This window comes from Pseudomonas sp. NFACC56-3, from assembly GCF_900100025.1.
GTDB lineage: Bacteria > Pseudomonadota > Gammaproteobacteria > Pseudomonadales > Pseudomonadaceae > Aquipseudomonas > Aquipseudomonas fluorescens_AA.
This window is the reverse complement of record NZ_FMTK01000002.1, coordinates 341,339-454,909: the sequence shown is the minus strand read 5'-3', so window position 1 is coordinate 454,909 and position 113,571 is coordinate 341,339. Positions and strand designations below refer to the sequence as shown.

At 61.6% G+C, this 113,571-nt stretch carries 99 protein-coding genes and 1 pseudogene (2 of these 100 only partly in view); 50 read left to right on the top strand and 50 right to left on the bottom strand.

The window, feature by feature from the left end; translation table 11 throughout:
* The 7 genes from rffA to BLO80_RS05060 form a co-directional block, all read right to left on the bottom strand.
* Positions 1–980, bottom strand: the 5' portion of a protein-coding gene (rffA, locus tag BLO80_RS05090; RefSeq protein WP_092327141.1) for a dTDP-4-amino-4,6-dideoxygalactose transaminase. It extends 160 nt beyond the left edge of the window; only the first 980 of its 1,140 coding nucleotides appear in the window; it begins with the start codon at positions 978–980; its stop codon lies off the left edge, out of view.
* A 14-nt stretch (positions 981–994) separates the two neighbouring features.
* Positions 995–1,747 (bottom strand): class I SAM-dependent methyltransferase, encoded by a 753-nt coding sequence (locus BLO80_RS05085; protein ID WP_092327139.1) that lies wholly within the window; start codon positions 1,745–1,747, stop codon positions 995–997.
* A gap of 15 nt (positions 1,748–1,762) precedes the next feature.
* Positions 1,763–2,725 carry a lysylphosphatidylglycerol synthase transmembrane domain-containing protein gene (locus BLO80_RS05080; protein ID WP_092327138.1) on the bottom strand — a complete coding sequence of 321 codons (963 nt, stop codon included), beginning with the start codon at positions 2,723–2,725 and terminating at the stop codon, positions 1,763–1,765.
* Positions 2,726–2,851: 126 nt separating this feature from the next.
* On the bottom strand, positions 2,852–3,244 hold the full coding sequence (locus BLO80_RS05075) for an acyl carrier protein (RefSeq protein ID WP_175459448.1): 393 nt from the start codon (positions 3,242–3,244) through the stop codon (positions 2,852–2,854).
* A 29-nt stretch (positions 3,245–3,273) separates the two neighbouring features.
* Complete coding sequence (locus tag BLO80_RS05070; RefSeq protein WP_139196911.1) at positions 3,274–3,903, bottom strand: hypothetical protein; 630 nt, start codon at positions 3,901–3,903, stop codon at positions 3,274–3,276.
* Entirely contained in the window at positions 3,900–4,796 is an 897-nt protein-coding gene (locus tag BLO80_RS05065; RefSeq protein ID WP_092327133.1) for a DapH/DapD/GlmU-related protein, read from the bottom strand. The genes BLO80_RS05070 and BLO80_RS05065 overlap by 4 nt, the downstream gene beginning before the upstream one ends.
* Positions 4,797–4,798: 2 nt before the next feature.
* On the bottom strand, positions 4,799–5,761 hold the full coding sequence (locus BLO80_RS05060) for a glycosyltransferase family 2 protein (RefSeq protein ID WP_256574121.1): 963 nt from the start codon (positions 5,759–5,761) through the stop codon (positions 4,799–4,801).
* A gap of 430 nt (positions 5,762–6,191) precedes the next feature.
* On the opposite strand from BLO80_RS05060, the gene BLO80_RS05055 reads away from it, so the two are divergent.
* The 3 genes and pseudogenes from BLO80_RS05055 (at position 6,192) to BLO80_RS05045 (ending at position 8,912) form a co-directional block, all read left to right on the top strand.
* On the top strand, positions 6,192–7,835 hold the full coding sequence (locus BLO80_RS05055; RefSeq protein WP_256574120.1) for a hypothetical protein: 1,644 nt from the start codon (positions 6,192–6,194) through the stop codon (positions 7,833–7,835).
* Between the two features lie 27 nt (positions 7,836–7,862).
* Positions 7,863–8,045: pseudogene (locus tag BLO80_RS05050) on the top strand (GntR family transcriptional regulator); the annotation flags it as partial.
* Positions 8,046–8,060: 15 nt separating this feature from the next.
* Positions 8,061–8,912, top strand: coding sequence for an urea carboxylase-associated family protein (locus tag BLO80_RS05045; RefSeq protein ID WP_092327130.1), 852 nt, complete (start codon positions 8,061–8,063; stop codon positions 8,910–8,912).
* 167 nt (positions 8,913–9,079) lie between these two features.
* On the opposite strand, the gene BLO80_RS05040 is transcribed toward BLO80_RS05045, so the two are convergent.
* Both BLO80_RS05040 and eat read right to left on the bottom strand, forming a co-directional pair.
* Positions 9,080–9,247: a DUF2897 family protein gene (locus BLO80_RS05040; protein WP_003183831.1), complete on the bottom strand. Its 168-nt coding sequence runs from the start codon at positions 9,245–9,247 to the stop codon at positions 9,080–9,082.
* A 119-nt stretch (positions 9,248–9,366) separates the two neighbouring features.
* Positions 9,367–10,731: an ethanolamine permease gene (gene eat / locus BLO80_RS05035; RefSeq protein ID WP_072408386.1), complete on the bottom strand. Its 1,365-nt coding sequence runs from the start codon at positions 10,729–10,731 to the stop codon at positions 9,367–9,369.
* Positions 10,732–11,127: 396 nt separating this feature from the next.
* Between eat and kdpF the strand changes: the two genes are divergently transcribed.
* The 6 genes from kdpF (at position 11,128) to BLO80_RS05005 (ending at position 19,282) form a co-directional block, all read left to right on the top strand.
* A complete protein-coding gene (kdpF, locus tag BLO80_RS05030; RefSeq protein WP_003218754.1) occupies positions 11,128–11,217 on the top strand; it encodes a K(+)-transporting ATPase subunit F in 90 nt (29 codons plus the stop codon).
* Between the two features lie 8 nt (positions 11,218–11,225).
* Positions 11,226–12,920: a potassium-transporting ATPase subunit KdpA gene (gene kdpA / locus BLO80_RS05025; protein ID WP_092327128.1), complete on the top strand. Its 1,695-nt coding sequence runs from the start codon at positions 11,226–11,228 to the stop codon at positions 12,918–12,920.
* 10 nt (positions 12,921–12,930) lie between these two features.
* Entirely contained in the window at positions 12,931–14,985 is a 2,055-nt protein-coding gene (gene kdpB / locus BLO80_RS05020; protein ID WP_092327127.1) for a potassium-transporting ATPase subunit KdpB, read from the top strand.
* A gap of 204 nt (positions 14,986–15,189) precedes the next feature.
* Positions 15,190–15,735, top strand: coding sequence for a potassium-transporting ATPase subunit KdpC (kdpC, locus tag BLO80_RS05015; RefSeq protein WP_092252890.1), 546 nt, complete (start codon positions 15,190–15,192; stop codon positions 15,733–15,735).
* A gap of 132 nt (positions 15,736–15,867) precedes the next feature.
* Positions 15,868–18,519 carry a sensor histidine kinase gene (locus BLO80_RS05010; protein ID WP_092327125.1) on the top strand — a complete coding sequence of 884 codons (2,652 nt, stop codon included), beginning with the start codon at positions 15,868–15,870 and terminating at the stop codon, positions 18,517–18,519.
* 64 nt (positions 18,520–18,583) lie between these two features.
* On the top strand, positions 18,584–19,282 hold the full coding sequence (locus tag BLO80_RS05005; protein ID WP_092327124.1) for a response regulator: 699 nt from the start codon (positions 18,584–18,586) through the stop codon (positions 19,280–19,282).
* A 117-nt stretch (positions 19,283–19,399) separates the two neighbouring features.
* Here BLO80_RS05005 and BLO80_RS05000 read toward each other — a convergent pair whose 3' ends face one another.
* Positions 19,400–20,437, bottom strand: a complete 1,038-nt coding sequence (locus BLO80_RS05000) for a patatin-like phospholipase family protein (protein WP_092327122.1) — start codon at positions 20,435–20,437, stop codon at positions 19,400–19,402.
* 207 nt (positions 20,438–20,644) lie between these two features.
* Here BLO80_RS05000 and BLO80_RS04995 point away from each other — a divergent pair, with 207 nt between their 5' ends.
* The 3 genes from BLO80_RS04995 to BLO80_RS04985 all read left to right on the top strand — a co-directional run bounded on the left by BLO80_RS04995 (position 20,645) and on the right by BLO80_RS04985 (position 22,759).
* On the top strand, positions 20,645–20,935 hold the full coding sequence (locus BLO80_RS04995) for a hypothetical protein (protein WP_092327121.1): 291 nt from the start codon (positions 20,645–20,647) through the stop codon (positions 20,933–20,935).
* A gap of 90 nt (positions 20,936–21,025) precedes the next feature.
* Complete coding sequence (locus tag BLO80_RS04990) at positions 21,026–21,787, top strand: CHAD domain-containing protein (protein ID WP_092197651.1); 762 nt, start codon at positions 21,026–21,028, stop codon at positions 21,785–21,787.
* Between the two features lie 174 nt (positions 21,788–21,961).
* Positions 21,962–22,759: an acyl-CoA thioesterase gene (locus tag BLO80_RS04985; RefSeq protein ID WP_092327119.1), complete on the top strand. Its 798-nt coding sequence runs from the start codon at positions 21,962–21,964 to the stop codon at positions 22,757–22,759.
* Between the two features lie 11 nt (positions 22,760–22,770).
* On the opposite strand, the gene BLO80_RS04980 is transcribed toward BLO80_RS04985, so the two are convergent.
* The 3 genes from BLO80_RS04980 to BLO80_RS04970 all read right to left on the bottom strand — a co-directional run bounded on the left by BLO80_RS04980 (position 22,771) and on the right by BLO80_RS04970 (position 25,910).
* Complete coding sequence (locus tag BLO80_RS04980; RefSeq protein WP_072408369.1) at positions 22,771–23,145, bottom strand: terminase; 375 nt, start codon at positions 23,143–23,145, stop codon at positions 22,771–22,773.
* 231 nt (positions 23,146–23,376) lie between these two features.
* Positions 23,377–24,858 carry a methyl-accepting chemotaxis protein gene (locus BLO80_RS04975; RefSeq protein WP_092327118.1) on the bottom strand — a complete coding sequence of 494 codons (1,482 nt, stop codon included), beginning with the start codon at positions 24,856–24,858 and terminating at the stop codon, positions 23,377–23,379.
* 245 nt (positions 24,859–25,103) lie between these two features.
* The gene (locus BLO80_RS04970; RefSeq protein WP_092327116.1) at positions 25,104–25,910 is read right to left on the bottom strand and encodes a TatD family hydrolase; all 807 of its coding nucleotides are present in this window, start codon (positions 25,908–25,910) and stop codon (positions 25,104–25,106) included.
* Positions 25,911–26,145: 235 nt separating this feature from the next.
* Between BLO80_RS04970 and BLO80_RS04965 the strand changes: the two genes are divergently transcribed.
* The 3 genes from BLO80_RS04965 (at position 26,146) to BLO80_RS04955 (ending at position 28,661) form a co-directional block, all read left to right on the top strand.
* A complete protein-coding gene (locus BLO80_RS04965; protein WP_092327115.1) occupies positions 26,146–27,567 on the top strand; it encodes an MltF family protein in 1,422 nt (473 codons plus the stop codon).
* A 101-nt stretch (positions 27,568–27,668) separates the two neighbouring features.
* The gene (locus tag BLO80_RS04960; RefSeq protein WP_092327113.1) at positions 27,669–28,103 is read left to right on the top strand and encodes a DoxX family protein; all 435 of its coding nucleotides are present in this window, start codon (positions 27,669–27,671) and stop codon (positions 28,101–28,103) included.
* A 249-nt stretch (positions 28,104–28,352) separates the two neighbouring features.
* A complete protein-coding gene (locus BLO80_RS04955; protein ID WP_092197641.1) occupies positions 28,353–28,661 on the top strand; it encodes a hypothetical protein in 309 nt (102 codons plus the stop codon).
* Positions 28,662–28,669: 8 nt separating this feature from the next.
* Here BLO80_RS04955 and greB read toward each other — a convergent pair whose 3' ends face one another.
* The 3 genes from greB to BLO80_RS04940 are packed head-to-tail and all read right to left on the bottom strand — an operon-like array spanning position 28,670 to position 32,389.
* Positions 28,670–29,167 (bottom strand): transcription elongation factor GreB, encoded by a 498-nt coding sequence (gene greB, locus BLO80_RS04950; RefSeq protein WP_003199337.1) that lies wholly within the window; start codon positions 29,165–29,167, stop codon positions 28,670–28,672.
* A 34-nt stretch (positions 29,168–29,201) separates the two neighbouring features.
* Positions 29,202–31,706 carry an ABC transporter permease gene (locus tag BLO80_RS04945; RefSeq protein WP_092327112.1) on the bottom strand — a complete coding sequence of 835 codons (2,505 nt, stop codon included), beginning with the start codon at positions 31,704–31,706 and terminating at the stop codon, positions 29,202–29,204.
* On the bottom strand, positions 31,706–32,389 hold the full coding sequence (locus BLO80_RS04940) for an ABC transporter ATP-binding protein (protein WP_060738553.1): 684 nt from the start codon (positions 32,387–32,389) through the stop codon (positions 31,706–31,708). Before BLO80_RS04940 ends, BLO80_RS04945 begins: the two co-directional genes overlap by 1 nt.
* Positions 32,390–32,399: 10 nt before the next feature.
* On the opposite strand from BLO80_RS04940, the gene BLO80_RS04935 reads away from it, so the two are divergent.
* The 3 genes from BLO80_RS04935 to BLO80_RS04925 all read left to right on the top strand — a co-directional run bounded on the left by BLO80_RS04935 (position 32,400) and on the right by BLO80_RS04925 (position 34,567).
* On the top strand, positions 32,400–33,005 hold the full coding sequence (locus BLO80_RS04935) for an arylesterase (protein WP_072408353.1): 606 nt from the start codon (positions 32,400–32,402) through the stop codon (positions 33,003–33,005).
* A gap of 56 nt (positions 33,006–33,061) precedes the next feature.
* Entirely contained in the window at positions 33,062–33,355 is a 294-nt protein-coding gene (locus tag BLO80_RS04930) for a hypothetical protein (protein WP_003199347.1), read from the top strand.
* 240 nt (positions 33,356–33,595) lie between these two features.
* On the top strand, positions 33,596–34,567 hold the full coding sequence (locus BLO80_RS04925; RefSeq protein ID WP_092197634.1) for a L,D-transpeptidase family protein: 972 nt from the start codon (positions 33,596–33,598) through the stop codon (positions 34,565–34,567).
* Between the two features lie 122 nt (positions 34,568–34,689).
* On the opposite strand, the gene oprI is transcribed toward BLO80_RS04925, so the two are convergent.
* On the bottom strand, positions 34,690–34,941 hold the full coding sequence (gene oprI, locus BLO80_RS04920; protein WP_003183784.1) for an outer membrane lipoprotei OprI: 252 nt from the start codon (positions 34,939–34,941) through the stop codon (positions 34,690–34,692).
* A gap of 633 nt (positions 34,942–35,574) precedes the next feature.
* Between oprI and BLO80_RS04910 the strand changes: the two genes are divergently transcribed.
* Positions 35,575–35,856: a GNAT family N-acetyltransferase gene (locus BLO80_RS04910; protein WP_053120470.1), complete on the top strand. Its 282-nt coding sequence runs from the start codon at positions 35,575–35,577 to the stop codon at positions 35,854–35,856.
* A gap of 155 nt (positions 35,857–36,011) precedes the next feature.
* Here BLO80_RS04910 and BLO80_RS04905 read toward each other — a convergent pair whose 3' ends face one another.
* Positions 36,012–37,088, bottom strand: coding sequence for a 3-deoxy-7-phosphoheptulonate synthase (locus BLO80_RS04905; protein ID WP_092197632.1), 1,077 nt, complete (start codon positions 37,086–37,088; stop codon positions 36,012–36,014).
* A gap of 266 nt (positions 37,089–37,354) precedes the next feature.
* Here BLO80_RS04905 and BLO80_RS04900 point away from each other — a divergent pair, with 266 nt between their 5' ends.
* The 4 genes from BLO80_RS04900 to cysB all read left to right on the top strand — a co-directional run bounded on the left by BLO80_RS04900 (position 37,355) and on the right by cysB (position 40,917).
* The gene (locus BLO80_RS04900; RefSeq protein ID WP_092327109.1) at positions 37,355–38,308 is read left to right on the top strand and encodes a putative 2-dehydropantoate 2-reductase; all 954 of its coding nucleotides are present in this window, start codon (positions 37,355–37,357) and stop codon (positions 38,306–38,308) included.
* Positions 38,309–38,329: 21 nt separating this feature from the next.
* The gene (locus tag BLO80_RS04895) at positions 38,330–39,235 is read left to right on the top strand and encodes a 5'-nucleotidase (RefSeq protein ID WP_092327107.1); all 906 of its coding nucleotides are present in this window, start codon (positions 38,330–38,332) and stop codon (positions 39,233–39,235) included.
* A 96-nt stretch (positions 39,236–39,331) separates the two neighbouring features.
* A complete protein-coding gene (locus BLO80_RS04890; protein WP_060738547.1) occupies positions 39,332–39,832 on the top strand; it encodes a universal stress protein in 501 nt (166 codons plus the stop codon).
* A 110-nt stretch (positions 39,833–39,942) separates the two neighbouring features.
* A complete protein-coding gene (cysB, locus tag BLO80_RS04885) occupies positions 39,943–40,917 on the top strand; it encodes an HTH-type transcriptional regulator CysB (protein WP_003199376.1) in 975 nt (324 codons plus the stop codon).
* Between the two features lie 14 nt (positions 40,918–40,931).
* Here the strand turns inward: cysB and BLO80_RS04880 are convergent, their stop codons facing one another.
* Both BLO80_RS04880 and BLO80_RS04875 read right to left on the bottom strand, forming a co-directional pair.
* Positions 40,932–41,414: a GreA/GreB family elongation factor gene (locus BLO80_RS04880; RefSeq protein WP_092176946.1), complete on the bottom strand. Its 483-nt coding sequence runs from the start codon at positions 41,412–41,414 to the stop codon at positions 40,932–40,934.
* Between the two features lies 1 nt (position 41,415).
* Positions 41,416–41,802 (bottom strand): hypothetical protein, encoded by a 387-nt coding sequence (locus BLO80_RS04875; RefSeq protein ID WP_092327105.1) that lies wholly within the window; start codon positions 41,800–41,802, stop codon positions 41,416–41,418.
* Between the two features lie 121 nt (positions 41,803–41,923).
* Here BLO80_RS04875 and earP point away from each other — a divergent pair, with 121 nt between their 5' ends.
* Both earP and BLO80_RS04865 read left to right on the top strand, forming a co-directional pair.
* Complete coding sequence (gene earP / locus BLO80_RS04870) at positions 41,924–43,057, top strand: elongation factor P maturation arginine rhamnosyltransferase EarP (RefSeq protein ID WP_092327103.1); 1,134 nt, start codon at positions 41,924–41,926, stop codon at positions 43,055–43,057.
* 48 nt (positions 43,058–43,105) lie between these two features.
* Positions 43,106–43,675, top strand: coding sequence for an elongation factor P (locus tag BLO80_RS04865; protein ID WP_092327101.1), 570 nt, complete (start codon positions 43,106–43,108; stop codon positions 43,673–43,675).
* Between the two features lie 217 nt (positions 43,676–43,892).
* Here BLO80_RS04865 and BLO80_RS04860 read toward each other — a convergent pair whose 3' ends face one another.
* From BLO80_RS04860 to BLO80_RS04850, 3 genes are all read right to left on the bottom strand, one after another.
* Complete coding sequence (locus BLO80_RS04860; protein WP_092327100.1) at positions 43,893–44,906, bottom strand: alpha/beta hydrolase; 1,014 nt, start codon at positions 44,904–44,906, stop codon at positions 43,893–43,895.
* Between the two features lie 37 nt (positions 44,907–44,943).
* Positions 44,944–45,363 (bottom strand): organic hydroperoxide resistance protein, encoded by a 420-nt coding sequence (locus BLO80_RS04855; RefSeq protein WP_092327098.1) that lies wholly within the window; start codon positions 45,361–45,363, stop codon positions 44,944–44,946.
* Positions 45,364–45,840: 477 nt separating this feature from the next.
* Positions 45,841–46,302 (bottom strand): MarR family winged helix-turn-helix transcriptional regulator, encoded by a 462-nt coding sequence (locus BLO80_RS04850; RefSeq protein ID WP_060738541.1) that lies wholly within the window; start codon positions 46,300–46,302, stop codon positions 45,841–45,843.
* A 148-nt stretch (positions 46,303–46,450) separates the two neighbouring features.
* Between BLO80_RS04850 and BLO80_RS04845 the strand changes: the two genes are divergently transcribed.
* A complete protein-coding gene (locus BLO80_RS04845; protein WP_092197618.1) occupies positions 46,451–47,200 on the top strand; it encodes a sulfite exporter TauE/SafE family protein in 750 nt (249 codons plus the stop codon).
* Here the strand turns inward: BLO80_RS04845 and BLO80_RS04840 are convergent.
* Complete coding sequence (locus BLO80_RS04840) at positions 47,190–48,044, bottom strand: LysR substrate-binding domain-containing protein (protein ID WP_027912697.1); 855 nt, start codon at positions 48,042–48,044, stop codon at positions 47,190–47,192. The genes BLO80_RS04845 and BLO80_RS04840 overlap by 11 nt on opposite strands.
* 97 nt (positions 48,045–48,141) lie before the next feature.
* Between BLO80_RS04840 and BLO80_RS04835 the strand changes: the two genes are divergently transcribed.
* Together BLO80_RS04835 and BLO80_RS04830 are read left to right on the top strand one after the other, a co-directional pair.
* On the top strand, positions 48,142–48,360 hold the full coding sequence (locus tag BLO80_RS04835) for a DUF1127 domain-containing protein (RefSeq protein WP_092327097.1): 219 nt from the start codon (positions 48,142–48,144) through the stop codon (positions 48,358–48,360).
* Between the two features lie 64 nt (positions 48,361–48,424).
* Positions 48,425–49,654, top strand: coding sequence for a winged helix-turn-helix domain-containing protein (locus tag BLO80_RS04830; protein WP_092327096.1), 1,230 nt, complete (start codon positions 48,425–48,427; stop codon positions 49,652–49,654).
* A gap of 133 nt (positions 49,655–49,787) precedes the next feature.
* Here BLO80_RS04830 and BLO80_RS04825 read toward each other — a convergent pair whose 3' ends face one another.
* Positions 49,788–51,134, bottom strand: coding sequence for a class II 3-deoxy-7-phosphoheptulonate synthase (locus BLO80_RS04825; RefSeq protein ID WP_092327094.1), 1,347 nt, complete (start codon positions 51,132–51,134; stop codon positions 49,788–49,790).
* Between the two features lie 142 nt (positions 51,135–51,276).
* Here BLO80_RS04825 and BLO80_RS04820 point away from each other — a divergent pair, with 142 nt between their 5' ends.
* Complete coding sequence (locus BLO80_RS04820; RefSeq protein WP_092166839.1) at positions 51,277–52,032, top strand: spermidine synthase; 756 nt, start codon at positions 51,277–51,279, stop codon at positions 52,030–52,032.
* A 489-nt stretch (positions 52,033–52,521) separates the two neighbouring features.
* The gene (locus BLO80_RS04810) at positions 52,522–54,195 is read left to right on the top strand and encodes a DEAD/DEAH box helicase (RefSeq protein ID WP_092327093.1); all 1,674 of its coding nucleotides are present in this window, start codon (positions 52,522–52,524) and stop codon (positions 54,193–54,195) included.
* 190 nt (positions 54,196–54,385) lie between these two features.
* On the opposite strand, the gene BLO80_RS04805 is transcribed toward BLO80_RS04810, so the two are convergent.
* Positions 54,386–55,153, bottom strand: coding sequence for a DODA-type extradiol aromatic ring-opening family dioxygenase (locus BLO80_RS04805; protein ID WP_092327091.1), 768 nt, complete (start codon positions 55,151–55,153; stop codon positions 54,386–54,388).
* A 103-nt stretch (positions 55,154–55,256) separates the two neighbouring features.
* On the opposite strand from BLO80_RS04805, the gene BLO80_RS04800 reads away from it, so the two are divergent.
* Positions 55,257–55,910: a thiopurine S-methyltransferase gene (locus BLO80_RS04800; RefSeq protein WP_092327090.1), complete on the top strand. Its 654-nt coding sequence runs from the start codon at positions 55,257–55,259 to the stop codon at positions 55,908–55,910.
* A gap of 194 nt (positions 55,911–56,104) precedes the next feature.
* On the opposite strand, the gene htpX is transcribed toward BLO80_RS04800, so the two are convergent.
* Both htpX and BLO80_RS04790 read right to left on the bottom strand, forming a co-directional pair.
* Complete coding sequence (gene htpX / locus BLO80_RS04795; protein ID WP_003183732.1) at positions 56,105–56,992, bottom strand: protease HtpX; 888 nt, start codon at positions 56,990–56,992, stop codon at positions 56,105–56,107.
* A 302-nt stretch (positions 56,993–57,294) separates the two neighbouring features.
* Positions 57,295–58,506, bottom strand: a complete 1,212-nt coding sequence (locus BLO80_RS04790) for a pyridoxal phosphate-dependent aminotransferase (protein ID WP_018603142.1) — start codon at positions 58,504–58,506, stop codon at positions 57,295–57,297.
* Between the two features lie 221 nt (positions 58,507–58,727).
* Here BLO80_RS04790 and msrB point away from each other — a divergent pair, with 221 nt between their 5' ends.
* The 3 genes from msrB to BLO80_RS04775 all read left to right on the top strand — a co-directional run bounded on the left by msrB (position 58,728) and on the right by BLO80_RS04775 (position 60,221).
* Entirely contained in the window at positions 58,728–59,123 is a 396-nt protein-coding gene (gene msrB, locus BLO80_RS04785) for a peptide-methionine (R)-S-oxide reductase MsrB (protein WP_092327088.1), read from the top strand.
* A gap of 154 nt (positions 59,124–59,277) precedes the next feature.
* Positions 59,278–59,763, top strand: coding sequence for a glutathione peroxidase (locus BLO80_RS04780; protein ID WP_092197604.1), 486 nt, complete (start codon positions 59,278–59,280; stop codon positions 59,761–59,763).
* Positions 59,760–60,221, top strand: coding sequence for a MarR family winged helix-turn-helix transcriptional regulator (locus BLO80_RS04775; protein WP_092327087.1), 462 nt, complete (start codon positions 59,760–59,762; stop codon positions 60,219–60,221). The genes BLO80_RS04780 and BLO80_RS04775 overlap by 4 nt, the downstream gene beginning before the upstream one ends.
* Here BLO80_RS04775 and BLO80_RS04770 read toward each other — a convergent pair.
* Entirely contained in the window at positions 60,205–62,526 is a 2,322-nt protein-coding gene (locus BLO80_RS04770) for a hybrid sensor histidine kinase/response regulator (RefSeq protein WP_092327085.1), read from the bottom strand. The two genes, BLO80_RS04775 and BLO80_RS04770, sit on opposite strands and share 17 nt — an antisense overlap.
* Positions 62,527–62,689: 163 nt before the next feature.
* Here BLO80_RS04770 and BLO80_RS04765 point away from each other — a divergent pair, with 163 nt between their 5' ends.
* Both BLO80_RS04765 and BLO80_RS04760 read left to right on the top strand, forming a co-directional pair.
* Positions 62,690–63,580: an ATP-binding protein gene (locus BLO80_RS04765; RefSeq protein WP_092327084.1), complete on the top strand. Its 891-nt coding sequence runs from the start codon at positions 62,690–62,692 to the stop codon at positions 63,578–63,580.
* Entirely contained in the window at positions 63,577–64,059 is a 483-nt protein-coding gene (locus tag BLO80_RS04760; RefSeq protein WP_092327082.1) for a GAF domain-containing protein, read from the top strand. The genes BLO80_RS04765 and BLO80_RS04760 overlap by 4 nt, the downstream gene beginning before the upstream one ends.
* Here the strand turns inward: BLO80_RS04760 and BLO80_RS04755 are convergent, their stop codons facing one another.
* The 7 genes from BLO80_RS04755 to BLO80_RS04725 form a co-directional block, all read right to left on the bottom strand.
* Positions 64,060–67,008 carry an HD domain-containing phosphohydrolase gene (locus tag BLO80_RS04755; RefSeq protein ID WP_092327081.1) on the bottom strand — a complete coding sequence of 983 codons (2,949 nt, stop codon included), beginning with the start codon at positions 67,006–67,008 and terminating at the stop codon, positions 64,060–64,062. It abuts the gene before it with no gap.
* A 113-nt stretch (positions 67,009–67,121) separates the two neighbouring features.
* The gene (locus BLO80_RS04750) at positions 67,122–70,742 is read right to left on the bottom strand and encodes a transporter substrate-binding domain-containing protein (protein ID WP_092327079.1); all 3,621 of its coding nucleotides are present in this window, start codon (positions 70,740–70,742) and stop codon (positions 67,122–67,124) included.
* Between the two features lie 9 nt (positions 70,743–70,751).
* Positions 70,752–71,378 carry a response regulator transcription factor gene (locus BLO80_RS04745; protein ID WP_014337291.1) on the bottom strand — a complete coding sequence of 209 codons (627 nt, stop codon included), beginning with the start codon at positions 71,376–71,378 and terminating at the stop codon, positions 70,752–70,754.
* A 465-nt stretch (positions 71,379–71,843) separates the two neighbouring features.
* The gene (locus BLO80_RS04740; protein WP_092327078.1) at positions 71,844–73,172 is read right to left on the bottom strand and encodes a deoxyguanosinetriphosphate triphosphohydrolase; all 1,329 of its coding nucleotides are present in this window, start codon (positions 73,170–73,172) and stop codon (positions 71,844–71,846) included.
* A gap of 126 nt (positions 73,173–73,298) precedes the next feature.
* Entirely contained in the window at positions 73,299–73,634 is a 336-nt protein-coding gene (locus tag BLO80_RS04735; RefSeq protein ID WP_072408007.1) for a hypothetical protein, read from the bottom strand.
* A complete protein-coding gene (locus tag BLO80_RS04730) occupies positions 73,631–74,020 on the bottom strand; it encodes a phage holin family protein (RefSeq protein WP_060738527.1) in 390 nt (129 codons plus the stop codon). The genes BLO80_RS04735 and BLO80_RS04730 overlap by 4 nt, the downstream gene beginning before the upstream one ends.
* A gap of 2 nt (positions 74,021–74,022) precedes the next feature.
* Positions 74,023–74,337, bottom strand: coding sequence for an ElaB/YgaM/YqjD family protein (locus tag BLO80_RS04725; RefSeq protein ID WP_060738526.1), 315 nt, complete (start codon positions 74,335–74,337; stop codon positions 74,023–74,025).
* Between the two features lie 338 nt (positions 74,338–74,675).
* Here BLO80_RS04725 and BLO80_RS04720 point away from each other — a divergent pair, with 338 nt between their 5' ends.
* Complete coding sequence (locus BLO80_RS04720) at positions 74,676–75,884, top strand: ammonium transporter (RefSeq protein ID WP_092327076.1); 1,209 nt, start codon at positions 74,676–74,678, stop codon at positions 75,882–75,884.
* 29 nt (positions 75,885–75,913) lie between these two features.
* Here the strand turns inward: BLO80_RS04720 and BLO80_RS04715 are convergent, their stop codons facing one another.
* Positions 75,914–77,626 carry a cation:proton antiporter gene (locus tag BLO80_RS04715; RefSeq protein WP_092327075.1) on the bottom strand — a complete coding sequence of 571 codons (1,713 nt, stop codon included), beginning with the start codon at positions 77,624–77,626 and terminating at the stop codon, positions 75,914–75,916.
* Positions 77,627–77,815: 189 nt separating this feature from the next.
* On the opposite strand from BLO80_RS04715, the gene BLO80_RS04710 reads away from it, so the two are divergent.
* The 3 genes from BLO80_RS04710 (at position 77,816) to BLO80_RS04700 (ending at position 79,428) form a co-directional block, all read left to right on the top strand.
* Positions 77,816–78,052, top strand: coding sequence for a glutaredoxin family protein (locus BLO80_RS04710; protein WP_092327073.1), 237 nt, complete (start codon positions 77,816–77,818; stop codon positions 78,050–78,052).
* A 92-nt stretch (positions 78,053–78,144) separates the two neighbouring features.
* On the top strand, positions 78,145–78,465 hold the full coding sequence (locus tag BLO80_RS04705; protein ID WP_060738522.1) for a hypothetical protein: 321 nt from the start codon (positions 78,145–78,147) through the stop codon (positions 78,463–78,465).
* Positions 78,466–78,537: 72 nt separating this feature from the next.
* The gene (locus tag BLO80_RS04700) at positions 78,538–79,428 is read left to right on the top strand and encodes a pseudouridine synthase (RefSeq protein ID WP_092327072.1); all 891 of its coding nucleotides are present in this window, start codon (positions 78,538–78,540) and stop codon (positions 79,426–79,428) included.
* Positions 79,429–79,505: 77 nt separating this feature from the next.
* Here BLO80_RS04700 and BLO80_RS04695 read toward each other — a convergent pair whose 3' ends face one another.
* The gene (locus tag BLO80_RS04695) at positions 79,506–79,727 is read right to left on the bottom strand and encodes a YgdI/YgdR family lipoprotein (RefSeq protein WP_003199454.1); all 222 of its coding nucleotides are present in this window, start codon (positions 79,725–79,727) and stop codon (positions 79,506–79,508) included.
* 74 nt (positions 79,728–79,801) lie between these two features.
* A complete protein-coding gene (mobA, locus tag BLO80_RS04690) occupies positions 79,802–80,404 on the bottom strand; it encodes a molybdenum cofactor guanylyltransferase MobA (protein ID WP_092327070.1) in 603 nt (200 codons plus the stop codon).
* A 78-nt stretch (positions 80,405–80,482) separates the two neighbouring features.
* Between mobA and moaB the strand changes: the two genes are divergently transcribed.
* Both moaB and glp read left to right on the top strand, forming a co-directional pair.
* Entirely contained in the window at positions 80,483–81,022 is a 540-nt protein-coding gene (moaB, locus tag BLO80_RS04685) for a molybdenum cofactor biosynthesis protein B (protein WP_053120541.1), read from the top strand.
* A gap of 22 nt (positions 81,023–81,044) precedes the next feature.
* Positions 81,045–82,232, top strand: coding sequence for a molybdopterin molybdotransferase MoeA (gene glp / locus BLO80_RS04680; protein ID WP_175459455.1), 1,188 nt, complete (start codon positions 81,045–81,047; stop codon positions 82,230–82,232).
* Between the two features lie 58 nt (positions 82,233–82,290).
* On the opposite strand, the gene BLO80_RS30165 is transcribed toward glp, so the two are convergent.
* On the bottom strand, positions 82,291–82,599 hold the full coding sequence (locus BLO80_RS30165) for a hypothetical protein (RefSeq protein ID WP_256326538.1): 309 nt from the start codon (positions 82,597–82,599) through the stop codon (positions 82,291–82,293).
* Positions 82,600–82,915: 316 nt separating this feature from the next.
* On the opposite strand from BLO80_RS30165, the gene yegS reads away from it, so the two are divergent.
* Positions 82,916–83,833 (top strand): lipid kinase YegS, encoded by a 918-nt coding sequence (gene yegS / locus BLO80_RS04670; RefSeq protein WP_092327067.1) that lies wholly within the window; start codon positions 82,916–82,918, stop codon positions 83,831–83,833.
* On the opposite strand, the gene BLO80_RS04665 is transcribed toward yegS, so the two are convergent.
* The 3 genes from BLO80_RS04665 to BLO80_RS04655 all read right to left on the bottom strand — a co-directional run bounded on the left by BLO80_RS04665 (position 83,817) and on the right by BLO80_RS04655 (position 86,057).
* Positions 83,817–84,476, bottom strand: coding sequence for a response regulator (locus BLO80_RS04665; RefSeq protein WP_092327066.1), 660 nt, complete (start codon positions 84,474–84,476; stop codon positions 83,817–83,819). The two genes, yegS and BLO80_RS04665, sit on opposite strands and share 17 nt — an antisense overlap.
* Positions 84,473–85,366, bottom strand: a complete 894-nt coding sequence (locus BLO80_RS04660; RefSeq protein ID WP_092327064.1) for a sensor histidine kinase — start codon at positions 85,364–85,366, stop codon at positions 84,473–84,475. Before BLO80_RS04660 ends, BLO80_RS04665 begins: the two co-directional genes overlap by 4 nt.
* Positions 85,367–85,586: 220 nt before the next feature.
* Entirely contained in the window at positions 85,587–86,057 is a 471-nt protein-coding gene (locus BLO80_RS04655) for a hypothetical protein (RefSeq protein WP_072407983.1), read from the bottom strand.
* A 479-nt stretch (positions 86,058–86,536) separates the two neighbouring features.
* Here BLO80_RS04655 and BLO80_RS04645 point away from each other — a divergent pair, with 479 nt between their 5' ends.
* Positions 86,537–87,460 (top strand): chemotaxis protein CheV, encoded by a 924-nt coding sequence (locus tag BLO80_RS04645; protein WP_092327061.1) that lies wholly within the window; start codon positions 86,537–86,539, stop codon positions 87,458–87,460.
* Positions 87,461–87,530: 70 nt separating this feature from the next.
* Positions 87,531–88,340, top strand: coding sequence for an MOSC domain-containing protein (locus BLO80_RS04640; protein ID WP_092327059.1), 810 nt, complete (start codon positions 87,531–87,533; stop codon positions 88,338–88,340).
* Positions 88,341–88,552: 212 nt separating this feature from the next.
* On the opposite strand, the gene BLO80_RS04635 is transcribed toward BLO80_RS04640, so the two are convergent.
* The 6 genes from BLO80_RS04635 to BLO80_RS04610 form a co-directional block, all read right to left on the bottom strand.
* On the bottom strand, positions 88,553–88,837 hold the full coding sequence (locus BLO80_RS04635; protein ID WP_092327058.1) for a pyrimidine/purine nucleoside phosphorylase: 285 nt from the start codon (positions 88,835–88,837) through the stop codon (positions 88,553–88,555).
* A 93-nt stretch (positions 88,838–88,930) separates the two neighbouring features.
* Positions 88,931–89,473, bottom strand: a complete 543-nt coding sequence (locus tag BLO80_RS04630; RefSeq protein ID WP_092327056.1) for a 3'-5' exonuclease — start codon at positions 89,471–89,473, stop codon at positions 88,931–88,933.
* A 62-nt stretch (positions 89,474–89,535) separates the two neighbouring features.
* Complete coding sequence (locus BLO80_RS04625; RefSeq protein WP_092327055.1) at positions 89,536–91,506, bottom strand: acetyl/propionyl/methylcrotonyl-CoA carboxylase subunit alpha; 1,971 nt, start codon at positions 91,504–91,506, stop codon at positions 89,536–89,538.
* Between the two features lie 124 nt (positions 91,507–91,630).
* The gene (gene atuD / locus BLO80_RS04620; RefSeq protein ID WP_092327053.1) at positions 91,631–92,788 is read right to left on the bottom strand and encodes a citronellyl-CoA dehydrogenase; all 1,158 of its coding nucleotides are present in this window, start codon (positions 92,786–92,788) and stop codon (positions 91,631–91,633) included.
* A 32-nt stretch (positions 92,789–92,820) separates the two neighbouring features.
* Positions 92,821–94,437, bottom strand: a complete 1,617-nt coding sequence (gene atuC / locus BLO80_RS04615) for a geranyl-CoA carboxylase subunit beta (RefSeq protein ID WP_092327052.1) — start codon at positions 94,435–94,437, stop codon at positions 92,821–92,823.
* A gap of 36 nt (positions 94,438–94,473) precedes the next feature.
* Complete coding sequence (locus BLO80_RS04610; RefSeq protein WP_092327050.1) at positions 94,474–96,264, bottom strand: acyclic terpene utilization AtuA family protein; 1,791 nt, start codon at positions 96,262–96,264, stop codon at positions 94,474–94,476.
* Positions 96,265–96,444: 180 nt separating this feature from the next.
* Here BLO80_RS04610 and BLO80_RS04605 point away from each other — a divergent pair, with 180 nt between their 5' ends.
* From BLO80_RS04605 to BLO80_RS04595, 3 genes are all read left to right on the top strand, one after another.
* A complete protein-coding gene (locus BLO80_RS04605; RefSeq protein ID WP_092327049.1) occupies positions 96,445–97,071 on the top strand; it encodes a TetR/AcrR family transcriptional regulator in 627 nt (208 codons plus the stop codon).
* 115 nt (positions 97,072–97,186) lie between these two features.
* Positions 97,187–97,963 (top strand): substrate-binding periplasmic protein, encoded by a 777-nt coding sequence (locus tag BLO80_RS04600; RefSeq protein WP_175459453.1) that lies wholly within the window; start codon positions 97,187–97,189, stop codon positions 97,961–97,963.
* Between the two features lie 70 nt (positions 97,964–98,033).
* Entirely contained in the window at positions 98,034–99,047 is a 1,014-nt protein-coding gene (locus tag BLO80_RS04595; protein ID WP_092327047.1) for a GNAT family N-acetyltransferase, read from the top strand.
* 109 nt (positions 99,048–99,156) lie between these two features.
* On the opposite strand, the gene BLO80_RS04590 is transcribed toward BLO80_RS04595, so the two are convergent.
* Positions 99,157–99,705, bottom strand: a complete 549-nt coding sequence (locus tag BLO80_RS04590; protein WP_092327046.1) for an RNA polymerase factor sigma-70 — start codon at positions 99,703–99,705, stop codon at positions 99,157–99,159.
* Positions 99,706–99,986: 281 nt separating this feature from the next.
* Here BLO80_RS04590 and BLO80_RS04585 point away from each other — a divergent pair, with 281 nt between their 5' ends.
* Both BLO80_RS04585 and BLO80_RS04580 read left to right on the top strand, forming a co-directional pair.
* Positions 99,987–112,973, top strand: coding sequence for a non-ribosomal peptide synthetase (locus tag BLO80_RS04585; RefSeq protein WP_092327044.1), 12,987 nt, complete (start codon positions 99,987–99,989; stop codon positions 112,971–112,973).
* A gap of 197 nt (positions 112,974–113,170) precedes the next feature.
* Positions 113,171–113,571: the 5' end (the start) of an alpha/beta fold hydrolase gene (locus BLO80_RS04580; RefSeq protein ID WP_092327043.1), read on the top strand. 406 nt of this gene lie beyond the right edge of the window; only the first 401 of its 807 coding nucleotides appear in the window; the start codon lies at positions 113,171–113,173; its stop codon lies off the right edge, out of view.

Below are 113,571 nucleotides of genomic sequence, written 5' to 3'. Positions count from 1 at the left end.
AGCGGTACGTAGTGGAACACCGAATAAATATGGTCGAGCTTGAGTTTATCTAGCGTGCGCTGGCGGTCGATGCAGGGAGCAAGCAAAACATAATACATGTGCGCATTGTGTGTGCAATTTGCCGGGATGACCGGACGGCGCACCGCGCCTGTCAACTCAAGCCCCTCGAGCGCCTGATGATAGCGGTTCCAGCTATTCAGGCGATTCTGTGTAATCGATTGTGCCTCTTCCAGCTGTGCCCAAAGAAACGCGGCGGTCAACTCCCCTGGCAGATAGGAAGATCCAACTTCCTGCCAAGTGTATTTGTCGACTTCCCCCCTGAAGAAGCGGCTTCGGTCCGTACCTTTCTCGCGAATGATTTCGGCGCGCAATGACATTGCCGGGTTGTTAATCAATAGCGCGCCGCCTTCGCCGGAAATTACGTTCTTGGTTTCATGGAAGCTATACGCACCTAAATCACCGATACTGCCTAAAGCTCTTCCTTTATACGAGGCCATGACCCCCTGAGCAGCATCTTCCACAACAGAGAGGCCGTGCCGGAGGGCGATCTCCATTATCGTGTCCATTTCGCATGCAACGCCAGCGTAGTGAACCGGAACGATTGCCTTGGTGCGAGGTGTAATCGCGGCTTCAATTAACCTTTCGTCCAAATTTAAGGTGTCTTCTCTGATATCCACAAACACGGGTATCCCGCCGCGCAACACAAATGCATTAGCGGTGGAAACGAATGTGTAGGATGGCATGATGACCTCGTCCCCAGGTTGAATATCCAGCAGTAGCGCGGACATTTCCAAGGCCGCAGTGCATGAGTGTGTCAATAATACTTTTTCACTATGGCTATACTGTTCCAGCCACTGATGGCAGCGCCGAGTGAAGGGGCCGTCACCAGAGAGTTTATTGAGGAATTTGGCTTCGGCGATATAGTAAAGCTCTTTACCCGTCATGTAAGGGCGATTAAAGGGGATTTTAAAGTCGCTCACTGCATGTCTCCGGATTATTGTTTTCTAGCTAACAACAGGAGCGAGCCCCCGAAGGGGAGCGTGATACCTGCCTTCAAAAAACCAAGCTCTATCTTCATGACGAATTCCAAGATCCGATTGGTTCGCTCGGAAACATTGAACTCGCTGTTTACTTCTGCATCCTTTTGTCCAGGGCGCTGCCTGGCCAGCCACATCAAGGGAACAAGAAAACTGACAAAAGATGTCACGTATCGAATTTCAAAACCCGCATCTTTCACCTTGGCGACCAGTTCGCGGCGAGTATAGCGGCGTACATGGCAGGCGCGTTCATCAGCTGCAGACCAAAGCCATTTGTGTTGGGGAACAGTCAGCAATAAATGACCATTTTCGTGCAGCGCGCGTGAAAGATTCGTCAGGACCTGCTCGTCTTCTTCTATATGCTCGATGACATCAAAAGCGCCAATCACGTCGAATCGTCCTACATCGGCCATGGTGCGCGCGTCCAGCCTTTCAAAGTTTGCCCCGGGTAACCGTCGACGTGCATGCGCCAGGCCTTCTTCATAAAACTCAGTTCCATGAAGGGCTGCCTCGGGGTACTCCTGGTGGACTCCTTCCAGCACAAAGCCAGTCCCGCAACCAATTTCCAGAAAATTGTGAATGTTGTCGATACGAGATTTCAGTACCCACATAATTACGCGGTTGCGGGCTCGAAACCACCAATGGCGTGCTTCAGCCAGGGCAAGGACTTCGAAGGCGGACTTAGGAAACGGGGTACGATCTGAGTTCATTGACCAGGTTCTCTGTTAATGAGTGCGCTTCAGGCGATTGTCCCGAATGGTATCCCACAAATAAATAATTCCTCCGCAAGCGGCGGGGATTAGTACCATTAGTGTGTAATTTGCAAGGGAAGCGCCTACGGCTACGTTGGCCGGTACGTCTAGCAAACCATAAAAATATACAAAAAAACCTTCTCGCACGCCGAGCCCGCCGATGGTTAATGGAACCATGGTCAGGATAGCAATGATAGGATATAACGCGAAGTGTTGAACGAAGGGGATATCGTAGCCATACGCTCGAAATACCAGATAGACCACCGATATCAGAGATATTTGATAGCAAAAAATATAGGGCAAAGAGCTTTTAAGCGCCCGTTGATAGGGAAAGCTAACCGTGCTGGCGTGAAGTTTTTCTATATATCCTAATAGGCGAGACAGCAGCGAGTTCTGGAAGGCGAGATGGCTATAGAGCGCATAGATTTTTCTACTGCTGAATAGAAATTGTGTGCCTATAGCGATGCAACTGATAACGAGAACGGTAATGATGAGAGTAGTATAGTCGTCTGAGCTCGGTAGAAAAGGTAGAGCGCAAAGGGTGAGAGCGCATAGCACCAATAGACCCATCATCCTTTCAATGATGACGGTACTGCCTGCCATTCCCCGCTTATCCGGATGACGCTGTTCGATATGGAACATACGAAAAGCGTCTCCGCCTTGTGACGAGGGAAAGACCAAGCCTTGGAACTGAGAGACCAAGCTCATCTTCCATAGACTAGGTAACGCTTCGTCAATTGAGTTAATTCGTAAAAAAACTTGCCAGCGACTGATGGAAAAAAACGAGCTTAGCGTCAGGGGGATGCCCGCAGCCAACGCAAGATAATGCCATGCTTTAATATCATCAATTAATGATGCTAGCTGGATATCCAGTGTTTTTGCCAGGAAGACGCAGATTAGAATGGCAAAAATCAGCTTTAAAATCGTTGCAGGCATGCGGGCGGCTCAATGTTTGAGGAAGGCGAACACTTCGCTAAACACAGATGAAGTTGCCTGTGCAGTGGGTGAAAGTGCAGGGTGGTCGTTTGCACGATGTTTCACCTTGAATGATGAGCGTACCGCTTATGATTGTTTTGAGTCTATATAGTTGACCAGATCATTTAATGTTTGAAGGCTTTCAATATCGCTGTCGGGTATCTGGATCTGGTAATGATCCTGGACCGCAAGCATGATGGCGAAAATGTCCATGGAGTCAATTCCCTGGTCGATCAACTTCAGGTTATCACGTAATGACGAGGCGTCAGCTACAACATTGGCCTTGCTGATGAGTTCGATGATCGTTTCTTTTGTTGTTGGCACGGTGGGTGTTTCCTTGTGCTGGTTTCTGGTGTCATCCCGGTCAGGATTTTGGCCGGGATTAGTGACGCAACGGGTGACAGGCGAGTTCGCGGCGGGCACGAAGCTCAAGGCCGAGAATTTTGCCACAATCCAAGCGGTCGCGGGGTTGTCCTGCATACAACTCGCGACCTTTTCCCAGGCAGCCGTCATTCGACGTTGAGGGCGCTGAAGTAGATGATTCCGATCTGTTCCGCACCGAGTTCGATGCGAGTACGGCTCAATCGAGTGCCCAGGGTTTGTTCGATCGTCAGTTCTACCCCGCCCAAGTCATGGCTCAGCGGCCACTTAGGGCTTTCCCAGCGACAGAAAACCCACTGGCTGCCATTGGGTAGGCACAGCTCTTTCAGATGCAACGCCTTGTTCAGCGATACCAATACCTCTATCGAGGAAAAGTCTTCTGGCATGTTCGTCAAGCCAATCGAATGCTTGGCGGGAGAATAACGACTGTTGCTGTTGACCAGCGACTCGTCATAGGCGCGTCGAGTTTCGGCAAGACCTTCGGCTTGAATCAATTTGCCTTCATGCTCAACGCCGTCGAGGTGAAAAGTGAAGCTGGCGATATCTTTACCCGCTGGCGCCTGGGGGGTGGACCTTGGCCACCAGTGACAGCTAAGCAAATGGTTGGTCATTGTGCCTATTTTGAAGTCGAGCTTTTCGATCCGTGCGTCCGGCGCATGATCCCTAATGGATTGCATCGTGGCACAGAGCATGTCGGCTCCCTGTATGTAAGTCCGTTCGCCCTTGAAGCCCAATGAAAGCTTGGTGGAGTGCATCACTTCAGTTTCCCCAGATGGGCCGTCATGTTCGCCCTATGATTTATCGCGAAGTTTCCGGACACAACGCTATGTGATGCGATGTCGCTGATGACCACCGAGCCCATTTTTATTTGTACCGCATCCCCGATTACCAGACCCTGGGCGATGGAGCAGGAGGCACCGACCCATACGCCTGCTCCCAAGCGAGAGCGCCCGGCGACCACGGTGTTGCCAGATACCACGCAATTTTCGCCAATCACCGCGCCGTGACCAATATTGCTCATGATGCCAATCTGGCAATTATCGTGGATGGTGGTCGGTTGCTGGAACAACGAACGCGCGATCACTGCGCCAGCGAGTATTTGGCAGCCCGATCCGATGCGTACACCACCCTGATGCTTGACCATCATCAGTGTGCCGTCGCCGTTGCGCAGGGTGATGAGGCCCTCAGCGCCCACCACGGCATTCGAACCAATGAAAACGTTGTCTCCGATCTCGACAGGGCCTTCAATGACAACATTCGCTGAAACTTCGACGTTATTGCCCAGTCTGGCCAATGGCGAGATAACGGCGCTGGGGTGTAGCCTGCAGTTGTCTCCGATGAAGGGGGGACGCAAAGTTGCGCATCCAGTGTCTTGGTTGAAACTATTGTAGAGACGGAAAAAGGATGTGCGAGGGTCGATGCAGAATACAATTGTTTTTTCTGTTTGCCGTATTTCATCTTTGAGGTTTTCGGGGCACAGAATACAGGCCACATTGCCGACAGCCAGCGCTTTGTGCAGGTAATGAATATTCTGACAGTACACTAGTGCGCCCGGTGTCTGTGCTTCAATTTCGTCGAGGTGCGTAAAGAAACCGCTATTCAGAATATCTTCGACCGGAAAATAATCCATGACTCGGTAGGTGGAGGTCATTATTAATCCACACGCTCTTCGATAATGGGGAACTGGCTAAGATGAGTTGCATTTTCTACCAGCCTCCCGAGGTACTCTCCCTGTACGCCCAAAGCCAGGAGTATGTTACCGGCGAGAAAGGATACGAGGATCGCAAGTGACGCCCAGCCGGGCACGATATGATCAGTCAGGAGGGTACGCAGCAGCACGTATACAGCGAAGAGAATGCTCGACGCACTGACCATGAAGCCCCAGATCACCACATAGCGCAATGGCAGGAGCGAATAATTGATGATAAGAAATGACAGCGTTTTGAACATCTTGCCCAGGGTATAGGTGCTTGGGGCACCGTCGGCGCGCGGTGCGTGACGGATGGTCACATTCGCCATCATGCTGATGGGCACCGAGTTGAACAACATCGCGGCGATATGGGGATGTGACCCTTGATAACTGGCCAGCTGTTTCGCCACTTGCTGGCTCATCGCCCTGTAGCTCGAAAGGCCGAAATCGGTTGGTTTGCCCAACACCTTGCTGACCAGCCTCTGGTTAAGCCAGGAGGCCACGTTACGCCAGGCACTGTGTTGTTTTTCGGCCATCGGTATCTTGCCAATTACGACATGCTTGCCAGCCTGAAGCTGGTCGATGAAGAGTGACAGGTCTTCAGGAAAACACTGCAGGTCATCGTCGATCGTCACGACATAGCGTTTGCACGCGTAGCTGATGCCACACAGGGTGGCGTGTTGTTGCCCTTTGTTCTTTGCGAAGCGAATGGCTTTGACCCGCGGATCCTGTTCGTGGAGCGCGAGTGCGACAAACCACGTCTGATCCGGGCTCGCATCGTCTACCAGAATGATCTCCCAGTCGTCGCAAATCTGCCCAAGGGCTGCTTGTGCGCGTGCGTAAAACTCTGGGAGCGTACTCATGCTCCTATAAACGGGTACAACCAAGCTAACTGAAACGGTTCTATCGATCACCTTGAGTTTCATCCTGACCATTGGATTGAACGATGACACAGGCTGCCGATGCTTCCTGCATGGATGTTACGGGCTTGTAGATTCGTTGCTTTCCGCTTGGCCGTGCACGCCATGTTGCGACCGATTGGGTGGGGCATCAGGCTTTACCAGTCGCCGGCGTCGCTAGACTTCAAGCAGGCATTTGATGGAACCTCAGTGGATCTTCGGTAAAAAAGGAGCGATTTTAAGCCATGGAGGAGATGGTGTCACGGCACGGGGAACGATGCTCTTCAATTGGAGAGGGCCACCTTGGTGTTCGAAGCGTTACCTCGAATGGACATCACGCTGAACAGTGGGGCTCGACGGACACATGATGTCGGGATTCGGCTATCATCGACGCCGACGAGTAGGCCTCTATTGACGAAGATGGACAGTTCATCTTGATTTGACCGGATGTTGATTAATGAGAGAAGCGGTAATAAGAAAAATCCAGATCCTTCACCTGATATTATTTTTTGCAGTATTACTGAGTGGGATATTTCTCCCGATCTATTCCGATGAGGTGGTAACAAAGTTCAGAATTGCGCGCCTTTTTCTTGAGGAGGGCAATGCGGTTACCTTGTTTCCACAATGCACGGCTACCGCCGGGCGAGCGGTCGCTTGGATATTTTATCCTGCGGCGATGTTGCTGTCGGCCGTGTATGCCCACCTGGGGCCGCTTGGCCTGCGGGTAAGCGGTATTGTTTTGGCGCTGATCTGGTTCGGTTTGCTGGCTTATTGGTGTTTGCGCCAAGCGCACGACTCGGGAGCAGGGCTCCAGCGTTTTGCTGGATTAGTCGCAGTGGCGTCACTGGGTGTCTTGCCTTTTTTGTGGGTTATGTCGCGTCCGGAGCATCTTCTGATGCTGGCGATTCTGGTGCTCTGTTTGGCTGCACTGTTCTTGAAGAAAGGAAAGTCTCCACGTGCCCAAGCGGTAATGGCGGCAGGGTTAGCCTTTTTGCTGTCTTTCTTTTTCTATGCCCATCCCAAAAGCCTGTTTTACATGCCGTTCGCGCTGGCAGCCGTCTGGTCGGCGACGGCTACCTACCATAAAGTAGTTCGCTATGGCCTGCTGCTATTCGTCCTTGCCCTATGCATTCAAGTCTTCCTGTATTTCAGTGCACTGGGGGGCTGCCAGGACGCTTCGCATATTCAACAGATGTTAGCGGCCAATACCCTATTTCCGGGCATGTTGTTCAGTGCTCCCTTTGAGTTCATCAATGCTGCCTATAACAATTTAATAAGCTTTCCTGAGCGGATGTTGCCGCATCTGACATTTAATGCCACGTACCAATCCGGTTGGCTGCCTCCCATGGCGGTTAGCTTTGGAGCGTTGCCATACCTTAATTTGGCTATTGAATACGTCCTGTACGCATTTATAGTCGCAACTCACGTTCTAAGTATTCTGGTGTTTTGTTTACAAATATTTCGCCGACGAATCACTGTCCCGGTGGTGTTGGCGCTATTGTTGGCCGGGGCAAATGTGATCAACGCATTCTTTTACAATATCCAGAATTTCTACGCAGGCGTTCAATTCGTGCCTGTCTCCATCATCATAGCGGCTTTATTGATGCATACCCGGCGCGCAGCAAAGCTGAACAACTCATCTGTATTGGCAGCTTATTCACTTCTATTGATCCTGGCGATGGCGTCGCTGGTAACATTATCGGTACTCGTTACGCCAGGCCTCGTTGGCAATGCAGCTTTTACCCAGTCAAGCTTGCCTGGGCAACCACTGTCGATTCCGGTGTTTGGTGTACAACCTCATTTGGAGTCAATAACAAAGTTGGGGGCGTCATGCAATATTCCTGCGCAGTCAGCAGAGAATGTCGTCGTTGATCACATGACATACTTTGCCTACCTGCGCGATAAGCAACCGATCCACGTGCTTTATGTGTCCGAAACTGGTTATGGCGGCGACTTGAGTAATGGCAGGTTGTTGCCGTTTCTAAAAGGATTGAACAGTCCAGGGCTGATCACCCGGTGCGAATGGGTACCGTATCCGTTCAGGGGCGCGCAGGAAAAAGATGATAAAGGTTATTGCTGTGTCAATTTCGATAAGCTCTGACTGATACTGACTTTGATTACATCGCCCGCACACCTGCGCCTGGTGTCTGGCTCCGCGCCTGATGAGGCGTGTTTCCAGGCACCTTGGCTGGCCCGTGACCGGTATATCCATGATTCGCTGGCCGAAGGCGACAAAGTTGCGGCTCACGAAGCCATGAGCCTTTGTCTCGACGATTCCGAGCAACTGCTGACTCCCACCTATCACCACTGATCAAGGACCCGCGCTATGTACAAAGACTACCCAGCCGCCTATCAGGTCAGCAAAGGTTCAGCCCTGCAGGTGGACAAGCCTTTCTACGACCGCATCCGCACCCAGCAGAACAAGCGCACCCTGATCGAACAGTTCGAGGTGCCTATCCGCACCGGCCGCGCCTGGCACGTACCCGCCGGTCATGTGTTCCGCGTCACCACCCCGGTGGGGCCTCAGGTGGGAGACTTCAACGTCTGGAACGCCCACGACCCGCGAGAACGCCTGTGGGCGGCGCGCACGCGGCAGCTTCAGGGTGCCCACGTCAGCACTCATGATCGGTTGTGGTCTAACCTGCCATTCCTGCGGCCGCTGGTGACCATCACCGATGACAGCCTGGCCGGCTACGGCATCGATGAGCATGGCGGACGACTGCACGATCTGCTGGGTACGCGCTGTGATCCATACGTGAACAAGATGCTGACCGGCGAGGATTTCCATCATCACTGCCATTCGAACCTGACCCGTGCGGTCTTGCCCCACGGCTTGACGGAGTTCGACGTGCACGACGTGCTGAATATTTTCCAGTGCACCGGGCTCAACCATGACGACATGTACTTCATGAAGGCCTGTCCGGCGCAGAAGGGTGATTACCTGGAATTCTTTGCCGAGATCGATCTGTTGTGTGCACTGTCCACCTGCCCGGGGGGTGACCTGTCGCTGGCGATGTGGGGGCCGGATGCGCAGGATCCTCTCAGCGTCTGTCGTCCGCTGGGGGTGGAGATCTATCGGTTGGAGGATTCATTGCTGGAAGGCTGGAGCCAGCCTGAGCGGGCGGCGTACAACGGGATGCATGGCTTGCACATCGCCAAGGCGGATTGGGAAAAGTGATGCAGCAGGCGCTCTTGTGGCGAGGGAGCTTGCTCCCGCTGGGCTGCGCAGCAGCCCCCAAATCATGACTCAATCAGCCTGGCCCACCGCGTCGGCAGGTTTGAGGGGCCGCTTCGCGCCCCAGCGGGAGCAAGCTCCCTCGCCACGAGATCGGTGTGAGGCCGCGGTTAACGGTCCTTGGCTTCTTTCGCATCCATTTCCGCGTTGCGCTCGGCAACACGCTTGCGCTGTTCGTCCGTCAATTCGACCTTGTTGGCGGTGTCGCGCAGCATCATCAGACCACCAACGATCGAGCCGATTGCAACAATCAGAATCAACCAGGCATACCAGGGCATAGGGCTCTCCTTGATGGCGCGATGGACGGACGAACATTCGCCGATCCATCGCACCTACCACTTATGAGCGAAGGTTGTTCGCGGTGGTTCAATATTACGCCCGTTCGGCCGGCTTCACCTTAAAGCCCGGTCAGCATCGCATCGGCGGGCGCGTCCGCACGCAGTTGTGCGGTGAGGATGAAATAGACGAAGCCCACTGCCATGAACCCGAGGAAGATCAGCCCGATCAGTGCGTTGAACCAGGCCATCGCCACCAGGCACACCAGCGCCAGCAACAGGGCGATCCCCGGCACGATCGGATAACCCGGTGCGCGGAAAGTACGTTCCAGGTTGGGTTCGGTTTTACGCAATTTGAACAGGCTGAGCATGCTCATGATGTACATGACGATGGCACCGAACACGGCCATGGTGATCATCGCCGCGGTCAGGGTCATGCCGCCGAGGTTGATCAAGCCGTCGCTGTAGATCGCGGCAATGCCGATCAGCCCACCGGCGATGATCGCCCGGTGCGGGGTCTGGAAGCGTGACAGTTTGGCCAGGGAGGCGGGCAGGTAGCCGGCGCGGGCCAGGGCGAAGAACTGCCGCGAATAGCCCAGGATGATCCCGTGGAAACTCGCCACCAGGCCGAACAGGCCGATCCAGACCAGCATGTGCAACCAGCCGGAGCTTTCGCCGACCACGGTTTTCATGGCTTGTGGCAAGGGATCGTTGATGTTCGACAGGGTGCGCCAGTCGCCGACGCCGCCGGCCAGGAACATCACACCCATTGCCAGGAACACCAGGGTCAGGATGCCGCTGATGTAAGCCTTGGGAATTGTGCGTTTCGGGTCCTTGGCTTCTTCGGCGGCCATGGCCGCACCTTCGATGGCCAGGAAGAACCAGATGGCGAAGGGAATCGCGGCGAACATGCCGGCAATGGCTGGGGCGCCAAACACATCCGAACCGGCCCAGCCGTTCAGGGCGAAGCTGCTGAAACTGAATGCCGGGGCGACGACGCCCATGAACACCAGCAGTTCGGCCACCGCCAGGACGCAGACAATCAGCTCGAACGTCGCCGCCAATTTGACCCCGAGGATGTTCAGGCCCATGAACACGATATAGGCGCCGACCGCCGCGTGTTTCGGGTCCAGCGCCGGGAACTGCACATTCAGGTAGGCGCCGATGGCCAGGGCAATGGCCGGCGGCGCGAAGACGAATTCGATCAGCGTCGCCAGCCCTGCAATCAATCCGCCTTTCTCGCCGAAGGCGCGACGGCTGTAGGCAAACGGCCCACCAGCATGGGGAATGGCGGTGGTCAGCTCGGTGAAGCTGAAAATGAAGCAGGTGTACATGGCCGCCACCATGAAGGACGTCACCAGGAAACCTAGCGTCCCGGCCACGCCCCAGCCATAGCTCCAGCCGAAATACTCGCCGGAAATCACCAGGCCGACGGCAATGCCCCATAAATGCAGGGTGCCCAGGGTGGGTTTGAGTTGTGTGTTCATCGGTGGCTCCCCTCGATCCATAGCAAAAGCGCTGGGGGAGGGGCAGTGCAGTGGTCGTGCCATTGTGGCGGGGGCGGTCGTAATGGGTGAAATCGTGTCGTATCGGGGATGTTCGCTGCCGGATGGTCTGGTTTTGTGCCCCAGTTCAGAGCGTCGGCGCCTGTCCGGGCCTCATCGCGAGCAAGCTCGCTCCCACAGGGTGGACACAGATTCTGTATTCACAACAGACCAAAATCTGGGAGCGAGCTTGTCGCGATAGGGCCAGCCCTGCCAACCAATCCCTCATTTTTTACACTTTCTTTATCCCCCAAGCCCCCGTCCGATCTCGTTCCTTTACAGCCTCCCTGCCGACAATCACCCCACACACGGCACGACGCCGTACCACGGAGAAATCCCATGAGTGTTCTGGACGGGGTGTCGCTGCTGCTGGCAGTGGCGCTGTTCATTTATCTGCTGGTTGCGCTGTTGCGCGCCGATCGGAACTAGGAGCGGCTATGCACGGTTATGACTACGGGCTGATCCTCGCCTTCTTCGCCCTGGTGCTGATTCCGGCACCGTTTCTGGGGCGTTTTTACTACCGGGTGATGGAAGGCCAGCGCACCTGGCTTTCCCCGATCCTCGGCCCGGTGGAGCGCGGTTGCTATCGCCTGGCCGGTGTCGATTCCAGCGCTGAGCAGAGCTGGCAGAAATACACCCTGGCCATGCTCGCGTTCAACCTGGCGGGTTTTGTGTTGCTGTTTGCGATTCTGCTGCTGCAGGGACATCTGCCCCTCAATACCGAGCAACTGCCCGGCATGGAGTGGACCCAGGCCTTCAACACGGCCGTGAGTTTCATGACCAACACCAACTGGCAGTCCTACAGCGGTGAAGCGTCCCTGAGCTACCTGAGCCAGATGGTCGGCCTGACCGTACAGAACTTTGTCAGTGCCGCCACCGGCCTGGCCGTGCTGGTGGCGCTGTGTCGCGGGATCGGGCGCAAGTCCGCCACGACGCTGGGTAATTTCTGGGTCGACATGACCCGCGCCACCCTCTACGGGTTGTTGCCGTTGTGCCTGCTGCTGGCGTTGTTCCTGGTCTGGCAGGGCGTGCCGCAGACTTTCGCGCACTATGTCCACGGGGTCACGATGCAGGGCGCCGACCAGGTCATCCCGCTGGGGCCGGCCGCCAGCCAGATCGCGATCAAGCAATTGGGTACCAACGGCGGCGGTTTCTTCGGCGTCAACTCGGCGCATCCGTTCGAAAACCCGACGGCCTGGAGCAATCTGTTCGAGCTCGCGTCGATCATCCTGATTCCCGCCTCGCTGGTGTTCACCTTCGGCCATTACGTCAAGGACCTGCGTCAGAGTCGCGCGATCATCGCGTGCATGCTGGCGCTGTTCCTGATCGGTGGCGCGACGTCGCTGTGGGCCGAATACCAGCCCAACCCGGCCCTGAACGACCCCGCCGTCGAACAGACTGCGCCGCTGGAAGGTAAGGAGACGCGCTTCGGCACCACCGCCACGGTGCTGTGGTCGGTAACGACCACGGCTGCGTCCAACGGCTCGGTCAACGCCATGCATGACAGTCTCAACCCGCTCAGTGGCATGGTGGCGCTGGTGAACATGATGGTCGGCGAGGTGATCTTCGGCGGCGTCGGGGCCGGGCTCTACGGCATGCTGTTGAATGTGTTGATCGCCGTGTTCCTGGCCGGCTTGATGATCGGTCGCACCCCGGAATACCTGGGCAAGAAGCTGGGTGCCCGAGAGGTGCAACTGTTGGTGGCGACCCTGCTGGTGATGCCCGTCAGCGTGCTGGTGCTGGGTGCCGTCGCCGCGAGCCTGCCCGGGCCTGCCGCCGCGGTGAGCAACCCGGGGGCCCACGGGTTCAGCCAGTTGTTGTACGCCTACACCTCGGCGGGAGCGAACAACGGTTCGGCATTCGGCGGGTTCGGTGCCAACACACCTTTCCACAACCTGATGCTGGGCCTGGGCATGTTGATCGGCCGGTTCGGCTACATCCTGCCGGTGCTGGCATTGGCTGGCAGCCTGGCCTTGAAGAAAACCGCGCCGATTGGCCAGAACAGTTTTCCTACCCATGGCCCGCTGTTCGTGACCTTGTTGACCGTGACCATCCTGCTGGTGGGCGGCTTGACCTTCCTGCCGACCCTGGCGCTGGGGCCGATTGCCGAACACTTGAGCATGGGCTTCTGAGGATCTGATGATGAATATGCCGATGAGCAAAACCGTCGCCGCCAAGGCGCCGGAACAACCGAAGACCCACCTGTCGGCCCTCTGGCGGCCAGCGTTGGTGCAAGCCTTCGTCAAGCTCGATCCTCGCCAATTGCACCGTGCCCCGGTGATGCTGGTGGTGGAACTGACCGCGATCCTCACCACCGTGTTGTGTTTCATTCCCGACACTACGGTGCCGACCTTTGTCGCCGCGCAAATTGCACTGTGGCTGTGGTTCACCGTGCTGTTCGCCAACTTCGCCGAAGCCTTGGCCGAAGGGCGCGGCAAGGCCCGGGCCGACAGCCTCAAGGCCGGCAGCGAAGGCCTCAACGCACGTCGCCAGACTGCCAGCGGGTTCGAAACAGTCCCCGCCACCCGTCTGCGCAAAGGCGATGTGGTGCGTGTCGAGGCCGGCGACATGATCCCCGGCGACGGTGAGGTGATTGAAGGCATCGCTGCGGTCAACGAGGCGGCGATCACCGGCGAATCGGCGCCGGTCATCCGCGAGTCCGGCGGCGATCGCTCGGCCGTCACCGGCAATACGCGGCTGGTCTCCGACTGGCTGCTGATACGCATCACCAGCAATCCCGGCGAGTCCACCCTGGACCGCATGATCGCCTTGGTCGAAGGCGCCAAGCGCCAGAAAACGCCGAATGAGGTGGCGCTGGATATCCTGCTGCTCGGCCTGACGCTGATCTTCCTGTTGGTGGTGGTGACGCTGCAACCGTTCGCCCATTTCGCCAACGCCAGCCTGCCGCTGGTGTTTCTGGTGGCGCTGTTGGTCACCTTGATTCCCACCACCATCGGCGGGCTGCTGTCGGCCATCGGCATCGCCGGGATGGACCGGTTGGTGCGCCTGAACGTGATCGCCAAATCCGGCCGTGCGGTCGAGGCGGCGGGGGACGTGCATGTGCTGATGCTGGACAAGACCGGCACCATCACCTTTGGCAATCGGCGTTGTACGGCGGTCTATGCCGCCCCGGGTGTGAGTGCCAAGGAGCTGGCCGAAGGTACGCTGTTCGCCTCGTTGGCTGACGACACGGCCGAGGGCAAGTCCATCGTCGAATACCTGCGAGGTTTGCACCCACAGCCTGAGCCGAGCGTCGACGCACTCACGGCCGTGCCGTTCAGTGCCGAAACCCGTCTGTCCGGGGTCGACTATCAGGGGCGCATCTATCGCAAGGGCGCCGTGGACTCGTTGCTGGATTTCATCGGCCTTGCACGCAATGAGTTGCCGCCGGTCCTGGCGCGGGAGATCGACAAGATCGCCCAGAGCGGCGGTACGCCGTTGCTGGTGTGCGCGGACGGCAAGCTGCTCGGCGCTATCCATCTCAAGGACGTGGTCAAGCCCGGCATCCGTGAGCGTTTTGCCGAGCTGCGCAAGCTGGGGATTCGCACGGTGATGGTCACCGGCGACAACCCGCTGACTGCCGCCGCGATTGCCGCCGAGGCCGGTGTCGACGACGTGTTGGCGGAGGCCACGCCGGAGAAAAAACTGGCGCGTATCCGTCACGAGCAAAATGACGGTCGGCTGGTGGCCATGTGCGGCGACGGCGCGAACGACGCCCCGGCCCTGGCCCAGGCCGATGTCGGCATGGCGATGAACGACGGCACCCAGGCCGCGCGGGAAGCGGCCAACATGGTCGACCTCGACAGCGACCCGACCAAATTGCTGGACGTGGTGCAGATCGGCAAGGAGCTGTTGGTGACCCGTGGGGCGCTGACCACCTTTTCCATCGCCAACGACATCGCCAAGTATTTCGCCATCCTGCCGGCACTGTTCGCGTCGATTTATCCACAGCTCGGCGTGCTGAACGTGATGCACCTGAGCAGCCCGCAGAGCGCGATTCTGTCGGCCATTGTCTTCAACGCCTTGATCATCGTCGTGCTCATCCCTCTGGCCCTGCGCGGCGTGCGCGTGCAAGCGGCAAGCGCGGCGGCGCTGTTGCGGCGCAATCTGTTGATCTATGGCCTGGGCGGGATCGTGGTGCCGTTCGTGGGGATCAAGGCGATCGATATGTTGCTGACGGCGTTGCACCTGGTTTGAGCCTGATGTTCGGCGCACAGATTTTTTGTGCCAAGAGAGGTTTTGTGGCGAGGGAGCTTGCTCCCGCTGGGTTGCGAAGCAACCCCCAGGAAATTGACTGCAACCAGCCTGACACACAGCTGGGGCTGGTTTTGGGTCTGCTTCGCAGCCCAGCGGGAGCAAGCTCCCTCGCCACGATAAATTTTTTGATTCGAGGATTTTGAAATGTCCACTCTGATTCGCCCGGCCTTGAGCCTGTTATTGCTGATGAGCCTGATCACCGGCGTCGCCTACCCACTGGTGGTCACCGGCGTGGCGCAAGTCGCCTTTCCCACCCAAGCCAACGGCAGCCTGATCGTCGATGCCGCCGGCAAGGTCCGTGGCTCGACGCTGATCGCCCAGGACTTCACCGGCGATGCCTGGTTTCATCCACGGCCATCGGCCGGTGCCTTCGCCACGGTCGCCAGCGGTGCGAGCAATTTCTCCCCGAGCAATCCGGCCCTGGCCACACGAGTGATCGATGACGCCCGCAAGCTTCAGGTGCCTGGTCAGGGCCCGGTGCCGCTGGCATCGCTGACCACCTCCGGCAGTGGGCTGGATCCGCACTTGCCTCCGGCGGCAATTGCCTATCAACTGGCGCGTGTCGCCGCCGCGCGCAACCTGCCGGCCTCGACCTTGCAGCAATTGCTCGACGACAACACCGAGCAACCCCTGGTGGGCCCACCGGTGGTGAATGTGCTGGCGCTGAACCTGGCCCTGGAAAAACTGTAGAACCTGTGGGAGCGAGCTTGCTCGCGATGAGGGTGTATCAGTCACCATCAATGTTCGCTGAGCTGCCGCTATCGCGAGCAAGCTCGCTCCCACAGGGGGACTGAACCTATCCGAAACAAGAGAATCCCCAGCATGAGCGACTCCGGCCGCGCCGACGCACTGTTAGCCAATCTGCCCCGTAACGGCCGTGGCCGGCTCAAGGTCTTTCTTGGCGCGGCCCCGGGTGTCGGCAAGACCTACGCCATGCTGCAAGCGGCTCACACCCAACTGCGCCAAGGCGTGACGGTCATCGCCGGGGTGGTGGAGACCCACGGCCGAAGCGAAACCGAAGCGCTGCTCGGCGGCCTGGCGCAGCAGCCGTTGGTGCGCTCGGAATATCGCGGCGTGATGCTCGAGGAAATGGATCTCGACGGCTTGCTCGCCGCCCGGCCGCACCTGGTCCTGGTGGACGAACTGGCCCACAGCAACGCCCCCGGCAGCCGCCATGCCAAGCGCTGGCAGGACATTCAGGAACTGCTCGCGGCGGGCATCGACGTCTACACCACGGTCAATGTCCAGCATCTGGAAAGCCTCAACGACCAAGTACGCGGCATCACCGGCGTGCAGGTACGCGAGACGTTGCCGGACTGGGTCCTGCAGGACGCCGATGAACTGCTGCTGATAGACCTGCCACCCCGTGAGCTGCTGGAGCGTCTGCGCGATGGCAAGGTCTACGTGCCGGAACAGGCCCGGGCGGCGATCGATGCGTTTTTCTCCCAGACCAACCTGACCGCGTTGCGTGAGCTGGCGATGCAGACCGCCGCCGCCCAGGTCGACAATGATCTGGCCCTGGGCTATCGGCAACTGGGCCAGGCCGCGCCGGCGGTGCGCGGACGTTTGCTAGTGGGGGTGGACGGTGATGTGCAGGCTGAACGCCTGGTGCGCCATGCCAGCCGCGTCGCCCAGCGTCGGCATCTGCCGTGGAGCTTGGTGCACGTGGACAACGGCAGCGCCCGTGACGAAGCCTCACGCCAGCGCTTGCAGAATGCCCAGCAACTGGCTGAACGCCTCGGCGGCGAAGTGGTGCTGCTGCGGGCCGGCGAGGTGGCCAGGACGCTGATCCAGCACGCCAGCGAACGCCGCGCCACGCTGGTGCTGGTGGGCCAGTCCCGGCCGCGCCTGCGCCGACGGCTGTTTGGCGGCGGCCTCGCTTCGCGCCTGCTGCGCGATGCCCGGGGCCTGGAAATCAATGTGTTGGACAGCGATGAGCAACCGCGCCCCGCCCGCGTGCACTCAGGCGCCGTCCAGACCAGGTTCGATTATGTGCTGGCGTTGCTGGCGACCATGGTTGCCAGCGCATTGGCCTGGGGTATCTCGGGATTGCTGGCGTTGCCCAATATCTCCCTGGTGTTCCTGATGGCGGTGTTGCTGGTGGCCGTCCGCAGCAGCCTCGGCCCGGCGCTGGCCTGCGCGGCGCTGTCGTTCCTGGCCTACGATTTTCTGTTCATCCCGCCGAATTTTTCCCTGACCATCCAGCGCGAAGAAGACGTGCTGACGCTGGTGTTTTTCCTGCTCATGGCGGCCCTGACCGGCAACCTGGCCGCTCGCCAGCGCCGCCAGTTGCAGGCCCTGCGCGACACCCAACAGGAAACCGGCGAACTGCTGGACCTGTCCCGCAAACTCACTGCCGCCACCGACCGCCAGGCCGTGATCAGCGCCGCCGCGCAGCACCTCAACGGTTGGCACGACTTGCAGCTCTGCCTGCTCGACCGCGACAGCCAGGGCGGTTGGAAGGTCGAAAGCGGTGAGCCGTTGACCCTCACCGAGGCCGAGCGCGCGGCGGCTGACTGGTCCTGGCAGCACGATCAGTCGGCCGGCGCCGGCACCGGGACACTGCCCTCCGGGCGTTGGTGGTGGTGGCCGTTGTCGGCGGAGGGCGGGCCGCTGGCCTTGCTGGGTGTCTGCCCGAAAGAAGGCCAGGCCCTGAGTGGTCAGCGCCGCCGTTTGCTGGCGGCCCTCAGTCAGCCATTGGCCCAGGCGCTGGCTCGGGCGCAACTGGCCCAGGACCTGGAAGCGGCGCGTCTGCATGGCGAAACCGAGCAACTGCGCAGCGCGTTGCTGGCTTCCGTGTCCCATGATCTGCGCACACCGCTGACCGCCATGCGCGGCAGCATCGACAGCTTGTTGGCGCTGGGGGAGGCGATTCCGCTGGCCGATCGTCGCGAGCTGCTCGAAGGCACCCGCGATGAAGCCGAGCGGTTGGATCGCTACATCCAGAACTTGCTGGACATGACTCGCCTGGGCCACGGCGCCCTGAAGCTGGCGCGGGACTGGGTGGCACCGGCCGACATCGTTGGCAGTGCGCTGAATCGCCTGCGAGCGGTGTTGGCGCCCCTGGCGCTCACGGTCGAGGTGCCGGCTGAATTGCCCTTGCTGTATGTTCACGCGGCGTTGATCGAGCAGGCCCTGGTGAACGTGCTGGAAAACGCGGCGCGGTTCTCGCCAGCCCAAGGACGCCTGTTGCTGAGCGCCGGGGCGACCGCCAATGAGGTGTTTTTTGCCGTGGCCGATGAAGGCCCCGGGATTCCTGAAGAGGAGCGGGAGAAAATCTTCGATATGTTCTACACCGCCGCGCGCGGTGATCGGGGCGGGCAGGGCACTGGGTTGGGATTGGCGATCTGCCAGGGCATGGTCGGTGCCCACGGCGGGCGAATCAGCGTGGCCGATGGCCTCGACGGACGCGGTACCTGCATCACGTTGCACTTGCCGTTGCAGGCGCAACCGGGCATGGACGATGAAGCTTGAGCCCGGCTGAGATACTCTCTTGTCACTTGCGTGCCTTTCCACTGGATTGCAACGAACGAACCCCATGAGCCAGACCGCGACCCTTTTGGTCATCGATGACGAACCGCAGATCCGCAAATTCTTGCGCATCAGCTTGAGCTCCCAGGGCTACAAGGTGCTGGAAGCCGGCACCGGCGCCGAAGGGCTGGCCCAAGCGGCGCTGAACAAGCCCGATCTGCTGGTGCTCGACCTGGGCCTGCCGGACATGGACGGCCAACAGGTGTTGCGCGAGTTTCGCCAATGGTCGACGGTGCCGGTGCTCGTGCTCTCGGTGCGGGCCAGTGAAGCGCAGAAAGTCGAGGCGTTGGACAACGGCGCCAACGATTACGTGACCAAGCCGTTCGGTATCCAGGAATTCCTCGCCCGCATTCGCGCCTTGTTGCGCCAGGCCTCGGCCGGCGAGCCACAGGAAGCCGCGCTGAAGTTCGGCCCGCTGACGGTGGACCTGGCCTATCGACGGGTGCTGCTGGACGGCACCGAAGTGGCCCTGACCCGTAAGGAATACGCCGTCCTGGCGCAACTGGCGCGGCACCCGGGGCGGGTCATCACCCAGCAGCAATTGCTCAAGGACATCTGGGGCCCGACCCACACCGACGACAGTCACTACCTGCGGATCGTGGTCGGTCACCTGCGCCAGAAGCTGGCCGACGACCCGACCCGGCCGCGGTTCATCGTGACCGAGGCGGGGGTGGGGTATCGGTTGTTGGGGGAGGGTGGGCTTTAGTTCTGTGTTGTCCGGGCCACCGCCATCGCGAGCAAGCTCGCTCCCACAGGGTCCACCACAGATTCAGTGTGGGAGCGAGCTTGCTCGCGATGAGGCCCCCACAGCCAGCGCAAATGCCTAGTTCTGTTCACGCTCATAGCGATCCAGGGTATCGCTGGCAATCTCCCGCCCCAAGGCGATCAACTCCGGCGCCTTGTAGAACTCGAAAAAACGGCACACCCGTTTCGGCACGTTGATCAGCACATCCGGCGGGTAACCGGCGATCTTGTACTGGGCCAGCGAGGTCTGCATCACTTCGAAACTCTGGTTGATCAAGTCCAGCAACGAAGCCGGGCCGACGTTATCGATGATGAATGAACCGGTGGCGGATTTCGGTGCGCCTTCGTTCTCTGGCGCGGCAGCCGGTTGTTGGCCCTCGGGCTCGGCCGAGTCGATCCACGGGTTGATCTCGGCGGCCTCGGCCTTCAAGGCTTCCTGTTCCAGCAGCAACAACTGCTCGGCCTGCTTGCGGCGAAACGGCAGGCGCGAGCCCAGGGAACTGACCAGGGTGTCGAAGCGGCGCCTGAACGCGGCGGGGCGCGGGATCACCGGTAATCGGTACTGTTTCTGGTTGGTGGCGTTGAGGTTGACCGCGATGATCAAGTCGCAGTGGCTCGACACCACCGGCACGATCGGCAACGGATTGAGCAGGCCGCCATCCACCAGCATGCGATTGCCTTGCATCACGGGTGTGAACAGGCTGGGAATCGCCGCTGAGGCACGCATCGCCTGGTGCAGGCAGCCTTCCTGGAACCAGATTTCCTGCTGGTTGGTCAGGTCGGTCGCGACGGCGGTGTAGGGGATGCGCAGCTCTTCGATGTTGAGCTCGCCGACGATCTTGCGGATCTGCCCAAAGACCTTCTCGCCGCGGATCGCCCCCAGGCGAAAACTGACGTCCACCAGGCGCAGGACATCCAGGTAATCCAGGCTTTCGATCCAGTTGCGATACTCATCGAGCTTGCCCGCCGCATAGATCCCACCCACGACAGCACCCATGGAGCAGCCGGCGACGCAGGCAATGTCGTAGCCACGTCGTTCGATTTCTTCGATCACCCCGATATGGGCATAGCCCCGGGCGCCACCCGAGCCCAATACCAATGCGACACGTTTTGTCATGACCCGGCCTCTTGTCGAACAGACTTCAACAATGCACTCATCGACGGCTCGGCTCAATCGTTGTGGTGCAGACGTCGTTTTTTGACACGCTGCGACGGCATTTGCGTATGCTCGGCCACACTTGAATTTACGCGGTCAAGCAAGGCACTTTTCGCCGTTGCCACCGTCTTAACAGCACGACTGTTGACCTGACCTGAGGTGTTATTGATGAAAGCTCGGATCCGCCTGCCTTTGGTGGCATCTTTGATGATTTTGGCCCTGGCCGGTTGCGCAGGTAAAACCGCTTACCGCGACAGTTGCGGCAGCCAGCTCGACAGCGCCTGGCATGAACTGGACCTGGCCAAGGCCGAAGGTTTTGCCGGCACCGTCAGCTACTCCAAGGCCTTGTCCCTGCTGACGGGCGCCAAGACCCAGCAGCAATTCGAAGCGTTCGAAGGCTGCACCAAGAAAGCCGAGAAGGCGCGTTTCTACATCCGCGAATCCCGCGCGGGACGATAAAGGCAGCCGCAAGCTACAAGCTGCAAGAGGGCGATACCCGCTGCTCCCACTTGCAGCTTGCAGCTCAAAGATGCGTACGGAGTACGTTCCATGATCGATCGGCTGGTGGCCCGCATATTGGGCCTGGAAGTCCGCCTGTTGGCCTGTCAGGCCCGCTTGAATGCCCACACCGACAGCGAAGCGCTGCATGACCTGCGGACCACGGTACGCCGTTTGCGCAGCCTGCTTCGTCCGCTGCGTGGGTTGCCCGGTGTCGAACAACTGGAAACGGCGGCTTCGGCGGTGGGCACCCTGACCACGCCCCTGCGCGACCGGGAGGTGTTGGCGGCTTACCTTGAACAACATGGCTTGGCCGAGGCGGCGCGGCGACGTCAGATACAAATGGCCGATGCCTATCCCGCCGTGGCCGCGAGTGTTGAACTGGCCCAGTTGCTGATGATGCTCGATGCCTTCCCGCGCTTCGTTCGCGCCGCCCAGCGTGAGGGGCTGCTGAAGGGCTTGCGCAAACGCATCGAAAAGCGCCTGGACAAACAGTGGAAGAAACTCGGCGAAGCCCTGCGAGATCCCGCCCATGACCGCCATCGGTTGCGCCTGCTGATCAAGCGCGTGCGCTACGCCATCGAAGCTTACCCTGAGCTCGACCGCCTGCCCGAAGCCGCCATGCCACGGCTCAAGTCCGCCCAGGGCGCGCTGGGCGACTGGCACGATTGCTGGCAATGGCTGGCCAGGGCCAAGGAAGAAACCGATCTGCAGGCTTGCGTGCCCACCTGGCACGCCACGATGGAAAAGGCCGAGGCCAAGTCCGACAAGGTGCTCGACAAGCTGATTGCCAGTTGCTTCGAAAAATCCTGAATCCACCCCATTTCCCCTTGTGGGAGCGAGCAAGCTCGCTCCCACAGTGGGGTGGGGCTGGATTCGAGATCCTCGGCTTTTCTGTCAGCCTCTTTGGCCGGAATGAGCCCTGTGCCGCCCTGCCTGGGCTGGTTAAGATGCCGTCATCCTTTTCCCCCCGTTTTCGAGGTCGTCATGCGCTTTTCCGAGTTGATCGATGCCGTGCGCCGGCAGCCAGGTGCGGTGACCATCGCGCCGGAGTGGGGCCAGGGCCGGGCCACTTTTGGCGGGTTGGTGGCGGCGCTGCAATATGAGGCGATGCGTGCCCAAGTGCCGGCGGATCGCCCGGTGCGTTCCCTGGCGATTACCTTCGTCGGCCCGGTCGAGCCCGACGTGCCGGTCAGTTTCGAAGTCGACGTGTTGCGAGAAGGCAAGGCGGTAAGCCAAGTGTCGGGGCGCGCGGTGCAGAACGGTCAGGTGGTGACCGTGGTGCAAGGCAGCTTTGGGGCCTCGCGCTCGTCCGTGGTGGCGGTGCTGGCCGATCCCGCACCGGAATTCAAGAGCGTGGAGCAATCCCAGGAGTTGCCTTACATCAAGGGCATGACCCCGGAGTTCATGCGGCACCTGGCGATGCGCTGGAGCGTTGGCGGCGTGCCATTCAGCGGCAATAAATCCCGGAGCATGGGCGGTTGGGTGCGCTTGCGCGGCGATGTGCAGGAGGAACCGCTGAACGAAAGCCATATCCTGGCCTTGGTGGACGCCTGGCCCCCGGCGTTGTTGTCTCACCTCTCGCAAATGGCCCCGGGCAGCACGCTCACGTGGACCATCGAGTTCGTCCAGCCGCTGCTGGACCTCACGACACTGGACTGGTGTAAATACCTGGCCGAGATCGAACATGCCCAGGACGGCTACGGCCATGTTGCCGCGAAGTTCTGGAGCGCCGATGGCCGCTTGATCGCCCTGAGCCGGCAGACGGTAACGATCTTTGGGTGAGGCCGCTTCGGCTAAGGTTTACGGTGGTGACGGTGGCGATCACGCCAGGCGCGCCACCAGCCACCGCTGAGAAAGAACCGCGGAAAAGTCAGGAACTGCTCCACCAACAGGCGTGACACGGCATCCTTGCGATCGCTGAACGGCTCGGAGGCCTGGGCCTCCAGGCTGTGTCCGTGACGCTGCAGGCCGAGTGCCGCGAGCAGGCCGATGACGCCGATGGCGATGTCCCCCAGGCTCAAGCTGAACACGCCCGTCACAATCAGCAGAAACGCGATGATGAACAGCGGCACGGCAATCAGGTGCAACACCAGGTTGGTGGGGTGGCGATGATTGTCGGGGTAGGCGCGCCATTGCCAGGCTGGAAGATTGGGGTGACGTTTGCCCATAATGCTATTCCCTCGATTCGTGTGCACTTATGCTTGAAGAATAGGTGCCTGTCAGGGCGACTGCGAATCGAGGTTGGTTATCGAGGCGATAGCGTTTCAAAGGTTACATTTGAGTTGACTGTACTGGCCTCTTCGCGAGCGAGCTCGCTCCCACATGCGGTCTGTCGGGCTCACAAACTTTTGTGTCCGACTCGCTCCCATGTGGGAGCGAGCTTGCTCGCGAAGGCGTCCTCACAGTTTGAGCTGCCCGATCGCCTTGCTCAACTCGCCCGCCAACGTTGCCAATTCATCGCTGGTGGTGGCTGAATCGACGGTTTGGCGCACGGTGTTTTCGGTCACGTCGCGAATGCTCACCACCGCCCGGTTCATTTCCTCGGCGACGTGGCTTTGTTGCTCGGCCGCGACCGCGATCTGGGTGTTGCTCTCGCGCATTTGGGCCACCGCTGCGGTGATCTGTGCCAGCGCGTCGCCGGCCTCGCGGGCCTGTTGCACGCAATCGTCGGCCTTGAGCGAACTCTCCTGCATGAAGTCCACCGCATCCCGGGTGCCGGCTTGCAGGGCCGCGACCATGAGGGTGATTTCATCCGTGGAGGCCTGTACCCGCTTGGCCAGGTTGCGCACCTCGTCGGCCACCACGGCAAAACCTCGGCCCATTTCCCCGGCCCGCGCCGCTTCGATGGCCGCGTTCAGGGCCAGCAGATTGGTTTGCTCGGCGATGCTGTGGATCACATTGACCACGCCGTTGATCTTCTGACTGTCTTCGGCCAGGCGCTGGATCATTTCGGCAGTCTGCTGCACCCCCGACGACAATCCGGTGATCGACAGTTGCACCCGACCAACCACTTCGTGACCGTTGCCGGCCAGGGTGTCGGCGGTTTTCGACAGGTCGCGGGTGGCGCCGGCGTGCTGGGCGATGTGATAAACCGTGGCGGACATTTCGTTGATCGCCGTGGCTGCCTGATCGGTTTCGCTTTGCTGGCCGAGCATGCCGTGGCGAACATCGTTCATGCTCGACGCCAGGCGCGCCGCACCACTGTCCAACTGCCGGGCAGTGCTGGCGACGGTGTCGACCACCCGTTGATAGCCGGCCTGCATGGCGTTGAACGCCGCCGCCATCTGGCCCACTTCGTCCTCGCAGGCCAGCGGCACGCGGGCGGACAGGTCGCCGGTTTTTTCCACATGCAGCATCACGTCTTTGAGCGTGTTGAGCTGGCTGAGCAAAAAGCGGATCAACAGCTGCGACGCGCCCAACATTGCCAGCATCAGCACGAACACGGCCATGGCGTATTGGCTGAAGCGTTCACCGAACACTTGGCTCAGGCTTACACCTCGGGCCAACACCGCGAGTGACTGTCCGTCATCTCGACGGATCACTTGGGCACCCAGCAACGGATCGTCGCCAAGCAGCGGCCCGGCATCGAGTTCGACCCAGCCATCGGCCTGAGCCAGCGAAGGCAACGGTCGTTCGTTGAACACCGGAACCTGGTCGCGCCGGAAGGCCAAGAGATCGTCAGCCCTGGGCAAGGGTTGCCCGGCAGGCCAGGCATTGAGCACCTGTGCTTGGGCCTGGGCGTTTGCCTGGGCTGCATGGTTGCGCGCTTGCTGTTCGAGGTGCACCGCGTAGAGCACCAGCAGCAAGGTGGTGATAAAGGCGACCGCATTGACCGCCCAGAATTTGTATTTCAACGAGATATTGCTAAGCCAGGCACCCATGGAAGGTTTTCTCTGATAGCGGAAACAGCATTGGCAAGGTGCCATTATTCTGCCGCTATTCAGGTGCCGGGGTTTTGATGTGGGTCAACAGACAACAGAGTCCCAGGGTTTTATGTGGCCCAACAGACAATGAAGTCCTCTTGTGGGAGCGAGCTTGCTCGCGATAGCGGTGTGTCAGTCAGCCAATCAGCAAGCTGGTGCGCCACTATCGCGAGCAAGCTCGCTCCCACAGGGATTTGCAGGGTTCAGGAGATCGTGGGCAACCCAAAGAACGCCCGGGCGCAGGCGCTGCTATGGGCTGCCAGGTCTTCCTGGGTTTCGCCCCGGTGCAAGGCCACTTCACGCAGGACTTCCGTCAGGTAGGCCGGCTCGTTGCGCCCGTTCTTGGGTTTGGGCCGTAGCGTGCGGGGTAGCAGGTAGGGCGCGTCGCTTTCGAGCATCAGTCGGCCGCGGGGTATTTCGCGCACCAATGGGTGCAGGTGCGTGCCCCGGCGTTCGTCGCAGATCCAGCCAGTGATACCAATGTGCAGGTCGAGATCGAGGTAGTTGAACAATGCCTTTTTTTCCCCGGTGAAACAGTGCACCACAGCCGCCGGCAATTGATCGCGAAACTCCCGGAGGATGTCCAGCAAGCGCTGGTCGGCGTCGCGCTCATGCAGGAAGACCGGTAATTGCAGCTGGACCGCCAGGGCGAGGTGTTCCTCCAGGACCTTTTCCTGCTGGGGGCGGGGCGAGAAGTCTCGGTTGAAATCCAGCCCGCATTCACCCACCGCGCGCACGCGGCTGTGCATCAGCAGGTCCTTGAGGTGCCGGGCGCTATCGGCGGTCCACTCGCTGGCGCTGTGGGGGTGAATGCCAGCGGTGGAAAACAGTCGTTCCCCGGTCTCGTCGAGGTGTTGGCACAACTCCAGGGCCTGTTCGCTGCCCTCGATGCTGGTGCCGGTCAGGACCAGTTGGCAGACCCCGGATGCATAGGCACGCTCGAGCACCGCCTGGTGTTTTTCGGTGAAACTGGGGTTGGTCAGGTTGACGCCGATATCGATGAGTTGCATGGTGCTACCTCGGCCCAAAGGCCGGAAAGCATATCAGAGCTGTAGATTTATAAGAAAAGCCAAGAACTACAATGAGTTGAGGCTGTCTGTTAAGGCCGCGAGACACATAGGGTTGGTATAAAAGCCATCACTGTGCCAGTCTTCCGCACTTTTTCAGCGTCCCAGGCGCTCTGTTTCTGTCGACTCAGCCTCGTTTTTCACGGAGGCGGTCCGCAGTGTTCCTTCCGGAGAGTGGATGACACGTCCCCAGGTATGGTTACTGTTGTGTTGTTCGCTGCTGTTGCCGATACCGGCCGAAGCACGGCTGCCCGGGCCGGTGCAGGCGGCGGCGCCGGGCACGGTGCGCGACCTGGCGCAGATCCGCAGCAGCCGTGTGTTGAAGGTTTTGGTCAACCAGAGCCGCAACAGCTCCGGTGAAGTCCAGGGGCAACCCATTGGCGTCGAATACCATCGGCTGCGGGCCTTCGAGCAATACCTCAACGGCCACGCCCGGGACGGCCAGGAAATTACCCTCAAGATCATTCCCAAGGCCAAGGACCAACTGCTCGGTGCCTTGCAGCGCGGGGAGGGCGACCTCGTCGCGCCGGGTGAGCTGCTTGAGCCTCAGGCCGGCCATGCCGTCAGCGCCAGCAATCCGATCCGTACCGACGTGCCTTTGCTGTTGGTGGGCATCAAGGGAGAGAAGCGTTACACGCGGGTGGAGCAACTTTCCGGCAAGACCCTGGCCCTGCCCAACGGCAGTGCGGCGGGGGATGCCGTGAGCCAGATCAATCAGAAACTGGCGCTGCTCAAGCTGCCGCCGGTGAAGATCGAATGGGTCGATCCTACCCTGGCTGTGGAAGATGTCCTGGAGATGGTCCAGGGCGGGATTTTCCATCTGACCATCGTCGAGCAACCCATTGCCGAGCGCTGGAGCAAGATCCTGCCCAAACTGCGCTTCGACCGCCAGGTGTTGATCGGCGAGCCGGGTGACGAGTATTGGTTCGTTCGCCGTGACGCCGACATGCTGCGGGCGAGCATCGACCGATTCCTGATGACCTACAAGGTGCCCTCCAACCAGGACGCGGCGTTCCTGCGCATCTACCGACGTTTGTACCAGGTCCACTATCCGCTGGCCCGGGCCAACCGCCAACGCTTGGAAAACCTGCGTCCGGTGTTGCAAAAACATGCCGATGCCCAGGGCATGGACTGGCTCAACCTGGCGGCCCTGGCTTTCAAGGAATCCGCCCTGCAACCCAATGCCCGCAGCGGTGCAGGCCCCACCGGCCTGATGCAGATCACCCCGGCGGCAGCCCAGCGGGTAGGGGTCGATAACATCCAGAACCTGGATGCCAACGTGCAGGCCGGCGCCAAGTACCTGGCCCTCATCCGCCGCAAGTTCTTTGCCAGCCCCAAGCTCAACGAGCGCGAACGCATGGCCTTCGTCCTGGCGGCCTACAACATGGGGCCCGAGCGCGTCCAAGGCATGCGAGCCGAGGCCCGGCGGCGGGGTCTGAACCCCAACCAATGGTTTTTCCAGGTCGAACGCATTGCCATGGAGCAGGTAGGAATGGGCGCCGTCAGCTATGTTAATAGTGTGAATAAGTACTACCTGGCGTTTGATCGTGAACGGGAGTCCTTGGAACCGAAGGAGCAAAAGGTTGCATTGCGTAAGTGATCGAATAAACTGATTGGTATTACGGATTTTTTCCGCTTTTAGCATGAATTTTATTGATTAATATAGCGGCCACTTTCTACTTACTCCCAAGGAATGACCTCATGAGCACTCTCATCAACAAAGTTCTGTTCACCCGCGCCGGCTATGGCTTGACTGTCCTGCGCATCGCCGTCGGTGTCATATTTGCCGCCCACGGCTCGCAGAAACTCTTTGGCCTGTTCGGTGGCTACGGCCTGGCAGGCACGGCGCAGTGGATGGAAAGCATCGGTCTGACCCCGGGCTATATGATGGCGACACTGGCGGGCGGTACGGAGTTTTTCGCCGGGCTGGCGCTGATCGTAGGTCTGCTGGTGCGTCCTGCGGCACTGGGCCTGGCCTTCCTGTCGCTGGTGGCGATTTTCGCCGTGCACATCGGTAACGGCTTGTTCATGGCCAACAACGGTTATGAGTTCGCCCTGGCATTGCTGGCGGGCAGTATGGCCGTGCTGATCGAAGGAGCGGGCAAGCTGTCGGTCGATCGCGCCATCGCGGGTTGAGTGCACGGTTGGAACCCAAGGCCCGTCTTGTACGGGCCTTTTTTATGGGGAGTGATTCTTGACACTGGCCGGTCAGCTTCTCTAGGATGCCGCTCATGCGCCGATTTAAACAGCTACTTGCGGGGCGCCAGGTGACTCTCCCGTTGCCGATAGAAGCCGGAAAGACACGGCTTCGAAATACCGCTAAAGCGCTGGTTCGGTGTTGCCTCTCACCTGCCATGCAGACTTTCGAGGCAGAGACACGACACGATGAACGCACCCAGTCCCCTTGTACGTCTTGCGCCGATCACGGCGAACCTTGTGCAACGCAACCCGAAAATTCTCCTGGGCGGCACTCACCAGCCAACACTCTTGCGTTACCTCGACGGCTGGCCGCGTCGCAACCATGGGCCTGCCGCTTTCCTGATCCAGTTTGTCGAAGACGGTGAGTCACTGGCGCGTTTTGCCAATGACAGCTTTGACCTGGCTGTCATCCAGTCCCCTAGCGCAGCGCACGCTCCTGAAATGATCCGGCAACTGACCCGTGTCGCACGGCAGGGTTTGATCACGCGCCGTTGAGGTGAGGGTCACGGATACGCGATATCCACGATGTAGACCCGTTTCTCGCCTGTGGGCGTCTGGACGCTGACCTCGGCGTCCAGGGCCTTGCCGATCAGCGCCCGTGCCAACGGCGAGTCGATGCTGATCAGGTTCTGTTTCAGGTCCAACTCGTCCGGGCCGACGATGCGGTAGCGCGATTCCTTGCCGTCCTCATCTTCAACCGTGACCCAGGCGCCAAAATATACCTTGTTCGGATCGCTGGGTTTTTCACTGACCACTTTGAGCGCTTCGAGGCGCTTGGTGAGAAAGCGCACGCGACTGTCGATTTCCCGCAGCATTTTCTTGCCGTAGGTGTATTCGGCATTTTCCGAACGATCACCCTGGGCCGCTGCCTCGCTGACCGCCTGGGTCACCTGGGGACGGCGCACATGCCATAGCTCATGGAATTCAGCGCGCATCCGCGCTTCACCCTCGGGGGTGATCAGCGCGGTGCCGGCGGTGCGGGGTGGGCGATAACGGCTCATGGCAACTTCTTGTGATAGCGAAGCCGGGAGTCTATCAACCCTCGCGCAATACTGTCAGCGGGCTGGCGTTGAGTGCCCGACGGGTGCCGAACACCCCGGCCGCGCCGATCAACAAAGCCCCCAGCAGCGGCAATATCAACAGCCAGGGATGCGGATGCCAGGGCAGGTCGAAGGCGTAGCGGTAAAGCACCAGGCTTACCAGTTCCGAACCCAGGGCCGCCAGCAGGCCACTGACGGCGCCCAGCAGGCCGAACTCGATGCGCCGGGCTTTGACCAGCAGCGGCCGTTCGGCGCCCAGTGCGCGCAACAGCGCACCCTGGCGGATCCGTTCGTCGAGGGTCGCCTGCAGGCCGGAGAACAACACCGCCATTCCCGCCGCCAGCACGAACAGCAACACGTACTCCACGGCCAGGGTCACTTGGGCCAGGATGCTGCGCAGTTGTTCGAGCAGGGCCTCGACTTGCAGGATCGTCACCGCCGGAAAGGCCCGGGACAGGTCGACGATCTGTTGGTCGTGGCCCGGCGCCAGGTAGAAACTGGTGAGGTAGGTCGCCGGCAGGTCTTTCAATGTCCCGGGCTGGAAGATCATGAAGAAGTTGGGTTGGAAATTGTCCCAGTTGATTTCCCGCAGGCTGGTGACCTTGGCTTCCCGGTTGACGCCGCCCACGCTGAAGACCAGGCGGTCGCCCAACTTGATCTTGAGGTTCTCGGCCACTTTGCCTTCCACCGAAACCCCCGGAACGTCGTCCGCAGGTTGCTGGGACCACCAGGTCCCTGCCGTGACGACGTTGCCCGCCGGCAGGTCCGCGGCCCAGGTCAGGCTCAGGTCGCGCTGCAGCGCCCGGTCACCCGCCGAGTCCTTGGTGACGAACTCCGTGGCCGGTTCGCCATTGATGCTGATGAGGCGCCCGGGGACCACGGGGTAGAGCGGGGCCGATTGTGCGGACAATTCCAGCAGTTTGTCGGTGAAGGCCTGTTTGTCGTTGGGCAGGATGTTCAGGGCGAAGTAATTCGGCGCGTTTTTGGGCAACTGGTTTTGCCAGGTGTCCAGCAGTTCACCTCGCAGCAGCGCGATCAACGCCATGGACAACAGGATCAGGCCGAACGCCAAGGCCTGACCGGCGGCGGCCAAGGGATGGCGCAGCAATTGGCCGAGGCCCAGCCGCCAGGGCAGGGCGGCGCGGGCCAGCAGGCGACGCAGGCTCTGGAGCAGCAGCAACAACAAGCCGCCCAGCACCAGCGCGGCAACGACGCCACCGCCCAGCAGGGCGAAGGTCAGGACCAGGTCCAGGCTCAGGCGCCACATGATCAGGCCCAGGGCACCCAGTGCGGCACTGTAGATCACCCAGGAGCTGGAGGGGATCGGCAGCATGTCCCGGCGCAGCACGCGCAACGGTGGCACTCGCCCCAGCGCAGCCAGTGGCGGCAGGGCGAACCCCGCCAGTGCCACCAGCCCGGTGCCGATCCCGGCGATCGCCGGCAGCAGGCCGCCCGGTGGAACGGTGGTGGGCAGCAGGTCATGCAGCAGGGCGAACAGGCCCAGTTGGGCGAGCCAGCCGAGCAGGGCGCCGCTGATACTGGCGAGCAGGCCCAGCACCGTCAATTGCAGGCTGAACAGTGCCATGGTTTCCCGGCGTGAAAGGCCCAGGCAGCGCAGCAGTGCGCTGGCATCGAAGCGTCGGGTGGCAAAGCGGTTAGCCGAAAGCGCGACGGCGACTCCAGACAGCAACACCGCCACCAGGCTGGCCATGTTCAGGTAGCGCTCGGCCTTGCCCAGGGCGCCGCCGATCTGACGGTTGCCGTCGCGGGCATCCTGCAGGCGCTGGTTGGCTTCAAGGCCAGGCTTGACCAGGTCGCGGTAGGTTTGCAAGGCCGGTGCCGGACCGCGCCACAGGTCGCGATAGCTGACACGGCTGCCCGGTTGCACCACGCCGGTGGCTTCCAGGTCCTTGAGGTTGATCAGCACGCGCGGGGTGAGGCTGTAGAAGTTGCCGGCGCGATCCGGTTCATAGGTCAGCACTCGGGCCAACCGCAGGGTTTGGTTGCCAACGTCGATGCTGTCGCCGATCTTCAGGTCCAGTGCCGTCAGCAGCCGTGCCTCGACCCACGCCTCGCCAGGGTTCGGACGTCCGCCGGTTTCTTCCGGCGCGAACGGGGCGGGGCTGCTTTTCAGCTCGCCGCGCAATGGGTAGCGGTCATCGGCCGCCTTGACGCTGGACAGCTGGATGCCATTGTCGGTGGCCACGACACTGGAGAACTCCACCACCCGGGCGTGTTCCAGGCCCAGTTCAGTGCCGCTGCGGATCTGCTCCGGGCGGGCCGGCGAGCTGCCTTCGAGCAGCAGGTCGGCGCCGAGGAATTCGGTGGCGCGCATCATCATCGCGCCGTTGAGGCGGGCACCGAAGTAGCCGATGGCGGTACTCGCCGCCACCGCCACCAGCAGGGCGAAGAACAACACCCGCAACTCACCGGCGCGGGCATCGCGAAGCAATTGACGGACAGCGAGACTGAACAGGCGCAACAGCGGCAAGCGTGCCATCAAGGCTCCAGAGGGGCGACCATCTCGCCGGCTTCAAGTCGGATCAGGCGCCGGCAGCGATGGGCCAGGCGTTCATCATGGGTGACCAGCACCAGGGTCGTGCCGCGTTCCTTGTTCAGTTCGAACAGCAGGTCGCTGATGCGCTCGCCGGTGTGGCTGTCGAGATTGCCGGTGGGTTCGTCGGCAAACAACACGTCGGGCTCGGCGGCAAAGGCGCGGGCAATCGCCACCCGCTGCTGTTCGCCGCCGGAGAGCTGGCGCGGTGAATGGGTCAGGCGCTGGCCCAGGCCGACGCGCTGCAACAGTTGCGTGGCGCGTTCACGGGCATCCTTGCGGCCGTCCAGTTCCAGCGGCAGCATGACGTTTTCCAGTGCATTGAGGCTGTCGAGCAACTGGAACGACTGGAAAACGAAACCGACATGCTCGGCGCGGATCCGCGCACGCTGGTCTTCATCCAGTGCGCTGAGGGCTTGGCCGGCGAGTGTGACCTCGCCGCTGCTGGGCAGGTCGAGGCCGGCCAGCAGGCCCAAGAGGGTGGATTTGCCGGAGCCGGACGCGCCGACGATGGCGAGGCTGTCGCCTTTGTTCAGTTCCAGGCTGAGTTCGTGCAGGATGGTCAGTTCACCTTCCGCGCTGGCGACCACTTTGCTAAGGTCCGTCGCGGTGAGAATGCTTGAGCCCATGGAGAATCCGATGCGTGTGTGGTTTTTGAGTGCCGGCCTGGCCTTGATGTGCATGGTCCAGAACGCAGCGGCGGGTACAGTCCTGATCGTTGGCGATAGTATCAGCGCGGCTTTCGGCCTGGATACCCGGCAAGGTTGGGTAGCGTTGCTCGAACAACGGCTCAAAGCCGAGGGTTTTGACGATAAAGTGGTCAATGCCTCCATCAGTGGGGACACCAGCGCCGGAGGCCAGGCGCGGCTGCCGGCGCTGCTTGCAGCCCATAAACCGGACCTGGTGATCCTGGAACTGGGTGGCAACGACGGCTTGCGCGGGCAGCCGCCAACACAATTGCAACAAAACCTTGCAGCGATGATCGACAATTCCCGCGCAAGCGGTGCCAAGGTGTTGTTGCTGGGCATGCAACTGCCGCCCAATTACGGGCGCCGATACACCGATGCCTTCGCCCGGGTCTACAGCACCCTGGCCGAGGAGAAAAAAGTGCCACTGGTGCCGTTTTTCCTCAAGGACATCGGAGGTGTTCCCGGCATGATGCAAGGCGACGGATTGCACCCGTCCGTCGCGGCCCAGGGCAAGTTGCTGGAAAATGTCTGGCCTACGCTAAAACCGCTGCTCTGACGCTTTTCTACAGGCGGGCTTTCGGCTAATGTGGCGCCCCCGATTTGGAGCCCCCGATGCCGCGTCCCGCCTGGTCCCTGTTTGCCTACCAACTGATCGAGCCTGACGAGCAGTTGGATCTGTTCGCCTGCCAGGAAGTACGGGTGCATCTGGTGACCCGGCAACTGGAACTCGGTGGCTCGGCCGACCGCACCCTTTGCGGTAGCCTGCTGCCGGCCCAGCCGCGCTGGTCGAGCGTCGATCGCAAGATCTTCCAGGATCATCGCCTGTGCTCGCTGTGCCGGGCGATCCTGGAATCCCAGAAGCGCGGCACCTCGCCGATCTGGCCGGAGCTGCGGTTCGAGTTGTAATCCTCGGATTCCAGGCTGCCCTTGTGGGAGCGAGCTTGCTCGCGATGACGGCGGCACATTCAACATCGGTGCCGGCCGACCCACCGCTATCGCGAGCAAGCTCGCTCCCACAGGGGGGCTTGCAAAGTCCTCTAACCTGCTGCACATCGGACGCTCATTGCCGCTCTCCCCGAAATAACGGGTGGCAGTGTACAATCGCCGCTTTAATACCCCTTGTTCGATCTGCGAAGGATTTCCCGGATGTTGCCGCGCTTGCCTGCCGTCGCCCGCTGCCTGTCTCTTGCCGCCCTGTGTATGGCGGGCCCCGTTGCCGCACTCGAGCTGCCTCTGCCGCCACCGGGTGAAGACATCGTTGGCCAGGTGCAAGTCATCAAGGCCAAATACGAAGACACCTTCGCCGACCTGGGCACCACCTATGACCTGGGCTACAGCGAGATGGTCGCCGCCAACCCTGGGGTCGACCCCTGGTTGCCGGGCGCTGGCACCGAGATCGTGCTGCCCACTCGCTTCATCCTGCCGCCGGGCCCGCGCGAGGGCATCGTGATCAACCTGGCCGAGTACCGTCTCTACTATTTCCCCAAGGGGCGGAACGTGGTGTACACCTTCCCGCTGGGGATTGGCCGTGAGGGCTGGGGCTCGCCGATCGCCCACACCAGCATCATCGCCAAGACACCGAACCCGACCTGGACTCCGCCCGCGTCGATCAAGGCCGAACACGCTGCCGACGGCGACCCGTTGCCGAATGTCGTGCCCGCCGGCCCGGATAACCCGCTGGGCCCTTTCAAGTTCACCCTGGGCACCCCGGGCTACCTGATCCATGGTTCGAACAAGAAGTTCGGTATCGGCATGCGGACCAGCCACGGTTGCTTCCGGATGTTCAACAACAACGTACTGGAAATGGCCAGCATGGTGCCGGTGGGCACGTCGGTGCGGATCATCAACGACCCCTACAAGCTGGGCTTGAGCGGTGGCAAGGTGTACCTGGAGGCGCATACGCCACTGGACGACAAGGGCAACCCCTCGGTGGTGGACAAGCACACCGCAGTGATCAATGCGATGCTCAAGCGCGAAGACATCACCAGTAACCTGCGCATGAACTGGGACGTGGTGCGGGACGTGGTAGCGGCCGAAGATGGCCTGCCGGTGGAAATTGCCGTTCCCAATACCTCGGCGCCGATGGTCTCGAGCGCGCCGATCGACTTGCAGCAGTAAAACTCGACAGCAACCCGCCGACGCTTTGCGATGTCGGCGGGTTTTTTATCGCCTGCTAAAACACCAGACAATAAAAAGCCGACCCAAAAATGGGTCGGCTCGATAACAATCCCGAAGGACTATTACTTGCGGCTAGCTTTTTCCAGCATGCGCAGAGCACGCTCGTTAGCTTCGTCAGCAGTCTGTTGTGCTTTTTGAGCAGCAGCCAGAGCTTCATCAGCTTTACGGTAAGCTTCGTCTGCACGAGCCTGGGAGCGAGCTGCTGCGTCTTCGGTAGCAGTCAGACGTGCTTCGGTTTCTTTCGATGCGCTGCTGCAACCGGTAGCCAGAACTGCGGCCAGGGCCAGAGCAGAGAATTTCAGAACGTTGTTCATCGTGTTCCCCTTCAAGGACTTTCTATTAGTGACTGTCTCCTCAGACTGAGGAGTTAGCCGGCGTATATACTACCCATTACTTGTAGTAAGTAAACTGACGTAGCGCAAGAAGCAAAAAAATTGTAGGCGGTGATTCTTTTTCGAGCAACTTTTCCAGGAGCTGTTGAAGAAATATGCAGCTTCAGGCCTTGTCTGGAGCGCGTCGACGAAGAAAAGTTCCGTTCAGGGATGAACTCTTGCAGCCTGCGCTAACGTCGTTGTTTATTGATTCGTCTAAACTTTTGTTCATTTTTTGTGCAGCGACTCAGGCATCTTTATTGGTATTGGCGGTGACTTTAACTACGCACGCTCGTCTCAAGACTCAACAACTGGCGATGTTCAGCTATTGCACCGTGACCGACTACCGCTCGACGATGGCGCTCAATCGATAAACCCGACCAGGTTTACCTCTTCGTTGACAGGCGTGCCTTGAGCATTTGCGTCATTGGTGCCTACTATTCACGACGTGCTCGGGTTTGAGCGGATCGGTTTCGGCGCTCGGTGACCAGGAAGGCACGGGGTGGCGTAGATGTTCCTTCGCCGGAAAAACATCGGTAAGGTAGGGGTCGGCATTCAGACCCGCGAGGAGTAGTGATGAGCGAGGCGGTTACCATCCACCATGACCAGGCTGGTCATCAGTTCGAGACCAATGTGGACGGTCATCGTGCCTATCTGACCTATATGGACCTGGGCAAGCAGACCTTGGATATCTATCGCACCTTCGTGCCCAACGCCTTGCGCGGCCGGGGCATCGCGGCAGCGCTGACCGAAAGGGCGCTGCAGTACGCTGAAGAGATGGGCTACACGGTGATCCCGTCCTGCTCCTACGTGGAGCGTTACATGGAGCGTCACCAGCGGCATGCGGCGAAGCTCTGAGAAAACGGATTCCCCATAAAAAAACGCCGGACTGAAAAGTCCGGCGTTTTTTTATGCCTTAAAGATCGCAGGCTTCGCCAGCTCCTACATCCCCACCCAAATATGTGTAGGAGAGCTGTGTAGGAGCTGTCGAGTGAAACGAGGCTGCGATCCTCTTAACTACGCTGCCGCTTCGGCAGCACGTCCTTGAGTTTGGCGTGCATGCTGCGCAGGGTGTTCTCGGTCGCGCTCCAGTCGATGCAGGCATCGGTGATGGAGACGCCGTACTGCAAGTCGGCGAGGTCTTTCGGGATTGCCTGGCAGCCCCAGTTCAAGTGGCTTTCGACCATCAGGCCGATAATCGACTGGTTGCCTTCCAGGATCTGGTTGGCCACGTTCTCCATCACCAACGGTTGCAGTGCCGGGTCCTTGTTGGAGTTGGCGTGGCTGCAATCGACCATGATGTTTGGCTTGATCCCGGCTTTGTTCAGCGCCTGCTCACACAGCGCGACGCTGACCGAATCGTAGTTCGGCTTGCCGTTGCCACCGCGCAGCACCACATGACCGTAGGCGTTGCCCTTGGTGGTGACGATCGACACGCCACCTTCCTGGTTGATGCCCAGGAAACGGTGCGGGCTGGAAACCGACTGCAAGGCGTTGATCGCCACGGTGAGACCGCCGTCGGTGCCGTTCTTGAAGCCCACCGCCGACGACAGGCCGGAGGCCATTTCGCGGTGGGTCTGGGATTCGGTGGTGCGCGCGCCGATGGCCGACCAGCTGATCAGGTCCTGCAAGTACTGCGGCGAGATCGGGTCCAGGGCTTCGGTGGCGGTGGGCAGGCCCATTTCCGCCAGGTCCAGCAGCAACTGGCGACCGATGTGCAGGCCGTCCTGGATCTTGAAGGAGTCATCCAGGTACGGGTCGTTGATCAGGCCTTTCCAGCCGACGGTGGTCCGCGGTTTCTCGAAATACACGCGCATGACCAGGTACAAGGTGTCGGAGACTTCCGCCGCCAGCACTTTCAGGCGCTCGGCGTATTCGTGGGCAGCCTTGATGTCATGGATCGAGCAGGGGCCGATGACCACGAACAGGCGATGGTCGGTGCCGTCCAGGATGTTGCGAATGACCTCCCGGCCCTTGGTCACGGTGCGCAGGGCAGCGTCGCTCAGGGGGATATCGCGCTTGAGCTGGTCAGGCGTGATGAGGGTCTCGTTGGAGGCGACGTTAAGGTCATTGATCGGTAAATCAGCCATCGTGTTACTCGTCAGGTCACGGGTGCCGGCCGCCAGCGATCCCCGCGCGGCGGTGCACAGCGGATTTTAAGCGCGTCGGGGAGCCGAACCTTATCGCGTTACGAGGTGGCTCGACAATGGGCAGGGACGGGTTTAATGCCCTATAGGCTGGGGAAAAGGCCTTGGCGAGGCTCTGCAACAGATTCGTGAGCGGATGTAATGAAGATTGCATGCCATGCTGCTCGCGCCGATAGTGTGCAGGGGCTTTTACCAGGGGAGTTGCAACGATGCAGGCAGGGGTTAAACCGCGGATCGGGATGATCGGCACCGGGGCGATTGGCGGGTTTTATGGCGTGATGCTGGCGCGTGCCGGTTTTGATGTGCACTTTCTACTGCGCAGCGCGTTTGCTGCCGTGGCTGAAGCCGGTTTGCGAATCGACAGCGCGGTCCATGGCGCGCTGGCCCTCGATCCTGTCCAGGCCTATCGTTCGGCAGCCGATATGCCGCCCTGTGACTGGCTGCTGGTCGGCGCCAAGACCACCAGCAATGCCGACCTGGCGCCGGCCATTGCCCAGGCTGCCGCTGACGGGGCAAAAGTCCTGTTGCTGCAGAACGGCCTGGACGTAGAGGACGATCTTCGACCGTTGTTGCCCGATTCGCTGCATCTGCTGGGTGGCCTGTGCCTGATCTGCGTGCATCGCATCGGTCCTGGCGTCATCGCCCACCAGGCACTTGGCGCGGTCAACGTCGGTTATCACAGCGGTCCCTGTGCCGATCAGGCGCAACGCATGGCGATCGTCGAAGAGGCGGCGACGTTGTTCCGCAGCGCCGGTATCGAGGCCCAGGCCATGCCTGGCTTGCAACAGGCCCGCTGGCAGAAGCTGGTGTGGAATGTGCCATACAACGGTCTTTCGGTTTTGTTGGGCGCCAGTACCACGCCGTTGATGGCCAACGATCATAGCCGCGAATTGATCCAGGCGCTGATGGCTGAGGTGGTCCGCGGTGCGCAGGCCTGCGGGCATCACATCGCACCGGGTTATGCCGAGTATCTGTTCATGATGACCGAGAAGATGCCCGATTACTGGCCGAGCATGTACCACGATTATTCCCACAAGCGAGCGCTGGAACTGGACGCGATCTACGGCCGGCCATTGGCGGCGGCGAAAGCGGCCGGGTGTGAGCTGCCGAAAATCGAAGCTTTGTATCAGGCGTTGGCGTTCATGGATCGCTGTAACCGCTGAGCGGGACGAAAGGGGAGTGGCATGGCAAACAACATCGACGACAAACTGGTGCTGGCGATTTCGTCGCGGGCGTTGTTCGACCTTAGGGAAAGCCACAAGGTGTACCTGTCGAGTGGCGTCGAGGCCTATCGGCAATACCAGATCGAGCATGAAGACGAAGTCCTGGCACCCGGTGACGCGTTCGCCCTCGTGCAGAAACTGCTGGACCTCAACGAACACCTGGGGCGTGCCCGGGTCGAGGTGATCCTGGTGTCGCGCAACAGTGCCGACACCGGCCTTAGGGTGTTCAACTCGATCCATCATTATGGGCTGGCGATTTCGCGCGCGGCCTTCGTTGGCGGCCGCAGTCCTTACCCGTACCTCAAGGCATTCGGCTGCGACCTGTTCTTGTCCACCCACGCTGAAGACGTGCGCAGCGCCCTGGACGCCGGATTTGCCGCGGCGACCATCCTGTCGGGTGGGGCCAGTCGCGCCGCCAGCGCAGAACTGCGCATTGCCTTCGACGGCGATGCCGTGCTGTTTTCCGATGAGTCGGAGCGTGTCTATCAGGCCGATGGTCTGGAAGCTTTCCAGGCCAGCGAGCGGCAGGCTGCCCGTGAGCCGCTGCGAGGCGGGCCCTTCAAGGGCTTCCTGGCGGCGCTCAACGCGCTGCAGCGCGAGTTCCCCGAGGATGCCTGCCCCATCCGCACGGCCTTGGTGACCGCCCGTTCGGCACCGGCCCATGAGCGGGTCATCCGGACTTTGCGTGAGTGGGATATCCGTTTGGACGAGTCGCTGTTTCTCGGCGGCCTGACCAAATCGGCTTTCCTGGAGGCCTTTGCCGCCGATGTGTTTTTCGATGACCAGACCGGCCACTGCGAATTGGCCCGGGAGGTGGTCGCCACCGGTCACGTGCCCCATGGCATCAGTAACGAAATAAAGCCCTGACTGCCTCTGAGTTGGGGCGCCAGGCCGCACGTCGCAGTCTCCAAGGCGCTGCTAAGCTGAATCAATCTCCGCCATTCTGGCACGTGAGGAGGTCACATGATTCGTTCGATGCTGTACGCCACAGACCTGGGCCTTTATGCCCCTTATGTGATGCAGCATGCCTTGGCGCTGGCACGGACGTTTGAAGCCGAGTTGTATGTGGTGCATGCGGTGGAACCGATGGGGCTGTTCGCCGAATCGGTGTTGCAAAGCTATCTCGATGAGCAGGCGCTGAACGAATTCCATCGCCAAGGTCTGAATACGGTGATGGCCAATATCGAACAGCGGGTGCTCGACAGTTTCCGTGAGGAATTGGGGGAGGGGCAACAGGACTTGAAACTGATCAGGTCGGTCAGGGTGTACCAGGGCGATCCTTCCCAGGTCATTCTGGAACAGGCTGCGAAACTCTCCGTTGATTTGCTGATCGTAGGCAGTCATTGCCAAGGGGCGAACGGTGAAACCCCCTTGGGCAGGACCGCCGCCCGGGTATTGCAGTTATCCCGGGTACCGGTCTACCTGGTTCCGCTGGTCCAGCGTCGACGTCAGGGCGAGGCTTGAGGCTAAATGATGGCGTTTTATAAAAAGTTCTAGATTTATTGTCGTAACCTTCCATATAGTTATATACCGTCGCTGATGCCCGTGGCGTCCAACTGCTTTGAGGGATACATATGAAGCTTCAACAACTGCGCTACATCTGGGAAGTGGCGCACCACGACCTCAACGTTTCCGCTACTGCCCAAAGCCTCTACACGTCGCAACCCGGCATCAGCAAGCAGATCCGCCTGTTGGAAGACGAACTGGGCGTCGAAGTCTTCGCCCGCAGTGGCAAGCACCTGACCCGCGTGACCCCGGCCGGTGAGCGCATCATCACCACGGCCGGCGAGATCCTGCGCAAGGTCGAAAGCATCAAGCAGATTGCCCAGGAATTCTCCAACGAGAAAAAAGGCACCTTGTCGATCGCCACCACCCACACCCAGGCCCGCTATGCGCTGCCGCCGGTGATCAGCAACTTCATCAAGCAATACCCCGACGTGGCGCTGCACATGCACCAAGGGTCGCCGATGCAGATCGCCGAGATGGCTGCCGACGGCACGGTGGATTTCGCCATTGCCACCGAGGCCCTGGAGCTGTTCGGGGACCTGGTGATGATGCCGTGCTACCGCTGGAATCGCTGCGTGGTCGTGCCCCAGGGCCATCCGCTGACCAAGCTGCCGAAGCTGACCCTCGAAGCCCTGGCCGAATACCCAATCGTCACCTACGTATTCGGTTTCACCGGTCGTTCCAAGCTCGACGAAGCCTTCAGTCATCGTGGCCTGACACCGAAAGTGGTGTTCACCGCCGCCGACGCCGACGTGATCAAGACTTACGTCCGCCTGGGCCTGGGCGTGGGCATCGTCGCGAAGATGGCCGTCGATACCAAGCTCGACAGTGACCTGGTGGTGCTGGATGCCAGCGAATTGTTCGAATCCAGCGTGACCAAGATCGGTTTCCGTCGTGGCACTTTCCTGCGCGGTTTCATGTGCGATTTCATCGAGAAATTCGCGCCGCACCTGACCCGGGAAGTGATGGCCAAGGCTATCCAGTGCCACAACAAGCAGGAACTCGAAGAGTTGTTCGACGGCGTCGAACTGCCGGTGCACTAAAAACCGTTACCTGCCTAGATCGCCTCGGTGACAGTGAACTGTTGCCGGGCGCCGGCGACCACGATCTCCACCTCATCCCCTTCGAACTTGCCCAGCAGGCCTCGGCCCAGCGGTGAGCGAGGGGTGATGACGGTGATCGGCTGACCTACCAGCGAAACCTTCAAGCCTGCCGCATCCGGCCCGAGGAAGAGCCATTGCTGGCGGCCGTGCTCATCTTCCAGTCCGATCAATGTGCCGACCTGAATGCCGCGCTGCTCGTCGTAAGGCCTCAACGTCAGGTTTTGACAAAGGGTGAGCGCCTGGCGGATTTCTTCCACGCGCCTGGCTTGTCCGGCGGCGAGGTAGGACGCCTCAAGGCCCAGGGTGTCGTATTTGTTCTCGGCGATGTTTTCTTCGTGGGTCGCGGTTTCGTAGGCGGTTTGCGCGGCGCGTTCGGCGATATCGAGATCAATCTCGAGCTTGTCGAGAATCAACTGGTGGACGGTCTGTTTGTTCATGTCATTCGCAGAATTGCAGCACGTTGGCGCGGCTTTTTTCACTGGGCGCATTCTGGTCCTGTTGCAGCCAGAACTGGCACTTGGGGTTGGACAGGTTGCGAGGATTGCTGCGGGCCTGATCAAGCGCCTGACGCTGCTCGTTCCTCTGCAGGTTCTGCTGATACTGCTCGAACATCGGCGTGGGCGGCTCGGGGGCCGGTTGCACTGCCGGTGGTTGCGCCAGTTGATGGACGGCGGCGGCCACCGGTGCCAGTTGTTCGTTGAACAGGAATCTGGACAGTAGCCAGCCCGTCAACACGATGGCCAGGAACCCCAGCCACAGGCCCAGGGCGATGCTGAAGGTCAATTGCACAGCCGTAAGGCGCGAGGGTGTCGAGTGATCGGGCATGGCTGCTTCCTGGCAGGGTCATGGGCAGGCGCTGATTGTCGCATGAAGATTAATCGCCGTCGGCTCTTCTGTGCGATCGGTTTATTCGGGACAATCGGGCCTTTGTCACAGGGAGTCGGGAATGGCTGTGCGCTGGGATATTTTTTGCACCGTCGTCGATAACTATGGCGACATCGGTGTCACTTGGCGCTTGGCTCGGCAATTGGTGGCCGAGCACCGATGCGCGGTGCGGCTGTGGGTCGACGACCTGCGTGCTTTCGAACGGCTGTGTCCGCAAATCGATATCGCCCTGTCCGAGCAATGGCAGCAGGGCGTGCAGGTGTGCCACTGGCCCGCGCACTGGCAGCCCACTGAGGCCGCCGAGGTGGTGGTCGCCGCGTTTGCCTGCCAGTTGCCGAGTGCCTACATGGAAGCGATGGCCGAGCGCCAGACGACGCCCTTGTGGATGAACCTCGATTATTTGAGCGCCGAGGACTGGGTGATCGGTTGCCATGGCTTACCGTCAGTCAAATACAAGCACGTGCAGAAATATTTCTTTTTTCCGGGCTTTCGGGAGGGAACGGGTGGCTTGCTGCGTGAGGCCGGTCTGCTGGAGCGCCGTCGACAATTCCAGCAGGATGCCGAAGCGCAACGCAGTTTCCTGCAGGGATTGGGCATCGAGCGGGCGCCCCAAGCCTGCCTGATCTCGCTGTTTGCCTACGAGAACGCCGGGCTGGCGAGCTGGTTCGACGCGATGGCAGCCGATACCCAGGCATTTCATGTGCTGGTTCCCGAAGGGCGAGTGTTGGGCGACGTCGAGCGTTGGCTCGGTGTCGAAGGCCTGAAGGTCGGTGCGCTGCATCGACGTGGCGCACTGACGGTGCAGGTGCTGCCGTTCGTTTGCCAGGATCAGTACGACCAGTTGCTGTGGTGCTGTGATTTCAACGCCGTGCGCGGCGAAGACTCCTTCGTGCGCGCGCAATGGGCCGGTCGGCCGCTGCTCTGGCATATCTACCAGCAGGAAGAAGACGTCCACCTGGAAAAGCTCGAGGCATTTCTCAGGCTCTACAATCAGGGGCTTTCACCGGCCGCGCAAAAAGCGACCAGCGGTCTCTGGCGGGCCTGGAATGCCGGCCAGGACATGGCCGAGCATTGGAAAAGCAGCCGCGAACACCAGCGGGAACTGGCCGAACATGCCCAGGCGTGGTGTCTGGAACAGGCCTCGCGACCCGATCTTGCCGCAGCGCTGGTGAAGTTTTATGTAAATTGGATATGATACGCGGCCTAGATTTTTGTAAATCCCATCCAAATTCGGATATTCGCAATGAAAACTGGTAAAGAACTGAAACCCGGGACCGTGATCCGTCTCGAAAACGATCCTTGGCTGGTTCAGAAAGCTGAGTTCACCAAGTCGGGTCGTAACAGCGCGATCATGAAGACCAAGCTGAAGAACCTGCTGACCGGTTACAAGACCGAGATCGTCTACAGCGCCGACGACAAACTGGACGACGTGATCCTCGACCGCAAAGAAGCGACCCTGTCCTTCATCAGCGGTGACACCTACACGTTCATGGACACCACTGACTACACCATGTACGAGCTGAACGCCGAAGACATCGAAAGCGTTCTGCCATTCATCGAAGAAGGCATGACCGACGTCTGCGAAGCCGTGTTCTTCGAAGAGCGCCTGGTTTCCGTAGAGCTGCCGACCACCATCGTGCGTCAGGTTGACTACACCGAAGGTTCCGCTCGCGGTGACACTTCCGGCAAGGTCATGAAGCCTGCCAAACTGAAGAACGGTACCGAGCTGTCGGTCGCTGACTTCATCGAAATCGGCGACATGATCGAGATCGATACCCGCGATGGCGGTTCCTACAAAGGCCGCGCCAAGTAAGCGAAGCCTTCTGTATGAAAAAGCCCGACCATTGAGTCGGGCTTTTTTATTTCAGGACTGAATACCAGATCCCGTGGCGAGGGAGCTTGCTCCCGCTGGGCTGCGAAGCAGCCCCAACCCAAGCAACCCAATCACTCAGTCATACCTGGATTACGACTGCTGCGCAGCCGAGTGGGAGCAAGCCTCCTCGCCGCAAAGGTTTCTCCTGGTTCCATCATCACTTCAAGTGCTGCTTGAGTTCTTCGGACACCTGCAACATCGCCGAACGCACCGCTGGCACCTGGCTGACCACGTTGAGCAAGCCATAGTCGTGGATCATGCCGTTGTAGCGCACGGCCGTGACGGGCACACCGGCCGCGTCCAGTTTGCGGGCATAGGCTTCGCCTTCATCGCGCAAGACATCGGCCTCGGCGGTCTGCACCAGCGCTGGGGGCAGGCCCTTGAGTTGTGCGGTGCTGGCCCGCAGTGGCGAGGCATAGATCTCGCCGCGTTGCCCGGCATCGGTGGTGTAGTTGTCCCAGAACCACTTCATCATGTTTTTACTGAGGAAGTGTTCTTCGGCGAACTGGTTGTAGGACGCCGTCTCGAAGCTGGCATCGGTCACCGGCCACAGCAATGCCTGGAAACGGATCGCCGGCGTACCTTTGTCCTTCGCCATCAAGGCCACGACGGCCGCCATGTTGCCGCCGACGCTGTTGCCCACCACGGCCAGGCGCTTGCCATCGACGTTGATTTGCTTGCCGTGCTCGGCCACCCATTTCGTCGCGGCGTAAGCCTGGTTGATCGCCACCGGGTAATGCGCCTCGGGTGAAGGCGTGTAGTTGACGAACACCGCGACGGCACCGGACCCCGCCACCAGATCCCGGACCAGTCGTTCGTGGGTCGGGAAGTCGCCCAGTACCCAGCCACCGCCGTGGAAGAACATGAACACCGGCAACTCACCCTTGACCCCGGCGGGGCGAACGATGGTCAGGCTGATCGGCTGGCCATCGACCTGGATGGTTTTCTCGCTGACGTCGGCCTTGGGCAAGGTCAACTTTACTCCCGCCTGGGCGCCCACCAGGACGGCACGGGCGTCCTTGGGCGACAGCTGCTCCAGTGGTTTGCCGGTACCGGCATTGAGTACGTCGAGAAACGCCTGGGTGTTGTGTTCGACGATGCCGTCGGCGAAGGCACCGCTGACGCTGAGGGCGAGAAGGGTGCCGGTCAGGGCTTTGCTGAATGTGTTCATGTGCATCTCCTTAAGTTCTCGGGGTCAGGGTAGGGGGTCAGACGGTCACGTGCAGGCGCACATCCACGTTGCCGCGGGTGGCGTTGGAGTACGGGCAGACGTGATGAGCCGCGTCCACCAGGCTTTGCGCGTCGGCCTGGTCCAGCCCAGGCAGGCTGATGTGCAGGTCGATGTCGAGGCCGAAACCATCGGGGATCTGGCCGATGCCGACGTGGGCGGTAATCGAGGCGTCGTCCGGGATCTTGCGTTTGCTCTGGCTGGCCACGAATTTCAGGGCGCCGATGAAGCAGGCCGAGTAGCCGGCGGCGAACAATTGCTCAGGGTTGGTCGCCGCACCGCCCGCGCCGCCGAGTGCCTTGGGCGTAGCGAGTTTGACGTCGAGGATGTTGTCACTGGAAATCGCACGACCGTCACGGCCGCCGGTGGAAGTTGCGATTGCGGTGTAGAGCGTTTGCATGATGGGAGCCTCGTTTCTGGGTTGATTTGTTTGCGCTAAATATTTGCGCACCAAGTAGGTGTGAGGAGAATGTATAGCGCTAATATTTTGCGCGCAAGTTAATTTTTCGAGGTGAGTAAGAAAAATCAAGCTGAGAAGGCTTGTAACCCTTGATATAGAGCGGTTTCTTGATGTTTAAAGTTTTTTCAGCTGTGGGCTGGTAGGGAGGCCGCTATCGCGAGCAAGCTCGCTCCCACAGGAGGTGGGAGTGGGCCGTAAATCCAATGTGGGAGCGAGCTTGCTCGCGATAGCGGTGGGTCAGTAGGCGGGGATATCGGATGTACCGGCGCCTTCGCGAGCGAGCCCGTTCCCACAGGGGGCTGTGAGCGCCGCAAATCCAATGTGGGAGCGAGCTTGCTCGCGATAGCGGTGGGTCAGTAGGCGCGGATACCGGATGTACCGGCGTCTTCGCGAGCGAGCCCGCTCCCGCAGGGGGAGTCAGAGGCTGTCTTGCAAATGCCCGCGTAGCGCTTGCAGGTCATGTTGCAGCTTCTTCAGCTGTTCCAGGGTCTGGCCGCTGGCGGCGAGGATGCATTGGGGGATGTCGAGGGCTTTTTCCCGCAGGGCACGGCCCTGTTCGGTGAGTTCGACAATGACCACACGTTCGTCCTCACGGCTGCGGGTGCGGCTCAACAGGCCTTCGGCCTCCAGGCGCTTGAGCAATGGGGTCAACGAGCCGGGGTCGGTAAGCAGGCGTGTGCTGATTTCACCGACGGTCAATCCGTCCTTTTCCCACAGCACCATCATCGCCAGGTATTGCGGATAGGTCAGGCCCAGGGCCTGGAGCAGCGGCTTATAGACCTTGGTCATCAGCAGCGACGTGGAGTGCAGGGCGAAACAGACCTGGTTGTCGAGCAACAGGGCTTCGCAGGCTTCGGGGGTGTCGCGCAGGGTGTTCATGGCAAAACCTTCAATCAATGATCGTTACGAATCTAGCGGGCGAATCTTTAATGCGCCAGATAATTCTGACATTTCGGATAGATGTTACGTTTCCCCGCTGGCGCCGACTGCGTAGGATAAGCGCCTGAGGAAAAGGGGAGAGTCTTCTGTGTTCGAATTTGCACTGTTCTTGGTGTTTGGTGCCTTGTTGGGCACCTTGGGGGGATTGTTCGGGATCGGTGGCGGCCTGATTGCCATTCCGGTGCTGGGTGTCTGGTTCGGCCTCGACCAGCAAATGGCCCAAGGGACGGCGCTGGTCATGGTGGTGCCCAATGTCATGCTTGCGTTGTGGCGCTACCACCAGCGCAATCGCATCGAATTGCGCCATGTCCTGCCGTTGGCTTCCATGGGGTTCTGCTTTGCCTGGCTTGGCTCGATCTGGGCCGTGGGGATCGATGCCGATAGCATGCGGATCGGCTTCGTGGCGTTCCTGATCGCGCTGACGCTCTACAACCTGGTTCGCATGTTCGCCGCCACCGCACCTGCTTCGGCGCAAATGCGGTATGGCTGGCCGTGGCTCGGTGTGCTGGGCGCCGCATCCGGCACCATGGGCGGTCTGTTCGGTGTCGGTGGGGCCGTTGTCGCCACCCCGATCCTGACCAGCATTTTTGGCACCAGCCAGGTGGTTGCCCAAGGCTTGTCCCTGGCGCTGGCCTTGCCCAGTACCGGCGTGACCCTCGCCACGTATGCGTTTCACCACGAAGTGGACTGGAGCATCGGCCTGCCGCTGGCGGTCGGTGGCCTGCTGAGCATCAGTTGGGGAGTGAAAGTCGCCCACGCCTTGCCGGAGCGGCTGTTGCGCGGGCTGTTCTGCGGTTTCCTGGTGCTGTGCGCGGTGTTGCTCGCCTTTAAAGTTTGAAACCTTCGACGATGTGTTCGGCCAGGCACTCGGTGATCGGCGACGGGTTATGCAGGTTGCGGATCAGCATGATGCTGGCCTCGGGCAGTTCCGGCAGGTCTTCGGCCTCGCCCAGTACGCGCATGTCCGGGGTCAGCAGGCTTTCCAGTTGCGCCGTGATTGCCAGGCCGGCGCCCACCACCGCCATGAGCGCCGACAGGCTCGAGCTGTTGTACGCCACGCGATAATCGCGGCCCATGGCATCCAGCGCATTGCAGGCCCATTGTCGGCAGAAACAATCGCTGTTGAACATTGCCAGCGGCAGCGGCGTTTGTTCATGGACGTTGAAGCAGGCGGCTTCGGCCCAGACAAAACGCTCCTTGCGCAGCAACTGGCCGATTTCGTCCCCCGGTTTACGGGTGACGATGGACAGGTCCAGGTCCTGGCGCAGCAGCAACTGCTTGGACGACTCGCAGTGCACTTCGATTTCGATCAGCGGATAGAACTGGGCGAAGCGTTGCAGGATGCCCGGCAGGAAACGCATCACGTAATCGTCCGGCGTGCCGATGCGCACCGTGCCGACCATGTGCGGTTCGCGCAGGGTATTGAACACCTCGCTGTGCAGCTTGAGGATCCGCCGGGCGTAACCCAGCAGCACCTGGCCTTCGGCGGTGAGCTTGACCTGGCGCCCGTCGCGTTCGAACAGCCGTCGCTGCAAGACGTCTTCTTCCAGCCGCTTCATCTGCATGCTCACGGCTGACTGGGTGCGATTGACCAATTCCCCGGCCCGAGTGAAACCGCCCTGGTCGGCGATGGCGACAAAGGTACGCAGCACTTCCGTATCGATGCTCGGGTAACTCGACAATTGATCAATCTCCGAGATGTATTGCATAAGAAACATTCGTTGGATTGATCTTAGCGTTAGCGCGAGACTTGAGCCATCCCCAACGGAGGACATCACGATGAAAGGTCAAAAAGGTTATCTACTGATAGACAAACTCTCCCACGGCTTTTCCATCAGCGCCTTGCTGCACAAGTTTAGCCGCTGGTACGAATTGCACCACGAACGCGAACTGCTGGCCGGAATGAGCGACGAGGCGCTCAAGGACATCGGCGTGAGTCGTGCCGACGTGGAGCGGGAAGTGGTTCGGCCATTCTGGGATGACCCCATGCACAAATGAGCCATCCTTTCCTACACAAACCCCTTATTGGTGAGGTAGGTTGCGAGCAGACAAGGAGATCTCCATGCCCGCGACTGTGTCCTTTACCCTCAAACAGGCCCGGCGTCTGGCGTTGGCCGCCCAAGGATTCGATGGGCGGTCGCCGCCAGCTTCGGTGCAATCCTCGCGCCTCAACCGTCTGATCGAACGCCTCGGCGTCCTGCAGATCGACTCCGTCAATGCGCTGGTGCGCTCGCATTATCTCCCGTTGTTCTCCCGCCTCGGTCACTACCCTCGCGATTTGCTCGATCAAGCCGCCTGGAGCCAGGGCCGACGCCGCACGCTGTTCGAATATTGGGGCCATGAAGCGTCGCTGCTGCCGATGTCCATGTATCCACTGATGCGCTGGCGCATGGATCGGGCGTCCCGCGGCGAGGGCATCTACCAGCAATTGGCGCGTTTCGGCCATGAACGCCAGGATGTCATCCGTCGCGTCCTGGCGTCGGTCCAGGAGCAGGGCGCCCTGGGCGCCGGCAGCTTGTCCACGCGCGAGGAGAAGGCCGGGCCCTGGTGGGACTGGAGCGCAGAGAAACATGCGCTGGAATGGCTATTCGCGGCGGGCGAAGTCACGGTGGCGGGGCGGCGTGGGTTCGAGCGGCTCTACGACTTGCCGGAGCGGGTGTTCCCGGCCTCGGTCCTGCAACAGCCCCGGCCGGACGAGGCCCAGGCCCAGCGCGCCTTGTTGCTGCATGCCGCCGAGGCCTTGGGCGTCGCTACCGAGAAGGACCTGCGCGACTACTTTCGTCTGGGGCCGACCGACAGTCGCATGCGACTGGCCGAGTTGGAAGAGGCCGGCGAACTGTTGCGCTGTGAGGTGCAAGGCTGGAAGCAACCGGCCTGGTGCCGACCCGCGGCGAAGATCCCTCGCAAAGTAGCGGCCAGTGCCTTGTTGTCGCCGTTCGATTCGCTGGTCTGGGAGCGCAGCCGTACCGAACGACTGTTCGATTTCCGCTATCGGCTGGAGATCTACACCCCTGTCCACAAGCGGATGTACGGCTATTACGTATTGCCTTTCTTGCACAATGAACGCATCGCTGCTCGGGTGGACCTGCGGGCGGAGCGGGCCCTGGGTCGATTGGCTGTGCATGCGGTGCACGAGGAAGAGCCGGGGCTGGACGAGGAGGGCGTGCAGGCCTTGGCGATTAATCTGCGGCGCATGGCCGATTGGCTGGGGTTGGAGCAGGTCCAGCTTAACTGCCAGCGGGTGGGTGGGGTTCGGTTGGCGGTGGTGTTGGCTGAAATCGGAGCTGGCTGAGCTGGCCCCTTCGCGGGCAAGCCCGCTCCCACAGTTGGCCGGCGGTGAACATGATTTTTGTGTTCGACCCAGTCCAATGTGGGAGCGGGCTTGCCCCCGAAGGCGGTCGTTCAGTCGCTGTACGCTGAAAGATTCACCGCCGAACCTGCTTCAACGTCTCCGCAATCAGGAACGCCAGCTCCAGCGATTGATCGGCATTCATCCGCGGATCGCAATGGGTGTGGTAGCGGTCCGAGAGCCCGTCCTCGGTAATCGGTCGCGCGCCGCCGATGCATTCGGTGACGTTTTGCCCGGTCATTTCGATGTGAATCCCGCCGGCATAGGTGCCTTCGGCTTCGTGGACCTGGAAGAACTGCTTCACTTCGCCGAGGATCTGCGCGAAGTCCCGGGTCTTGTAGCCGCTGCTGGCCTTGATGGTGTTGCCGTGCATCGGGTCGGAGCTCCACAGCACCTGCTTGCCTTCACGTTGCACGGCGCGTAACAGCGGCGGCAAGTGTTCGCCGACCTTGTTGGCGCCCATCCGGGCAATCAGGTTCAGCCGGCCGGGGTCGTTTTCCGGGTTGAGTACGTCGATCAGGCGGATCAGGTCGTCCGGGTCCATGCTCGGGCCGACCTTGACCCCGATCGGGTTGTTCACCCCGCGCAGGAATTCCACATGGGCACCGTCCAACTGACGGGTGCGGTCGCCGATCCACAGCATGTGGGCCGAGCAGTCGTAATAGTCGTTGGTCAGGCTGTCACGGCGCACGAAGGCTTCTTCGTAATTGAGCAGCAGCGCTTCGTGGGCGGTGAAGAAACTGGTTTCGCGCAGTTGCGGCGAGCTGTCCATGCCGCAGGCGCGCATGAATGCCAGGGTTTCGTCGATGCGGTCGGCCAGGTGGCTGTATTTTTCCGCCAGGGCCGAGTTGGCGATGAAGTCCAGGTTCCACTGGTGCACTTGGTGCAGATCGGCGAACCCGCCCTGGGCGAAGGCGCGCAGCAGGTTCAAGGTGGCGGTGGACTGGTGGTAGGACTGCAACAACCGCTCCGGGTCCGGTACGCGGCTTTTTTCGTCGAAACCGATACCGTTGACGATGTCGCCTCGGTACGCCGGTAGGGTCACGCCGTCGATGGTTTCGTCGTTGGCCGAGCGCGGCTTGGCGAACTGCCCGGCCATGCGCCCGACCTTGACCACCGGGCAGCCGGCGGCAAAGGTCATGACGATCGCCATCTGCAAGAGCACCTTGAAGGTGTCGCGGATCTTGGCCGCCGAGAACTCGGCAAAGCTTTCGGCGCAGTCGCCGCCTTGCAGCAGGAACGCCCGGCCCCGGGTCACTTCGGCGAACTGACGGCGCAACTCCCGGGCTTCACCGGCAAACACCAATGGCGGATAACTGGCCAGGGTCTGCTCCACCTGCAATAGGTGCGCGGCGTCAGGGTAACGGGGTTGCTGCTGGATCGGCAGGGCGCGCCAGCTGTCAGGGCTCCAGGGTTGGCTCATCATGATCTCTAGGTGATTTACGCTCGGACGGCCATGTTATCAGCAAATTAGTACGTGACCTGTTCCGGTTGCTTCGCGGACAATCGCGTCCTTGTCCCGTATCCGCAGGCTCATGCCGGCACGGCAACCATCAGGAGATGAAATGACAGAGGAGCGCGTCGAGCATTTGCTCGCCGAGGTGCACGACGAGTTCGGCATGATTCGCGTATTCGAAGTGGCCGATTACCGGTTTCTGGAGTTTGGCGACGCCATCGAGCAAAGCTGCGTGTTCACAGCCGATCCGAGCTGGCTCGAATATGACTACACCCGCGCCATGCTCATCGGTGCGTTGTGTCACGAGCAGCCGGAAAGCGCGCTGTTCCTGGGGCTGGGTGCCGGTACGCTGACCCAGGCCTGCCTGAAATTCCTGCCACTGGAAGACGTCGAGGCCATCGAACTGCGTCCCGACGTGCCGCGCCTGGCCATCGAATACCTGGGTCTGGACGACGATCCGCGACTGTACATTCGCGTTGGCGATGCCTTGCAATTGCTTGAAACGGCGGAGCCGGCGGACCTGATTTTCGTCGACCTCTATACCGATGTCGGCCCAGGCGTCGGGCACTTGGCCTGGGGGTTCCTGGAAAACTGCCAGAAACGCCTCAACCCGGGCGGCTGGCTGGTGATCAACCAATGGGCCACCGACGATGGCAAGCCATTGGGCGCGGCGCTCTTGCGCGGTTTGTACCACCGGCACTATTGGGAACTGCCGGTGAAGGAGGGCAATGTGATCCTGATTGTGCCGGCGGACCTCGATCAGGAGCTGGACATGCAAGGACTGGTCGCCAGGGCCGAAGGGCTGGCGCCACGCTTGGGGTATTCGTTGCAGTCACTGATCAAGGCGATCCGGCCGGCGACCTGATCAAAGGCCCCCAAAACCTTTTTACAAGTGAGTTCCCCTGTGGCGAGGGAGCTTGCTCCCGCTGGGTCGCGAAGCGGCCCCCTTCGATTTCAGCTATCAACCCAGGCGTCTGCTTCGCAGCCGAGCGGGAGCAAGCTCCCGCGCCACAAGGGCAAAGTCGTCTGGAGATGAACCGTTTTAGCTGGCTGCCCCAAGGCCTTCTGACAGCGAGCCCCATAACGGGTCTGGCAATAAAAAAAGCTCCCTTTTCGGGCAAATTCCGGTATAGTGCGCGCCGGCCTTTAGCCGGGCCGCGTCAAGGTAGCGCAATTCTCCGAAGTCAGCTTCGGTTGCATGTCCGCACAACGGATGCTTCCACGACGTTCTTTTTCCATTCATTCGTTTTCGCAAATCCCCGCCGACAAAGCAGCCAGGGCGACTCTTGAGTCTCAACACGGCATGCGCAGCTTTGGAGCATGGGTCTTTGCGGATGCACTTAGAGGCAGACCCATGACCCAGGAAACCGGCGGCTTCGCCGCTTTTAATCTCAACCCGAACATTCTTGCTGCCGTCACCGCGACCGGCTACGAAGAACCTTCGGCGATTCAGCAGCAATCGATCCCGATCATCATGGCCGGCCACGACATGATCGGCCAGGCGCAAACCGGTACGGGTAAAACCGCTGCGTTCGCCCTGCCGATCCTGCATCGCATCGATCCTGCCAAGCGCGAACCGCAAGCCCTGATCCTGGCGCCAACCCGTGAGTTGGCGCTGCAAGTAGCCACCGCTTTCGAAACCTACTCCAAGCAAATGCCTGGCGTTACCGTTGTGGCCGTTTACGGCGGCGCCCCGATGGGCCCACAACTGAAAGCCATCCGTAATGGCGCGCAGATCGTTGTCGCCACTCCGGGGCGTCTGTGCGACCACCTGCGTCGTGACGAAAAAGTCCTGGCTACCGTGAACCACCTGGTGCTCGACGAAGCCGACGAGATGCTCAAGCTGGGCTTCATGGATGACCTGGAAGTCATCTTCAAGGCTCTGCCAGCGACCCGTCAGACTGTATTGTTCTCGGCCACCCTGCCGCAATCGATCCGTGCCATTGCCGAGCGCCACCTGCGCGATCCGCAACACGTGAAGATCCAGACCAAGACTCAGACCGTCACCGCGATCGAACAAGCTCACCTGCTGGTTCACGCCGACCAGAAGACTTCCGCCGTTCTCAGCTTGCTGGAAGTGGAAGACTTCGACGCCCTGATCATGTTCGTGCGCACCAAGCAAGCGACCCTGGACCTGGCCAGCGCCCTGGAAGCCAAAGGCTACAAAGCCGCCGCGCTGAACGGTGACATTGCCCAGAACCAGCGTGAGCGCGTGATCGACTCCCTCAAGGATGGCCGCCTGGACATCGTTGTGGCGACCGACGTCGCTGCCCGTGGCCTGGATGTTCCGCGCATCACCCACGTGTTCAACGTGGACATGCCGTACGATCCGGAATCCTACGTTCACCGTATCGGCCGTACCGGCCGTGCCGGTCGCGAAGGCCGCGCGCTGCTGCTGGTCACTCCACGTGAGCGCCGCATGCTGCAAGTGATCGAGCGTGTGACTGGCCAGAAGGTGGCTGAAGTTCGCCTGCCGGACGCCCAGGCCGTTCTCGATGCCCGCATCAAGAAACTGACCAACAGCCTGTCGCCCCTGGTGGCTGACGCCGAATCGACCCACGGCGAGCTGCTCGATCGCCTGACCGCCGACATCGGTTGCACCCCACGTGCCCTGGCCGCGGCACTGCTGCGCAAGGCCACCAATGGCCAGGCGCTGAACCTGGCTGCGATCGAGAAGGAACGTCCCCTGGTGCCGAACAACGCACCGCGTGGCGATCGTCCCGAGCGCACCGGTGATCGTCCGGACCGTGGTGATCGCGAGCGTCGTGCACCGATCCCGCTGGCCGAAGGTCGTGCGCGCTGCCGTACTGCGCTGGGTGCCCGTGACGGCATCGCCGCCAAGAACCTGCTGGGTGCCATCCTCAACGAAGGCGGCCTGGCCCGCGAAGCGATCGGCCGCATCCAGGTGCGTGACAGCTTCAGCCTGGTCGAGCTGCCGGAAGATGGTCTGGAGAAGTTGCTGACCAAGCTCAAAGACACCCGCGTCGCTGGCAAGCAGCTCAAGCTGCGTCGCTATCGCGAGGATTGATCGGCTCTTGGGCTGATTGATCTAACATGAAAAATCCCCGACGAGTTCGGGGATTTTTTTGCCTGTTGTTTGGAGTGCTTTCAGGGTGGAGGCCAATCGCGAGCAAGCTCGCTCCCACATTGGACTTGCGGCGCTCACAAAACCCTGTGGGAGCGAGCTTGCTCGCGATTGAAGCGACGCGGTCCGTCGGTCAATCGAACCGATAAATGTCCATCCCCAGCGTCCCCATCGTGAACCCCGTATGGGCAACACTGAATGTCCCACCGGCACCCCGGGCAAAATACAGCGGCAACAAGTGCTCATCACTGGGGTGGCTGCGCACGGCGTTGGGTGCCTGGCGACGGTAATCGTGCAGTGCGGGCTCGTCGTCGGCCGCCAGTTGCTCGACCATCCAGTCGCGAAAGGCCTTGGCCCAGGGTTCGACGCTGTCAGGGCCGGCGTTCCAGTCCAGGTCGCGCAGGTTGTGGGTGATGCTGCCGGAGCCGATCAGCAAGACGCCCTCTTGGCGCAGGCTCGCCAGGGCCTGGCCGACCTGTGTCTGCAACACCGGTCCCTGGTGGCTGGGCAGGGAAACCTGCACCACCGGAATGTCGGCCTCGGGGTACATCAACGACAATGGCACCCAGGCGCCATGGTCGAACGGCCGTTGAGGGTCGAGACGGGCCGGCAGGTGCGCGGCGTTGAGCATGTTCGCGACTTGCGTCGCCAGTCGCGGATCGCCAGGCGCGGGGTACTGCACCTCATACAGCGCCGCTGGAAAGCCGCCGAAGTCATGCCAGGTGCGCGGCTGCGGATTGGCGCTGACCAGCAGCTCGTTGCTTTCCCAGTGGGCGGACACGATGACGATGGCCTTGGGCTTGGGCAACTGTCCGGCCAGGCGAGCCAGTGCCGGGCCGCTGGCGCCGGGTTCCAGGGCAAGCATCGGTGAGCCATGGGAGATAAACAGGCTGGGCAGCATGGACGAACTCCTGAGCGTTAAGATGGGCTCATCTTCCGTCAGGTCTATGATCTAAATCTAATATAAGTTTTAGCGCGTTTTGATCGAATTTTTGGAGCGAATCATGGAGCCCGAGTTTTGGCACAAACGCTGGTCATCGAACCAGATCGGTTTTCATTTGCCGGAGGTGAACCCGTACCTGCAACATTTCTGGCCGCAACTGGGGTTGGAGCGGGGCAGTCGAGTGCTGGTGCCGTTGTGTGGCAAAAGCCTGGATCTGCTATGGCTTGCCCATCAGGGGTATTCGGTGTTGGGCGTGGAATTGTCGGAAAAAGCCACAACCGATTTTTTCCTTGAGCATCAGCTTGAGCCGAGCGTGAGCGAGGAGGGCGTATTCAAGGTCTTTCGTGGGGCTGATATCGAGATTCGCTGCGGTGATTTCTTTGCCCTGGATCGGGAGGATGTGGCCGATTGCACGGCGTTGTACGACCGCGCGGCGCTGATCGCCTTGCCAGCGCCGATGCGGGAACGGTACGCGGCTCATCTGCAGAGGATCTTGCCCAACGGCGTCGGGTTGTTGATTACCCTGGATTACAACCAGGATGAAATGCTTGGCCCGCCTTTTTCCGTGGGAAGCGATGAGGTGCAGCGGCTGCTGGGGGATGCCTGGCGGCTGGAGATCTTGCAGGAGCAGGATGTGCTGGGGGAAAGCTGGAAGTTCTTGCAGGCTGGGGTGACACGGTTGGATGAGCGGGTGTATCGGATTTCCAGTCGTTGATGCTGTGCGTCTATGCTGGCGCCATCGCGAGCAAGCTCGCTCCCACAGTTGATCGGCAGTGAATAAAGAGTCTGTGTCCACCGAAGATTCCTGTGGGAGCGAGCTTGCTCGCGATGGGGCCAGCCTAGTCGCCCCATGAACCCCAGGATAAAAAAAGCCCGCATTGCTGCGGGCTTTTTTACAAGGCTTAGCGGTTAGCCGCGACGACGCAGTGCGTCGATACGCTCTTCCAGCGGCGGGTGGCTCATGAACATGCGTGCCAGGCCCTGCTTGATGCCACCGTTGATGCCAAAGGCATTCAGGGTATCGGGCATGTGCACCGGCAGGCCTTGCTCGGCACGCAGGCGTTGCAGGGCGCCGATCATGGCGCTGGTACCGGCCAGGCGTGCACCGGCGTCGTCGGCGCGGAACTCGCGTTTGCGCGAGAACCACATGACGATGGCGCTGGCGAGGATGCCCAGTACCAGTTCGGCGAAGATTGTCGCCACGTAGTAGGCGATACCCTGGCCTTCTTCGTTCTTGAAGATCACCTTGTCGACGAAATTACCGATGATCCGGGCGAAGAACATCACGAAGGTGTTCACCACGCCCTGGATCAACGCCAGGGTCACCATGTCGCCGTTGGCGACGTGGCCGATCTCGTGGGCCAGCACGGCCTTGACTTCATCGGGCGAGAACCGTTCGAGCAGACCCTGGCTGACGGCGACCAGGGCGTCGTTCTTGTTCCAGCCGGTGGCGAAGGCGTTGGCCTCGTAGGCCGGGAAGATACCGACTTCCGGCATCTTGATACCGGCTTCGCGGGACAACTGCTCGACGGTCTGCAGCAGCCATTGTTCGTGACGCGTGCGCGGCTGGCTGATGATCTGGGTACCGGTGCTCATCTTCGCCATCCACTTGGAGATGAACAGCGAGAACAGGGAACCGGCGAAACCGAACACCGCACAGAAGATCAGCAGCTGATTGAGGTTGAGGTCAACCCCATTGGCCGCCATGAACCCGTTGAAGCCAAAGAGGCTCAGGGTGATGCTGGCAATCAGCACGACCGCCAGGTTAGTGGCCAAGAACAGCAGGATGCGCATCATGGTTGTGAAAATCTCCTCATGCTAAAGATGTAGCGTTATGCGGGGTATATAAGGTGCTGCCGCAGGCTATTCAACTCGCCGACTATTTCAAACTGTGTCCTACAGGCGTCCTAAATGTTTGAAAGACTTTTCTGAAAGTGACCAGGGAAAAGAAATGCGCTGCCTGCCCCCCGTGAACGTTGAGCCCAGATGCACGTTGACCGTCCAATTCCCAGTGTAGAAGGCCCGACGGAGTCGGCCGAACGGATATGTTGCTGAATCAAACAGCGTGCGAGGTGAGGGCGCCTCGCACGCAGCCTGGCTTATTGACGGTAGGACTTGAGGAAGTTGCCGATCCGGCCAATGGCCTGGTCGAGGTCATCGACCCGCGGCAGGGTCACGACGCGGAAGTGGTCCGGCCATGGCCAGTTGAACGCCGTACCCTGGACCACCAGCAGCTTCTCGGACAGCAGCAGGTCGAGGACGAACTTTTCATCGTTGTGGATCGGGCAGACCTTCGGGTCGATCCGTGGGAAGGCATACAGCGCGCCCATCGGCTTGACGCAACTGACGCCGGGAATGTCGTTGAGCAATTCCCAGGTGCGATTGCGCTGTTCCAGCAGCCGGCCCTGGGGCAGGACCAGGTCGTTGATGCTCTGGTAGCCGCCCAGCGCCGTCTGGATCGCATGCTGGCTCGGCACGTTGGCACACAGGCGCATGTTGGCCAGCATGTCGATGCCTTCGATGTAGCTCTGGGCATGGTGCTTGGGCCCGGAGATGGCGATCCAGCCGGAGCGGAAACCGGCGACCCGATAGGACTTGGACAGGCCGTTGAAGGTCAGGCACAGCAGGTCCGGCGCCAGGGAAGCGGTGCACACGTGCACGGCGTCGTCGTAGAGGATCTTGTCGTAGATCTCGTCGGAGAATACCACCAGGTTGTGCTGGCGGGCCAGTTCCAACATGCCCAGCAGTACTTCCCGGGAGTACACGGCGCCGGTCGGGTTGTTCGGGTTGATGATCACCAGTGCCTTGGTATTGGGCGTGATCTTGGCCTTGATGTCCGCCAGGTCGGGAAACCAGTTGGCCTGTTCGTCGCACAGGTAATGCACCGGGTTGCCGCCGGACAGGCTCACCGCGGCGGTCCACAGCGGATAGTCCGGTGCCGGTACCAGCACTTCGTCGCCGTTGTTGAGCAGGGCCTGCATGGACATCACGATCAGCTCGGACACGCCATTGCCCAGGTAGATGTCCTCGATGCCGATCCCTTCGACCTGCTTCTGCTGGTAATACTGCATCACGGCCTTGCGCGCACTGAACAGGCCTTTGGAGTCGCTGTAGCCCTGGGCGGTCGGCAGGTTGCGGATGACGTCCTGGAGGATTTCATCGGGCGCTTCGAAACCAAAGGGGGCCGGGTTGCCGATGTTCAGCTTGAGGATGCGATGACCTTCCTCTTCCAGGCGTTTGGCGTGCTTGAGCACCGGGCCGCGAATGTCGTAGCAGACGTTGGCGAGCTTGTTCGATTTGCTGACCTGCATGGCGATGTGTTCCCGAAAATGAACGATCCAGGCGGCGTATGAACTACCGTAACTGGGAATCCTGCGTCTGTGCCCAGGCCTGACGCGGCATAGGCGCCACAATCCGTTTGAATGCGCATGACGTGACTGCCAGACTGGCGTCTGACGAGGCGCAATCATACGTGCCGCCCGATCTGCGGAAAAGCGTCGGATCGGGCTTTTTCAATTGCCGAGGTAAGACGATGGAAAAGTTGGAAAAAACCCTTGAGGAATGGCGCGCCATGCTCGACCCGGAGCAGTACAACATCTGTCGGTTGAAGGGCACCGAGCGGCCATTCTCCGGCAAATACAACGCCACCAAGACCGATGGCGTGTATCACTGCATCTGCTGCAACGAGCCGTTGTTCGATTCGCAGACCAAATTCGATTCGGGCTGTGGCTGGCCGAGTTTCTACGCGCCGATCGAAGGCAGCGCGGTGGTGGAAGTGCGGGACGTCAGCCATGGCATGATTCGCACCGAGGTGGTCTGCGCCAAATGCGATGCCCACCTGGGCCACGTCTTCCCCGACGGCCCGCCGCCCACGGGATTGCGGTACTGCATCAACTCGGTGTGCCTGGATCTCGTGCCCCGCGATTAAATGGCCGCCGCTCCTGTGGCGAGGGGATAAATCCCCTCGCCACAGGTCTGTTCGGCTGCAGCATCATCGATGCCTATACCGTCTCCATAATTAAATTGCACACAATTCAATTGATCGCTATCTTCAGCCTCCAACCTTTAACCGGAGCCTTGCCATGAGCGACAACCTGCTGAGCATCCCGTGCACCACCATCAAGGGTGAGCAAAAGACCCTCGCCGATTTCGCCGGCAAGGCCGTGCTGGTGGTCAACACGGCCAGCAAGTGCGGGTTCACCCCGCAATACAAGGGACTTGAGGCGTTGTGGCAGACCTACAAGGACCAGGGCCTGGTGGTGCTGGGCTTTCCCTGCAATCAGTTCGGCAAGCAGGAGCCGGGCAATGAAGGGGCGATCACCGAGTTCTGCGAGCTGAACTTCGGCGTGAGCTTTCCGCTGTTCAAGAAAATCGAAGTCAACGGCGCCAACGCCCATCCGCTGTTCGTCCAGCTTAAACAGCGTGCACCCGGCGTGCTGGGGTCCAAAGGCATCAAGTGGAATTTCACCAAGTTCCTGATCGGCAAGGACGGTCAGGTGGTCAAGCGGTTTGCCCCGACCACCAAGCCCCAGGACCTGACTGGCGAGATCGAAGCGCTGCTCAAATGAATGACCTGTCAGCCGACTCGCTGAAGCTCGACAGCCAGTTGTGCTTCAAGCTGTACGCCGCTTCACGTGCGGTGATTCGTGGCTACAAGCCGATGCTCGATCAGCTTGGTCTGACCTATCCGCAATACCTGGCAATGCTGGTGTTGTGGGAATGGCAGGACACGGCTCCGTCACACCCGACGGTCAAGGCCCTGGGTGAACGTTTGCTGTTGGATTCCGGCACACTGACGCCGCTGCTCAAGCGTCTGGAACAGTTGGACCTGGTCCAACGCCAGCGTTCGGCCCGGGACGAGCGGGAGGTACACCTGAGCCTGTCGGCTGCGGGGCGGGCTTTGCGCGAACAGGTCGGCCCGCTCAAGGCGCGCCTGTTATGCGACAGCGGGGTCGATCTGGACCGCCTGGGCGCGTTGCGAGACGGTCTCGATCACCTGCTGGGCCAGATCAAAGCGTTGACGTAGTGCGTACCCACTGGTCCAGCACGGCTGCCAGCTCTTCGCGGCGGAACGGCTTGGACAGGTAATCGTTCATGCCAGAGGCCCGGCAGCGCTCGCGTTCTTCGGGCATCGCGTTGGCCGTCAACGCAACGATCGGCAGGTCCGACCAACGCCCGCTGCGGCGAATCTGCCGGCTGGCTTCGTAACCGTCCATCACCGGCATGTTGCAGTCCATCAACACCAGGTCGAACACCTGCTGTTCCAGTTGATCCAGGGCCTCGACGCCGTGGGCCGCGACGGTGACCTCGCAGCCCAGTTTCACCAGCATGCCCTTGGCCACCAGTTGGTTGACCGGATTGTCTTCCACCAGCAGCACCCGTCCACGCTTGGATGGCGTCGGGGTTTCGATCTGTGCGTCGTTGATGGTGGTCGCCTCGCTTTGCATGGCGCGCCGCACAATCTGGTACAGCGCATGGCGCGCCAGCGGTCGGGCCTGTTGTATCAGCGGGGCGAGGGCGGCGGCCTCTTCGCCGGGCATGAAACTGCCATAGGCGGTCACCAGCAGGATCGGTGCGTCAAAGGTCGGCCGCAGGTTGAACAGGCATTCCGGGCAGTCGGTGATCAGCACGTCAGGCTTGAGTCCCAGCAGCCCGTCATCGATGGAGCGTTGCACATAATCCAGGCCCCACCCCGGCAACAACATGCCCAGCAACTCGGCCAGGCCGCTGCTGCTGGCGGTGATGGCGACGACGTTGCCGCGCAACGGTTCGACCGGTGTTGCAGGGAGATGGCAGGGCAGGGGCAGGTCTGCGCAGAACTGGCTGCCGAAGCCGGCTTCGGAACTGATCGTCAATCGCCCCTGCATGGCTTCGCAGAGGTTGTAGGTCAGTGCCAGGCCCAACCCGGTGCCGCCAAACTGACGGGTAATCCCGGCGCCGGCCTGGGTGAACGGCTGCAGGATTCTCGCCTGGGCTTCCTGGGGAATGCCGATACCGGTGTCGCAGACTTCGATTCGCACGCCGCCTTCGTAATGGCTCAACTTCACGTCGACCCGGCCGAAGCGTGTGAACTTCAGTGCGTTGGACAGCAGGTTGCTGACGATCTGGCGTACCCGGGTCGGGTCGCCGAGCACCTGCGCCGGGAACCGGGGATCGATCAGGCAGGCCAGCTCGACACTGGGGGCCGCGTTCTGGGAAAGCAGGTTGGCGGTGTCCTCCACCAGGGCGCCGAGGTCGAACGGGATGCGTTCGAGCTCCAGTTGCCCGGCGTCGAATTTCGACAGGTCGAGGATGTCGTTGAGCAACTCGACCAATACCTTGCCCGAGTCATGGGCGATCGAAAGTTGCTGCTGTTGCTCGGCCGTCAGGGGACCGTCCAGGGACAGGGCGATCATTCCCAGCAGGCCGTTGAGTGGCGTGCGGATCTCGTGGCTCATGTTGGCGAGGAACACGGAGCGGGCTTCGGCCATATCCAGGGCCGTGCGCCTGGCCACCTCCAGCTCTTCGTTGGACTGGCTGAGGCGGGCGTTGATGGCCTTGAGTTCGGCGGTGCGTGCCGAGACGATGTTTTCCAGTTGCGCCAGGTATTCAGTGAGGCGATTTTCGGCGGTGCGCCGCTGTTGGATTTCCGTGGAGATATTTTCGAACTGCTGGTTGGCGACGGACACCAGCACGCCGATTTCATCGGACTGGTGGCCGGAAGGACATTCCAGGCGGTTCTGTTCGTTGCTGCTCGGGTCGCGGCTGCTCAGTTCGCGGATGACCCGCACCAGGGGCTTGGTCAGCATCACGTAGAACAGTGCCAGCAACAGGCCGGTCAGGATCAGGCTGCGGGCGAAGCCGTTGAGCAAGGTGACCTCGGCGCGGCGCAGGAAACGACTGCCGAACGCATAGGTGTCGACGTCCAGTCGCAGCAGGCCCAGGGATTCGCCGGGCAAGTGGTCCAGGTAGAGCCGGTCCTCGAACTGGCGCTGGGCACCGAACAGGAAGTCGCTGATGAACCGGTAGCTGCTTTGCAGCTCGGGCCGCTTGACGTTGGCCAGCACGGTATTGTTGTTGTCGATCAGCTCGGCGCCGACGATGGCCGGTGAGCGCAACAGGCCCATGGCCAGTTCCTGGGCGAGTTCGGCGTCGATGTTGTAGGCGATGCGCGAGGCCGGGTTGTGGCTGATTTCCAGCAGCGACAGGATTTCACGGTTGATCGACGCGTCTTCGCTGGCATAATCGATGCCGATCTGCATCAGACTGAGCAAAGTGCCCAACACGAAGCCCACGAGGACAGTCAGGCGGGCCTGCTTATAGGAAAGCCGTTGGGTGAATCTGATGTCCATTGAGTGATGAACCACTTACGTTTCCCTTCGCCGGTCAAGCATAGCTGATCATCTCTGAATTCCGGTGCGGCCGCTGTGTATTGTGTGAAGTAGACCCGCCATTGGATAAGGCGTTTCGTTGTTGGAGCGCCATCATTACTGTGAACCTTTCCGAGGAAAAGACGTGGACTCGCGATTGAATGCTTTTCTTGAGCGTGCCGATGCCGTGCTGGCCCGGATCGAGCCTTTGCTGCCGACGCCCCGGCCCGCCATCGATTGGACCCAGACCCTGGCCGCCCGCTGGCAGCGTGACGGGCGCAGTGGCTACCTGCTGCCGCTGCAAGTCAGTCTCGACATGCGCTTGTCGGACCTGATCGGCGTGGATCGCCAGGTCGAACAACTGGGCCGCAACACCCGGCAGTTCATCGATGGCATGCCCGCCAACCATGCCTTGCTCTGGGGCTCGCGTGGCACCGGCAAGTCCTCCCTGGTGCGCGCCCTGCTGGCCGAACATGCCCCCCATGGCCTGCGGTTGATCGAGATCGAACGTGATCACCTGGCCGATCTGCCCCGGGTGGTCGAGCAGGTCGCGAAACTGCCGCAGCGCTTCGTGTTGTTCTGCGATGACTTGTCGTTCGAGTCCGGCGAAGGCGATTACCGCGTGCTCAAAAGTGTGTTGGATGGCTCCTTGGAGCAGGCACCGGACAACGTGCTGCTGTATGCCACCTCTAACCGTCGCCACCTGGTGCCGGAAAAGGAGAGCGACAACGAGAATTGGAAACGGGTCGACGGCGAACTTCACCCCAGCGAAGCGGTGGAGGACAAGATCGCCTTGTCCGACCGCTTCGGCTTGTGGCTGTCGTTTTATCCGTTTACCCAGGAGCATTTCCTCAACGTCGTGGAGCACTGGATCGGCGAACTGGCGGCCAAGGCCGGACTGGCCTGGCAGCGCGACGAAGCGCTGGATGTGCTGGCGGTGCGTTGGGCAACCGGTCGCGGCAACCGCAACGGACGTTGCGCTTATCAATTTGCCCGTTATTGGGTAGGCCTGAAATTGTTGGAGCACAAGGCATGATCGATTTGAAGGGCAGCGGTGTTGGCCTCGATGGCTACGACTTGTTATCGGCACAGTTGGAATCCTTGTTGGCCGATGAGCGTGACTTCATCGCCAACGCCGCGCAGTTCTCGGCGTTCCTGTCCAGTCAGTTGGACGACCTGAACTGGGCCGGCTTCTACCTCAATCGCAACGAAGAGCTGGTCCTGGGGCCGTTCCAGGGCCAGATTGCCTGTGTGCGGATTCCCTTTGGCCGTGGCGTGTGCGGCACGGCAGCAGCGACCCGGCAGACCCAGCGCGTCGAAGATGTCCATGCCTTCGCCGGGCACATCGCTTGCGACAGCGCGTCGAACAGTGAACTGGTGGTGCCGCTGGTCAAGGACGGGCGCCTGATCGGCGTGCTTGACCTGGACAGTCCGAAACTGGCGCGCTTTACCGAGCATGATCAAGCCGGCATTGAAGCATTGGCTGCGATATTCCTGCGCCTGACGGAGTGCTGATCATGCCTTCAGCCCGGCCTTGACCAGCAGGCTGTCGGGGTCGACCTCATCGATCTGGCGCGGGTCGAGGAACTGCTCGGCGTAGCTCAGGTAGATCTTTTCTTCGATGAACAGCCAGAACAGCTCGGGATCGATATGGGCGTCACGGCACATGGTGGCCATGATGCCCAGGGCCTCGCTCAGCGTCTTGGCTTTCTTGTAGGGGCGGTCGGCCGCCGTCAGTGCCTCGAAAATGTCGGCGATGGCCATCATCCGTGCCGGCAGGCTCATCTCCTCGCGCTTTAGGCGCTTGGGGTAACCGCTGCCGTCCATTTTCTCGTGATGGCCGCCGGCGATCTCCGCCACGTTGTTCAGGTGGCTAGGGAAGGGCAACTGACTGAGCATCAGGATCGTCTGCACCATATGGTGATTGATGACGTAGCGTTCCTCGCGCGTCAGTGTGCCTCGCATGATGCTCAGGTTGTAGAGCTCGCCGCGATTGTATTTCCAGGCCGGCACATCGAGCTGGAAGCCCCACGGGTTGTCCGCCGGGATCAGCTCGGCCGCGTGGCGCTCGAACAGGTGTTCGGGCTTGTCCGCCAACAGCGGTTCGGTGACCGGCAGTGTCGGCTTGGGTGTGCGGGCCTGACGCCGGTTTTCTTCCCAGGAAACCCCCAGGCGATCATCGAGGGTCCGGGTCCACGGGCGTTGCGCAATGTGTCGCAGGCGTTGCAGATCGGTCTCGGCCATGGCTTCCGAGCCCAGGTTGCAGCGGGCGACGAAAGCAAAGTCGTCATCCAGTGCCGTCAATGTCGCATCACGCTGTCGTGCCAGGGATGACGACTCGCCGCCGTTTGCCACGGCCTGCCAGTAATCGACCCAGGCGTCGCGCTTGAGTACTTCGAAACGGGTGCGTATCTCGTGGATCCGGTCGTTCAGGGTTTCCAGCTTGGTGGCTTTATCGACGACGTACTCGGGGGTGGTGACCTTGCCGCAATCGTGCAGCCAGGAGGCGATGTGCAGGGCTTCCCATTCATCCTCCGTGGGCCGGTAGGCGCTGAACGCCGGGGCCTGGCTGGCAGCGGCGGCCTGGGCGAGCATCAGGGTCAGGACCGGCACTCGCTGGCAATGGCCGCCGGTGTAGGGACTCTTGGCATCGATCGCGCCGGCCAGCAGTTGGATGAAGGCGTCCAGCAGTTGCTTTTGCTTGGCTTGCAGGCGCTGGCCCTCGATGCTCACAGTGGCGGCGCCGGACACGGCTTGCAGGAAGGCGATGCGGTCGGGCTGGAGTTTTTCCAGGTCGGCTTCGGTGCCGCTGTCGTTGATCAGCAACACCAATACACCGACGGTTTCCTGGTGGCGATTGCACAGGCGGATGCCGATCAGGTGGACCCGAGGCGAGTCCAGTGCCTGCAGGATGCCTTGCAGGTCCGCCGCCTGCTCGAAGCCCAGGGAGGTCACGAGATTGTCCGAGACGGCCAGTTGTTGGAGCCATTGCGGGCTGTCATCCGCCTGTAGCTCATGACTGCGCAGCTTGAAGGCGTCGAGGTCCCTGGGGATTCCATCGATCACCAGCCCATGGGGCTTGAGCCGGTTTTCGTCGTTCTCGCGCAGATAGATCAGGCCGGCCTGGGCCTGACCGATTTTCACGGTTTCGAACAACACCCGCTCCAGCAACGGGGCGAAGCGGGTTTCGGCGCGCAGGCTGGCGGTGATTTCAAAGAAACTTGCCAGGGTCTCTTTCATGCGTGCCATCGAGACGCTCAACTGATCGACCTCCAGCACCGGGGAGCGGCGGGACACCGGGTAGTTGAAGTCAAAGCTGCGAATGGCGTCGGCCTCCCGCACCAGTTCGCGCAAGGGCTTGACCAGGATCCTGGACGTCAGCCAGCCCAGGGGCAGGCACAGCAACAGGGTGGCAAGGGTGATGAGCGCGCCTTGCCAACGTATGCGATAAGCGTCGTCCAGCAGCTCGTCCTCAGGCACCAGCAACGCCAGTTCCAGGCCTTGGGGCCCGCCTTCCTGCATGTGGCTGCGCGAAACGATCCACTGGCGTCCGGCCGCTTCCAGGCGGGTCGTGTCAGTGTTGTCGTCGAGGACGGCGGCGATGGCCGGGTTGAGGTCGCGGGCCTTGATCAGGCGCGCCGACTGGGCGTCGGCGAGCAGCCGGTCGCTGTCGGGATAACCCACCGCGTTGCCCTTGGGATCGAGCAACACGATCTCGGTGCCGGTGGTCACCTTGTGCTTGGCCAGGGTCTGGGACAGGGCCGCCAGGGTCAGGTCGGCGCCGATGACCGCCTGCTCGCCGCTGCGCCGGGCCAGGGTGGTGCCGACGTTGTGCGTGGAGAAGAAAACGTAGGGCTCGGTGGTGATCTGCTCGGCGCTGCCGACGGCGCTGCGAAACCAGGCGCGGCTGCGCGGATCGTAGGTTTCGTCGGCCATGTCCCGGCGATCGATGAGTGTCAGGGTCTCGTCGTAGAACAGCGACTGGGAATGGACCGGGCCTTGCTCGGTGGCCCGCTCGACGGTCCAGACTTGATAGGCCGCCTCGGCGGGGGCCCGCAGGGCGGTTTTCAGGGCGGGGGTGCGCAATGGCCGGACCATCAGGAAATTGCCGTGCTGATCGCCCAGGTACAACGACGCCAGGTTCGGGTTGTCCCGCAATGCCTGGCTGAAGGGCACGAGCAGGGCCATGCGTTGCGCCATCTGCGGCGTGCGTGTCGCCGGGTAGTCGGCCAGCAGGCCCAGCAGGTGGCGGATGGGCTCGTAGGTGTCATACAGGTCCAGGCGCACCTCCTGTTCAATGCGGTTGAACAGTTTCTCACTGCTGGACAGGATGATTTGCGTGGTTTGCCGGTAGTTGAAAATGCCCAGCACTACCCCGGTCAACAACAGAAGCAGGGTAAACATCACGCTGATGTGGACATGCAGGGGGAACCGGCGTTTGTCCGGACGCGGTGCGCTGGGCATTGCAGTCACTCCAAGTGTCAGGGGGGCTCGATGGGTGTTCCCGCGTGCAAGGGAAACTGATCGAGAACCCCCCAGGTACGCACTGCTGATCGAATAGCATAGTAAACACTGGATTATTTTGCCTTGGCGAGCTCCGTTTCCAGAGCCCGCTCCAGTTCGGTCATGGCGCGGTCGAGGGCGTCGATGCAGGCGCTGATTCGTTCAGGTGCCTGTGCCAGATGACACGCCTGCTCCAGCGCCTCGCACCGCTGGATCAGCGTGGTCGCCTGGACGATGCGGGCGACGCCTTTTATCTTGTGCGCCGTTTCGGTCAGCGCTTGGCGGTTTGCGCCCTGGGCGACATCGAGCAACTCCTGGCGGTCCGCGCGGCTGCTGCTGAGTAACTCCGCCAGCAGGCGCCGGTTGGACGAAGGGTCGCCGCCGGTCAACGCCTGGAGACTGTGCACGCTGAAAGCCGCTGGGTGACCGACGGGTTTGACCGTCTTGATCCACTGGCTCAAGGCGCTCAGGCTGATGGGTTTGAACAGGCAGTCATCCATGCCGGCGTCCAGGCAGCGTTGTTTTTCCTCCGGTTGAGCATTGGCGGTGAACCCCAGGAGGGTGCAGGGCGGGCGTCGCTGTTCGGACTCATCGCGACGAATCGAGCGGGCCAGTTCGTAACCGCTCATGATGGGCATGTTGCAATCGGCAATGACCAGATCGAAATGGCTTTTGCGCCAGACCTCAAGCCCGTGGGCACCATCGTGGGCGACCCGGTAGTGATGGCCGAGGTATTCCAATTGCTGGGACATCAGCAAGCGGTTGGCGGAATGATCGTCCACGATCAGGACGTTCAAGGCGACCTGGGCCGTTTCGATGACCGGTTCGAGTGCGATGCTCACCGGCGCAGTCGCCAGGACGGTCAGTTGCAGGTGGACCTGGACCTGGGTACCGACGCCGGGTTGGCTACTCATATGCAGGTCGCCGCCCATCATCCGGCACAGGTTGCGACTGATCACCAGCCCCAGTCCCGCGCCTTTGCGGGCCATTCGGCTGGTGTTATCGACCTGGGCAAACGGCTCGAACAAGCGTTGCAAGTCTGCCGGGCCGATGCCGATACCGCTGTCGTTGACCTCCAGATGCATGTGCAGGACGTCGTCCCGCTCGGTTGGCGATAGCCGGACCTTGACCACGACCTGGCCCTGCTCGGTAAATTTGAGGGCATTGCTGATCAGGTTCGACAGCACCTGCTTGAATCGCAAGGGGTCTATCAATACGTCAGGGGGGCTCTCGGCGGCATCGAACTGCAGTGACAACCCCAGGTTCTTCTGCCGGGCCACGCCCTCGAAGACCCGTATGACCGATTGCAGCAGGGCCCTGAGATTGACGCGTTCGGGAGCCAGGCTCAGATGGCCGGATTCGATACGGGCGATGTCCAGGATATCGCCGATCAGTTCGAGCATGCCGAAGGCCGATTCGTAGGCGACTTCGATGGTCGAGCGGTCCACGTGGCCCTTGTCGGCGTGTTTCAGGGCCAGTTCGAGCATGCCGATCACCGCGTTCATCGGGGTGCGGATTTCATGGCTCATGGTGGCCAGGAACGTGCTTTTGGCGCGGTTCGCGTCATCGGCCCGTTGCTTGGAGGCGCGCAGTTCCTCGAACAGCTGCCGTCGTTCACTGATGTCGATCCAGCCGCCGATGATGCCTTGCACCTGCGCGGCGGAGTTTCGGTAGGGAAGGATCCAGTGATAGATCGTCAGCTTCCGGTCGCCGATGTGCAGGGGACGGTCCACGATCAGGGGAGTACCTTCGGCCATGACGCGCTGGTAGTCCGCCTGGTATTCCTGCGCTTCGAAGGCGTTGCTCATGGAGCCTGGCATCAAGTCCTTGCCGATGACGTCTTCGCGCCTGGCGTTGAACGCTTCCAGGTAACTGTCGTTGCAGCTCTGCAGGATGCCGTTGCGATCCCTCACGTAGATGGGATGGGGGGTGCCATTGAGCAGCGCATGCATGAATTCGAGTTGATCGTTGAGGGCCAGTTCCGCCCGTTGACGTTGCCTGATCTGGCGCTGCATGTAGGCGTTCCACGCCAGGGAAAGCAGCAGTAACAGGCCGACGCCCGCGACGACCTGGAAGAACAGGCGGTTGTAAGTGCGCCAGGTATGTTCCGAGGGCGAGACGTAACCGCGCCAGCGGTTGTTGATGATGCCCAGTTCGTCGGGGTCGATGCTGGTCAGGGCCTTGTCGAGGATGGCGTTCAACTCGCTGGCGTGTTTGGCCGTGGCCAGCGCGAACAGCGCCTGTTGGGTGCCCACCGTGCTGCTGATCTGCAACCTGTCCCGCCACGCATGGGAGGAGATGAAGTAGTTGGCCATCATCTGGGAGTTCACGCTGCCGTCGACCTGGCCATGGGCGAGCATTTCCACGGCGCGCAAGGGGCCGTCCGTTTCGATGATCCGGATGCTCGGGTATTGGCTGCGTAGCCATTCAATGAGCGGATTGCCCGTGGTGATCGCCAGGCTGGCGTGGCCGAACTGATCGAGCGTGGTGGGCGTGTCGGACGACTTGCGGGTCAGCAGGACGAACGCGCTGTCGACGTAGGGGCGGCTGAATTTCAACTGGCGTTGCCGTTCACTGCTGGGCAACAGCGCGGCGATCATGTCGGCTTCATCGTTCAGGACCGCGGCAATCATTTCACTGTCGTTCTGGCGGCGCTGGATGTCCAGGCGCAGGCCGGTGCGCATCCGGATCAGCTCCAGCAGGTCGGCGCTGATGCCGCGAAAGTCGCCGTCCGGATCGAAGAAGGTGAAGGGGGCCGAGGTTTCGTTCACCACCACCCTGACCACCGGATGCCTGGCCAGCCAGCGTTGCTCGCGGTCGGTCAGTTGTACCCGGTGGTCCGTGAGGTACAGGTCGCTGCCTGCGCTCCAGCGCTTGGCAATGGCTGTCTGTTCGGCGATGGGGACCTGGTTCAGCGTCGCGTTGATGACCTCCAGCAAGCGGGTATCGTCACGGCGTACGGCGAAACCGAATCCATAGGATTCATGTTTGCCGAAGCTGGCCATGCGGATATTGCTCAAGTAACCCTTGCTGATCATGTAGTGGGTGGACAGGGTATCGCCGAGAAATACATCGGCCTGGCCAAAGGCGACGGCATTGATGGCGTTCTGGTAGGACGGGTAGGTGGTGATGATTGCCTTGGGGTAGAGCTTTTCGATTTCCCGCAGCGGCAGGTAGTGATAGACCATGCTCAGCCGCAAACCCTCGAGGTCTTCATTCAGGGATCGGCTTTCATTCGTTCGGGTGACGAGAACGGGTTGGTCCACTGCGTACGGCGTCGAAAGCGCAATGTCGGGGTCGCGGGCTTCGAAACCGTTGGCGGTGCCAAGCATGTCGATTTGCCCGTTCTTGAGCGCCGCCATGGCTGCTTCGCGGGAGGCGAAACGCAGGACTCTCATGGGTAAGCCGGTGGACTTGGCGAGGATGTCGGCATAGTCGGCGGTCAGGCCTTCGTAGTCGCGTCCGCTGGCGGAGAGATCGAAGGGCGGGTAATCCGGTGCGGAAGTGCCCAGGACCAGTTCATGCCGGCTTTTTAGCCAGGCGCGGTGAACATCATCGAGCTTGATCTCGGCCCGAGCCAAGGACGAGCGCCCCAACAGCGTGTATTGCCCGGGCGCATCCGGTGTCGCCGCGAGCACTCCTGTATATAACGCTGCGCTGATCAGCAGGAGACATTCGGTTATGCGTCTGAGCATCCTGTTTTCTCACACCAGCGCGTTGCGCTTCGCCATTTCAATCAGCTCGACCAAGGACTTGACCTTGAGTTTCTGCATCAGGCGTTTTTTATAAGTACTGACGGTTTTATTGCTGAGAAACATCCCCTTGGCTATTTCCTTGTTGGTTCGGCCCTGGGCAAAAAGTTGCAGTACCATCAGTTCCCGATCATTGACGCTTTTGAACAGGTCCAGCTCTATACTGCGTGGATCATCCGGGCGTACCGGGTTCAGCGCCTGGCTGGGGAAATAGTTATAGCCGGACAATACCGCTTTGATCGCGCTGACAAGTTCGCTGAGGTCTTCCTGTTTGCAAACGTAACCGGAGGCACCGGATTGCATGCATCGGATACCGAAGAGCGTCGGCGACTGCGCCGTGAGCACCAGTGTCTTGAGCGGCGTGGTCATGGCGTTGAAGCGTGACAGAATTTCCAGCCCGTCAAGTTTGGGGATGCTGATGTCCAGGATAACCAGGTCTGGCATGCATTCGCGCACCATTTGCATCGCGTCGACGCCGTTGTCAGTTTCTCCTACGACCTTATAGCCCTCATGTTCCAGGAGCATGCGAACGGCGAGGCGGATGACCGGATGATCGTCGACAATGAAAACGGAGTTCATGAATAAATTACCCTGCGAACTTGAATAAAGCGCGCACCTTAGCCCACTTACAGCAAGGCTCGTACGAAGAGACGGGCATGCAACTTCAATTTCAGAAGTTTCCTACAAAAAAAGAGGCAAGATATTACGATGTAATCGGTTTTTTAGTCGGTGGATGACAGTAAGAGAGGGAAGTGTTGGCAGTGTGTGAAGGGATATTTCTTTGATTGTGTTGTTTGTGCAAACAAAGGAAACGTTTTAATCGAGGTTTGTGTAAGCCCTACATGTATTTATCTACTTCAAAATCCTGTGGATGGCGCTACAAAGCCCACATACACCGCTAATCCGCCGGTGGGAGTGAGGTGGCCACCGCAATCCCTGTGGGAGCGAGCTTGCTCGCGATGGCGGTGGATCTGTCGGATGTGCCTCCGTCATCGCGAGCGGGCTCGCTCCCACATTTTTTCGAGGTGCTGCAAAGGGGGCCTTTTATTGGCGCGTGCGGCCTGTCATCTCCTGGGCCATTTCGCTGGCGTAGCTGTCGGTCATGCCAGCGATGAAGTCGATCATTCGCAGGAACGCGCCATGCAAAGGGCCATTGGGATCCGGCGCATTGTTCCCCAGCAGGTCGAGAATGCGGCGATTCTTGAACGAAGGCGTGCGGCCGCCGTACTGTTCGAGGGCTGCGCCGCAAAAGCCGTTGAGCAGGATTTCCAGCGTGGTGTAGGCGCCGATTTCATGCAGGGTCTTGCGCTTGTCCTGGAAGATTTTCCGGCGCGCCATGTCCTTGGCATTCAACACGCAGCGTTTTGCCGGGCCGTGCATATGTTCCACCAGGTCCCCTGACAGCGTGCCGGCAAGCAACGCTTCCTGCTGCTCGACAAACGCCCGGGCGGCGGCGTTGGTCAGGTGCTCGATGGCCTTGCCTCGCAGGATCGCCAGTTTGCGCCGCCGTGAGTCCAGCGGCCCCAGTTGCCGATAGGTGTCCGGAAGATCGTCGCCCACCAGGTCCAGGAGCAGCGATTCCACCTGTGGGTATTCCAGAAGATCCATCTCCACGCCGTCTTCCAGGTCGATCAGCGCGTAGCAGATGTCATCGGCGGCCTCCATCAGGTACACCAATGGATGCCGTGCCCAACGTTGATCCTCGATCTGCGGCAAACCGAGCTTGTGGGCAATCTGCTCCAGCAGTGGCAGTTCGCTCTGGTAGCAACCGAACTTGTGCTTCTTGTAGCCCAGGGAATCGGCGTGGCGTGCGGTCCAGGGGTATTTCAGATACGTACCGAGGGTGGCGTAGGTCAGCCGGGTTCCGCCGTCGAACTGATGGTATTCAAGCTGGGTGAGGACGCGGAAGCCTTGGGCGTTGCCTTCGAAATTGAGGAAGTCGTTGCGCTCGGCTTCGCTCATCGCATCAAGCCAACCTCGCCCGGCTGCCTGCTGGAACCAATAGCGAATGGCGTCCTCGCCGGAATGACCGAACGGCGGGTTGCCAATGTCGTGGGCCAGGCAAGCCGATTGCACCACCATGCCCAGGTCGCTGGGCTCGCACCAGTCGGGCAGGGCATTGCGGATGGTTTCTCCCACGCGCATGCCCAGAGAGCGCCCGACGCAACTGACTTCCAGGGAATGGGTCAGGCGCGTGTGGATGTGGTCGTTGCTGGAAACCGGATGCACTTGCGTCTTGCGCCCCAGGCGGCGAAAGGCACCGGAAAAGATGATGCGGTCATGGTCCTTGTGGAAGGGACTACGGCCCAGTTCCTGCGGGCTGTGCAGCGGTTTTCCGAGACGTTCGCGAGTCAGCAGGGTATGCCAATCCAAGGCCGGTTGCTCCGTTCGATGATGTCGATGCCCTAGCTTCCCGGTTCGTGGGTCGCCCTGCAAGGCCTATGGGCTTGCAGGGACCGGATACGTAACCCTGTGGCGCGCGCCACAGGGTGCCGGTCGTCAGGGTTTGCGCAGGTCCTTGGCCAGCTTGACCAACGGCAGCAAGGTCGTTGCCAGACGGATCAGGCCTGTCAAGCCACCGCCACCGCCATGGCGGGTCCGCTTGCCGGTGAAGAAGCCGAGCAGGGACACTGCCGCCACGCCCCACAGTGGCGCATGCTTGATGCCGAAACCTTCGTGCCAGCTTTGCGTCAAGCCGCGCACCCGATGCAAGGGTTGCAGCAATTGGCGTGTCTCCTGACGGATCTCCTGGCGATGCATTTCCATGCGCAGGCGCACCAGTGCCTTGCGCATTTCCTGTCGTGTCCGGGCTTGAGGAATATCAGGCAGGCTCATGGCAGCAGGCGCTCCCGGTCATTGGCCAGTTCTTCGAGGGTGGCGTTGAAAGGAGAGGACTCGTCATAGATCGCTGCCTTGAGCCGCAGACCGCAGAACAGGGCCGCCAGCAGGTAGAACAGGCACAGGCCGATAATGCCCGACAGACGATAGGTGTCCCATACCAGGATCAGCACCAGCGCCGAAAGCCCGACCAACAGCAGCAGGCCGAACACCAGCGCCAGGCCGGCGAACAGCAGGAGGCTGACGGTGCGTGCCTTCTGTTCCTGCAACTCCATGCCGAACAATTCGACGTGGCTGTGCAGCAAGCCAAGAAACGCGGCGCCCAGGCGGCGCGCTGTGGGTTGAGTGCCCGCTTCGGACGAGCCGGATTCGTCGATACCCATGATCAGCGCCGTGTCGCCAACAGACCGATCAGAAAACCAACGCCCGCGGCAATGCCTACCGATTGCCAAGGGTTGGCCTGTACGTACTCCTCGGTGGCGACTACAGCAGCCTGGCCGCGTTCGCGCATGGAGTCTTCGGTCAGCTTGAGCGTTTCGCGGGCGCGCAGGAGGGTTTCGTGGATCTGGCCGCGCAGCGCATCGGCCTGATCGCCTGCCAGCGTCGCGGTGTGATCGAGCAAGCGCTCCGTGTCGCTGACCAGCGTCTGAAAATCTTCCATCAGGATTTCTTGAGCAGTCTTTGCCTGGGTTCTGGCCATGGGTGGATCTCCGTAAGTGACGTCTGAAGCGTTCGAGTATGAGCCTTGTCGGAAGGTTCAGTGCAAGTGGCTGGTACAACTTTTGCTCAGGCTTCTGCCATGTACTGGTGCGTCAGCCTGTGCCGGTGCGCTGAAGCTGGGCGAAAGCTCGTAAAACCTTAACCAAATAATCAAAACCCGCGAAGCACCTCGAAGCGGGACCTCGTTTTTGCCCGATCTACGCACCAAAGCAGTTCATTGGCCTGCTCGCGGCCAATGAATCGTTTCAACTTGGTGCGTTCGTGGGGCGAGCGAACCGGTTTGGTGCTTTTTTCAACTTTTTCAGGTCTGCCAACACCATGGAAAATATGCAAAGTGCCGTGGACAGTCTGGTCCACAGCTCCAACACGCTGTTCATCCTGCTCGGCGCGGTCATGGTCCTGGCCATGCATGCCGGCTTCGCGTTCCTTGAAGTGGGAACGGTCCGACAGAAGAACCAGGTCAATGCGCTGTCGAAAATCCTCAGCGATTTCGCGGTCTCGACCCTGGCCTACTTCTTTGTCGGATATTGGATTTCCTACGGCGTGACCTTCCTGCAGCCAGCGTCGGTACTCAGCACCGATCATGGCTACAGCCTGGTGAAGTTCTTCTTCCTGTTGACCTTTGCCGCCGCGATCCCGGCCATCATTTCCGGCGGTATCGCCGAGCGTGCGCGGTTCGCGCCGCAGTTGTGCGCCACGGTGTTGATCGTGGCGTTTGTCTACCCGTTTTTCGAAGGCCTGGTCTGGAACGGCAATTTTGGCTTGCAGGCTTGGTTGCAAGCTCGGTTCGGCGCCAGTTTCCATGACTTCGCCGGTTCCGTGGTGGTACATGCCATGGGCGGCTGGCTGGCGTTGGCCGCGGTGCTTTTGCTCGGCCCGCGTAATGGCCGCTACCGGGACGGTCGCCTGGTGGCGTTCGCGCCTTCGAGCATTCCATTCCTGGCCTTGGGCTCGTGGATCCTGATTGTCGGCTGGTTCGGCTTCAACGTGATGAGTGCCCAGACCCTGCCTGGGGTGAGCGGGCTGGTGGCGGTCAATTCGTTGATGGCCATGGTGGGCGGTACCGTGGCGGCATTGATTGTCGGGCGCAATGACCCAGGCTTCCTGCACAACGGCCCGCTGGCCGGGTTGGTGGCGGTCTGTGCCGGTTCCGACCTGATGCACCCGGTGGGGGCGCTGGCCACCGGTGCCATTGCCGGTGCCTTGTTCGTCTGGTGCTTCACGGCGGCCCAAGGCAAATGGAAGATCGACGACGTGCTCGGCGTCTGGCCGCTGCACGGGTTGTGCGGGGTCTGGGGTGGCATTGCCTGTGGCGTCTTTGGCCAGGGGGCCCTGGGCGGCCTGGGTGGGGTCAGCCTGATCAGCCAGTTGATCGGCACGGCGCTGGGTGTTGTCGTCGCCTTGGCCGGTGGGTTCGCGGTCTATGGCGTGGTCAAGGCCGTGCTGGGGCTGCGCCTGACCCAGGAAGAAGAGTACTACGGCGCCGACCTGTCGATTCACAAGATCGGCGCGGTCAGCCAGGACTGATCGTTGCACAGTATTTGTGATGCAGGACACTAGAGCTCCTTGTCCTGGTTGCCAGGGTAAAAACCGTGGAGCAGGCGATAACGATCATGACGGACCTGATCCACATGATGCCGGACTTGTTGTTCGGGCAGGCCGAGCATGATCAGGGCGTGGGACGCCAGCATCAGGCTCGATTCCAACAGTTCCGGGACCACTTCGCTGGCCCCGGCTGCCTGCAATTCGGCCAATTGGCTGTCGTCTCGGGTGCGCACCAGGATCGGCACCTGTTGGTTGATCCGTCGGGCCGCCTTGAGCACGGTGATGGCGATGTCGGTCTTGTCCACCGCGATCACCAATAGCCTGGCGCGGCTCAAGCCAACGGCGGCGAGCAGGTCACTCCGTCGCGAATCGCCGTAATGCACGCAGTTTTCCCCGACGGTGGCTTCCCGGATGATCACCGGGTCGTCATCCAGGGCGACGAACGCCTGGCCTTCGCGGCGCAGGAAGCGCCCGATGGACTGGCCGACGCGCCCATAGCCGCAAATCACCACGTGATCCGACAAGCCGGCATTGAGTGCGCTGATCTGGTCCAGTTGCGCCTCTTCGTTGGGTTTGCGATGCAGGCGCGCGGCGATGCGTGGCGCCGCACGCAGCAACAGCGGGGTCAGCAGCATCGAGCAGAACGTCGCGGCCAGCAGCAGGCCGCTGATGTCGGCGGGCATGAGGCGGTTCTGTTGCATCAGCGCCATCAAGGCAAAACAGAATTCGCCGCCCTGGGCCAGGGCCAGGCCACTGCGCCAGGCAGTTTCCCCGTCACTGCCGCGCCATTTCACCAGGGCGGCGACCACGCAGCCCTTGAGGAGCATCAAGCCGAGGGTCAAGCTCAGGATCAAAAGGCCGTCGTCGCGCAACAGTCGCAGATCGATCAGCATGCCGATGCTGACGAAAAACAGCCCCAGCAGGATGTCGCGGAACGGGCGTATGTCGGCTTCGATCTGATGCCGGTAGTGGCTTTCCCCCAGCAACATGCCCGCCAGGAAAGCCCCCAGGGCCGGCGACAAGCCGAGCAAATGGGTCAGCCATGCCGTCAGCAGCACGATCACCAGGGCCAGCAGCACGAACAGTTCTGCGGACCGGGACGCCGCCACCTCATGGAACAGCCGGGGCAACAGCAGCCGGCTGGCCAGCAGCAGGCCACCGAACAGCACCAGGGTCTTGCCCAGGGTCAGCGGTAGCGCCCAGTACCACGGGTGTTCGCTGCTGCCGGCGAAGACCGGCACCAGGGTCAGCAGCAGCACCGCGACGACGTCCTGGAACAACAACACGCCAATGGCGTTCTGGCCGTGGCTGCTGAAGATCTCGCCCAGGCTGGTCAACTCCTTGCTGACAATGGCGGTGGAGGACAAGGCCAGCCCCGCACCGAGCAGCAGCGCGGCGATCATCGGCGCGCCGCACACGGCCAGCAATCCCGCGAGCAGCGCCCCGGAACACAACACCTGCAGGCTGCCGAGGCCGAACACGACCCGACGCAGTTCGAGCATTTTCGACAGGGAAAACTCCAGCCCCAACGAGAACAACAGGAACACCACCCCAAGCTCGGCCAGGTCTGGCAGTTCTTCGCTGTCGTTGACCCAGTCCAGCGCGGTAGGCCCGACCGCCAGCCCGACACAGAGATAACCCAGCACGGGCGGCAGGCGCAGCCGCCTGAAGAGGGCGATGACCACCAGGGACGAGGCAAGGATGATCAGCAGGTTGGCAAACAAGGGGAACTCCGCTTCAAGGCTACAACGCACAGCGTAGAGGGGAAAACGTGACCAGCGTCGCTGGAAAAGCATTTATGTTCAGTGATTTGCATCAGCGTTTTACCGAAACACCCGGAAGCGAGCCAGCGACTCGACGGTTTTCCGAGGCGGGCCTAGAATGACCGTCTATGTTTTTTGGGTCTACCCGCCATGCTTCCTGAATGCCAGTTGTTCGGCACCCTGGGGTGTCATCTTTGTGAGGTCGCCGAAGGGGTGCTGATGCCTTTCGTCGAACATGGATTGTTGGTGGAGCTGGTGGACATTTCGGAACGTCAAGCCTGGGTGGACGATTATGGTCTGCGTATCCCCGTGTTGCGCAGGCTGGATACCGGTGCCGAGCTGGACTGGCCCTTCGAGGCTGAACAGATCGTGACCTTCCTCCGTTGAGCGACGCGTCCGTCGGTTCCCAAGACAGCGGTTGGCGAAAGTAGCAAGCTTCGGTTACTGTATGTTCATACAGCTATCTGGAGTGCATCCCCTTGGTCAATGTCGAACAACTGAAAAGCAGCGTAAACAGGATGTCCGCGGACGTTGTGCGTGAGGCGGTCCTGGAGCTACGCCTGGATGGCTTGGTGACCGAAGGCAAGACGCCCTTCAATAAACTGCATTTCAACACCTGTTTCGCCGAGATCGAAGCGTTGTTCCAGCGTGCCGGCTATCACAAACAGTTGGATGTGGTGGGTTACCAGGGGTTGCTGTACGCGCTGTACGATCCAGGCCGCTGGGAGGCGGTGGACGTGCTGCGCTGGTTGAAGGAATTCACCGAAGCGGCGGCCAAATCGACGTCAGTCACAGCGTAGAGCAATCATCGCTGGGCTGAGCGGTGCGACTGTCGGATAATGCCGCCCTGCAAAAACGCCTGAGAGTTTTCAATGTCCGGTTCATCGTTTTCCGCCGCTCATCATCAGGCCAGTACGCTGTATCTGCCGCCCGGGTCCTGGCCGACGGTGCTGGAGTGCCTGTGCGAGCATTTCAGCGCCATCAGTCGCGAGCAGTGGCTGGATCGGATCGCCCGGGGCCGGGTATTGGACGGGGAAGGCAAGGCCATCCATGTCGATTTGCCGTACCGCGAAGGCCTGCGCATCCACTACTTCCGTGAGGTCCGCGACGAGAAGCCGATCCCGGTGGTGGAGTCGATCCTGTATGCCGACGAGCATCTGGTGGTGGCAGACAAACCGCATTTTCTGCCTGTCACTCCGGCGGGCGAATACGTCGAGCAAACCTTGTTGCGACGGCTGATCCGGCGGCTGGACAACCCGCATCTGGTGCCCCTGCACCGCATCGACCGGCACACCGCCGGGCTGGTGTTGTTTTCCGCCAATCCGCACACCCGTTCGGCGTATCAGTCGTTATTCCCGACGCGGCAGATCGAAAAACGCTACCAGGCCATTGCCCGCGCGTTGCCTGGGTTGACCTTTCCCCGGGTGCATAGAAGCCGGATGATCGACGGTGAGCCGTTCTTTCGGATGCAGGAGGGGCCGGGTGAGCCCAATACCGAAACGACCATCGAAGTGCTGGAAAGACACGGTGACCTGTGGCGCTACGGGTTGTCTCCGGTCACGGGCAAGAAACACCAGTTGCGGGTGCATATGAATGCCCTGGGAGCGAGCATCTGCAACGATCCGTTTTACCCTGACGTGCTTCGGGATACCGAGGATGACTACGCCAACCCGCTCAAGCTACTGGCACACGGGCTGCGTTTCATCGATCCGGTCACTGGCCAGGAGCGTGTATTCCAGAGCGAGATTACATTGCAGTGGTAGTGCCCATGATTTTCGACCAGGCATAAAAAAGCCCGCAAATGTTGCGGGCTTTTCGTATCTGGCGGTAGCGCTGAAGATTACAGGTCTTTAACGGTACGAACCTGATCCTTGTTCACGCGAGTCTGCTTGCCATCCAGTTGCTCGAATTCGTAGAAGCCGCTTTCTTCATCGTAATGGGGGGTATCGACGGCCTGGATTTCGCGACCGTCATTCAAGGTGATCACTGTTGGCGAAGCGCACCCGGCAAGGGTGGCGAGGCCCAGAGCGAGCATGAACGTGGCGAGGGTCCGTTGTGTCATGGTGTTTCTCCGAATGGATTCTTCAAGTTACTGACCTTCAGACGTATACATTGCGCGCAAGTTCCTGGCTAGTGTCAATCTGACACGCCTTTATGTCGGGCCAGTAACTCCGGGGTGTTCAGATTGGCCAGCCGCGGATCGTCGGCAGGGCATTGCAAGGCAACGGCGTGCAGCGCGCGCATGATTCGACCGGGGCTGCGTTCGCCTTCGCCCCAGGCTTTTTCGAAGCTCGCTGCCAGGGCCAACGGGATGACACACAGCAGCGGTTCCCAATGCTCGCCGTGCCGCACCATCAATGGCTGATCGGGGTGCTGGCTGGCCGTGCTGCGCATGTTGTCGAGCAGGCTGGCGTCGACCTGCGGCACGTCGCACGGCAGCACCAGCAAATACGGATGCCTCGCAGCCTTGAGACCTGCCCGGATGCCCGCCAATGGCCCGGGAAAGTCGCCTTCCTCGTCATGCACCAACTGATCGGCATACGCTGCATAACGTTGTGCATTACGGTTGCAGGAAATGATCAGGTCATCGCTCAGGGCGCGGGTCTGGCGATGGATATGGGCAATCAATGGTTCGCCTTGCCACTGTACCAGGCCTTTGTCCTGACCGCCCATGCGTTGCCCGCGGCCACCCGCCAAGAGCAGAATGGAGCAGGATGGCAGCGGCGTAATCGAGGTCATGGCGTGTCTCCGCACGGGCGAAAAAATAAGGCGCTGTGATATAACACCGGGCTGTTTCCTCCACAACTGGACGAGCCTATGAAAGCCAAGGCTGATGTACCTTTCGTGCCGCTCAATATCGCGGTGCTGACAGTCAGTGACACCCGTACCCTGGAAACCGATACGTCCGGGCAGGTCTTCGTCGATCGGCTCACGGCGGCCGGTCACAACCTGGCGGCGCGGGTCCTGCTCAAAGATGATTTGTACAAGATCCGGGCGCAAGTCGCGACCTGGATTGCCGAAGACGTGGTGCAAGTGGTGCTGATCACCGGCGGCACCGGTTTCACGGGGCGTGACAGCACGCCGGAAGCCGTCACGTGTCTGCTGGACAAGCAGGTCGATGGGTTTGGCGAGTTGTTCCGCCAGATATCAGTGGCCGACATCGGCACTTCCACCGTGCAGTCCCGCGCGCTGGCGGGCCTGGCCAATGGCACGCTGGTCTGTTGCCTGCCGGGGTCGACCAACGCGGTGCGTACCGGATGGGATGGGATCCTGGCCGAACAATTGGATGTGCGGCATCGTCCGTGCAACTTCGTGGCCCATTTGAAACAGGCAGCCCCTTGTGAATCCCGTGGGTAAACCGGGCAAGGCCGGTGCCTTGATGGCCGTTGAGGTGGCGTTGGAGCGGCTGCTCGAGATGGCGGCGGCCACGCCGATCGTTCAGCGCGAGCATTTGCCTTTGGCCGCAGCGTCAGGGCGAGTGCTCGCCGAGGATCTGGTATCGACCCTTGATTTGCCGCCATGGCCCAACAGCGCCATGGATGGCTATGCCTTGCGGCTGGCGGACTGGAACGGCGAGCCATTGGTGGTCAGCCAGCGGATTTTCGCCGGCCAGGCTCCGGAGCCGTTGGCCGTTGGTACCTGCGCGCGGATCTTCACGGGAGCGCCAGTCCCTGCCGGCGCCGATTGCGTCGAGATGCAGGAAAACGCCGTGGTGGAAAGCGACCAGCGGGTGCGGTTTACCGAGCCCATGGTCAGTGGGCAGAACATTCGTCCCCAGGGACAGGAGACCACCGTTGGCGAGCAAGTCCTTTCTGCCGGGACTCGCCTGGGGCCGATCGAGCTGGGTTTGGCGGCGTCCTTGGGCTGTGCATCGCTGGATGTGGTGCGCAAGGCCCGCGTCGCCGTCCTGTCCACGGGCGATGAACTGGTCGAGCCCGGTCAGGCGTTGGGGCCTGGCCAGATCTATAACAGCAACCGCGTGCTGCTGTGTGGCTGGCTGCAACGCATGGGCTGCGAGGTGGTTGACGCGGGTATCCTGCCCGACGATTTGTCGGCCACCCGTGAGCGCCTGGCACAGTTGTCGGATGTCGACCTGATCCTCTCCACCGGCGGGGTATCGGTGGGAGAGGCGGACTTCCTGGGTATCGCCTTGCGCGAGGACGGGGAGCTGGCGCTGTGGAAACTCGCCATCAAACCGGGTAAGCCGCTGACGTTCGGGCATTACCGTGGCGTGCCGGTCATAGGCCTGCCTGGAAACCCCGCTTCGACCCTCGTGACGTTCGCCCTGCTGGCAAGGCCTTACCTATTGCGACGCCAAGGCGTTCAGTCGGTGGCGCCACTCAAGTTCAAGGTGCCGGCCGGTTTCGCCTGGCCAAAGGCGGGCGGTCGCCGAGAGTACCTGCGAGGCCGTATGGAGAACGGTCGAGCGATCATTTACCGAAACCAGAGCTCGGGTGTCCTGCGCAGCGCGGCCTGGGCCGACGGGTTGGTCGAGGTGCTCGAGGGACAGACGCTGGTGGAGGGCGACGAAGTGGGCTTCATTCCCTTGAGCGAAGTCCTGGGCTAGCACCTGGCAGCTGTTCTCCGGCCCGAGTTGGACGCCCGGGCCTTTGCGCGCCTCACCTCTATCGCGTGAGCAGCATCACCAACTGATCGAATCGATTGTTGGCGATCCAGCCCAGCAGACCGAGCACCACCGCCGCAGCGCCAGCCGAATAGGCCAGCCTGTGGCGGATCACCTTGACGTCGGTGCGTATTTCATCCATGTCTTTGCGGATGTATTTGAGGTGAGTTTCCAGTTCAACGACGCGCGGTTCCAAATCAATTCCTCCAACGGGATTACTGCAACTTTTGCATTCGTTTCGAGTATCGGCGCGCCCGCTTCCAAAGGACGCGAGCTGCCGGGGCGACAGCTTGTATTCACGGTTATGCATGGGATGGTCCATCCCCTTGGCCATAACTGCTCGAGCGACTGATCCGGCCCCTGCGGGCCGTGACGTATCCATCCATGGGAGAATGCTTCCTTGTGTGATGAGGGTTTAAGCGATCCAGCAAAACATGAAGCCAAGGTGTCTCAATACCGCTAGAGGGTCAATTGAGCTGATTCGCCAGATCTTGTAAGAAAACTCTTCGAATCAGGGCGTGTCGATCGGGCCATCCGTTCTGCTCGTCTAATAAATTGAGACACGCCGGGCTTTTTCGCGCCAATGAGCGGTCCCATGCCTGAACCTTCCAATGACGGAGACTACGATGAGCAAAGGCAAGGCGCTGTTGATTCTGCATGGCAAGCAAGCGCTCAACGAAGAGGTTCGCTCGGCAGTGATGCTCAAGCGCGAACAAGGCTGGGAGCTGGCGGTACGGTTGACCTGGGAAGCCGGTGATGCCCAGCGATGCGTCGATGAAGCCCTGGATGCCGGTTATACGCGACTGATCGCCGGCGGCGGTGATGGAACCTTGCGTGATATCGCCGAAGCGATCACCCAGAAGTCCAGCGATGCCAGCCTGGTATTGCTGCCGCTGGGCACGGCCAATGATTTCGCTCGGGCGGCGGGTGTTCCGTTGGAACCCGCGCAGGCCCTGGATCTATTGGACACTGTGCCGCAGGCCGTTGATGTGGGTGAAGTCGGCGGGCGGATTTTCCTGAACATGGCCACCGGCGGTTTTGGCAGCCAGGTGACGGCGAACACCTCCGAGGATCTCAAGAAGGTCTTGGGCGGCGCCGCCTACCTGTTCACGGGCCTGTCTCGATTCAGTGAACTGAGTACCGTCTATGGTGAGTTACAGGGCCCCGATTTTTACTGGCAGGGCGATTTGCTTGCGCTGGGCATCGGTAATGGCCGGCAGGCGGGGGGAGGCCATGTGCTGTGCCCGCAAGCGTTGGCTGATGATGGGTTGTTGGACATCAGCATCCTGCCGGCGCCCCAGGAAGTGGTCAGTACGTTGAAAGACTTGCTGGCGGGCGGCCTGGGCATCGACAACATGTTTGTCCGTGCGCGCTTGCCATGGGTGGAAATCAAGGTCGCGCGAGGCCTGGACATCAATCTCGATGGCGAACCGTTGCAGGTCGACACCCTGCGCTTCACTGTCCGCCCGAAGGCGCTGCGGCTGCACCTGCCGTCCGATTCGCCGCTGTTGGGCGGCGCGACGGCGCTCAGTCATCCAGGCTGATGATTTGCTCACGCACCGCGAACAGCACAAGACCGGCCACGTCATGGATCTGCAAGCGCTTCATGACTTGCGCCCGGTGGGTTTCCACGGTCTTGACGCTCAGGTTCAGCCCATTGGCAATTTCCCGAGTGGATTTGCCGCGCACGATCAACCGCAGAATTTCCAGCTGGCGTGCCGTCAGGTTATGGGTCTGGGCAGGGTCCGGCTGATGTTTCTGGACGCGGGTCAGCGCCTGGTTGATCACCGTGTGGGCGATGGCCGGGCTCAGGTAGCGTTCGTCATTGCGCAGCGCTTCCAGGGCGTGTCTCAGCTCGGTGGCGGTGGTGTCCTTGAGCAGGTAGCCATGGGCGCCTGATTCCAGCGCCTGCATGATCAGCGCAGGATCCGTATGCATCGACAGGATCAGCACCTTGCTGTGTGGGCGCACCCGTTTGAGCTGTTGCAAGGCATCCAGGCCGCTGGTGTCCTTCATGGAAATGTCCAGCAGCACGATGTCGGGGTTCAGCCGTTCTACCAGCTCCAACAATTGTGTGCCGTCATTGGCTTCGCCGATCACGGCATAGTCCGGGATATCCATGACCAGGGCGCGTACGCCGGCCCTGATCAGGGAGTGGTCATCGACCAGAAGTAAATTACAAATCAAAGGAGAACCTTATTCTTGCTGGCTCGCTCCAGGGCACGCGGTGCCCAGGGAAAGCATGCTTCGATGTGCGTGCCTTTGCCGGCCTCGCTCACGACCTTGAGAGTGCCGCCCAGTTGTTCGACCCGCTCCGACATGCCGGCCATGCCCCGTTGACCTTCGCGAGCGGGGTGGCTGGCCGGGACAAATCCCTGGCCATCGTCGCTGATCAGCAGGGTCAGGCCGTCGGGCAGGCGTTGCAGGCGTACCAGCAGATTCGTCGCCCGGGCATGGCGCAAGATATTGGTGACCGCTTCCTGGGTGATCCGGAACACCGCGACCGACATCTCCTCCGGGATGCCCGTCATGCGCTGCTGGCAATCGAGGCTCCACTTCACCGGGACGTTGGCCAGGGTCTTGAGCAGGTGCGCCCGCAGGCTGGCCTCAAGCCCCAGGCTGGTCAGTTCCCTGGGGTTGAGGATCGCCGATACGTCGCGGACCTTGTTGAGGGTTTCGTCCAGGGTCTCGCACAGGAGCGCGCACTGACCTTGCAATTCTTCCGGGATCCGCCGCTTGAGCCATTCGCTTTGCAGTTTCGCCGCGGTCAGCAATTGGCCAATGTCGTCGTGCAATTCGCGGCTGAGCCGATGGCGCTCATTTTCCTGGACCTCGAGCAACCGGTCGGCCAACTCCTGGGGCTGGAACTTGATGGACTTGCGCGACAATCGATGGTGGATCCAGACACAGCTCAAGGCCGCGACATTCAGCGCCAGCAGGCCCAGCGGCACCGTATGGGCGTACAGGTAGGTCAGCAGGCAGCCGAGGGTCGAGCACATGCACAACAATAATGTGAAGCGACGGGCGTTTTCTCGGGAGGGAGGCCAGGTGATGAATGACTTGAGGCTGGCGTGCATAGCGGATGGAGCCAATGAATGTTCGCTGCGGGCAGGCCGGTCAGCTCATCTGACGGGCCGGGTCGGGTAAACGTTTCAGGTCGAAGGCAGCTTCGGTTGGCGGCTATTACGGCGCTGCCTGGAAGTGGCTGACGCGGGAGATAGTACCACTTCGCCTATCGTTGGTCGCGCTCGGCATGGTGCCCGGAAAGCGCTAGGGAGCAGGCGCATTGCCATCGTATCAGGCTTGTTTCTGGGGATAAGACACCAACGCCAGCGGACGTGACGCGGCCAATGCCTGGTCGGGACTCTGGCCGACCTGGAAAGCGAATGCCTCGATCAAGGACGTTTGTTCGCTGTTGTCCAGGCTCAACTGGCCGGTGGTGTGATCGACCAGTTCCAATTGCCAGGCCATCAGGGTGAAGCAATCCTTCAAGGCATCCAGGGCCTGGTCATGCAATTCCATGTGGTTTTGCGCGTGGCTGAGCAAGCCATGGATATGCAGGGAAAACTCCGAAACGGCTTCCAGCGCCAGGGCATTGGCCTTGTTTGCCAGTTTCAGCAAGGTGCTGAGCATGCAATCGATGGCGTCCTTGTCATTGTTGATCAATTGCAGATGGCTCAGGCATTCCTCTGACTTGGCCAGCAGTGTCTCGGCCTCGATCAGAAATTCGGGAAGACGTTGATTCCAGTTCCTACGATCGTTCGGCATGCTTATCTCCACAACATCATGTCAGGCGAAAGGAAACCGCGTATGGCGAACGGCTGGATCTCAAGGTCGACCGCGGACGGACGCGCGACGACACGCCGGTGCCGTTTAGCGAAGGTGAATTCGTAAACGATTACACGGGTGAGATCGGCCGAAAGGCTGCAGGTCCGATGTCCTGTGGTCGCGTACAAAGGCCTGACTCCGTTCAGCAATGAGAATGGCGTCACATTAATGGCTATTGGATAACGGGAATATCAGGTTGGACCTGATTGTGCCTAGGGGAATCCCTTAGACAGGGGAACTTAGTGCGCAAACCGGGGTCGCGCAGCGGGGGTAAATGCCAGATGAAATCGTGAAGCCAGTAAAGCATGATGTTAATGTGATATCAATTCCCTGTGTGTATTTTATCCGGGGTCAAGATTCGGCTCGTGCGGCCGATATCGGTTTTATTGGATTCATCCGAACAAGCCCAGGAGTCATCGATGGCCGGCATTCTCGACACAGTAGATCAACGAACCCAACTGGTGGGTGAGAATCGCCTGGAAATTCTCATGTTTCGCCTGGCGGGTCGGCAGTTGTTTGCCATTAACGTGTTCAAGGTCCAGGAAGTCCTGCAACTGCCGAAGTTGACCCTGATGCCGCAACGCCACCGGTTCGTGTGCGGCGTGGTCAATCTGCGAGGCCAGACGCTGCCGGTGATCGACCTGTCCCAAGCCATTGGCATGCGTCCGCTGGTGCCGGGCGCCAACAGCACCATTATCGTGACCGAATACAACCGTTCGGTTCAGGCGTTCCTGGTGGGCGGTGTCGACCGCATCGTCAACATGAACTGGGAAGCCATCCTGCCACCGCCGACCAGCGCCGGCCGCGAGCACTACCTGACCGCCATCAGCAAGGTGGACGATCAGTTGGTGGAAATCATCGACGTGGAAAAAGTCCTGGCCGAAATCGTGCCTTACAACGCCAAGGTCTCCCGGGACAAACTCGAAGACCCGGTGCTGGAGCGCGCCCGTGGCCGCGAAGTGCTGCTGGTGGACGACTCCAACGTCGCGCTCTCGCAATTGCGCGACACCCTGGGCCAACTGGGTGTGAAAATGCACATCGCCAGCGACGGCCTGAAGGCCCTGAACATGCTCAAGGCCTGGGCCGATACCGGCGAGGTCATGACCGACAAATTGCTGATGATCTTCACCGATGCGGAAATGCCGGAAATGGACGGCTACCGCTTGACCACCGAAATCCGCAACGACCCGCGTTTGCGTGGGCTCTATGTCGTACTGCACACCTCTTTGTCCGGCAGCTTCAACGATTCGATGGTCAAGAAGGTCGGTTGCGACAACTTCCTCTCCAAATTCCAGCCGGACAAGCTGGTCGATGTGGTGCGTCAGCGGCTGATGCTCGACTGAAACCGATGGTGGTTTGCTTCAATGGCCGGCTCGTATAAGGTGGCATTTTTTGCCACCGGGGAAGGTGACCATGTTGCGGCTGAGCGCGCTGTATCGGTATCCGTTGAAGTCCGGCAAGGGCCAGCCCCTGCAGCAGATTTGCCTGGACAAGCTAGGGCTGGACGGTGATCGGCGCTGGATGCTGGTGGACGAGGGTACGGGGCGGTTCCTGACCCAGCGCGCCGTGGCGAAGATGAGCCAGCTCTCGGCCTTGTGGAACGAGGCGGGTGGCCTGACGCTCAGCGCGCCGGGCCATGGCGCCATCGACGTGCCGCTGCCATCCACCCAGCAAGAACGACGGCGCGGCGTGATCATCTGGCGTGACACCTTGCGTGTGCCGGATGCCGGTGATGAGGCTGCGGCCTGGGTCAGCGAATTCATCGGCAACCCCACGCGGCTGGTGCATGTGCCGGTGGAACTGGCGCGCACCACCGCCGCCGGTTATGGCAAGGATGACGACAAGGTCGCCTTTGCCGATGGTTTCCCCCTGCTGCTGATTGGCCAGGCCTCATTGCAGGACCTGTCGAGCCGGGTCGGCCGCTCGCTGGAGATGTTGCGCTTTCGTCCCAACCTGGTGGTGGAGGGCGGCGAGGCGTTTGCCGAGGACGGTTGGAAGCGTATTCGTATCGGCGAGGTGGAGTTCCGGCTGGTCAAACCCTGCTCGCGTTGCATCATGACCATGGTCGATCCGCACACCGGCGAACGCGATCCGAATCGCGAACCCTTTGCCACGTTGCAGCAGTACCGTTCGACGCCGGACGGTGCGATGTTCGGCCAGAATCTGGTCAACGACAGCAACGGTCGGCTTGAGGTCGGCATGCCGGTTGAAGTGCTCGAATAAACAGAACCGTGAATAAAAATGCCCGTGTCCAATGACCCGGGCATTTTTGTTTATCTGGCAACAGCTTTTCTAGCTTTTGTGGCGAGGGAGCTTGCTCCCGCTGGGCTGCGAAGCAGCCCCTCTTGCTAGCCGCAGGGGACGCTGGCGCGTCCAGCGGGAGCAAGCTCCCTCGCCACAGGGGTAACTGTGCCCCCGCTTTGCAGTGTGCCGAATCAGCCGCGATATTCACACAGGTAAGCGGTGTCGACGGCCACTTTGAGCTGGAACTTGCTGTTGGCCGGTACATTGAACTGGCTGCCGGCCGCGAAGGTTTCCCAATCGATGCTGTCGGGCAGCTTCACGGTCAGGGCGCCGGAGACGACGTGCATGATTTCCCGTTGGGCCGTGCCGAACTCATATTCGCCCGGTGCCATGACGCCGATGGTCGCGGGGCCTTCGGCAGTGCCAAAAGCGATCGACTTGACGGTGCCATCGAAGTACTCGTTGACTTTAAACATGGCGATTCCTCGAAAAAAGGGGCTGAAAAAGGCCGGTCAGTATGCACAAGGCTGCAACATTCGTCATCTGCCGCGCCGGGAGGCGAGCGCCGCTCAACCCGGAAGCACCAGGGGCAACAACCGCGCGGTATTGCGGGCATCTTCCAGGGCGCGGTGCTGTTGCCCGCAAAATTGCAGGCCCGCCAGTTGCAGCGCGCCATTGAGCCCCAGCGGTCGTTCCAGCCGGCGGGCCTTGGCGAAGCGTTGCTTGAGGTTCATGTGCGGCACTTGGGCGAGGACACTGTGCAACTGCTGGCGCTGCCATTCCTGAAGCAGTTGCTGGCGGTCGTAGTCGCCCCAACTGACCCAGCTTTCCAGCTTCGGATGATACGGCGCCAGCCAGCGCTCGAACGCCGGCCAGACCTCGGTCAAGGGCGCGGCGCCGTCGATATTGGCCTGGGTGATGTGGGTCAATTCGCGACAGAAAGGCGTGAGCAGCGGTCGTCTCAGGGGCCGCACGAAGCGCTGGAAATGATCCACTTCGCGGCCGTCACGACTCACCAGCGTGGCGCCGATCTCGATAATTTCCATTTCGGTTACCGGCCAGCCACCTTCATCGGTGGTGGCCTCCAGATCAATCACCAGCCAGTGAGGCATTGCAGTGTTCCCGGTATCGGCATGCTGATGGGTTTGAGCGTAGTCAAACCCCAGGCATCCGACTAGGGGGCTGTTTCAACGCGCAACAAAACCTGGCGTTTTCTCACCTGATCACCCTGTGTGACCTGCAATTGCCTGACCACCCCGTCGATGCCTGCCTTGAGTGGGTGCTCCATTTTCATCGCTTCGAGCACCATCAGCAGTTGGCCTTGGCGCACCGGGCTGCCTTCGCTGACCAGTACCTCGACAATGGCACCGTCCATGGGCGCCAGGAGCGTACTGGCACCGGCACTGGCCTTGCTGGCGACGGGGGCCAGGGTCCGGTCTTGCAGGTGCAGGCCGCCGGGGCGGGTGGACAGCCAGAGATCATGACCTTCGAGGCGCCAGGCATGGCGCTGGCCAATCCCGTCGATGACCAGCGTTGCGCCCTGGGCACCAACGTCGAGCAGCCTCAGTTCGATCAAGCGCCCGGCACTGTGGATGTTCAGTGTCCCGTCGGTTTGGGTTTCAAGGCTCAGCTCCCAGTCGCGCTCCCCGACGCCGATCCGATACTGCAGCGCCGTGCCGATGCTGTTGCGCCATCCGCCCAGGCCGGGTGCATGCCATGCCTGCGATGCCTGATAAAACGCCGCCGTGGCGATAGCCAGTTGTTCGGCCGAGGGCTCAACGGGCAGAAGCGCCGCATGATTGACAAAATATTGGCCGATGAAGCCGGTGCTGAAGTCGCCGTCGATGAACTGCGGATGCGCCAGCAAGCCGGCGAGCAAGCGCTGGTTGCTCTGGACCCCAAGCAGCACGCAATCCTCCACCGCTCGCAACAGGTTGCGGCGTGCTTCGTCGCGGGTGGCGCCGTGGACGATGAGTTTGCCCAGCATCGAATCGTAGAACGGCGTGATGGCTTGGCCCTGCAGCAGGCCATGGTCGACTCGCACACCGGCGCGGATGGGGGGCTCCCAGCCAACCAAGCGCCCGCTCTGGGGCAGGAAATCCGCAGCTGGGTCTTCGGCGTACAACCGCACTTGCAAGGCATGACCGCTGAACGTCACCTGCTCCTGGCGCAGGGGCAGCGGCCTGCCAGCGGCGACGTCCAATTGCCAGGCCACCAGGTCCAGGCCGGTGATCAACTCGGTGACCGGGTGTTCGACCTGCAGGCGCGTGTTCATCTCCAGGAAGTAAAACCGACCGTCCGCCGCGAGCAGGAATTCCACGGTCCCGGCACCGACGTAATTCACTGCGCGCCCGGCCTTGAGTGCCGCCTCGCCCATGGCCCGGCGCAGGTCGGCGGTCATGACCGGGCAGGGCGCTTCCTCGATGATTTTCTGGTGGCGCCGCTGGATCGAACAGTCCCGTTCGCCCAGGTGGATCAACTGGCCGTGGTGGTCGCCGAAGATCTGCACTTCCACATGCCGCGGATCGATCAAGGCTTGTTCGAGGATCAACTCGTCGCTGCCGAAGCCGTGCAGGGCTTCCGAGCGTGCGCTGCGCAACTGCTCCAGCAGGTCCTCGGCGCGCTGGACCAGGCGCATGCCGCGGCCGCCGCCACCGGCACTGGCCTTGATCATCAGCGGGTAGCCGATGCGCCCGGCTTCGCGCTGCAGCGTGTCGTCGTCCTGGGCGGCGCCCTGGTAACCGGCGATGCAGGGAACACCGGCTTGGATCATGGCGATTTTTGCCCGGCGCTTGCTGCCCATCAACTCGATGGCCTCGGGGCTGGGGCCGATGAAAACCAGGCCGGCCTGCGCGCAGGCGTGGGCGAACCCCGCATTCTCCGAAAGGAAGCCGTAGCCGGGGTGGATCGCATCGGCGCCGCTGCGCCGGGCCGCCTCGAGAATGGCCAAGGGGTCGAGGTAGGACTGCTGCACCGGGTCCGGGCCGATCAGTACGGCTTCATCGGCCATGCGCACGTGCAGCGCATCGGCGTCGGCCTCGCTGAACACAGCCACCGTGCGATAACCCAGGGCCTGGGCGGTGCGCTGGAGGCGACAGGCGATTTCGCCGCGGTTGGCGATGAGGATTTTGCTGAAGGCGGGCATGGGGCTATTCCTGGTTTTTTGTGGTGTCTGTTCGGGCCTCATCGCGAGCGAGCTCGCTCCCACAGTGAACGGTGAAAATGTGGGAGCGAGCTTGCTTGCGATGGCGGTCTGGCGGGCGATGTACTCATTTTTTCTTCCCTGGCAAAATGCCCATGAGCTTGCAGATGATGCCCAGCATGATTTCGTCCGCGCCGGCGCCGATGGATACCAGCCGCACGTCGCGATAGGCCCGGGCCACCGGGTTGTCCCACATGAAGCCCATGCCGCCCCAGTATTGCAGGCAACTGTCGGTGGTTTCCCGGGCCAGGCGTCCGGCCTTGAGCTTGGCCATCGAGGCCAGTCGCGTGACATCCTGGTCGTGGATGTACTGCTCGGTGGCCTGGTAGACCAGCGCCCGCAGGCATTCGATTTCGCTGGCCAGTTCCGCCAGGCGGAAGTGGATCACCTGGTTGTCGATCAGGGCCGTGCCGAAGGTCTTGCGCTCCTTGCAGTACTCGATGGTGCTGTCGATGCAATGCTCCAGGCCCTTGAGCATGTTGGCCGCGCCGAACAGGCGTTCTTCCTGGAATTGCAGCATCTGCATCATGAACCCGGCGCCTTCCTGGCCGATGCGATTGCGTTGTGGCACCCGCACGTCGTCGAAAAACACCTGGGCGGTTTCCGAGCTGCGCATGCCGAGTTTGTCCAGGTGCTGGCCGAGGCTGATGCCGGCGCTGCGCATCGGCACCATGATCAGCGATTTGTTGACGTGGGGCTTGTCGTCCGAGGTATTCGCCAACAGGCAGATGAAGTCAGCGCTCGGCGCATTGGTGATCCACATCTTGCTGCCGTTGATGACGTAGTCGTCGCCGTCCTTGCGCGCCGTGGTCTTGAGGCCGGCGACATCGGAGCCGGCACCGACTTCCGAGACGCCAATGCAGCCCACCTGTTCGCCGCGAATGGCCGGGCGCAGGAACGCTTCACGCAACGCGTCGGAGCCGAAACGGGCCAGGGCCGGGGTGCACATGTCGGTCTGCACGCCGATGCACATCGGCACGCCGCCGCAATGAATCGTGCCGAATTCCTCTGCCGCGACGATCGAATAGCTGTAGTCCAGGCCCATGCCGCCGAAGGCTTGCGGCTTGGAAATACCCAGCAGGCCCAGCTCGCCGGCCTTGCGGAAAATCTCGTGGATGGGGAAACGCCCGGCCCGCTCCCATTCGTCGACGTAGGGATTGATGTCGTGGTCGACAAACTGGCGGACGGTGCGCCGCAGTGCTTCGTGTTCCTGGGTGAAGATCATTTTATTGTTCTCCTGTGAGCCGTGGAGCGTCCTCAGAAACGGGCCACGCCGAAGCTGTTGGCTTGCAAGGGGCGCTGCTCGGCTTCGTGACAGATGTCCAGCAGGTAACCCAGCAGTGTGCGGGTGTCACGCGGGTCGATGAGCCCGTCGTCCCACAGGCTGGCGCTGCCGTAGAGAGCAGTGGATTGGCTGTCGAGTTTCTGCGCGGTGGTTTGCTCGAGCAGGTCCAGCATCTTCGGGTCGGGGCTCAGGCCGTTCTTGAGTTGCGTGGCCTCGGTGACCATCCGCAGGACCTTGCCGGCCTGGGCGCCGCCCATCACGGCGGTATGGCTGTTGGGCCAGGCGAAGATGAAGCGCGGGTCAAGCCCGCGGCCGCACATGGCGTAGTTGCCGGCACCATAGGAGCCGCCCACCACGACGGTCAGCTTGGGCACCCGGGCATTGGCCACGGCCTGGATCATCTTGGCGCCATGCTTGATCACCCCTTGTCGCTCCGACTCGGTGCCGACCATGAACCCGGTGGTGTTGTGCAAGAACAGCAGCGGCGTGCGGCTCTGATCGCACAACTGGATGAATTGCGCGGCCTTGGCCGCGCCCTGTGGCGTGATGGGGCCGTTGTTGCCGATCAGGCCGCAGGCATGGCCGCGAATGTGCAGGTGGCCGCAAATCGTCTGGGTGTCGAATTCGCTTTTGAAGGCCAGGAAATGCGAGCCGTCGGCGATGCGGGCGATGATTTCCACCACGTCATAGGGTTTCTTCGGGTCGTCGGGCACCAGTCCCAATAATTCCTCGGCGGGGTAGAGCGGCTCCGTCCAGGTCCGTTCGGGCTGGGGCGGCAATTGTGCGTTCCAGGGCAGCAAGTCGAGGATTTCCCGGGCCAGGCGTATGCCATCGGCGTCGTTCTCCGCCAGGTATTCGGCGGTGCCGGCCACTTGCACGTGCATCAGCGCACCGCCCAGTTCTTCCTCGCTGGCCACTTCGCCGGTCGCGGCCTTGAGCAACGGCGGCCCGGCCAGGAACAGCCGCGCTTTGTCGCGCACCACCACCACGTAATCCGACAAACCCGGCTGATAAGCGCCACCGGCCGTGGCCGAGCCATGCACTACGGTGATCTGCGGCAGGCCCATGGCCGACATGCGTGCCTGATTGGCGAAGCAGCGCGCGCCTTCGACGAAAATCTGCGCCGCGTAATTGAGATTGGCGCCGCCACTTTCGGCGAGGGTGATGACCGGCAGTTTGTTTTCCATGGCGATCTGTTGCAGGCGCAGGGTCTTGTGCAAACCGCTGGGGGAAATCGTGCCGCCCTTGATCGCGCTGTTGTTGGCCACCACCAGCGCCCGCACCCCGGACACGTAGCCGATCCCGGCGATCAGGCCGCCGCCGGCCTGGCTGCCGTCCTTGTCGTCATGGAGTTTGTAGCCGGCCAGGCTCGCCAGCTCGAGGAACGGTGCGCCGGGGTCCAGCAGCAGGTTCAGGCGCTGGCGTGGCAACAGTTGGCCGCGCTGGTCGAACTTGTCCTGGGCCTGGGCGGCTTTCGCCAGCACGGCCCGTTCGAGTTGGCGCAGTTGTTCGACACCGGCCAGCATCGCCGCGTGGTTGCGTGCGAAGTCAGCGCTGTGGGGATCCAGGTGCGATTCGATGACTGGCATGCAGACTCCTCGTGTTATTTGCCATGGCGACCGCCCTTAGCCGACCTGATAGGCAATGTGTTGCGGCACCGGTATCTGAATCTCCAGCAGTTGCTGGGCGAACGCCTTGCCCTGGGGATCGATGCGCAGGCTGGCGACACCGCCGCCAGCGAGGGCGTTTTCCAACAGGAAATTCAAACTGTGGGTGCCCGGCAGGTACCAGCGTTCGACCCGGCCCAGCAGCGGGTCGAGCACGTGGCTCATCCAGTCGACCATCACCTCCGGGGTCAGCGCCTCGGCGATCCAGGGCAGGTATTCGGGTTCCCGGGCGATCACGCCAATGTTGCTGTGGTTGCCCTTGTCGCCGGAGCGCGCCACCGCCAGTTTGATCAGCGGCACGCTGGCGTCGGCCCGGCCCTGGGGTTTGGGCGGGGCCGGGGCGACCGGCAGATCGGTGGTGTGCAGCGGTTCGAAAGCGGGCAGGGGGCAAGGGTGGCGCTGGCCGTCGAGTTCGATGGCGAGCCGGCAGGTGGTTTTATCGATCAGGAACGAGAACAGGCGAATCAACGGCGACACCGTCGGCCGGCCACCGACCAGGCCGGTCAGTCCCGGCGCCATGCCAGTGGCGGCCTGGGCGATTTCCCTGGAAAACAGCAGCAGCGGCTGTTTATCCGGGTGCCGTACCGCCAGCTTGATCACCACCTCACGGCTGTCCCGGCGCCGGCCGTGCTGGCCATAGGTGGCTTCGCTGCCCAGCAGTTCGACGTTCACGTCGCTGTAGGGTGCCCAGCCACGTTGGTGCAACAGCTGCGAGGTCTTGGCGACGATCGCCTGGCTGACCCGTTCGGCCTTGGCCACCGCATCGATGCCGGCGATCAGGCAGGTGGCGGTGCAGCGCCAGCCGTCCAGCCAGGTGGCGCAGACCTTGTACCGGTCGCCGGGCGGCAGGCCCCTGGCCCCGTGGACGCGCACGGCATGCTTGCCCTGCGGGATCAACCTGACCTGGCTGAAATCACAGATCACGTCGGGCAGCAGGTAACCTTGCGGGTCGCCGATTTCGTAGAGCAACTGCTCGCCGACCGTCAGCGGCGTGACCAGCCCGCCGCTGCCTTCGGTCTTGGTGACAATGAACTGACCATCGGCGCTGACTTCGACGATGGGAAAGCCGATGTGCTCGTAATCCGGCACTGCCTGCCAGTCGGTAAAATTACCGCCTGTGCACTGGGCACCGCACTCGATGAGATGCCCGGCGAGCGCGGCCTGGGCCAACCTGTCGTAATCGTCCCAGGCCCAGCCGAACTCATGCACCAGGGCGGCGCTGACCACGGCACTGTCCACCACGCGGCCGGTGATCACCACATCGGCGCCCAGGCGCAGCGCCTCGACGATGCCGGGGGCGCCGAGGTAGGCGTTGATGGACACACACGCGGGAGGCAGGGGTTCGCCGCTGAACATCTCGCCGATGCCCTGGGCGGCGAGCCGTTCGTGTTGCGGTTGCAGGTCATCGCCCAGCAGCACGGCAATCTTCAACGCTACGCCGGCCTGGTCGCAGGCTGCTTGCAAAGCCCTTGCACAGGCCTGGGGATTGACCCCGCCGGCGTTGCTGATGACGCGGATCCCATCGTCGTGCAAACGCTGAAGCAGCGGGGTGAGGACCTCGACGAAGTCCGTGGCATAGCCGCTCGAAGCGTCTTTCAGGCGCGCCCCGGCCATGATCGACATCGTGACTTCGGCCAGATAGTCGAACACCAGGTAATCCAGCGCACCGCCCTCGACCAGCTGCGCCGCCGCCGTGCAGGTATCGCCCCAAAAGGCGCTGGCGCAACCGATTCGGATCTTTTTGGGCATGGCGTTCCCTCCGGCAAAGGCGATTCGAGACTACCAAGCAAGCGCTTGGTTTGTAAACGACCGCCGGTTCTTCTGGCCGAGCGCTTGCTTGGCTGCTTCGCTCGGCTTAAATTGCCCGCGCCACCGATGGTTTGCTGTGCAGTGGCGGCGCGTTGGTTGATCGACTGTAGGAGAGAATGGGTGGATGAGCAAAAAGCCCTGGGCGTGATGCGTGAGCTGGTCGACAACGGGCAACTGACCGACCCGGACAGTGCGCGCGGCAAACTGCTCCAGACCGCCGCCCACCTGTTTCGCAACAAGGGCTTCGAACGCACCACGGTACGCGACCTGGCCAGTGCCGTGGGCATCCAGTCGGGCAGCATCTTTCATCATTTCAAGAGCAAGGACGACATCCTGCGGGCGGTGATGGAAGAGACCATCCGCTACAACACCGCGTTGATGCGTGCGGCCCTGGCCGAGGCCGACAGCGTGCGCGAGCGGGTGCTGGCGCTGATTCGCTGCGAATTGCAGTCGATCATGGGCGGCACTGGCGAGGCCATGGCGGTGCTGGTCTATGAATGGCGTTCGCTCTCGCCGGACGGACAGCGGCACGTGCTGGCCCTGCGTGATACGTATGAAGACTTGTGGCTCGAGGTCCTGGGCCAGGCCAAGGAGGCCGGGTATATTCGCGGGGACGTGCCCATTACCCGGCGGTTCCTCACGGGGGCGTTGTCCTGGACCACCACCTGGTTTCGCACCGAAGGCAGCCTGAGCCTCGATGAACTGGCCGAGCAGGCCCTGATCCTGGTGCTTGAAGAAAAACAATAATCGAACGGCGCTTTAAATGGCCGCCTGGCTGGCTAAGCGGCTGAAACCGCCTAGCTTGATTGTAGTGATGGGGACTTTTGGGGAGTGGGTTATCTTGACGTTTTCGCCGATGGGGATGACCTCCCGTGTGCTGCTGGCCACTCTGGCCGTTTTCCTGGCGTTGCCGATCGAGGCGGCGCAATTGGTACGGATCGGCGCGGCACATTTTCCACCCTATACCGTTCGTCCCGAGAACGGTGCCGACACCGGCCTGCTGCCGCAGATGGTGGAGGCCTTGAACCAGTCTCAAAACGACTATCAGTTCGTCCTGGTGCCGACGTCGATCCCGCGCCGGTTCAATGATTTCAAGCAGGGCCGGGTCGACATGGCAATTTTCGAGAACCCCGAATGGGGTTGGCAGGATGTGCCGCACACGTCGGTGGACATGGGCCTGGAAGATGCCGAAGTCTTCGTCGCCCAGCGCCAGCCGGAGCGCCAGCAAAGTTATTTCGCCGACCTCAGGGGCAAGCGCCTGGCGCTGTTCAGCGGTTATCACTACGCCTTTGCCGAATTCAACGCCGACCCCAAGTTTCTCGCCGGTCAATACAACGCCACGCTGACGTATTCCCACGACAGCAATCTGCTGATGGTCTTGCGCGGGCGGGCGGATATCGCCCTGGTGACCCGTTCGTACCTCAACGATTACGTGTTGCGCAATCCCGAAGTCGGCCCGCAACTGCTGGTGTCTGAACGCATCGACCAGATTTACCACCATTACGCGCTGATCCGGCCACAGGCGCCCATTTCCAGCGAAGCGTTCGCACAGTTGCTGCAAACGCTGCGGGATAACGGTCAGATGCTGAAGATTTTCCAGCCCTATCAGATCCAGCTGGTCTCCACGCATTTCCATTGAGGGCGACACTAAATTTCCCGCCCCGGCTCACGTCACACGTTGACTACCGACGAATACGCGAGCCGCTCCCATGTCCAACCTCAACCACCCGACGACGCTGCCCTTGCCCGGTGGCCGTCGCCTCGGCGCCGATGAAACCGAACGCCACCTGAGCCTGATGCTCGAAGGCGCGCCGCTGATCCGGCTGCGCCTTGTGCGCGGTCCCGAGTTGCATGTGCATTTGCAGGAAATCAACGACCGCCCGGTGGGTCCGGCGCTGTGGGCGGCCTGCTATTGGCTGTTTGCCCGGGATCCCGAGTGTCAGCACCTGACCTGGCACCTCGGCGAGCGCCCCGGCGAAGCCTTGCTCAGCGGTTTATTGACGCTTACGGAGCGTGCCGGTGAATACCGCTGCGAGCGCACGATGTTCTGGCAATTGCCGCAGCCCTGGCTGGGGGAATCGTTCAGCGGCAGTTACCCGCAACAGATGGTCATCACCGATGGCCGCCGCCATCCGCGCCGGCCCATGAAGCCGCGTGGCGAGGTGTATCGACGTTTCGATGCGCGGCTGGGGGCCTGGGTCTCCTTGCGCACCCTGGAAATCGAGCAGGACCTTGAGCGTTTCAATCGCTGGCAGAACAGCCCGCGAGTGGCGAGCTTCTGGCAGGAGGAGGGCAGCCTGGAACAGCATCGCGAGTACCTGGGCAAGCTGCAGGCCGATCCCCGGGTCTTGACCCTGATCGGTTGCTTCGATGACCAGCCGTTCGCTTACTTCGAAGCCTATTGGGCCAAGGAGGATCGGATCGCGCCGTTCTATGAGGCCGACCACTATGATCGCGGTATCCACATGCTGGTGGGCGAAGAACAGCACCGCGGGCCGCACAAGGTGGCGAGCTGGTTGTCGGCGCTGGTGCATTACCTGTTCCTGGACGATCCGCGCACCCAACGCGTGGTCGCCGAGCCCCGGGCCGACAATGCGCGGATGATCGGGCACCTGCACAACCAGTGCTTCCATTGTGAAAAGGAATTCGATTTCCCCCACAAGCGCGCGGCGCTGATGATCCTGGGGCGTGAGCGGTTTTTTGATCGGTGTGGGTTGATGTAAGGCCTTATGGCCTTATCGCGAGCAAGCTCGCTCCCACAGTTTTGTGGTCACTGAAGATCCACTGTGGGAGCGAGCTTGCTCGCGATAAGGTCGGCAAAACCACCACAAGTCACCGACGGGCGAAAGTATCCCCCCGAACCCCCGACACCTTGCGGCAATGCACCAGGGCGTCGCGGATCATGAAGTTCACCAGGGTCGGCGAGACCCCCAGTTCCTTGGCGATGTCCTTCTGCGGCACGCCGTGCAGGCGGTACATCTCGAAGGCATAGCGGGTGCGGCTGGGCAGTTCGGTCAGCGCGTCGGCGATGTGCTCCAGCGTGGAGAAGTTGATATGGGAGGTTTCTGGCGAAGCACCCTGGATCACCACGTTCAACCCTTCCTCCTCCGGCCCCGAGTATCTCTGTTCCAGCGCCTGCTTGCGGTAGTGGTCGATCGCCAGGTTGCGCACGATCTGGAACAGATAACTGAGTTGCGCCTTGAACGAGGAGGTGATCTGTGGGGCCGATTGCAGCCGGAAAAAAGCGTCCTGCACCACATCTTCCGCGCGGGACCGGCAACCGGTAATACGCGCCGCGATCTTGACCAGGATCAGTCGGTTATCGACGAACGCCTGGAGTAACGGTGAGTCGCACCTGCTTGTGGATACTTGTTCCGTCATGGAATTCACCTTGCTGCAAAAAGTTAGCGGGACGTCCGGATGCCGGACCCGTCCTACACATCGAGCGCCAAATTAGGCTTAATGATAATGATTGTCAATTGAGAAGAAGAATTATTGATGTGACAAAGTCCAGCCTCGGCGCCGCGACCCATTGCCGCGGTGCCTGGCAGCTGGCTGCTTGGCTGCATGCCTCGGTGAGTCGGCTGCCCGACTAATTATTTGCCGTGGCTATCCGTTCCATGGGGGACAACTTGCAAGCCGAATTCAGGCAGGAAACCCCCATGACCGACGCGTTCGAACTCCCCAGCACCCTGGCTCATGCCCTCCAGCGCCGCGCCGCGTTGACGCCGGACCGGGTGGCCCTGCGCTTCCTTGCCGACACCCCTGGGCAGGGTGTGGTGTTGAGTTATCGCGACCTGGACCTGCGCGCCCGGACCATCGCCGGCGCCTTGCAGGCCGAAGCGGCGCAGGGCGATCGCGCCGTGCTGTTGTTTCCCAGTGGCCCGGATTACGTCGCGGCGTTCTTTGGCTGCCTCTACGCCGGGGTGATCGCGGTGCCGGCCTATCCGCCGGAGTCCGCCCGTCGCCACCATCAGGAGCGCCTGCTGTCGATCATCGCCGACGCCGAACCGCGCCTGCTGCTCACCAGCAGCGATCTGCGCGAGCCGTTGCAAGCCATCGAGTCGGCACCGCCGGTGTTGTGCGTCGATACCCTCGACCCGGCCCACGCCGGGCAATGGCGGATGCCGACGCTGCAGGACGATGACATCGCCTTTCTGCAATACACCTCCGGCTCCACCGCGCTGCCCAAGGGGGTGCAGGTCAGTCACGGCAACCTGGTGGCCAACGAACTGCTGATCCGCCATGGCTTCGGCATCGACCTGAACCCCGACGACGTCATCGTCAGCTGGCTGCCGCTGTACCACGACATGGGCCTGATCGGCGGTCTGTTGCAGCCGGTGTTCAGCGGCGTCCCTTGCGTATTGATGTCCCCGGCTTATTTCCTGGCCCGTCCCCTGCGTTGGCTCGAAGCGATCAGCGAGTACGGTGGCACCATCAGCGGCGGCCCGGATTTCGCCTATCGGTTGTGCAGCGAACGGGTCAGTGATTCGGCCCTGAACCGTCTCGACCTGAGCGGCTGGCGCGTGGCCTATTCCGGCTCCGAGCCGATCCGCCTCGACACCCTGGAGCGTTTTGCCGAGAAATTCGCTCCGTGCGGCTTCACGCCGGACAATTTCATGGCCTCCTATGGCCTGGCCGAAGCGACCTTGTTCGTCGCCGGCACGCCGCGCCGCCACGGCATTCCTTCGTTGCGAGTGGATGACGCGGCGTTGGCGCAGAACCGGGCCGAGCCGGGGCAGGGCAGCGCGGTGATGAGTTGCGGTGTCAGCCAGCCCGGGCACGCGGTGCTGATCGTCGAGCCCGCCACGTTGCAGCCGTTGGCCGACAATCAGGTCGGTGAAGTCTGGGCCGCCGGGCCGAGCATCGCCCTGGGTTACTGGCGCAACCCTGAAGCCAGTGCCAAAACCTTTGTCCAGCACGACGGCCGGACCTGGCTGCGCACTGGCGACCTGGGTTTCCGGCGCGGCGGCGAACTGTTCATCACCGGTCGCCTGAAAGACCTGCTGATCGTGCGCGGGCACAATCTCTATCCCCAGGACATCGAGCAAACCATCGAGCGCGAAGTGGAGGTGGTGCGCAAGGGCCGGGTGGCGGCGTTCGCGGTCAACGACAACGGCGGGGAGGGCATCGGCATCGCTGCGGAAATCAGTCGCAGCGTGCAGAAAATCCTGCCACCCGAAGCCTTGATCACCGCCATTCGCCAGGCCGTGGCCGAGGCCTGCCAGCAAGCCCCGAGCGTGGTGGTGCTGCTCAATCCCGGCGCGCTGCCCAAGACCTCCAGCGGCAAGTTGCAGCGCTCGGCCTGCCGCATCCGGTTGGCCGACGGCAGTTTGGACAGTTACGCACAGTTCCCGTCAGCCGAAGCAGACGTGGCTGACGAACCCGCCCCGGCCTCCGAGTTGCAAGCCCTCATCGGTCAGGTCTGGCGGGAGCAATTGCAGGTCGAGCAGGTCCGGGCCGACGATCATTTCTTCCTGCTGGGCGGCAACTCCATCGCCGCCACCCAGGTGATCGCACGCCTGAGCGAAACCCTCGGGCTGGTGCTCAACCTGCGCCTGCTGTTCGAAGCGCCGACCCTGGCGGCGTTCGCGGCAGCGGTGGCGAACCTGCAACCGGATGGCGGCCAGTCCCTGGGCGCGATCAGCCCATTGCCGCGCCATGCGCCACTGCCGCAATCCCTGGCGCAGAACCGTTTGTGGATCACCTGGCAGCTCGACCCGGCGAGCCGTGCCTACAATATTCCCGGTGCCTTGCACCTGCGTGGCGAGCTGGACGAAGACGCGCTGCGGGCCAGTTTCCAGCAATTGATCGAGCGTCATGAGTCCTTGCGCACGCGGTTCCTGGAGCGGGATGGGGTGGCCTTGCAACAGGTCGATCCGGCCGGCGAATTCAAGCTGCAGGTGATCGATCTCAGTGACGAACCTGCCAACCGGCGCGAAGCCCGGGCGCGGCAGGTTCGAGAAGACGAAGCGGCCACGCTGTTCGATCTGGAGAAGGGGCCGCTGCTGCGGGTCACCCTGTTGCGCCTCGACGAGGATGACCATCAACTGCTGGTGACGCTGCACCACATCATCGCCGACGGCTGGTCGATGAATGTATTGGTCGAAGAATTCTCCCGCGTGTACGCCGCCGCCTCCCAAGGCCAGGTTGCTGAACTGGCGCCATTGCCTTTGCAATACGCCGACTACGGCAGTTGGCAACGCCAGTGGCTCGCCCAGGGCGAGGCCGAACGCCAACTGAGCTACTGGAAACAGCAACTGGGCGCTGAACATTCGGCCCTGGTGCTGGGCACGGATCATCCACGCAGCGCTCAACGCCAGCGCAGCGCCGCGCGGCACAGCCTGCGCCTGGACAAGGACCTCGGCGAGGCCCTGCGCCACATGGCCCAGGCCCATGACGCGACGCCGTTCATGCTGTTGCTGGCGGCTTTCCAGGCGCTGTTGCAGCGTTACACCGGGCAATCCGACATCCGCGTCGGTGTGCCCAACGCCAACCGTCCGCGCCTGGACACCCAGGGGCTGATCGGCTTCTTCATCAACACCCAGGTCCTGCGCGGGCAGGTCGATTCCCGTCAACCGTTCGCCGCGCTGTTGGCCCAGGCCCGGGAAGCCACGCTCGGGGCCCAGGCCCACCAGGACCTGCCGTTCGAACAACTGCTCGAAGCATTTCCCGGTGCACGCGAGCAAGGCCTGTTCCAAGTGATGTTCAACCACCAGCAGCGTGACCTGAGTGCCTTGCGCCGTTTGCCGGGGTTGCTGGCGGAGGAGTTGCCGTGGCACAGCCGCGAAGCCAAGTTCGACCTGCAATTGCACAGCGAAGAAGATCGCAACGGCCGGTTGACCCTGTCGTTCGACTACGCCGACGAGCTGTTCGAGGCGGCGACCATCGAGCGGCTGGCCGTGCATTACTGCAACCTGTTGCGGGCGGTCTGTGCCGATCCGCAGCAAGCCATCGGCGATGTACCGTTATTGACCGCCGATGAACACAGCCAACAGCAGCAGTGGAGCGCGGCCCCGTGCGCGCCGGCCAGCCAATGGCTGCCGGAGCTGTTGAACGAGCAGGCCCGCCGCACGCCGCAACGGATCGCCCTGCGCTGGGACGGTGGTCAACTCGATTATGCCGAGCTGCACGCCCAGGCCAATCGCCTGGCCCATTACCTGCGGGACAAGGGCATTGGTCCGGACGTGTGCGTGGCGATTGCCTGCGAGCGCTCGCCGCAGTTGCTCGTTGGTGTACTGGCCATCATCAAGGCCGGCGGTGCCTATGTGCCGCTGGATGCGGACTACCCGGCCGAACGCCTGGCCTACATGCTCGACGACAGCGGCGTCGACCTGCTGCTGACCCAGACCGCGTTGCTGGAGCGTTTGCCAGCCTGCGACGGCGTCAGTGTCATCGCCATGGACGCCCTGCACCTGGAACAATGGCCGAGCAACCCGCCGGGCCTGCACCTGCACGGCGATCACCTGGCCTACGTGATCTACACCTCTGGCTCCACCGGCCAGCCCAAAGGCGTCGGCAATACCCACGCGGCCCTGGCCGAGCGCCTGCAATGGATGCAAGCGACCTACGGGCTGGATGCCAACGATGTGCTGATGCAAAAGGCCCCCATCAGCTTCGACGTGTCGGTCTGGGAATGCTTCTGGCCGCTGATCACCGGCAGTCAACTGGTCCTGGCTGGCCCCGGCGAGCACCGTGACCCGCACCGCATCGCCCAGTTGGTGCAGCAGTTTGGCGTCACCACTCTGCACTTCGTACCGCCGCTGCTCAGCCTGTTTGTCGAAGAGCCGCTGAGCGCCCGCTGCACCAGCCTGCGCCGGCTGTTCTGCGGTGGCGAAGCCTTGCCGGCCGAGTTGCGCAACCGGGTGTTGGCGCAACTGCCGTCGGCGCAATTGCACAACCGCTACGGCCCGACCGAAACCGCGATCAACGTCACCCATTGGCATTGTACCGACGCTGATGGCGAGCGTTCGCCCATCGGCCGTCCCCTGGGCAACGTGCTGTGCCGGGTGCTCGACAGCGACCTCAATCCCGTGCCGGCCGGTGTGCCGGGCGAGCTGTGCATTGGCGGCCTGGGCCTGGCCCGGGGTTACCTCGGGCGTCCGGGCCTGAGCGCCGAGCGTTTCGTCGCCGACCCGATGGGACCGGCCGGTGCGCGGTTGTACCGCACCGGCGACCGGGCACGTTGGGGCGTCGACGGCGTGATCGAATACCTCGGCCGCCTCGATCAGCAGGTCAAGCTGCGGGGCTTCCGGGTCGAGCCGCAGGAAATCGAAGCGCGCCTGTTGGCCCAGGACGGTATTGCCCAAGTGGCGGTGCTGGTGCGCGACACCTCGGCCGGCCCGCAGTTGATCGGTTATTACACCGCGCCGGAGGTCGCCCACGGCCAGGACGAATTGAACACCCGGCTCAAGGCCGCCCTGGCCGCCGAACTGCCGGACTACATGGTGCCCGCCCAATTGCTACGCCTGGACGCCATGCCCTTGAGCCCGAGCGGCAAGCTCGATCGCCGCGCCTTGCCTGAACCGCAATGGCAGGTGCGCGAGCATGTCGAGCCGGTCAGCGCCCTCCAACAGCAAATCGCCGGCATCTGGCGCGACGTGCTGGGACTGGCGCGCATCGGCTTGCGGGACGATTTTTTTGCCCTCGGCGGCCATTCGCTGCTGGCGACCCAGATCATTTCCCGCACTCGCCAGGCCTGTGACGTGGAACTGCCGTTGCGGGCGCTGTTCGAGGCGAGCGAACTGGGTGCTTTCGTCGAACAAGTGCGCTTGATCCAAGCCAGCGGCCAGACCAACCGCCAGCCGCCCATCGAGACGGTCGATCGCAGCCAACCGGTGCCGCTGTCGTATTCCCAGCAGCGCATGTGGTTCCTCTGGCAGATGGAGCCGGACAGCCCGGCCTACAACGTCGGTGGCATGGCGCGGTTGCGCGGGGTGCTGGATGTCGGGCGCTTCGAGGCGGCCTTGCAGGCGTTGATCCTGCGCCACGAAACCCTGCGCACCACGTTCCCGAGCGTCGACGGCGTGGCCTGCCAACAGGTGCACGGCGAGACGGGCCTGCGCATGGATTGGAAGGACTTCTCGATGCTGGCCGCTGACATTCGGCAGCAGCGGGTGCAGCAACTGGCCGACAGCGAGGCCCACCAGCCCTTCGACCTGGAAACCGGACCGCTGCTGCGGGCCTGCCTGGTCAAGACCGCCGAACATGAGCATTACTTTGTGCTGACGCTGCACCACATCGTCACCGAAGGCTGGGCGATGGACATTTTCGCCCGTGAACTGAGCGCGCTGTACGAAGCTTTTGTCGACGACCGTGAATCCCCCCTGGAGCCGTTGCCGGTGCAGTACCTGGACTACAGCGTCTGGCAGCGCCAGTGGCTGGAATCCGGCGAACGTCAACGGCAGCTGGACTACTGGACCGCGCAACTGGGCCGCGAGCATCCGCTGCTGGAACTGCCCGGCGACCGCCCGCGTCCGTCGGTGCAAAGCCATCGCGGTGGACTGTTCCGTTTCGATCTCAGCGATGAGCTGGCCGCGCGGGTCCGCACCTTCAACGCGCAACAGGGCCTCACCCTGTTCATGACCATGACCGCTGCCCTGGCCGTGTTGCTCTACCGCTACAGCGGCCAGACCGACCTGCGCATCGGCGCGCCGGTGGCCAACCGCATCCGCCCGGAAAGCGAAGGGCTGATCGGCGCGTTCCTCAACACCCAAGTGCTGCGTTGCCAGCTCGACGGGCAGATGTCGGTGGGCGAACTGTTCGAGCAGGTGCGCCACACCGTCATCGAAGGCCAGTCCCATCAGGACCTGCCGTTCGATCATCTGGTGGAAGCTCTGCAACCGCCGCGCAGTGCGGCCTACAACCCACTGTTCCAAGTGATGTGCAACGTGCAGCGCTGGGAATTCCAGCAGAGCCGCACCCTGGCCGGCATGACCGTCGAATACCTGGTCAACGACGCCCGGGCCACCAAGTTCGACCTCAACCTGGAAGTCACCGACCTGGATCAACGCCTGGGTTGCTGCCTGACTTACAGCACCGACCTGTTCGACGAACCGCGCATCGCGCGCATGGCCGGGCATTGGCGCAACCTCCTGCAAGCGCTGCTGGACGACCCGGCCCGACGCCTGAGCGAGTTGCCGCTGCTCGATGCCGGCGAGCAGCAACACCTGCTCGACAGCCTGGGCGTCGAGCCCGGTGAGCATCGCCTGGACCAATGCATCCACCCACTGTTCGCCGAACAGGCCCGGGCGCGTCCCGACGCGCCGGCCCTGACCTTCGCCGGGCAGACCCTGACGTATGCGCAACTGGACAGCCGCGCCAATCGCCTGGCCTGGCGCCTGCGCGAGGCAGGCGTCGGGCCGCAGGTGCGGGTCGGCCTGGCCCTGGAGCGCTCGCTGGAAATGGTCATTGGCCTGCTGGCGATTCTCAAGGCCGGCGGTGCCTACGTGCCGCTGGATCCGGAATACCCGCTGGATCGCCTGCACTACATGATCGAAGACAGTGGCATCAGCCTGCTGCTCAGCGACCGGGCGATGCTCCGGGCTCTCGGTGCATTGCCCGACGGCGTGGGCTGCTGGTGCCAGGAAGACGATTCGCCGGCCTTGGCGCAGTACCCGGATCACTCGCTGCCGTTGATCAACCTGCCGCAACACCAGGCCTACCTGATCTACACCTCCGGTTCCACCGGCAAGCCCAAGGGCGTGGTGGTGTCCCACGGTGAAATCGCCATGCATTGCCAGGCGGTGATCCAGCGCTTTGGCATGCGCTCGGACGACTGCGAGCTGCATTTCTATTCCATCAACTTCGATGCGGCCACCGAACGTCTCTTGGTGCCGCTGCTCAGTGGTGCCCACGTGGTGTTGCGGGCCCAGGGCCAGTGGGACGCCGAGGAAATCTGCGGGCTGATTCGCCAGCATCGCATCAACATCCTGGGTTTCACCCCCAGCTACGGCAGTCAGTTGGCGCAGTGGTTGGCCACACAGGGCCAGACCCTGCCGGTGCGCATGTGCATCACTGGCGGCGAAGCCCTGACGGGCGAGCATTTGCACCGCATTCGCGCGGCGTTCAGCCCGAGCCTGTTCTTCAATGCCTATGGCCCGACCGAAACCGTGGTCATGCCCCTGGCGAGCCTGGCCCCCGAGCAATTGGGGGAGGGCGCGGCCAGTGTGCCGATTGGCAGCGTGATCGGTGCCCGGGTGGCCTACATCCTCGACGCCGACCTGGCGTTGGTGCCGCCAGGTGCCACGGGCGAGTTGTATGTGGGCGGCGCCGGTCTGGCCCAGGGGTATCACCAGCGTCCGGGGATGACCGCCGAGCGTTTCGTCGCCGACCCGTTCGCCACCGAGGGCGGACGCCTCTATCGCACCGGCGACCTGGTGCGCCAGCGCCCCGACGGGCTGGTGGAGTACCTGGGACGGATCGACCATCAAGTGAAGATCCGTGGTTTCCGCATCGAACTGGGGGAAATCGAAACCCGCCTGCTGGAACATGAGGCGGTGCGCGAGGCCGTGGTCCTGGCCCTCGACACGCCCGGCGGCAAGCAACTGGCCGGCTACCTGGTGAGCGACATCGCCAGCCAGGACGATGATCGACAAGCGGCCCTGCGCGACGCCTTGAAAAACCACCTCAAGGCCCAGTTGCCGGACTACATGGTGCCCACGCACCTGATCCTGCTGGCGAGCATGCCGCTGACCGCCAACGGCAAGCTCGACCGCCGCGCCTTGCCGCTGCCCGATCCTGAGCTCAATCGCCAACACTACGTGGCGCCGAGCAATGCCCTGGAACAAACCTTGGCGGCGATCTGGTGCGACGTGCTGAACGTGGCGCAGGTGGGCCTCAACGATAATTTCTTCGAGCTGGGCGGTGATTCGATCCTGTCCATCCAGGTGGTCAGTCGTGCCCGGCAGCAGGGCATTCATTTCACACCCCGGGACTTGTTCCAGCACCAGACCGTACAGACCCTGGCCGCCGTTGCCACACGCAGCCAGCAAATGCATGCCGAGCAGGGCCTGTTGCAGGGCGAGTCCGGGTTGACGCCGATCCAGCACTGGTTTTTCGATCGCCCGATTCCCAACCGGCATCACTGGAACCAGGCTTTGCTGCTGGAACCGGCCACGGCCTTGGATCCGCAACGGCTGGAGCAGGCGCTGCGCAGCGTCTTCCAGCACCACGATGCCTTGCGCCTGGGCTTCGACGAAAGCGCCGGACATTGGCGCGCCGAGCACCAATCGCTGGCTGACGCTGTGCTGTTGCAGCAGGTCTGCGTGGACACTGCCCAGGCGTGCGAAGCGTTGTTTGCCGAGGCGCAGAGCCGTTTCAATCTGGCCACCGGGCCGTTGCTGCGTGCCGTGCTGGCGCAGTTGCCGGATGGTCGGCAACGGTTGTTGATCGCCATTCATCACCTGGTGGTGGACGGTGTGTCGTGGCGGGTGCTGATGGACGATTTGCAAACCGTCTACCGCCAGCTCGTCGCCGGGCAGGCGGCGCAACTGCCGGCCAAGACCAGCCCGTTGCGCGACTGGACCGCGCGTTTGCAGGCCTACGCCGGCAGCGAGTCCCTGCGCGAGGAGCTGGGTTGGTGGCAAGCGCAATTGAGCGGTGCGCCAGTACAACTGCCGTGCGCGAATCCTGACGGCGGGCTGCAGGAGCGTCACGGGCAAACCGTCAGCGTGCGCCTGGACGCCGAGCGTACCCGGCAACTGCTGCAACAGGCGCCAAGCGCCTACCGCACCCAGGTCAATGACCTGCTGCTCACGGCGTTGGCCCGGGTGCTGTGCCGTTGGAGCGGCCACGATTCGGCCTTGGTCCAGCTCGAAGGCCACGGCCGCGAAGCGCTGTTCGACGACCTCGACCTGACCCGCACCGTCGGCTGGTTCACCAGCGTCTATCCCGTGCGCCTGAGTCCGACGGTCGAAGACTTCAGCGTCTCGATCAAGGCCATCAAGGAGCAACTGCGCGCGGTGCCCCACAAGGGCCTCGGTTATGGCGTGCTGCGTTACCTGGCGGATGCGCCGACACGCGAGGCGATGGCCGGCCTGCCGCACGCGGCGATCACCTTCAACTACCTGGGTCAGCTCGACCAGACCCTGGGCCAGGAGGCGCTGTTCCAGCCGCTGGATGCGCCCCTGGGGGCCATTCACGATCCCGATGCGCCGTTACCCAATGTGTTGAGCGTCGACAGCCAGGTCAGCGGCGGCGAACTGGTGCTGCGCTGGACCTTCAGTGCCCAGCGCCATGAGCGCCAGGCCATCGCCGCCCTGGCCGAGGCTTACCTCGATGAGTTACAACGCCTCATCGAACACTGCCTGACGGACGAGGCGGGCGGGCTGACGCCATCGGACTTCCCCCTGGCGAAGCTGACCCAGGGCCAGCTCGACAGCCTGCCCGTGCCGGCCGCGCGGATCGAAGACGTCTACCCGTTGACGCCCATGCAGGAAGGCATGCTGTTGCATACCCTGCTGGAGCCGGGCACCGGCCTGTACTACATGCAGGATCGCTACCGCATCAACAGCGAACTGGACCCGCAGCGTTTTGCCCAGGCCTGGCAGGCGGTCATCGCCCGTCACGAAGCCTTGCGCGCATCGTTCTGCTGGAACGTCGGCGAAGACATGCTGCAAATCATCCACAAGCCAGGCCGCACACCGGTGGATTACCTCGACTGGTGCGAGGTGCCTGAAGACGCCCAGGAAGCCAAGCTCCAGGCCCTGCTCAAGGATGAACGCGAGGCCGGTTTCGACCTGTTGAACCAGGCGCCATTCCACCTGCGGCTGATTCGGGTCGGCGCGGCGCGCTACTGGTTCATGATGAGTAACCACCACATCCTCATCGATGCCTGGTGCCGTTCGCTGCTGATGGACGACTTCTTCGAGATCTACACCGCCCTGGGCGAGCGGCGCGAGCCGCAGTTGGCCGTGCCGCCGCGCTATCGCGACTACATCGGCTGGCTGCAACACCAGAGCCTGGATGAAGCCCGGCAGTGGTGGAAGCGCAACCTGCAAGGCTTCGAGCGGACCACGCCGATCCCTGGCGACCGGCCGTTCCTGCGCGAGCACGCCGGTGACAGCGGCGGCATGATCGTCGGCGACTGCTACACCCGTCTCGATGCCCGGGACGGCGCACGGCTGCGGGAACTGGCCCAGGCCCATCAACTGACGGTCAACACCTTCGCCCAGGCGGCGTGGGCCCTGGTCCTGCGCCGGGTCAGCGGCGACCGCGACGTGCTGTTCGGCGTCACCGTGGCCGGGCGCCCGGTGGAGCTGCCGCAGATGCAACGCACCGTCGGGCTGTTCATCAACAGTATCGCTTTGCGCGTGCAGATGCCCGAGGACCATCAGCGCTGCAGCGTGCGCCAGTGGCTCAGCGATTTACTGGACAGCAACATGCAACTGCGCGAGTACGAGTACCTGCCGCTGGTGAGCATCCAGGACGTCAGCGAACTGCCCAAGGGCCAACCGCTGTTCGACAGCCTGTTCGTGTTCGAGAACGCACCGGTGGAAGTCTCGGTGCTGGACCGTGCCCAAAGCCTCAATGCCACCTCCGACTCGGGCCGCACCCACACCAACTTCCCGCTGACGGCGGTCTGTTACCCGGGGGATGACCTGGGGCTGCACCTTTCCTACGACCAGCGCTACTTCGATGAAGCCACCGTCCAGGGCTTGCTGAGTGAGTTCAAGCGGCTGCTGCTGGCGCTGATGGAGGGCTTGAACGGTGACATGAGCGAGTTGCCGTTGATCGGTGCCCAAGAGCAGGACTTCCTGATCGAAGGCTGCAACCAGAGCGAGCATGCCTATCCGCTGGAACAGAGCTACGTCGAGCTGTTCGAGGCACGGGTCGCGGCCCATCCGCAACGTCTTGCGGTCAGTTGCCTGGACACGACCTGCAGCTACGCCGAGTTGAATGCGCGCAGCAACCGCCTCGGCCACGCGCTCATCGCGGCCGGGGTCGGTCTGGATCAGCCGGTGGCGTTGCTGGCTGAACGGGATGCGCAACTGTTGGGCATGATCATCGGCAGCTTCAAGGCCGGTGCCGGCTACTTGCCGCTGGATCCCGGCCTGCCCAGCCAGCGCCTGAGCCGCATCATCGAATTGAGCCGCACGCCTTTGCTGGTCTGTACCCAGGCCTGCCAGGTCCAGGCCCAGGCGTTGCTGGACGAGTTCGCCTGTTCCGGACGGCCGAAGTTGCTGGTATGGGAAACCGTCCAGGCCGGCGACTTTTCGTCGCAAGACCCGGGCGTCTACAGCGGGCCGGACAATCTCGCCTACGTGATCTACACCTCCGGCTCCACCGGCCTGCCCAAAGGCGTGATGGTGGAACAGCGGGGCATGCTCAACAACCAACTGAGCAAAGTGCCGTACCTGGCGCTGAGCGAGGCGGATGTCATCGCTCAGACGGCGTCCCAAAGCTTCGATATTTCGGTCTGGCAGTTCCTGGCCGCGCCGTTGTTCGGCGCCCGGGTCAACATCGTGCCCAACGCCATCGCCCACGACCCGCAAGGGCTGCTGGAGCATGTGCAGCAACAGGGCATCACCGTGCTGGAAAGCGTGCCGTCGCTGATCCAGGGCATGCTCGCCCAAGAGCGCATCGGCCTGGACGGCCTGCGCTGGATGCTGCCCACCGGCGAAGCGATGCCGCCGGAGCTGGCCCATCAATGGTTGCTGCGCTATCCGGACATTGGTCTGGTAAATGCCTACGGGCCGGCGGAATGCTCCGATGACGTGGCGTTCTTCCGGGTCGACCAGGCCTCGACCCGTGGCACTTACCTGCCGATTGGCACGCCCACCGACAACAACCGTTTGTACCTGCTCGACGGCGCGCTGGACCTGGTGCCGCTGGGGGCGGTGGGGGAGTTGTGCGTGGCGGGCACCGGGGTCGGGCGCGGGTATGTCAGCGATCCGTTGCGCACCGCCCCGGTCTTTGTGCCGAACCCGTTCGGGGCGCCGGGAGCGCGGCTGTACCGCACCGGCGACCTGGCGCGGCGGCGCAGCGACGGGGTGTTGGAGTACGTTGGGCGCGTCGACCATCAGGTGAAGATTCGCGGCTACCGCATCGAACTGGGGGAAATCGAAGCGCGCTTGCATGAACAGCCGGAAGTGCGCGATGGGGCGGTGGGCGTGCAGGAGGGCGCCAATGGAAAGCATCTGGTGGGCTACCTGGTGGCCACCGACTCGGCACTCAAACCCGCCGAACGCCTGGAGCGCATCAAGCAGCGCCTGCGGGCCGAACTGCCGGAATACATGGTGCCGCTGCACTGGCTGTGGCTCGATCGCCTGCCCCTCAACGCCAATGGCAAGCTCGACCGCAAGGCCTTGCCGGCCCTGGAGATCGGCCAGTTGCAAAGCCAGGATTATCAGGCCCCTGGTAATGACCTGGAGCAGACCCTGGCAGACATCTGGGCCCAGGTGCTGAAAGTCGAGCGGGTGGGGGTACGGGACAACTTCTTCGAGTTGGGCGGCCATTCCTTGCTGGCGACGCAAATCGCCTCACGGGTGCAAAAGGCCCTGCAACGCAACGTGCCGCTGCGGGCGATGTTCGAGTGCAGCACGGTGCAGGAATTGGCCGACTACATCGAGGGGCTGGCGGCCAGTGAAATCACCGAGGAGAAGGTGGATCGGTTGAATGATTTGATGGCGGAGTTGGAAGGGTTGTAGTTTTGCGGCGTCTATGAAGACCTCTTCGCGAGCAAGCTCGCTCCCACATGGGATTTGCGTCGTTCACAAAACCCTGTGGGAGCGAGCTTGCTCGCGATAGCGTCAGTCCTGACACAGCAAAACCCAAGGTTGACGCCTCGCGCTTCGCGGCTCAGTCTTCCCAAGCTTTTTTCCAGACTCAAACAAGGAGGTCACCCATGCCCTTTGCAACGATCGACGGACAACCGCTTCACTACCTGGACCAGGGCCAGGGCCCGGTGGTGTTGCTGGGCGGCAGCTACCTGTGGGACCACGCCATGTGGGCGCCGCAGATAGAGGTGTTGTCCAGGCATTACCGGGTCATCGCTCCGGACCTTTGGGGCCATGGCCAGTCCGGGCAGATGCCGGAAGGCATGAGTTCGCTGAACGATATGGCCCGCCAGATGATGGAGCTGCTGGATTATTTGAGCATCGACTGCTTCCACCTGGTGGGGCTTTCGGTGGGCGGGATGTGGGGGACGCGGCTGGCGCTGGCGGCGCCCACGCGGATCCAGTCGCTGGTGCTGATGGATACTTACGTGGGCGTCGAGCCGGAGCAGACCCGCCAGTACTATTTCTC

What these genes read in the sequence shown, in the direction of transcription:
- BLO80_RS05085 (WP_092327139.1), bottom strand. Translation starts at nt 1,747, where the DNA reads ATGAACTCAGATCGTACCCCGTTTCCTAAGTCCGCCTTCGAAGTCCTT.
- BLO80_RS05080 (WP_092327138.1), bottom strand. Translation starts at nt 2,725, where the DNA reads ATGCCTGCAACGATTTTAAAGCTGATTTTTGCCATTCTAATCTGCGTC.
- BLO80_RS05075 (WP_175459448.1), bottom strand. Translation starts at nt 3,244, where the DNA reads ATGCAGGACAACCCCGCGACCGCTTGGATTGTGGCAAAATTCTCGGCC.
- BLO80_RS05065 (WP_092327133.1), bottom strand. Translation starts at nt 4,796, where the DNA reads ATGACCTCCACCTACCGAGTCATGGATTATTTTCCGGTCGAAGATATT.
- BLO80_RS05060 (WP_256574121.1), bottom strand. Translation starts at nt 5,761, where the DNA reads ATGAAACTCAAGGTGATCGATAGAACCGTTTCAGTTAGCTTGGTTGTA.
- BLO80_RS05055 (WP_256574120.1), top strand. Translation starts at nt 6,192, where the DNA reads ATGAGAGAAGCGGTAATAAGAAAAATCCAGATCCTTCACCTGATATTA.
- BLO80_RS05045 (WP_092327130.1), top strand. Translation starts at nt 8,061, where the DNA reads ATGTACAAAGACTACCCAGCCGCCTATCAGGTCAGCAAAGGTTCAGCC.
- BLO80_RS05040 (WP_003183831.1), bottom strand. Translation starts at nt 9,247, where the DNA reads ATGCCCTGGTATGCCTGGTTGATTCTGATTGTTGCAATCGGCTCGATC.
- eat (WP_072408386.1), bottom strand. Translation starts at nt 10,731, where the DNA reads ATGAACACACAACTCAAACCCACCCTGGGCACCCTGCATTTATGGGGC.
- kdpF (WP_003218754.1), top strand. Translation starts at nt 11,128, where the DNA reads ATGAGTGTTCTGGACGGGGTGTCGCTGCTGCTGGCAGTGGCGCTGTTC.
- kdpA (WP_092327128.1), top strand. Translation starts at nt 11,226, where the DNA reads ATGCACGGTTATGACTACGGGCTGATCCTCGCCTTCTTCGCCCTGGTG.
- kdpB (WP_092327127.1), top strand. Translation starts at nt 12,931, where the DNA reads ATGAATATGCCGATGAGCAAAACCGTCGCCGCCAAGGCGCCGGAACAA.
- kdpC (WP_092252890.1), top strand. Translation starts at nt 15,190, where the DNA reads ATGTCCACTCTGATTCGCCCGGCCTTGAGCCTGTTATTGCTGATGAGC.
- BLO80_RS05010 (WP_092327125.1), top strand. Translation starts at nt 15,868, where the DNA reads ATGAGCGACTCCGGCCGCGCCGACGCACTGTTAGCCAATCTGCCCCGT.
- BLO80_RS05005 (WP_092327124.1), top strand. Translation starts at nt 18,584, where the DNA reads ATGAGCCAGACCGCGACCCTTTTGGTCATCGATGACGAACCGCAGATC.
- BLO80_RS05000 (WP_092327122.1), bottom strand. Translation starts at nt 20,437, where the DNA reads ATGACAAAACGTGTCGCATTGGTATTGGGCTCGGGTGGCGCCCGGGGC.
- BLO80_RS04995 (WP_092327121.1), top strand. Translation starts at nt 20,645, where the DNA reads ATGAAAGCTCGGATCCGCCTGCCTTTGGTGGCATCTTTGATGATTTTG.
- BLO80_RS04990 (WP_092197651.1), top strand. Translation starts at nt 21,026, where the DNA reads ATGATCGATCGGCTGGTGGCCCGCATATTGGGCCTGGAAGTCCGCCTG.
- BLO80_RS04985 (WP_092327119.1), top strand. Translation starts at nt 21,962, where the DNA reads ATGCGCTTTTCCGAGTTGATCGATGCCGTGCGCCGGCAGCCAGGTGCG.
- BLO80_RS04980 (WP_072408369.1), bottom strand. Translation starts at nt 23,145, where the DNA reads ATGGGCAAACGTCACCCCAATCTTCCAGCCTGGCAATGGCGCGCCTAC.
- BLO80_RS04975 (WP_092327118.1), bottom strand. Translation starts at nt 24,858, where the DNA reads ATGGGTGCCTGGCTTAGCAATATCTCGTTGAAATACAAATTCTGGGCG.
- BLO80_RS04970 (WP_092327116.1), bottom strand. Translation starts at nt 25,910, where the DNA reads ATGCAACTCATCGATATCGGCGTCAACCTGACCAACCCCAGTTTCACC.
- BLO80_RS04965 (WP_092327115.1), top strand. Translation starts at nt 26,146, where the DNA reads ATGACACGTCCCCAGGTATGGTTACTGTTGTGTTGTTCGCTGCTGTTG.
- BLO80_RS04960 (WP_092327113.1), top strand. Translation starts at nt 27,669, where the DNA reads ATGAGCACTCTCATCAACAAAGTTCTGTTCACCCGCGCCGGCTATGGC.
- BLO80_RS04955 (WP_092197641.1), top strand. Translation starts at nt 28,353, where the DNA reads ATGAACGCACCCAGTCCCCTTGTACGTCTTGCGCCGATCACGGCGAAC.
- greB (WP_003199337.1), bottom strand. Translation starts at nt 29,167, where the DNA reads ATGAGCCGTTATCGCCCACCCCGCACCGCCGGCACCGCGCTGATCACC.
- BLO80_RS04945 (WP_092327112.1), bottom strand. Translation starts at nt 31,706, where the DNA reads ATGGCACGCTTGCCGCTGTTGCGCCTGTTCAGTCTCGCTGTCCGTCAA.
- BLO80_RS04940 (WP_060738553.1), bottom strand. Translation starts at nt 32,389, where the DNA reads ATGGGCTCAAGCATTCTCACCGCGACGGACCTTAGCAAAGTGGTCGCC.
- BLO80_RS04935 (WP_072408353.1), top strand. Translation starts at nt 32,400, where the DNA reads ATGCGTGTGTGGTTTTTGAGTGCCGGCCTGGCCTTGATGTGCATGGTC.
- BLO80_RS04930 (WP_003199347.1), top strand. Translation starts at nt 33,062, where the DNA reads ATGCCGCGTCCCGCCTGGTCCCTGTTTGCCTACCAACTGATCGAGCCT.
- BLO80_RS04925 (WP_092197634.1), top strand. Translation starts at nt 33,596, where the DNA reads ATGTTGCCGCGCTTGCCTGCCGTCGCCCGCTGCCTGTCTCTTGCCGCC.
- oprI (WP_003183784.1), bottom strand. Translation starts at nt 34,941, where the DNA reads ATGAACAACGTTCTGAAATTCTCTGCTCTGGCCCTGGCCGCAGTTCTG.
- BLO80_RS04910 (WP_053120470.1), top strand. Translation starts at nt 35,575, where the DNA reads ATGAGCGAGGCGGTTACCATCCACCATGACCAGGCTGGTCATCAGTTC.
- BLO80_RS04905 (WP_092197632.1), bottom strand. Translation starts at nt 37,088, where the DNA reads ATGGCTGATTTACCGATCAATGACCTTAACGTCGCCTCCAACGAGACC.
- BLO80_RS04900 (WP_092327109.1), top strand. Translation starts at nt 37,355, where the DNA reads ATGCAGGCAGGGGTTAAACCGCGGATCGGGATGATCGGCACCGGGGCG.
- BLO80_RS04895 (WP_092327107.1), top strand. Translation starts at nt 38,330, where the DNA reads ATGGCAAACAACATCGACGACAAACTGGTGCTGGCGATTTCGTCGCGG.
- BLO80_RS04890 (WP_060738547.1), top strand. Translation starts at nt 39,332, where the DNA reads ATGATTCGTTCGATGCTGTACGCCACAGACCTGGGCCTTTATGCCCCT.
- cysB (WP_003199376.1), top strand. Translation starts at nt 39,943, where the DNA reads ATGAAGCTTCAACAACTGCGCTACATCTGGGAAGTGGCGCACCACGAC.
- BLO80_RS04880 (WP_092176946.1), bottom strand. Translation starts at nt 41,414, where the DNA reads ATGAACAAACAGACCGTCCACCAGTTGATTCTCGACAAGCTCGAGATT.
- BLO80_RS04875 (WP_092327105.1), bottom strand. Translation starts at nt 41,802, where the DNA reads ATGCCCGATCACTCGACACCCTCGCGCCTTACGGCTGTGCAATTGACC.
- earP (WP_092327103.1), top strand. Translation starts at nt 41,924, where the DNA reads ATGGCTGTGCGCTGGGATATTTTTTGCACCGTCGTCGATAACTATGGC.
- BLO80_RS04865 (WP_092327101.1), top strand. Translation starts at nt 43,106, where the DNA reads ATGAAAACTGGTAAAGAACTGAAACCCGGGACCGTGATCCGTCTCGAA.
- BLO80_RS04860 (WP_092327100.1), bottom strand. Translation starts at nt 44,906, where the DNA reads ATGAACACATTCAGCAAAGCCCTGACCGGCACCCTTCTCGCCCTCAGC.
- BLO80_RS04855 (WP_092327098.1), bottom strand. Translation starts at nt 45,363, where the DNA reads ATGCAAACGCTCTACACCGCAATCGCAACTTCCACCGGCGGCCGTGAC.
- BLO80_RS04850 (WP_060738541.1), bottom strand. Translation starts at nt 46,302, where the DNA reads ATGAACACCCTGCGCGACACCCCCGAAGCCTGCGAAGCCCTGTTGCTC.
- BLO80_RS04835 (WP_092327097.1), top strand. Translation starts at nt 48,142, where the DNA reads ATGAAAGGTCAAAAAGGTTATCTACTGATAGACAAACTCTCCCACGGC.
- BLO80_RS04830 (WP_092327096.1), top strand. Translation starts at nt 48,425, where the DNA reads ATGCCCGCGACTGTGTCCTTTACCCTCAAACAGGCCCGGCGTCTGGCG.
- BLO80_RS04825 (WP_092327094.1), bottom strand. Translation starts at nt 51,134, where the DNA reads ATGAGCCAACCCTGGAGCCCTGACAGCTGGCGCGCCCTGCCGATCCAG.
- BLO80_RS04820 (WP_092166839.1), top strand. Translation starts at nt 51,277, where the DNA reads ATGACAGAGGAGCGCGTCGAGCATTTGCTCGCCGAGGTGCACGACGAG.
- BLO80_RS04810 (WP_092327093.1), top strand. Translation starts at nt 52,522, where the DNA reads ATGACCCAGGAAACCGGCGGCTTCGCCGCTTTTAATCTCAACCCGAAC.
- BLO80_RS04805 (WP_092327091.1), bottom strand. Translation starts at nt 55,153, where the DNA reads ATGCTGCCCAGCCTGTTTATCTCCCATGGCTCACCGATGCTTGCCCTG.
- BLO80_RS04800 (WP_092327090.1), top strand. Translation starts at nt 55,257, where the DNA reads ATGGAGCCCGAGTTTTGGCACAAACGCTGGTCATCGAACCAGATCGGT.
- htpX (WP_003183732.1), bottom strand. Translation starts at nt 56,992, where the DNA reads ATGATGCGCATCCTGCTGTTCTTGGCCACTAACCTGGCGGTCGTGCTG.
- BLO80_RS04790 (WP_018603142.1), bottom strand. Translation starts at nt 58,506, where the DNA reads ATGCAGGTCAGCAAATCGAACAAGCTCGCCAACGTCTGCTACGACATT.
- msrB (WP_092327088.1), top strand. Translation starts at nt 58,728, where the DNA reads ATGGAAAAGTTGGAAAAAACCCTTGAGGAATGGCGCGCCATGCTCGAC.
- BLO80_RS04780 (WP_092197604.1), top strand. Translation starts at nt 59,278, where the DNA reads ATGAGCGACAACCTGCTGAGCATCCCGTGCACCACCATCAAGGGTGAG.
- BLO80_RS04775 (WP_092327087.1), top strand. Translation starts at nt 59,760, where the DNA reads ATGAATGACCTGTCAGCCGACTCGCTGAAGCTCGACAGCCAGTTGTGC.
- BLO80_RS04770 (WP_092327085.1), bottom strand. Translation starts at nt 62,526, where the DNA reads ATGGACATCAGATTCACCCAACGGCTTTCCTATAAGCAGGCCCGCCTG.
- BLO80_RS04760 (WP_092327082.1), top strand. Translation starts at nt 63,577, where the DNA reads ATGATCGATTTGAAGGGCAGCGGTGTTGGCCTCGATGGCTACGACTTG.
- BLO80_RS04755 (WP_092327081.1), bottom strand. Translation starts at nt 67,008, where the DNA reads ATGCCCAGCGCACCGCGTCCGGACAAACGCCGGTTCCCCCTGCATGTC.
- BLO80_RS04750 (WP_092327079.1), bottom strand. Translation starts at nt 70,742, where the DNA reads ATGCTCAGACGCATAACCGAATGTCTCCTGCTGATCAGCGCAGCGTTA.
- BLO80_RS04745 (WP_014337291.1), bottom strand. Translation starts at nt 71,378, where the DNA reads ATGAACTCCGTTTTCATTGTCGACGATCATCCGGTCATCCGCCTCGCC.
- BLO80_RS04735 (WP_072408007.1), bottom strand. Translation starts at nt 73,634, where the DNA reads ATGAGCCTGCCTGATATTCCTCAAGCCCGGACACGACAGGAAATGCGC.
- BLO80_RS04730 (WP_060738527.1), bottom strand. Translation starts at nt 74,020, where the DNA reads ATGGGTATCGACGAATCCGGCTCGTCCGAAGCGGGCACTCAACCCACA.
- BLO80_RS04725 (WP_060738526.1), bottom strand. Translation starts at nt 74,337, where the DNA reads ATGGCCAGAACCCAGGCAAAGACTGCTCAAGAAATCCTGATGGAAGAT.
- BLO80_RS04720 (WP_092327076.1), top strand. Translation starts at nt 74,676, where the DNA reads ATGGAAAATATGCAAAGTGCCGTGGACAGTCTGGTCCACAGCTCCAAC.
- BLO80_RS04710 (WP_092327073.1), top strand. Translation starts at nt 77,816, where the DNA reads ATGCTTCCTGAATGCCAGTTGTTCGGCACCCTGGGGTGTCATCTTTGT.
- BLO80_RS04700 (WP_092327072.1), top strand. Translation starts at nt 78,538, where the DNA reads ATGTCCGGTTCATCGTTTTCCGCCGCTCATCATCAGGCCAGTACGCTG.
- BLO80_RS04695 (WP_003199454.1), bottom strand. Translation starts at nt 79,727, where the DNA reads ATGACACAACGGACCCTCGCCACGTTCATGCTCGCTCTGGGCCTCGCC.
- mobA (WP_092327070.1), bottom strand. Translation starts at nt 80,404, where the DNA reads ATGACCTCGATTACGCCGCTGCCATCCTGCTCCATTCTGCTCTTGGCG.
- moaB (WP_053120541.1), top strand. Translation starts at nt 80,483, where the DNA reads ATGAAAGCCAAGGCTGATGTACCTTTCGTGCCGCTCAATATCGCGGTG.
- glp (WP_175459455.1), top strand. Translation starts at nt 81,045, where the DNA reads ATGGCCGTTGAGGTGGCGTTGGAGCGGCTGCTCGAGATGGCGGCGGCC.
- BLO80_RS30165 (WP_256326538.1), bottom strand. Translation starts at nt 82,599, where the DNA reads ATGCATAACCGTGAATACAAGCTGTCGCCCCGGCAGCTCGCGTCCTTT.
- yegS (WP_092327067.1), top strand. Translation starts at nt 82,916, where the DNA reads ATGAGCAAAGGCAAGGCGCTGTTGATTCTGCATGGCAAGCAAGCGCTC.
- BLO80_RS04660 (WP_092327064.1), bottom strand. Translation starts at nt 85,366, where the DNA reads ATGCACGCCAGCCTCAAGTCATTCATCACCTGGCCTCCCTCCCGAGAA.
- BLO80_RS04655 (WP_072407983.1), bottom strand. Translation starts at nt 86,057, where the DNA reads ATGCCGAACGATCGTAGGAACTGGAATCAACGTCTTCCCGAATTTCTG.
- BLO80_RS04645 (WP_092327061.1), top strand. Translation starts at nt 86,537, where the DNA reads ATGGCCGGCATTCTCGACACAGTAGATCAACGAACCCAACTGGTGGGT.
- BLO80_RS04640 (WP_092327059.1), top strand. Translation starts at nt 87,531, where the DNA reads ATGTTGCGGCTGAGCGCGCTGTATCGGTATCCGTTGAAGTCCGGCAAG.
- BLO80_RS04635 (WP_092327058.1), bottom strand. Translation starts at nt 88,837, where the DNA reads ATGTTTAAAGTCAACGAGTACTTCGATGGCACCGTCAAGTCGATCGCT.
- BLO80_RS04630 (WP_092327056.1), bottom strand. Translation starts at nt 89,473, where the DNA reads ATGCCTCACTGGCTGGTGATTGATCTGGAGGCCACCACCGATGAAGGT.
- BLO80_RS04625 (WP_092327055.1), bottom strand. Translation starts at nt 91,506, where the DNA reads ATGCCCGCCTTCAGCAAAATCCTCATCGCCAACCGCGGCGAAATCGCC.
- atuD (WP_092327053.1), bottom strand. Translation starts at nt 92,788, where the DNA reads ATGATCTTCACCCAGGAACACGAAGCACTGCGGCGCACCGTCCGCCAG.
- atuC (WP_092327052.1), bottom strand. Translation starts at nt 94,437, where the DNA reads ATGCCAGTCATCGAATCGCACCTGGATCCCCACAGCGCTGACTTCGCA.
- BLO80_RS04610 (WP_092327050.1), bottom strand. Translation starts at nt 96,264, where the DNA reads ATGCCCAAAAAGATCCGAATCGGTTGCGCCAGCGCCTTTTGGGGCGAT.
- BLO80_RS04600 (WP_175459453.1), top strand. Translation starts at nt 97,187, where the DNA reads ATGACCTCCCGTGTGCTGCTGGCCACTCTGGCCGTTTTCCTGGCGTTG.
- BLO80_RS04595 (WP_092327047.1), top strand. Translation starts at nt 98,034, where the DNA reads ATGTCCAACCTCAACCACCCGACGACGCTGCCCTTGCCCGGTGGCCGT.
- BLO80_RS04590 (WP_092327046.1), bottom strand. Translation starts at nt 99,705, where the DNA reads ATGACGGAACAAGTATCCACAAGCAGGTGCGACTCACCGTTACTCCAG.
- BLO80_RS04585 (WP_092327044.1), top strand. Translation starts at nt 99,987, where the DNA reads ATGACCGACGCGTTCGAACTCCCCAGCACCCTGGCTCATGCCCTCCAG.